Consider the following 110695-nt stretch of genomic DNA (forward strand, 5'->3'; position numbering starts at 1 on the left):
CCGACACGGACACGTCGGCAGTCGACGTGTCGCTGATGGGCGATGTCGACGTGCATTCGTTCCGCGACGAGAAGAACTACATCGTCGACGTCGCCTTCCAGCAGAACGAGCAGCAGGCGGCAAAGCCCTCGCTGAGCTCATTGTTGCCGACGCCGCGCGCCAAACCAAAAGGCGCCGCGGCGATCGCGCCGGTGACGTCGGAAAGCATCGCCCAGCAGGCCAAGATCGAGATCAAGCCTGAACAGTCCAAATCCGAGACGGCGAAGTCCGAGCCTGCCAAGTCCGAGTCTGCCAAGTCCGAACCGCCGCGCTCCGAGCCGCTCAAGCCGGAGCAAGCCACGAGCGAGCAACCGGCGGCCGCGCCCGCCAAAACGGAGCAGCCCCGATCGGAACCGTCCGATCCCGAGCTGCCGAAAATCGCGGCGGCACCTGCGGCCAACGCCGAGAACGCTGCTGCGCCGACCCCGCCGCACGACGGTGGTGCCGGCTCTGCGGCGGAACAGAACACGGCGCCCGTGACCGACGCACCACGACCGGTGCCTGCTGTCGCCGCCGCGCCGGCGATGGAAGCGCCGGAGGCGGCTGCGGCGCCATCGCCGCCCGCTGCGGAGGCCCGTGCCGGCGGCAAGCCCGCGGTCGAGGCCCAGCGCGACAGCGACGGCTTGCGCGTGACGTTCTCATTCCCCGGCGCGACGCCGGCGGCGCTGTTCCGCCGCGCCGACACGGTTTGGATGGTGTTCGACACGGCTGAGGCAATCGACGTCGATCCGGTCCGCGCCAAGGCCGGCTCGCTGATATCAGATGTCAGCCGGATCGCGCTGGAGAAAGGCCAGGCGGTGCGCTTCCGCCTCAACCGGCCGCAGATGCCGTCGCTCGAAAGCGACGACCGCTCGCGCGGCGTGAGCTGGACGCTGACCTTTGCCGACCGCGTGCAGAAACCGCCATTGCCGCTCACTGTGGTGCGCAACATCTCGGAGCCCTCGCTCGCCAATGTCAGCGTACCGCTCGCCAATCCCGGCCAGCTGCACAGACTGGTCGATCCCGATGCCGGCGATACGCTTTGGGTGGTGACCGCGCCGCCGCCGACCCGCGGCATCATCAAGCGGCAGGATTTCGTCGAGCTCTCGCTGCTGGAATCGATCCACGGCGTCGTGGTTCATCCGAACGCGGACGACGTCAAGGCCGAGGTCGGCGCCGACAAGGTGATGCTGGGCCGGCCCGGCGGCCTGACGCTGTCATCGGCCGACGTCGCCGCCGAGCGCGCGACCGCGGCGGTGAAGCCGTTGTTCGATCCGGACGAGTGGCGCAAGAACCAGTCAGACACGTTCCTCAAGCAGCTCGACGGCCTGATTGCGGCGACCGCGTCGGCCAATGCCGAGCAGCTGCCGCAGGCGCGGCTCGATCTCGCCGACTTCTACATGGCGCGCGGCATGTACCAGGAAGCCCATGGTGTCGCCAATCTGATCCTGTCCGAGAGCAAGCGCGGCAGCGAGACGGCGTCGGTGGTGATGGTGCACGCGGTCGCCAGCATCCTGATCGGCCACCCGGCGCAGGGCCTCAAGGATCTCGCCAATCCCGTGATCGGCAACGGCTACGATTCCCAATTGTGGAAGGGGCTCGCCTTCGCCCGCGAGGGCAAATGGGCCGAGGCGCGCGAGAAGTTCAAGAACGCCGAATTCGCGGTGGCGACGCTGCCGCCCGATTTGCAGCGCATCGTCACCATGGACTCGATGAAGGCCTCGCTCGAGGTCAAGGACTATGCCGGCGCCGCGCGGCGCAAGAGCGATCTCGACGTAGTCGGCGTTCCCGGCGAACTGAAGCCCGCGGTTGCGGTGCTGCGCGGCCGGCTGGCCGAGGCGCTCGGCCAGGAGAAGGATGCGCTCGACGCCTATCGCTTCGCCGCCAATTCGGCCGATCGCCAGGCTGCCGCCGAAGGCAGGTTGCTGGAGACGCTGCTCAAGCAGAAGCGCGGCGAGATCGGCCGCGACGATGTGCTGAAGGAGCTCGAGTTGCTGTCGATGCTGTGGCGCGGCGACAATATCGAGCTGAAGACGCTGTATGTGCTGTCGAAGATCTACGCCGAGACGACGCGCTATGCCGACGCCTTCGCGGTGACGCGTGCGGCGACCCGGCTGCAGCCGAATGCGCCGGAATCGCGCCAGGCGCAGGATGGCGCCTCGGCCTTGTTCGTGCAGCTCTACCTCGGCCCCAGGGGCGACGAGATGTCGCCGATCGATGCGCTCGGCACCTTCTACGAATATCGCGAACTGACGCCGATCGGCCGCCGCGGCGACGAGATGATCCGCCGTCTCGCCGACCGCCTGGTCGGCGTCGATCTGCTCGACCAGGCCGCCGACCTCCTGCAATACCAGGTCGACAAGCGGCTTGAAGGCGCGGCCCGCGCCCAGGTCGCGGCGCGCCTTGCGATGGTCTATCTGATGAACCGCAAGCCCGACCGCGCCATTGCCGCGCTGCGCTCGACGCGGATCGCGGATCTCTCCGGCGAGCTGCGCCAGCAGCGGCTGCTGCTCGAGGCGCGCGCGCAGAGCGACGTTGGCCGGCACGATCTCGCGCTCGACATCATCTCGAACATCACCGGCCGTGAGGCAATCCGGCTGCGCTCCGACATCTATTGGGCGTCGCGGCACTGGCGCGAGGCGTCCGAGCAGATCGAGCTCTATTATGGCGACCGCTGGCGCGACTTCACCCCGCTCAATCCGGGCGAGAAGGCCGATATCATCCGCGCCGTGGTCGGCTACGCGCTTGCCGAGGACGCCATCGGGCTGTCCCGGTTCCGCGAGAAATACGCGCCGCTGATGTCCGGCGATGCCGACAAGCTCGCCTTCGACTCGGCCAGCAAGCCGGTGGCGACGTCCAGCGCCGAATTCGCCCAGATCGCGCGAATGGCCGCCAGCGTCGACACGCTCGACGGCTTCATCCGCGAGATGAAGACCCGCTTCCCCGACGCCACCGCCCGCGCGCCATTGCCCGATCCGGTCGCGACCGGATCGGTGACTGACAAGCCGAAGGTCGCGCCGGTGAGCGCGCTGCCGGCGATCAAGGGCGAGCGCCGCGCCAGCGCGGCGCCGTAGCCGCGCTGGGTCTCACGGCCCGGCAGACACCCACGCGGTCGAAATGATCCCGGTGGCGTCGAGCGCGATCCGCCAATGCGAGGCGCCGTTGGCGTGCCGCACACTGTAGACATCCTCGCCCTGCGCGCCGACGCCGAGGAAGCGGGTGGCTTCGATCGCGCCGAGGTCGGCGAGGAAAGGCTGCAGGTGTGGCAATTGCTCGCGGGTCGCCGCGGCGAGCGCGGGGGCCATGTCCGCATAGTCGGACTGTCCCGATGCGACCCCCTCGATCAGGCGGCGGAGCGCGGCCTCGGTTCCTGGAGCCGGCGACTGTTTCTTCACACGCTCTGCGGTGCGATCCGCAATCTGTTTCGCGCTTGCAGCGTCAATGCGCGGCATCGGCTTGTCGCCATTTTGATGCAGGATCAGTGACGTCGCCTGACCGTCAGCCGCGATGACAAAGCTGATCTGCGCGTCGACCTCCCTGGCGAAAAACCCGGTCTGGCTCTCCGCAAAGAACGGTACGGCCCGCTGCCCGGTGAGCTGTACAGCCAAGTGGTGATCCTCGCGCATCACACTGAGGACGGCCTGCTCGCTGAGCTGGTAGAAGCCGGCATAGCGGTCGAGCACCGCGGCAGCGACTGCGATCTCTTGCCGCACGACGTCCGGCGGCGATCGCGGAGCGGAAGCCGGCACATCGGCGGATCCGCCGGCGGCCTGTATCCGTGCCGCCAGCGTGTTCCAGTCGCGCTGGCCGAACAGTTTGGCGATCAGCTCCAGGCTGTCGCTGTGGGTGAGGGGGATCGATTTGGCGCCGAGCGCTTCGCGCAGCGTCTGCGCCATGGCCTTGGCATCACGAAAGTCGCGCATGGGATCAACCTTTGCATCGACGAACGGAGAGCGTCAGGGGCTTGCGTTGCTGACCCGTTCGTGCGGGCAAAGGAAGCCTGAAACATGGCTTGATACCTTCACCGTCCCCGGGTGGGGTGCAAGCGGCGGGTGGTATCGACCCTGCCAAATGTTCGCCGGGGACGAGCATTTTGTCAATTGCAACTGGTTGTGATCGCACGCGTGCTCTCGACATCCTGCCGTCAAATCGGCAACCATGGCGTCCGTTGCGCAGCGCCGGGAGGACGTCGTTACATGAGCAAGCCGATCAAGACCGAAGCCGAACTGATCGCGATGGCGCGGGCAGAGCTGAAGGCCCATGCCGACTGCCCCGACGGCATCGACATCTCCGTGCTGCGCGACGGCGACAGCTGGGAGTTTCGCGCCAGCGCCGATGACGCCACGGTGGCGAGGCCCGGCTATCCCGAATGCGTCGCGATGCTGGTGCAGATCGGCGACCATCTCAGCAAGCAGTATGACGTGAAGGAGTAACGGCGACCGCGAAGCGGGGGGATCGATGGACCGCATCGACGCCATGAAGGTCTTCGTTGCGGCGGTCGACGAGGGCAGCCTCGCCGGTGCCGGGCGGAAACTGCGGCGCTCGCCGGCGGCGGTCAGCCGGGCGATCGCTTTCCTTGAGCATCATGTCGGCGCCGAGCTGCTACATCGCACGACGCGCTCGCTGAAGCTGAGCGATGCCGGCCAGCGCTATGCGGCCGCATGCCGTCGTATCCTCGGCGAGCTCGAGGAAGCCGATATCTCGGCGGGCGGCGAGCGGTCAGTGCCGCGCGGCACGCTGACCGTCACCGCGCCCGTCGTGGTCGGCGAGGACGTGCTGCGGCCGGTGCTCGATGCCTTCATGACGGACTACCCGGCGGTGTCGGTGCGGCTCGTGATGCTCGACCGCACCGTCAATCTGATCGACGAGGGGATCGACGTCGCGCTGCGCATCGCCCATCTCGCCGATTCCAGTTTCATCGCGATCAAGCTCGGCGAGGTACGCCGCGTGGTCGCGGCATCGCCCGGCTATCTCGCGCAGCATCCGCTGATCGCCGAGCCGGCTGATCTGGCGAAGCACCAGATCATCGCCATGACGCATTTCGGGCTCGACTCCTGGAGCTTCCCGCCGGCCGCGAAGTCGAAGATCGCGCGCGCGGTCCAGTTCATGCCGCGGCTGGTCGTCAACACCGTGCGCGCGGCGGTGGCCTCCGCCAGCGAAGGACACGGCGTCACCCGGCTGTTCTCGTATCACATCGCCGAGGAAATCCGTGACGGGCGGTTGCAGATCCTGCTCGCCGGCGACGAGCATCCGCCGCTGCCGGTGCATCTTTTGGCGCCGCAGGGTCGCTTCGACGTGCCCAAGGTGCGCGCCTTCGTCGATTTCGCGACGCCGCGGCTGAAAGGCTATTTCGAGCGGCTGTCGCGCGAGGCCAGCAGGGCTGGCGCCATTCGTTCGCGCCGCGGAAGAGTGTCTGCCGAATAGCGGGCATTCGCGCGGAAAGCGGATGTATCTAGCTTCCTCTCCATCGAAGCGGCGCTGGGTCGCTTCAGCAGCAGATGGAGAGAGAACATGGGTGCAGAGCAGAAGGTTGCCATCGTCACCGGTGCGTCGCAGGGCCTCGGCGAGGCCATCGTCAAGGGCTATCGCGACCGCAACTGGCGCGTCGTCGCCAATTCCCGCAGCATCAAGCCGTCGACCGACAGCGACGTTCTGACCGTCACAGGCGACATCGGCGATCCCGAAGTTGCCGACCGCATCGTCAAGCAGGCGCTCGGGCGCTTCGGCCGCATCGACACGCTGGTTAACAATGCCGGCATCTTCCTTGCCAAGCCGTTCACCGACTACACCGACCAGGACTACGCGCAGGTGCTCGCGACCAATCTCAACGGCTTCTTCTACATCACCCGGCGCGCCGCCAGGGAGATGGAGAAGCAGGGCTCCGGACATATCGTGCAGATCACGACCAGCCTCGTCGATCACGCCAATAGCAACGTGCCCTCGGTGCTGGCCTCGCTGACCAAGGGCGGCCTGAACGCCGCGACCAAGTCGCTCGCCATCGAATATGCCGCCAAGGGCATCCGCGTGAACGCGGTCTCTCCCGGTGTGATCAGGACACCGATGCACGCGCCGGCGACGCACGACTTCCTCGCCAAGCAGCATCCGGTAGGACGCATGGGTGAAGCCAAGGATATCGTCGACGCCGTGCTGTTCCTGGAAGGCGCGGGCTTCGTCACCGGCGAGATCCTGCATGTCGACGGCGGCCAGAGCGCCGGTCATTAACGAGCACGATCCGGAGAGTGCCATGCCTATCGTCACCATCCAGGTCACGCGTGAGGGGACGGCGCCGGGGGCGTCGTCCACCACGCCGGAGCAGAAGGCTGCATTGATCAAGGGCGCCAGCGAGCTGCTGCGCGACGTGCTTGGCAAGCCGATGGAGTCGACCTTCGTCATCATCGAAGAAGTCGATACCGATAATTGGGGCTGGGGCGGGCTGCCCGCGCTGGACTATCGCAAGAAGCTCGCTGCAGCTGCGGCGTCCAAATCTTCCCGCTGAAGGCTTCCCCCAAACCGAATGTGCATTTCTCCCAATCGGGAGAGGTGAGCCGTGATCGCTGTGAGCGATTGCTGCGATCGCAACTAATCATTTTTCATGAACGGCCGGAGGGCCTACTGCGATGTCCATGTCAGCCAATGTCGATCACCACCGGCGCCATCACGCCGAGCCGCGCCTCGATGCCGGCGAGCCGCTATGGCTGTCCGCGGCCGCGGGGCTGTGCGCCTCGCTGGTCGGGCTCGGACTGGCGCGCTTCGCCTACACGCCGTTGATCCCGGCATTGATCGCCGCAAAGTGGTTCACTCCGGCGGAAGCGGTCTATCTCGGTGCCGCCAACCTTGCCGGCTATCTCGCCGGCGCGCTGCTCGCCCGCGATCTCGGCGCGCGCATCGGCTCGGTGTGGGCGCTGCGCGGCATGATGGTGCTGGCCGCCATCACCTGCTTTGCCTGCGCGGTGCCGATCTCCTTCATCTGGTTCTTCGGTTTTCGCTTTCTCGCCGGCGTCAGCGGCGGCGTGATCATGGTGCTGGCGGCAACGGCAATCCTGCCGCATACCGCGCCCAGCAAGCGCGGCCTGATCGGCGGCGTGATCTTTGCCGGCGTTGGCCTCGGCGTCGCCGCGTCCGGAACACTGGTGCCGCTGTTGCTGCAACAGGGCGTCAAGCAGGCCTGGTACGGCCTTGGCGTCCTGTCGGCGGTGCTGACACTGGTCAGCTGGAAGGCGTGGCCCGCCGAAGCTCCCGCCGCACGTGGCGTGGTCGAACAGCCCGTCGCGTCGCATGGCCTGCGCTCGCCGCTGGTGATCGCGCTCTGCCTGGAATACGGCCTCAACGCGCTGGCGCTGGTGCCGCACATGGTGTTCCTGGTCGATTTCGTCGCCCGCGGGCTTGGGCAGGGCATCGCGGCGGGATCGCATTACTGGGTGCTGTACGGCATTGGCGCCGTGGTCGGACCGTTGCTCACGGGACACCTCGCCGATCGCGCCGGCTTCGCCGCGGCGCTCCGCGCGGCGTTCCTGATCGAGGCCGTTGCGGTTGCGCTGCCCGCCGTGACGACATCGCCTGCCGCGCTGATCGTGTCGAGCCTGATCGTCGGCGGCTTCACGCCCGGCATCGTGCCGCTGGTGATCGGCCGCATCCACGAGCTGATCCCGCATTCCGCGGCGAGCCAGCGTTCAGCCTGGGCGCAGGCCACCACGACCTTCGCGCTGTTCCAGGCGGCGGGCGCCTATGGCCTGTCGTATCTGTTCGCGCACAGCGGCGGCGACTATGCGCTGTTGTTCGTGATCGGCGCGGCCGGAGTGGTCGTCGCGCTGGCGATCGAACTGTTCGGCGTCGTCGGACTGCGGCACAAGTCCGGCTAACCGCGCAGCGCTTTGGTCAAGACCGCGACGAGGCGATCGACATCGGCCTCGTCGTTGAAAACGTGCGGCGAGATCCGCATCCGGCCGAGCCGCAGCGCGACATGGATGTTCTCGGCGGCGAGCCGCGCGATAAGTTCTTTCGGGATGCCGCCCGCCATGCCGAGGCTCAGGATGTGCGGCGCACGCACGCTGCGCGCCGGGACGTTGAGCCCGAAGTCACGCACGCCGTCCGCGATCCGCTCGTTCAGCATCGCGAGCCGCGCGCTGACGGCCGCGGCGCCCCATTCCGCCATCATCTCGATGCCGATCGAGGCCATCTCCAGCGTGATGAAATGATCGCGCTCGCCCATGTCGTAACGCGTGGCGTTGTCGACATAGGCGAGATCGCCGAAATAGACCGGATTCTCGGAGTTCACGTTGCGGCGGCCGCTGGAGGTCTGCTCCAGCGGCACGCCGTTCTGGTGGCGTTTTGCAATGTAGAGGAAGGCGCGCCCGTAGGGGCCGATCAGCCATTTGTAGGTCGGAAACATCACGGCGTCGGGGTCGAGCCTCGTCACGTCCATCGCCACGACACCCGCGCTCTGCGTCGCGTCGATCACGAACATTGCGCCGTGCTGCCGAAGCGCGGCCTGCACCTTGTCGACGTCGATCATGCCGCCGTCCGACCAGTGCACCGAGGAGATCGAGGCGAGGCCGACCGGCGGCGCGCCCGGCCGCTCGATCGTTGCAAGCAATGCCGATGTCCAGTCGCCGTCGGCGGGCTGGCGCACGGTGTCGACGACGAACCCTTGCGCCTCGGCGCGGGCGTGCCATTCGAGGACCGGCGAGGAATGGTCGTTCTCCAGCACGACGACGCGGGTGCCGCGCGGAATGCTCAGCGCCTTCGCCACCGTCGCGACGCCGTAGCTGATCGCGGGGATCAGCGCGACATCGTCAGGTGCGGCATTGATCAGGCGGGCCGCCGCGCTACGGGCGCGCTCATGCTGGCGGCCGGCGAAGCCGGGATCGATGGTCCAGGGCTGGCTTTTGCGTCCGACCGCTGTGCGGCCGGCATCGAGCGTCTTCAGCGGCAGCGGGCTGTAGGACGCCGAATTCAGGTAGCAGACCTCGCGTGGAACATCGAACAGATGGCGCTGGGAGGGAAGCATGTCGTCTCGTTTGCTGGAATTTGCGGATCATGACGTGACGCCGAAGAGCGCGCGCTCATCCGTCATACTGGTCCGGCCCCATCGCCCAAGGCGCCTGGTCATAGCCGTTGGCGAAGGTGCGGTTGGTCTGCGCCGGATTGCGATTGACCAGCGGCCGCAGAAACATCGGATGCGTGGCGCTGCGCACCTCGTGCTCGACGGTGAACAGATGTCGGCCGTCGGCCGGATCGACGATATCGCAGAAGCGGTACTGGTATTGATTGTCTTCGCGGGAGACCAGATTGCGTTCGCGCAGTCGCTGGTAGGGGCCCGAGAAGTCCGTGATGTAGATCTGGATGTGATGGCCGTCGAATTCGCCCTGCGCCGCGTCGCTCTCGCGGAATTGCAGATACTGATCCTTGCCGACTTTTGCGCGCGCGACGACGCCATCGCCGTTTACGACGCTGGCGGGGATGCCCAGGATCTCAGGATAGAACCGGCTGATCGCCTCAGCCGTGCCGCGCGGCACCTCGAACTCGACATAGGGCATGCCGAGCGCGATGCGCCCGAACCGTTTGGCGTCCGGTTCAAAGCAGCGTAGCCGGTTGCCCCAGGGGCAGATGGCCTCGACGTGATCATTGCGCTCGCGATAGCTGAACGCGGTGCCCTCGAGCTTGGGCGCGACCGCGGCGAGCCGCTGCAGCAGGGCCTGCCGCCCGGCGATCACGATGCCGGTGTGGCCGCGCAGCACCTGCTGGCGGCCGCTCGGCAGGTGAAACTGGCTGCGGCCGACATTCACCCACATGTTGCTGTCGGAGACCATCAGATAGGGATCGCGGGTCAGCCCGATGCCGGCGACGTAGAACAGCGTGGCGAGGCGCTGGTCCGGCACCTGCACGTTGACATGTTCGAGATGGATGGCGTTGCCGAGATCTTCTGCGGCGCGGTCGAATGGCTGCTGCACGGCGCGGCTCCCTGGATGCGGTGCCGCGCATGATAGTGCAACGGTGTGGCCGATCCAGCTGACGGGCCATGAATGTTTCGCAGGGCGCTACCCCCCGTAACTCTGCACCAGGCTGCCGGCGACCAAAGCCCAGCCGTCGACCAGCACGAAGAAGATCAGCTTGAACGGCAGCGAGACCACCACCGGCGGCAGCATCATCATGCCCATCGACATCAGGACCGAGGCGACCACGAGGTCGATGATCAAAAACGGCAGGAACAGCAGGAAGCCGATCTCGAAGGCACGTTTCAGCTCGGAGATCATGAAGGCCGGCACCAGGATGCGCAGCGACATCTCCTCCGGCGTCGCCGGCGGCGGCTCGCCGGAGAGGTCCATGAACAGCTTCAAATCCTTCTCGCGGACGTTCTTCTGCATGAAGCCGCGCAAGGGGACCGAGGCGCGCTGCAACGCGTCCTCAACGCCGATCTGGTTGGCGACCAGCGGCTTGATGCCGTCGTCATAGGATTTCTGCAGCACCGGCCCCATCACGAAGGCGGTGAGGAACATCGCAAGCGCGATCATCACCGAGTTCGGCGGCGCGGTGGCAGTGCCGAGCGCGGTGCGCAGCAGCGAGAGCACGACCACGATGCGCGTGAACGACGTCATCATGATCAGGATCGACGGCGCGATCGACAGCACCGTCAGCAGCGCAATCAGCTGGATCGCGCGCTCGGTCACGCCGCCATTGCCGCCGCCGAGATTGATGCTGATATCCTGCGCCATCGCCGGATCAGCGAGGGATCCGGCGGCGATCAGGACAGCGATGAAAAAAACTCTACGCGGGACTGCCCCTGGCCTCACGAAGGATTCTTCGGTCGGCCGAGCAGCGAGGCCATCTCGTCCTCGAGATTTTCGAACCCGCTCTTCTGTCCGCCGGCGGGCGGGGCGGGCGGCTCGCTGCGCTGCGGGCGCGCCGGCGGCGCCTCGGGCGCAACCGGCGGCGCGACGGTCTCGCCGGCGCCGGTCGGGCGGCGCAGCGCCGCTTCGAGCCGTTGCGCCATCTCGGCGAGATTGGCGTCGGCGTTCGATGGAGGCGGCGGGGCCGGAGGCGCCTGCGTTGCAGCCGGCGGCGGTGCCTGGGGAGGCGGTGGCGGCGGCGTCACGGCGCGCTCGGTTGTGCGCAGCGGTGGCGGTGCCTTCTGCGGCTCGGCGGCACGCGGCGGACGCGGGACGACCGGCTCGGAGCGCGGCGGCAGGCGTGGCGGCATCGGATCGGGCCGCGGCTCGCCGCGTTCGGGCGTGAAGCCCGCGAGCGGATCGCTGCGACGCTCGGCGATCGGCGGCGGGGGCCGGCGCAGCTCGTCGGCGAAGGAGGGCCGCGTCTGACGCGGCGGCAGCTCCGGCTCGGGAAGGTCGAAATTGTCGGAGCGGGCGGCTTCGCTCTCGTTCCAGGCTGCATCCGGAAGCGGCGCCACGCGCGGCGGCGCGGCATCGGCTGCGACAGCGGGGCGGGTCGACATTTGATCGCGCGCGGGCATCGCGCGGACGATATTCGGCTCGACGACGATATCGGTGGGGCCGCCGATCATCAGGAGATGCTCGATATTGTCGCGGCGGACCAGCACCAGGCGGCGCCGCCCGTCAACGGCGGCAGCGTCGATCACCGCCAGGCGCGGCATGCGCCCGCGGTTGGCGTTGGCCCCGAGGCGGTTTCCGGCGAAGCGGCGGACGAGCCATGCGGTCACGCCGATCAGCGCCAGCACGACAACGAATGCCAAGACGAATGTAATGACCTGCATATTGGAGTCCCCGGCCATCTTGGCCTTCCTCAGCTTTCGCCATCAACGGGCGCGGATTGATAGGTGCGGTTTGCGCAGCGAATCGCGCCCGAGATTCGCCTTATTTCTTAATTCCCAGCGGCTTGCAGCCGGCTGTTCTATTAATAAACCAAGAATCGCTTGTCCCAAAACGACTTCTCAGCGCCCCACGCTGTCTTGGTTTGTGCTGGTTAACGCAGCATTCGTGGCGAAAATGCGCTCGCAGGCCGCAGTTGCGGCGTTCTCCACGGATCCGTCCGGCATTTTAACCACCCGTTAACCATACACCGGGCAAATTCTGCCTACCTCGGAAGAGCCCAGAGGTTAACGGAGCCGCGGCGATGGCCATGAACGATCTCCCGATCCTGTCGGCGTTGCGCACCAAGATGCAGTGGCACCAGGAGCGCCAGCGGGTGCTCGCCGAGAACATTTCCAATTCCGACACGCCGAACTTCCGGCCGCGCGACCTGGCCGAGCCGAAGTTCGACCGGGCCGGCGCCACGGTTGGCGGCGGCGTGGGGACGCTGCCGATGATGCAGACCAGCGCTACCCACATGGCGGCGTCCGGCGCGCCCGACAGCTTCGACAACGATCGCGGCAAGAGCGGGTTCCAGACCCGTCCGGCCGGCAACGCGGTCAATCTCGAGGAGCAGATGCTGAAAGTGTCGGCCAACCAGATGGACTATGCGGCCGTCACCTCGCTCTACAGCCGCAGCCTGCATCTGCTGAAGACTGCGATCGGCAAGGGCTAGAGCAAGGGTTAGCCCGCCTGACGGCGGCAGGAGGATCCCATGGCAGATGGAACAAGCGATTTCGCCCGCTCGATGAGCATCGCAACCTCAGGCCTGCGGGCGCAGGCGGGGCGCATGCGGGTGATCTCGGAAAATATCGCCAATGCCGATTCGACGGCGCAGACCGCGGGCGGCGATCCCTACCGCCGCAAGGTGCCGACCTTCTCCTCCACGCTCGATCGCACGCTCGACGCCCAGGTCGTGGCGCTGGGCCGGATCCGCCCCGACCAGTCTTCGTTCCGTGTCAAGCACGAGCCGGGCAATCCGGCGGCGGACGCCTCGGGCAACGTCAAATATCCGAACGTCAATGCGATGGTCGAAATGACCGACATGCGCGACGCCCAGCGCTCCTACGAGGCCAACCTCAACATCATCAGCGCGACGCGGCGGATGATCCAGCGCACGCTCGACATCCTCAAGTCCTGACGCAACAAGAACAGGGAACGTAAATCATGGCTTCACCGACAGTCGCCGCCAACGCCTACGCCAACCTCGCCAAGATGATGGAGCGCGGCGGCGCCGAGAAGGCCGGGCAGGCCGTCGCCGGCCCATCCTTCAGTGCGCTGCTGAAGGACTCCGTCGGCAGCGTCCTGGAGGCGGGCAAGAAGTCCGACGCGCAGACCATGGCGATGACCTCGGGCAAGGCGAACGTGATGGATGTGGTGACGGCGGTCGCCGACACCGACGTTGCGGTATCGACGCTGGTCTCGGTGCGCGACCGCGTGATCCAGGCCTATGAAGACATCATGAAGATGCCGATCTGACGTCGCTTGCGACGTCATCCCGGGGCGATGCGCAGCATCGAGCCTCAGATGTGCAATTGCACATCAAAGATCTCGAGGTTCCGGGTTCGATGCGTTGCATCGCCCCGGAACGACAGTGCAAACAACTGACAGCGAGAACTCAACAATGACCGGCCCCGAAACCCTCGACGTGGCGCGCGATGCGATCTGGACCATCGTGGTGGTGTCGTCGCCCCTGATGGTGGTCGGCCTCGTGGTCGGCGTCGTGGTGTCGCTGTTCCAGGCGCTGACGCAGATCCAGGAACAGACCCTGATTTTCGTGCCGAAGATCCTCGCGATCTTCGTCACATTGCTGCTGGCGCTGCCGTTCATGGCGGACTCGCTCTCCAGCCACATGATGCGGATTTCATCGCGAATCATCGGCGGTTGATGCACTAATGCCGCGGTCATGCGCATCGATGTCTCCCTGCTGCCGGCGCTGGCCGCGATCTTCGTGCTGGTCTTCGCGCGCGTGGGCGCGATGGTGATGCTGCTGCCCGGTTTCGGCGAGAGCAACATCCCGGCGCGGGTCAAGCTGTCGATCGCGCTGTTGCTGACGCTGATCATCCTTCCCCTGCATCGCAACGCCTATCATGTCGACCTGACGTCGATCTCCTCGCTCGGCGTCCTGATGGTGCATGAGCTCATCATCGGCATCGTGCTCGGCGCGACCGCGCGGGTGACGTTGTCGGCGCTCAACGTCGCGGGCTCCGTGATCGCGCAGCAGCTCGGCCTCGGCTTCGTCACCGCGGTCGATCCGACCCAGGGGCAGCAGGGCCAGATCATCGGCAACTTCCTCACCATCCTCGGCCTCACGCTGCTGTTTGCGACCGACAGCCACTATCTCGTCATTGCGGCGCTGAGCGAGAGCTACCGCATCTTCTCGCCGGGCGAGATCATGCCGACCGGCGATGTCGCCGCGCTTGCGACCTCGGCCTTCTCCGCCGCCTTCAAGATCGGCCTGCAGCTGTCCGCGCCGTTCCTGGTGTTCGGCCTGGTCTTCAACATCGGGCTTGGCGTGCTGGCGCGGCTGATGCCGCAGATGCAGGTCTATTTCGTCGGCGTGCCGCTCTCGATCATGGTCGGGTTCCTGATCTTCGGCGTCGTGCTCGCCGCGATGATGAACACCTATCTCGACTATTTCCTCGGCGTCATGCGCCAGCTCGCTCCGATGAATTAGGGGGAGAAGCAGTGGCGGACGATACCGAAGACAAAACAGAAGACCCTACGCAAAAACGTCTCGATGAAGCCCTCGAGAAAGGTGACGTTGCCAAGAGCCAGGAGGTCAATACCTGGTTCGTGATCGCCGGCGGCACCTTGGTGCTGTCGACCTTCTCGGGCTCGATCGGCAGCGGCATCTTGATGCCGCTGCGCAACCTGATCGCTAATTCATGGATGATCCGCACCGACGGCGCCGGCCTGCTGGCGCTGACACAGTCGCTCGGCTACGCGGTGGTCGCCGCGATCGGCGTGCCGTTCCTGTTGCTGGCGCTGGCCGCGATCGCGGGCAACATGGTGCAGCATCAGCTGGTGTGGTCGGGTGAGCAGCTGAAGCCGAAATTCTCCAAGATCTCGCCGGCGGCCGGCTTCAAGCGGCTGTTCGGCAAGCAGGCGGTGGCGAATTTCCTGAAGGGCCTGTTCAAGCTGATTGCGCTCGGCGCCGTGATGGTCGCGGTGCTGTGGCCCGACCGGATGCGGATGGAATCCTTCCTGCGGGTCGATCCGGCCGAGCTGCTGCCCGCCATCACCGGCATGACGGTGCACCTGTTGGCGGCGGTGGTGGCCATCCTCGCTGCGGTCGCGATCGCCGATTACTTCTTCCAGTACCGGACCTGGTACGAGCGTCACAAGATGTCGCTGCAGGAGATGAAGGAGGAGTTCAAGCAGTCGGAAGGCGACCCGCACGTCAAGGGCAGGATCAAGCAATTGCGGGTCCAGCGCGCCAAGAAGCGCATGATGGCCCAGGTTCCGAAGGCCTCGGTGATCATCACCAACCCGACCCACTATTCGGTGGCGCTGGCCTACGACCGCAGCATGTCGGCGCCGATCTGCGTCGCCAAGGGCGTCGACAATCTTGCCTTTAAGATCCGGGAGATCGCCAAGGAGCACGACATTCCGATCGTGGAGAACGTGGCGCTGGCCCGGGCGCTCTATGCGACGGTCGAGCTCGACCGGGAGATCCCGGTCGAGCACTATCACGCGGTTGCCGAAATCATCGGCTACGTGATGCGGCTGAGGCGCGGCCTGTCCGGCCTGCGGCAGTAAGGGGCGGAAAACCCGCTTGAAATGCGCGTAACTTGCGAAATTGCCGCCTGTTGGACTTGCGTTTTCGGGTCCGATTCAGGCACTCAGGGGCGAGGTGGCCGGCCGGTCGCCTTCGTGATGCAGACGAGCCATGTCTCTCCAGATGACCGCCGATAGCAACGATCCTTCCGTGACCGAGCCTTTCGTGGCCCACGGGCCAGCGCGGCGGAACGGCAGCATCCTGCTGGTGGTCCTGATCGCCGCCGGCATCGTCGCGGTGGCGGTCTGGCTGATGACCATCGGCCGCACCGAGGCGCAGCCCTATATTCTCGGCGTGCTGGCGCTGCTCGCCACCGTCGGGCTGTTCAACCTGTTCGCCCTTGCCGCCGGCATCATCCGCTTCTCCGACCGTGCCACCGATGATCCGGTGATGGCGCGGATCGCCGACCAGGCCCAGGAAGGGCTCGTCGTCACCGACTCCCGCGGCCACGTGGTCTATTCCAACGCCGCCTATCTCACGCTGACCGGCGCGGCCGGGCCGCAGGACGTCCGTCCGGTCGAGCGCGTCTTCATCGGCAACCCCGACGTCTCCGAGGCCGTGTTCCGCCTTTTGAAGGCTGCCCGCGAGGGCAAGCGGCAGCAGGAGGAGGTCCGCCTCGCCGGCCAGGAGGCCGGCCAGGGCCGCTGGCTGCGCCTGCGGGTACGCCCACTCGGCGAGGGCAAGCGCGATGCGAAATATGCGGTTTGGTCGATCGCCGACGTCACCCGCGACCGCGAGCGCCAGGAAGACGTGTTCCAGGAGCTGCGGCACGCGATCGAATATCTCGATCACGCGCCATGCGGCTTCTTCTCGGTCAATCCGGCCGGCGAGATCGCCTATGTCAACGCCACGCTGGCCAACTGGCTGGACTACGATCTGGCCGAGATCGGCTCGGGCGGCCTGAAACTGACCGACATCGTCTCGGGCGACGGCGCGGCGCTGTTGACCTCGATTGCGGCGGTGCCGGGCGAGGTCAAGACCGAGGTGTTCGACATCGACCTGCGGATGCGCGGCGGCAAGACCGTGCCGGTGCGGCTCTATCACAAGCTCGCTTTCGGCTCCGACGGCGCGGCGGGCGCCTCGCGCACGCTGGTGATTAGCCGCGCCCGCGACGAGCATTCCGATCCGGAGCGCGCCGCCGAGGTGCGCTTCATGCGCTTCTTCGACCATACGCCGATGGCGATCGCGACCGTCGATCGCGGCGGCAATGTGGTCGGCGCCAATGCGCGCTATGCCAAGCTGGCGCAGGGCCTGAACGGCGACGGCGGCGCCGCCAAGTCGATCTTCCGCGCCGTCAATCCGCGCGACCGCGGTCTGCTGATCGCCGCGATCAACCAGGCGGCCGAGGGCCAGGGCGACATCGCGCCGGTCGAGGTGATGCTCGACGGGCCCAAGGAGCGCTTTGCCCAGTTCTTCGTCACCACCGTCGAGAAGGACGAGCGCGACGCCGAGACCGCGATCGTCTACATGCTCGAAACCACCGAGCGGCGCGCGCTGGAGAACCAGATCAACCAGTCGCAGAAGATGGAGATGGTCGGCCAGCTCGCCGGCGGCATCGCGCACGACTTCAACAACGTGCTGTCGGCCATCATGATGGCCAACGACTTCCTGCTGAACGCGCACAAGCCGACCGACCCGTCGTTCCAGGACATCATGCAGATCAAGCAGAACGCCACCCGCGCCGCGACGCTGGTGCGGCAGCTGCTTGCATTCTCGCGCCGCCAAACGCTGCGGCCGCAGGTGCTCGATCTCGGCGATGCATTGAGCGACCTCACAATGCTGCTGCGCCGGCTGATCGGCGAGAAGGTCAAGCTCGACCTCGTGCATGGCCGCGACCTGTGGCCGGTGAAGGTCGACGTCTCGCAGTTCGAGCAGGTGGTGGTCAATCTCGCGGTCAACGCGCGCGACGCGATGCCCGACGGCGGCAAGCTGATCATCCGCACCGCCAATGTACCGACCGAGGAGGCCGCCCAACTCGCCAACAAGGGCATGCCGGCGGCGGACTATGTGAAGATCGAGATCGCCGACACCGGCACCGGCATTCCGGCCGAGATCATCGACAAGATCTTCGAGCCGTTCTTCTCGACCAAGGAAGTCGGCAAGGGCACCGGCCTCGGCCTGTCCACGGTCTACGGCATCGTCAAGCAGACCGGCGGCTTCGTCTATGTCGATTCCGTGCCGGCCGGCGGCACCACGTTCCGGATCTACCTGCCGCGGCATCGCCAGGAGCAGGAGGTCGCACCTGAGGCCCAGGCCGGCAACGGTGCGGCCAAGGAAACCGCCGCCGCCACGGAAGCCGCCAAGCCGAAGCCGGATCTGACCGGGCAGGGCACCATCCTGCTGGTCGAGGACGAGGACGGCCTGCGCTCGCTCAATGCGCGCGGCCTGCGTTCGCGCGGCTACAGCGTGATCGAGGCGGCGAACGGCGTCGAGGCGCTGGAAGCGTTCGAGGAGAAGAACGGCGCTGTCGATCTCGTCGTCTCCGACGTCGTGATGCCGGAGATGGACGGCCCGACGCTGCTGAAGGAAATGCGCAGCCGCAACGCGGAGCTGAAGATCATCTTCGTCTCAGGCTATGCCGAGGACGCCTTCGAGAAGAGCCTGCCGGAGAACCAGCAGTTCGCGTTCCTGCCGAAACCCTTCACGTTGACGCAGCTGGTCGCCGCGGTGAAGGAAACCATGACGGCGAACTAGCCGGTTGCCGCGGCAACCGGCTTTACTTCTCGCAAGTGCGAGGCGAAATTCCGCGGTAACTGTGGTTGAAACCGGGCCTCATCCCGCGGTAGGACGCGCCGTCGCATCCACAAGGACCATAGTGTCACATCTCCGCGACCGAGGGCCGCAGCCGCGGTTCCCGTTTCCCGCTTCACTTTTAACCGTCCCTGCCCATCTTAGGGGCGTTTCCCCATGCCGGGGAATCCTTTGAGGAAACCAACATGAATTTCTCGCAACGCGCGCGTGGAATTGTTCGGGCGATCGCCGTCGCGATGGCACTGGCGCTGCCCGTGATGATGACCGTTTCGGCGGCCGACGCCCGCGTTGGCGGCGGCGGCTCGCGCGGCTCGCGGACATTCTCCGCGCCGCCCTCGACCAACACGGCGCCGGGCTCGGTTGCGCCGATGAACCGCACCTTCAGCCAGCCTGGTAGCCCGAACATGGGCTCGCCGGCGGCGGCGAATTCCGGCGGCCTGTTCGGTCGCGGTGGAATGGGCCGCGGCCTGCTCGGCGGCCTGGCCGCGGGCTTCCTTGGCGCCGGCCTGTTCGGCATGCTGTTCGGCGGCGGGCTGTTCTCGGGTCTCGGCGGCCTGTCGTCGATGTTCGGCCTCTTGCTGCAGATCGGTCTGATCGTGCTCGTGGTTCGCCTTGCGATGTCGTGGTGGCAGCGCCGCAACACGCCGGCGGCCGCCTATGCCGGTGGCCCCGACGTCGGCCCCGGTCCGCAGGCGAACGCCCGCTCGGGCTTCGGCTTCGGGCTCGGCGGCGGATCGAATGCGCCGGTCGAGATCGCGCCGGGCGACTATGAGACGTTCGAACGGCTGCTCGGCGACATCCAGACCGCGTGGTCGAACGAGGACATCGCGAAGCTGCACACGCTCGCGACGCCGGAGATGGTGTCGTACTTCTCGAAGGATCTCGAGGAGAACAAGGCGCGCAACGTCACCAACAAGGTGACCAATGTGAAGCTGCTGCAGGGCGATCTGGCGGAAGCCTGGCGCGAAGGCGACAGCGAGTATGCGACGGTCGCGATGCGCTACTCGCTGGTCGACACCACGCTCGAGCGCGGCACCGGCCGTCAGGTCGGCGGCAGCACGCAGCCGGAGGAGGTCACTGAGGTCTGGACCTTCGTACGCCAGCGCGGCGGCAATTGGGAGCTTTCGGCGATCCAGCAGACCAACTGATCGGTTGCCGGAGAATGACAGATACAAGGCGCCGCGGCCTCGTCCGCGGCGCCTTTGTTTTGTGCCTTCATTCACATGTCGCGGCGCCGGAATATCCGGAGGGCCTGCGGGTTGATCTCAGCGGACCATAACAACCATCGGGAGGATTGAGATGAAGATCGTTGCGCATATCGCGGTTCCGGCCTGTCTTGCGTTCGTCGTCGTGGCGGCGCCGCCGGCGGCGGCGCAGACCGCCGACACCAGCTTCTTCCTGACCAGCAACGGCGTCGGCAACGGCGGCAATCTCGGCGGGCTCGCCGGCGCCGACAATCATTGCCAGACGCTGGCGCAGGCCGCCGGCTTCGGCGCGCCGAAGACCTGGCGCGCCTATCTCTCGACCCAGGCGGCCGACGGCAAGGCAGCGGAGAATGCGCGCGATCGTATCGGCAAGGGACCGTGGAAGAATGTAAAGGGCGTCGTGGTCGCCAAGGACGTCGCCGACCTGCACAGCGCCGGCAACAATCTCACCAAGCAGACCGCCCTGTCCGAGAAGGGCGAGGTCGTCAACGGTGCCGGCGACACGCCGAACCGCCACGACGTGCTGACGGGGTCGCAAGCAGACGGTACGGCATTTGCGGCCGGCGAGGACCGCACCTGCAAGAACTGGACAAGCAGCACACAAGGCGCCGCCATGCTCGGGCACTTCGACCGCAAGGGCCTGCGCGACGACGAGCCGTCAAAATCCTGGAACACGTCGCATCCCTCGCGCGGTCCCGACGGCGGCTGCTCGCAGGCTGACCTGAAGAGCACCGGCGGCGACGGCCTGCTGTACTGCTTCGCGGCGAACTGAGAGAGCGCATCTGCTTCGTCATTGCGAGTGCAGCGACGCAATCCATCCTACCATAGGCCCGGAGCGATGGATTGCTTCGTCGCCTCGCGCCTCGCAATGACGGGATAGCACGATCGCGCTCAGCTCTTTTTGCGCTTGACGGTCTTCTTTGCGGTCTTCTTCGCGGCCTTCTTTTTCTTCGCGGTTTTTTTCTTGGCCGCGAAATAGGCTTCGACCTTCTTCGAGGAATGTCCGGCGGCTGCGACCGCGGTCTTGAGCCGGGCAGGGGTCACCTTGAACTTCTTCGACCAGTAGCGGACCTCGTAGGGCTCGCTGATCGCGATCCGCGCGCGGTCGGCGGCCTTGTGGCGCTGCTCCTTGAAATGGCCTTCCACCTTCTTGGCGGAATGCCCGACCTTCTTGACCGCGGCCTTCAGCTTCGCCGGCGTGACCTTGAACTTCTTGGACCAGTACGCAACTTCGTAGGACTCGCTCAACGCGATCAGAGCGCGGTCTGCCGCGCCCCGCTTCTTCTTGCTGTCCGCCATAAGATGATCCCTCATCGAAAGATTCGACGTTGGAACCTTAGCAGCCTCTATGCGGTTCGCACAGGCAGCGGTGCGCGATGGACGATCTGACCGGGGCGTGGCTACGATCGAGGTGAAGCGAAGCGATGCGGCGAAGTTTTCGGAGGTATGTGCATGCACTATCAGCTTTACTACTGGCCGATGATCCAGGGCCGCGGCGAATATGTCCGCCTCGCGCTCGAGGATGCGGGCGCCGGCTACACCGATGTCGCGCGCGCCAAGGGCGGCATGGGTGCCATGACGAAGATGATGGAGGCACACAAGGGCACGCCGCCCTTCGCGCCGCCGTTCCTCAAGGCCGGCAGTCTCGTGATCGGGCAGACCGCCAATATCCTGCTCTATCTCGGCGCGCGCCACGGCCTGGCGCCGAAGGCGGAGGGCGGAAAGCTCTGGGTGCACCAGCTGCAGCTGACGATCGCGGACTTCGTGCTGGAGATCCACGATACCCATCATCCGCTCGGGCCATCGCTGTATTACGAGGACCAGAAGGCGCCGGCGAAGAAACGCTCCGAGGAGTTCTGGGATTCGCGGGTGCCGAAATATCTCGGCTATTTCGAGGATCTCGTGCAGGCCAACCGAGGTGCGTTCGTCACCGGCCGCCGGCTGACCTACGCCGACCTGTCGCTGTTCCAGATCGTCGACGGCCTGCGCTACGCGTTTCCGAAGCGGATGGCGGCATTCGAGAAGAATATCCCGCGCCTGATCGCGCTGCGCGATCGCGTCGCCGAGCGGCCGAACATCCAGACGTATCTGGCCAGCGAGCGGCGGATTCCTTTCAACGAAGAGGGCATTTTCCGGCGCTACAAGGCGCTGGATTTGTGATCGCCGTCATTCCGGGGCGCGAAGCGAACCCGGAATCTCGCGCCACAATCTCTGGATTCCGGGTTCACGCTCCGCGTGCCCCGGAATGACGGCGTGGAAGGCTACCGGCTCCGCCCATCCACCGGCGTCATCGCGATCCTCGACAGATCGATGCCATCGATGCAGCTGACATTCAGCGCCACGATGTCGGTGCCGTCGGGCTTCTTGCCGCGCGCGAACACGTCGACGCCGCAATCGACGCAAAGTTGATGGCGGATCGCATGGCGGTTGAAGAGATATTCCTTGAGGTTCTCGGCGCCGGCGCGAAGCTGGAAGCTCGACGGCGGCATGAACACGAAGTGCAGGCCCTTCTTGGTGCAGATCGAGCAGTTGCAGGCCGTCACCATGGCCATATCGGTGGTGCATTCGAAGCGGACCTGTCCGCAATGGCAACCGCCGGTGTAGGTCTTCTCCGCCATGATGATCCCTCACCACAGCCCGGGCACGAGGCGGTAGCGCACCCGTGCCGTATAATCGGCGTAGCCTGACAATCCCGTCACCAGCGTGCGCTCCTCAATCCGGGTGCGGATCGCAAACATCACGAAGAACACCGGCACGAAGGCGAGGCCCCACCAGGAGCCGAGCGTCAGCGGCACGCCGATGAAGAACAGCATCACGCTCGTATACATCGGATGGCGGACCAGCGCGTAGGGACCGGTCGAGATGACGTGATGGTCGCGCTCGGTCTGCACCTTCACGACTGGCGCGGCGAACGAGTTGGTGTGGAACACCCACAGGATCGCCACGGTCGAGACCAGATACAGCACAAGGCCGAGCACGATCAGCGGCACGCCGTCATTGACGCCGCCAAAGCGCCGCTCAAGCCCCATCGCGACGAACCACAGCACGGCAACGACCAGGAACACCAGCATGAACCGCTTGTCCTCGGTGGGCTGGCCTTCACGCGCGGTGAGGCGCATGCGCTCGGCCAGCAGCCCGGGATCGACCTTGGCGAGCCAGAGCCCGCAGGCCGGGCCGATCACGGCCGAGGCGATCAGATAGACCCACGCGCCGGGCCACTGCAGCGTACCTGCGAAGGCAAACAGCAGCACGGCCATGGTGATGACGAAGAAGGTATTCTGCAGAAGGAGCTTTGCGATCATGGGCGGCTCCGCGCGATTCCAGTCGTTATTATCGCACCCTTTTCCCGGCAAACATGCGACCGCAGCGATCAACTTTCGGAGCAGGCGAGACGTTCCTGCGTCGCGACCGTATTGACAGTCATATAAGCAATTGCTTATATATTTTCATGCCCGCCGCCACGCAGCTGACCGATGTGTTGAAGACCCTCGCGGACCCGACGCGGCGGGCAGTGTTCGAGCGGATTGCGCGGGAAGGCGAGATCGCCGCGACCGGCCTGGTGCAGGGTTCAAAGGTGTCGCAGCCGGCGGTGTCGCAACATCTGCGCGCGCTGCGCGATGCCGGGCTGGTCGCCGAGCGGCGCGAGGGCCGGCATATCCATTATCGCATCGCGCCGAAGGGGCTCGGTCCGCTGATCGACTGGCTCGGCCACTACGAGACGTTCTGGGCCGAGCGCTTCGCAAATCTGGAACGGCTGTTGAAGGAGAGTGAGTGATGGGTGAGACGCACGCGATCACGGTCGAGAAGGTGCTGCCCTACGCGGCCGAGAAGATCTGGCGAACGCTGACGACGAGCGATCGGATCGCGAAATGGCTGATGCCGAACGATTTCGTGCCGGCCGTTGGCCATCGCTTCAATTTCCACACCAAGCCGATGGGCGACTGGGACGGTGTCGTGCATTGCGAGGTGCTGGATTGCGATCCGCCGCGCCTGTTGCGCTACTCCTGGAAGGGCGGTGTTGATACCAATCCGGAATACGGCTCGAAGCTCGACACGATCGTCACCTGGACGCTGACGCCGGTCGAGGGCGGCACCCATCTGCGGATGGTGCATGACGGCTTCGTGCTGCCGGGCAACCGCTTCGCCTTCGACATGATGAGCCCGGGATGGGGCCGGGTGCTCGACGCCATCGCGCGCATCACCAGCGAAGGCTGATCACTCGTTGTTGCCGCGGCGAACCGTGATCGAGGCGTCGGTCTTGTTGCGGGTGCATTCGAGGTTGAGGCGGCGATAGCGCATCGTGATGGTGTTGCCGCGCAAGATGCCCATGCGCTTCAGGCAGCGCGAGGTGCCGGTGACGGCGTCGTCCTTCGGCACGGTGAAGATCAGCGCGGTGGCGGAGCCGACCAGGTTGAAGAACTCCGGCTTCATCTTGCGATCGGTCTTGGCGTAGAGCTCGATCGAATAATCCTTGCCGCGGCAGCCGAGCGACAATTCCTTTGCCGCCGGATGCGTGAGGTAGGTGATGTTGGCGGCGCTGAAATTGACCTTCAGTCCGTCGATCTGGCCGGCGAGCTGCTTGGCGATATCAACGCAGGGATCGGCATGCGCGGTCGCTGCGACGAAAACCGTCGCCAGCGCGATCAGCGCGGCCGGCAGAGTGGAGCGGATGCTCAAAGGCAAGCGTCGGCGCAACGATGCTGTCACGAAATACCCCCCGCGGTATGAAAGTACGCGAAGCTACATGCAGGCTCCCGCGGAGCGCGTCAATATGGCCACGTCAGGACGCGCACCTGCCGTCCTGCGCTTTGGAAGCCCCGGCGGCCCGGCGCTCGCAATCATTGCCGTAGGTCTTGCCGTCGCAGCCGCATACGGGCTTGAAGATCTTGTTGCAGATCGTCGGGCGGAACGCGCAGGTGCCGGTCTGGTCGAAGCGGCCGCAGGTCACGGGCTTGAACTGGCAGAACTGGCCGCGACCGCCGCATTGCAGTCCGGCAAGGCCGCCGCAGGGCCTGCCGAGGCGGGCGGCATCGGCGCCGGTCGGGATCGCGATCAACAAGGCCAGCGCCGCGAACCAGACGAAAAGCGCTGTCTTCATGAAGGTCTCCTGATGGCTTCCTGATGGTTTCCTTGGCCGTTCCGCGGCTTGCCGGCGTTGTGGCAACTTGGGATTACGATGGCATGAAACATAGCACGTGGATTGCCGGTCCCGCGCATGGCTGGAAGGCGGCCCGCTTCCCTTTCCTTTGTCGGAAAAAGGCTTAGAACGGCTCTACATTGCCGGCGGCCCCGCGGCCGGCACCGGCCTTTCGAAACCAACGAGCAGCTCATGAACGCCCCCTCAGCTTTTCCCGACCAGCAGAAGCCCGTTCCGCCCTACAGGCACACGCCTCTGTTCCCGCTTGGTGCCGACACCACGCCCTACAAGAAGGTGACGAGCGAGGGCGTCCGGGTCGAGAAGGTGTTGGGCAAGGACATGCTCGTGGTGTCGCGGGAGGCGCTGCGGGCACTTTCCGAGGCCGCCTTCGGCGACATCAACCACTATCTGCGGCCGGGCCACCTGAAGCAGCTCCGCTCGATCCTCGAGGACAAGGAAGCCAGCGACAACGACAAGTTCGTCGCCTTCGACTTCCTGAAGAATGCCAACATCGCGGCCGGCGGCGTGCTGCCGATGTGCCAGGACACCGGCACCGCGATCATCATGGGCAAGAAGGGATGCAACGTCATCACCGACGGTGACGACGAGGCCGCGCTGTCCGAAGGCGCGCGCGATGCCTATCTGCGCCGCAATCTGCGCTACTCGCAGGTAGCTCCCTTGTCGATGTATGAGGAGAAGAACACCGCCAACAACATGCCGGCGCAGTGCGAGATCTACGCCGAGGGCGATGATGCCTACAAGTTCATGTTCATGGCCAAGGGCGGCGGAAGCGCCAACAAGAGCTTCCTGTTTCAGGCGACGCCCTCGGTGCTGACCAAGGACCGGCTGCTGGCCTTCCTGAAGGAGAAGGTGCTGACGCTCGGCACCGCGGCGTGTCCCCCGTACCACCTTGCGATCGTGATCGGCGGCACCTCGGCAGAGCTCTGCATGAAGACCGTGAAGCTCGCCTCGGCGCGCTATCTCGACGCGCTGCCGACCCACGGATCGGCCGACGGCAATGCGTTCCGCGATCTCGAGATGGAACAGGAAATCCTCAAGATGACGCAAAGCCTGGGGGTGGGCGCGCAGTTCGGCGGCAAGTATTTCTGCCATGACGTGCGCGTGATCCGGATGCCGCGCCACGGCGCCTCGCTGCCGATCGGGCTCGGCGTCTCCTGTTCGGCGGACCGCCAGGTGCTCGGCAAGATCACCAGGGATGGCGTCTATCTCGAGGAGCTCGAGCACAACCCGGCGCAGTATCTGCCTGCGGTGGAGCGGTCGCTCGGCGGCGAGGTTGTCAAGATCGACCTCAACAAGCCGATGAAGGAGATCCTTGCGACACTGTCGCAATATCCGATCAAGACCCGCGTCTCGATGACCGGCACCATGATCGTCGCGCGCGACTCGGCGCACGCCAAGCTGCGCGAGCGGCTGGAGAAGGGCGAGCCGTTGCCGGATTATTTCAAGAACCATCCGGTCTATTACGCCGGTCCCGCCAAGACGCCCGATGGCTACGCCTCCGGTGCATTCGGCCCGACCACGGCGGGACGCATGGATTCCTTCGTCGACCAGTTCCAGGCGGCCGGCGGCTCGATGGTGATGGTTGCCAAGGGCAACCGCGCAGTCGCGGTGCGCGAGGCTTGCAAGAAGCACGGCGGCTTCTACCTCGGCTCGATCGGCGGCGCCGCGGCGAACCTCGCCGAGCACTGCATCAAGAAGGTCGAGGTGGTCGAGTATCCCGAGCTCGGCATGGAAGCGATCTGGCGCATCGAGGTGGTCGATTTCCCGGCCTTCATCATCATCGACGACAAGGGCAACGACTTCTTCAAGGAATTGAATCTCGGTTGAGGATCGGGGTTGATTGCGGTCGGCCTCGACGGGTTCTCCAAGGGCTGGGTCGCCGTCACCATCGACGGCGACCGGCGTACGATTTCCTTTCACAGCGATATTGCGCGCGCGCTTTCGCGTCCGTTCGATCGCGGCGGGATCGATATCCCGATCGGTCTGACCGATAACGGCGAGCGCGATTGCGACCTTCTCGCGCGCGTAAGATTGCGCCCGCACACCTCGCGCGTCTTCACCGGCGCGCGGCGCTGGCTGTGGCAGCAGTTTGACGATCCCGATCTCGCGAATGCGGAAGCACTGCGCCGCGGCCAGACCCGTGTGTCGCGCCAGCTCTGGCATCTCGGCAAGAAGATCATGGAGGTCGACGGGTTCGTGCGCGCGAACGCCACGCGCGATATCCGCGAGGTGCATCCCGAGCTGGTGTTCCTGCAGCTGAACGGCGGCGAGCCTCTGCCGCGCAAGAAGTCGGAGGAGGGCGATGCGCTACGCTGCAGGCTGCTGAAGCGATCAGGCTTTCGCGAGATCGATCGCTGGCTCACCGAGGTGCGCATCGGCACCGGCGCAAAGCGCGACGATGTGCTGGATGCGTGTGCAGTGGCGCTGGCTGCGCGCGAACCATGCGGAAGCGTTCCCGAAGCGCCGCCGCGAGACGCGCACGATCTGCCGATGCAGATCTGGTTCTAGTGTCCTGAACCAAAAGTTCATGGCATTTTATGCCTTGGCGGGCAGATTGTAAGCGCAGAAGCGTTCGATTGAGCCGAGAATGTCGTCAGCTGATTTGGTCCATCGGAACGGCATTGGGTCAGCGTTGTGATGGTCGATGAAGGAGGCAATCTCGGCCCGTAGCGCCGCCACACTGCGATAGATGCCGCGCCTAATCTTACGCTCGGTGATGAGTGCAAAGAAGCGTTCGACCTGATTGAGCCAGGATGAGCTGGTTGGCGTCAGGTGGACGTGCCAGCGCGGCCTCTTTGCCAGCCAGTTGCGGATCAACGGCGAACTCTTTGGCACGATGGCGTCCATAGCATTTGCCAATGACCCGGCCGGTTGCGACGTCGAGGGCGGCAAACAGCTAGGTGACGCCATGGCGTTTGTAGTCGTGACTACGGCGCGCCGGCTGGCCAGGTCGCATGGGCAGCATGGGCTGGCTGCGATCCAGCGCCTGGATTTGCGACTTCTCATCGACACACAGTACGATGGCGCGCTCGGGCGGAGCTACGTAAAGGCCGACGATGTCGCGAACCTTGGCGACGAAGTCGGGGTCGGTTGAGAGCTTGAAGGTCTCCAACCGATGCGGCTGCAAGCCGAAAGCGCGCCATATACGCTGTACTGTTGAGACTGACAGCCCGCTGGCCCGCGCCATGCTGCGCGAACTCCAGTGGGTGGCCCCGGGAGGCTGGGTCTCAAGGGTGCGAACGATCACCGCCTCGATCCGGGCATCCTCAATCGTGCGTGGCGTCCCCGATCGCGGCTCGTCCCAAAGACCTGCAAGCCGATGCTCGGAGAACCGCCGCCGCCATTTGCCGACCGTGTCGGGATCGACAGCCAAACGGGCCGCCACGACCTTGCTCTGCTCGCCCTCAGCACAGGCCAGGACGATCCGAGCCCGCAGTGCCAACGCCTGAGCAGTGCTTCGACGCGACGCCAACGATGTCAACTCAGCACGTTCCACCTCATCAAGCTCCAGCGGAGCAAAGCGTCGACCCATCGCCAATCCTCCCCAAATCAGGAGAGTCCGCTATCATCGAGTCGATTTGGAGTCCGCCGAACTTTTGATTCAGGACACTAGCTGCAGTTCGTCACCTGGTTGGAGCACAGGCTGCGCCACCAGCCGCGCACGCCGTCATGGCTCTCCACCAGCGCCCAGTGCCCGCTGCAGGCGAGGATGCGTTTCGGACCATCGTCGGTATCGAACTCACCGCCGAGCTTGCGCAGCGCCGGCGTCCATTTGGCATCGACGAAGGGCGCCTGGAACAGCCCGCCCATCCGGGTGTAGCCGTTGGCGTAGCTCGCGCCGACCTTGTTGGCGGCAACCCATCCGCGTCCGGCATAAGGCTTTGGCGCGTTGCGCGGATAGCGCTTGTCATCTTCATAGGCCTTGCCCGGCGGCATCGCGCCCTCGATCAGGAACCAGCCGTCCTTGAAGCCGATGATACGAAACTCGGTGAGCCAGCCGCCCTCCGGCGTGTTCTCGGCCCCGCCCATCTTGAGATGGTAGGGTGGCGGCAGCTTGCCGAGCACGCGTGCCTTCACCGACGGCTCGGCGCGCACGTTGAGGCCCGCGAGGTCCTTGTCCTCCGACCGGGCGCCGAGGTCGCATGGCTCGGTGCCAGCGGGCAGTGCGTTTCGGTTCGCGTCAAGCTCGGCCTGGCGCGCGGCAAAGTCATTGTCCGCCCCGTCGGCGTTTCCGGCAGCGATGTCGCTCGGACCGCGCGGCTTCAGTTCGGCCGACAGCGCGCGCGTGCCGTCCTTGCTGAGCGTCACGACCATCATCTGACGCGGCGCGAAGACGCTTGCCGGCGTCTTCGGGTCGTCCGCGCTCGCGGCATAGACCGCGAGGTGGCCGGTGGTGCGGGCGGCATCCGTGCTGGAAGAGCTGCCCGCAACATATCCGGCCGGCACCAGCGCGACCGCGCTCGCGCGCCACGCCGGTTCGGCTTCGCTTGCCTGCTGCGCGGAAGCCGTCGTGGCTGATAACGCCATGACGGCAACGGATGCCAGGATGCGCATGCGTGTGCGTGTGCCGCGGTTACGCCCGCGTGCCGGTGAAGGGGAAGCTGCCCATTGGGCCGATGCCCATCTCGCCGGAGATGCCGTCGCCCGAGACCTTGCCGGTGAATTCGAGCGTCAGCGGCATCGGATTGGTGATGGAAACCTTCCAGGCGACGTCGTCGCCGTTCACGGTGCCGTCGAAGATTTCGGTGGAGTTGCCCTCGGCGCCCTGCGTGCCGGTGAGCGTGCCGCCCGAGCTTGCCAGCGACAGCGTCGCCTTGCGCTCGCCCATCGGCGTCGTCATCGTGAGATTCCAGTTTCCGTCCACCGCCATTGATGTCTCCCCTCCAGGTAAGGCGCCCTCAAGCGAAATGGCTACCGTTCGCGCGAAGAAAACGCGTGCGCGGGTATAGCCCATCTTGCCGCGCGCGCCTAGTTCGCGGCTGCGGCGATCAGGCGCGGGCGGCGGCGCGCAGCCGGCTTCCGACCAGGACGCGGAAGGCGACATACTGGATCGCGAAGGCGGCGATCTTGGCGCCGACCAGCACCACCGACACGTAGAACGCCCACAGCTTCATGTCGCCGGTCGCCGCGATCGCAACGGTGCCGGCGGCGAGAATGAACATCAGCCCGGCCCAGGCGTAGCCGGCGAGGGTGGCGTATTCCGGAATTGTCTCGGTCACGATCGGCGGCAGATAGCGCAGCATCCAGCCGCGCTTGAGCATGATCGCGCCGATCGCGATGTGGCCGATCGCGGGCTTCGCCAGCACGAAGCGCGGATCGTTGGTGAAAAGCGTCGCACCGCCGAGCACGATCACCAGCCCAAGGCTCGCCCAGGTCATGTAGCCGAGCGCCTGTCCCTTGACGCGCGCATAGACCACTTGCGCGATCGCGCCCGCGATCGCAACGCCGGTGGCGATCAGGACATTGTCGGTGGCGAAATAGACCACCAGGAAGACGATGGTGGAGAGGAAGTCGCTCGCAAGCCTGGCAAATACGCTCTTCATCGTCGTGGTTTCCGTTTCCTCGGGATGATCGTGGTGATGTTGTTATGGCAGCGTCTAGCGTGAGGGCAGCGCGCCGGCCGGCGGCGTCACGTCCTTGGCCGCGCGATAGTGCGGATACCAGTGGGTAAAGCCGACCGCGGCATTGCGCGCGGCGAAGGCGATCAAGAGGCCGGTCCACAGCGGCAGCGCCGGCACGTAAAGCACCGCAATGTTGCCGATCAGCATGAGCAGCATCGCGGCGGTCCAGGCGCCGGTGATCAGGTAGTTGGCATGGAGGAAGCCGGGCAGCTTCGCGGTCTCGGCATCGACCTGCTCCAGCGCATATTGCCGCGTGAAGGGACGGCCGATCATGATCGAGCCGAGCGACACCAGCAGGATGCCGGCATCGACCGCGATCTTCACCGCGGTGTTGCTCAGCGTCGCATCGACGAAGGTGAGGTAGGAGCCGATCGCGGCGAAGATGACGACCGAACCGACGCCGAGGATCTTGATGCTGCGGCCGCGCGCGACATCGAACGCGATGGCAGCGAGGCAGATCAGGGCGGCACTGAGCAGGCTCACCGTGGCCGAGGTCACCAGCATCAGCATGGCGAAGGCGCCGTAGGGAGCGAGGATCAGGAAGATCGTCATGGTCAGCCTCATAGGCTTATCTTTACAGTGTAAAGATACCCTAATGGTGGGCAACGGAGGCGTCAAGCGAAATCTTTACAGTGTCAAAATCGTGAGGTGACGGGAAAATCCAAGGTTTGCCAATGGCATAAAGTGGCGACCGCTCGTTTTCGGTCGGTGGCGACAAAGACGTGGATGCCCGGGACAAGCCCGGGCATGACGCGTGGAGAGGTTGGCGCACTGACGTCCGGGGTGATCGTTGGCTACTCCGCCCCAACCCAATTGCCGTGGAATCCATCGGGCACGCGGTGGCCGAGATGGACCAGCGCGGTCGGGCCCGCTTCGACATCTTGCGCGTTGAACACGGCGAGGTCGCTGCGGTTTTCGCGGGCGCGCCAGACCACCGCGAGCAGCCAGCCGTCGCCTTCCGCGGCGTCAGCGCCGCGCTCGACGAACACAGGCTCGGAGATCGTATCGCCGGCGGGCAGCAGATAGTGGCCGAGCCGCTTGCCGCGGCCGTCGACATGCACGATGCCCGACAGCGCACCGAACATCGGCAGATCGGGGTTGGCGCAGGCGTACCAGCCGTGATTGCTGGCAAATCCGGCGCGGCGATCGTCGACGCGCGGAAATTCGCCGGTGAGGTCGTCGAGATAGGTTTGCGTGAAGCGGTCGGTGTTGCCGGAGAGGTCGAAGGTCCAGCGGCAATAGCGCGCGCGGTTCTTCTGCGGGTCCGTCGGCGAGCCGTCGGGATGATTAAACAGCGGCGCTTCCTCGAACTGCATCACGTCGGCGATGATGCGGTTGCCGTCTTCCCACGCGTTCATCACGTGGAAAACGTAGCAGGTCTCGGCGCGGAACCAGACGATGTCCTTTGACGCGCCGCTGCGCTTCATCACGCCGACATAGGCGCCTTTCTCCGGCTCCCAGGCGTACGGCGCCTGTCCGCGCATCGCGCGCTGCATGCTGCCGGTGATCGGCAGGATCGGAAACAGCACATGATTCTCGGTGACGATGAAGTCGTGCACCATGCTGGCATAAGGCGCCTCGAAGCGTTCGAACCGCGTCACCACGCCGGACGAGCTCACCGCACCGAACGACAGCGCCGGCGTCAGCGGGCCCGCGGCGTTGTAGCCGAAGAACACCATCTCGCCGGTCGCCGGATCGATCTTGGGATGCGCGGTGAACGGGCCTGTGATCGCGCCCTTGTAGTCGCAATAGCCGAGGCGATTGAGCGTGCCGGGCTCGATCTCGGTCGGCAGATGGCCTTCCTCCAGCGCGAGCAGGCGGCCGCCATGGAAGATGATGTTGGTGTTGGCGACGCCGCCGTCGGTCGTTGTGGTGGCCGGCGCATCCGGCATCTTGCGGCCGAAGCCGCCGAACAGCGCGCGACCGGCGTCGTGCTCGGCCTGCCATTTCGGCGTGCGGACCCAGCGGTTGCGGTAGCTGGCGCGGCCGTTCTCGAGATGGAAGGCGTGCAGCATGCCGTCGCCGACGAACCAGTGCGCACCCGGCGCCTCGAACTGCGGATTGGGGCCGTTGCGATAGAGCGTGCCGTTCAGCTCGCGCGGCAATTCGCCCGAGATCTTCAGGAACGGTGCGTCGGCTTCGAATGGGATCGGCGCCAGATTGGTGCGCGCCGCGTTGGATGTGACCTGGTCGAGCATTCCGCATCTCCCTGTATTATGATCTTTACATCGTAAAGATATCAGTAGGGATGACGCCGCCGATCGTCAAGCAAAATCTTTACAGTGTAAAAATTGCGACCTATAAGGCCGCATGGCAAGAATCTCCGAAGAAAACAAGGCGACTCGCCCGGCACGGGCTCCGACCCGCCGGGTTGCACGGACTGCGGCAGCTCGTCCGGCCCGACGGCGCCGCGCCAATGACACGCCGTATCACCATGGCGATCTGCATGAGGCGCTATTGAAGGCCGCCGAGCGCGTGCTCGAGCGTGATGGATTGGCGGGGCTGACATTGCGTGCGGTGGCGCGCGAGGCCGGCGTGTCGCACGCCGCGCCGACGCATCATTTCGGCGATCTAACCGGTTTGCTCAGCGAACTCGCGGCGATCGGTTTCCGGCAATTCGGCCTGGCAATGGCGGCTGCGGACGCTTCGGCGGCCACGACGCCCGAGAAGGGCGTGGCGAGCGCCAAGGCTTATGTTGCCTATGCCCAGGCACATCCCGGCATGTACGGGCTGATGTTCCGCAGCGAGCGGCTTGATCACTCGCGCCCGTCGCTGCACGAGGCGTCCGAGGCTTCGTTCGCAGGGCTGACCCGCGGCGTCGGCGCTAGCCGGCACGAGCAGATTTCCAAGGAGCAGCTTACGCTGGATCAGGCCGCCGCGATCGCGTCGGCCTGGTCGCTGGTGCATGGTTTCACCATGCTGCTGCTCGACGGACGCCTCAAGACGATTCTGGATCGGTCGCCCGAGGGCACATCCGCGGAAACGCTATTGACCGCGATGCTGCGATTGTCCGCGGGCCGCTCGGCGCGGCAATAACCAGTGCTGCCCTGGGCTAGCGCCTCACAAGCGACGTGGTCCGGCCGCTCTGTCCGATCGTCTTCACCGTATCCGTGCCGCATTTGAAATCGCGGGCGAAATCATCGGCAGCCTGCCGCGCCAGCTCGTTGGCGTTGGGATTGGCCGCGACGTCGACATAGGCGACATGACAGACATCGCCCGGCGGCAGCCGGGTCACGGCGAGCATTGCCCGCGAGACAGGACCGCCGCGCTTGTCCTGTTCGCTGTTGTCGGCGATCTGCCAGCGCTGGATGATCGCAAACGGTTTGCCGCCGGCTGCACGCCATTCGACCCTGTCGCCGGTCGAACTGAACGGGCCGAACCAGGCCCGCGCGGCCGGTTCCCTGGCGGCTGCCTCGCGGTTTCGGCCGACCGAGACCACTTCGCGCAGGTCGCCCTCGTTGATCAGCACCACAAGCCCGGATTTTCCTGGACAGACCCTGGTGGTGCTGCCGTCCTCTTCGCTGGGCTTGCCGATCATGCGGCAGGCCTTCGGCGCGGTCGATGAGTAGCTGCTGCTGATCGCCACAGAGCCGGCATGGCCGGGACTTGCGCCGGCAGCCGTCATAAAGACTGTTGCAAAAGCAAGGTATTTCATCGGGGGAAACCTGCGATCCGGACGTTACTTTGTCTCTGACATATGCAATCTGGGGAAGGTTCAATAGACATGCGGGAAACACCTGACAGGCGCGCGGAATCGTCCTAGAAGGGCGGCTTCGCAACTTCTGTCGCGTGCACCTGCGTGCCGTAACCTCGATCGTCATGCCCACGATATCATCCAACAAGCCCTATCGCGTCGGCCGTTCCCGTACCGGTCTTGGTCTTTTCGCCACCAAGCCGATCAAGAAAGGCACCAAGATCATCCGTTATTTCGGGCCGTTGCTCGACTCGAAGAAGAAGGATGAGGACGCGATCGAGAACAAATATCTGTTCGAGCTCACCAACCGCTGGACCATCGACGGCTCGATCCGCGAAAACGTCGCGCGCTATATCAACCACGCTTGCAGGCCGAACGCGGAATCCGACGTCAAGCCGCGCAAGCGCAAGGTGTTCATCCGCGCCATCAAGGACATCGAGCCGGGCGACGAAATCAATTACGACTACGGAACCGACTATTTCAAAGCCTATCTGAAGCCGATCGGCTGCAAGTGCGATGCCTGCGAGAAGAAGCGCAAGAAGAAGCGCGCGGAGGCGAGGGCGGAGCGGGTGCGGCTGAAGGAAAGGGCCGAGCGGAAGGCACAGCGCAAGGCCGAGAAGCTGGCCGAGGAGCGGGCCAGGCAGAGGCGGGCGAAGAAGGCAGCCAAAGCAAACGGCAAGCTCGCCAACGGCACGGCGCTGAACGGCAGTTCCTCAATGGCCATAGCCTGATCAACACGGCGGGCAAGAAGGCCGCCTCGTCGAAGCGCGGCACCGCTCGGGCGCTGAACGCCTGATATCCGGGACGAGGTCTCTCTAGCCGCTCGGCCGGTGCGCCGCGCGTGGCAACGGGGAATTGCCGAAATCCAGCGTCGAGCGTTGGATGATCGTGCCGTGCTCGTCGATGACGAGACGGAAACGCTTGCTCCCCGAGAAGAATGTGAGGCGATGCCGCCCCTGATCGGCGTCAAGCCCGCGCTCCGAGCGCGTCGTGATTGCGCCCGAGCGCATCCCGGCCTGCAGCAGCGGAACCGCGATGCCGAGGCCTTCGGCGACGATATTGGCGTCGACCTCGAACGCGCCGTCCGAGAATGTGATCGTCGTCATGATGCCCTCGCGGGATGGCGGCCGGGACGCGGCAGGTACGCGCATTCGGCGAGCGTCGTTCCGTCGAGCTCGCGCATGAAGGCCTCGCGTGCCGCCGCAAGCTTCGCCTTCAGCCGGCAGCGCGGCAGCAGCAGACAATCTCCGCCATCATCCCTGAAACATTCGACCAGCGCGCTGTCGCCTTCCAGCGCACGGACAACCTGGCCGAGGGTGATGGTCTCCGCCGGCCGTGCCAGCGAAAACCCGCCACCGGCGCCGCGCTGGGTGGCAATGAAGCCGGCGTCGGCAAGGTCGCGCACCACCTTGGCAAGGTGATTGCGGGAAATGTCGAACTCGGCCGCGATCTCGCTGGTCGCAAACGACCGGTCCGGCTCGCCGGCCAGCCGCATCAGGGCGCGGAGCGCAAAATCCGTGAACGATGTCAGGCGCATGGAAGCCCTTCGAAATCAGCACTTGGCGGATCAGCTATAGCAGGCTAAATAGGCATTTGAAATACCTATTTGGATGTAAGCCATGACAGGAGCAGAGCGCCGCGAGCAGATCACCGCCGGGATTGTCGCGCGGACCGGGATCACCGAGGCCATGATCGAGCAGCTGGTGCACGCCTTCTACGCCAAGGTCCGCAAGGACCCGATGATCGGACCGGTGTTCGAGACCAGGATCAGCAATTGGGAGCCGCATCTGGCGCAGATGTGCGCGTTCTGGTCTTCGGTTGCGCTGATGACCGGGCGCTATCACGGCACGCCGATGGTCAAGCATATGCCGCTGCCGATCGACGCCGCGCATTTCGACCGCTGGCTCGAACTGTTCGAGGCGACCGCGGCCGAGCTGTGCCCGCCTGACGCAGCGGCGCATTTCATCGATCGCGCGCGGCGCATCGCCTCGAGCCTCGAGATGGGCGTCGCCGGCGGACAGGGCGTGATGCTGGCGGTCGGCGAGCGTTACAGGCGAAGCGAAGCAGGAGCAGTGCAATGAGGAACAGGGCGAAGGCGATTGCGCGCGCCATCGACGGCGCGTGGTTTCATCAGGATCAGGCCGATCCGTTTTCCGGCAGCAGCCTGGTGCCGATGCTGATCATCGGCCTGGCGCTGACCTTTGCCGGTATGATCGTCGCGGTCGTGCTGAGCTGACGGAAACGGCCGCCGCGTTTGCCGCGACGGCCGCTCGTCACATCCGGCATTCGAATTACGCCGCGACCGCCTCGCCGCTGCGGCGCAGCCCGACATATTGCAGCTCGGCGAACACGCCGGTGGCGATCGCCTGGGCGAGGATCACGAGGGTCCCGAAGAGGTTCGGCGACACCGCGCCCGACAGCAGCAGCGCGATGCTGGCGAGCGTCCAGGCCGCGTTGCCGACGACCACCAGCATCACCAGCGGCTTCGGCACCGAAGTGCGCGTGCCGAGCCAGCCGACCAGCGCGGTATAAGCGATCAGGAACAGCCCGGTCTCGCGCAGCAGCGCTTCCGGCAGACCGAGCAGTGATGCCAGCGCGCCGGCGTCGAGCACCATGGCTATGGCGGATACGCCGCTGAAGACGGCGTCGGCGAGCAAGGCGCGGCGCAGCAGCTGGGACGAATGGATCATGGCAGTGTCTCCTCTGGTTGGGATGGGGGTGGTCAGCGGAACAGCGACTGCAGCTGACGCCACAGCCGGAGCGGACACAGCGCCTTGCCGACCCTCATCTCGGCCGCATAGACCTGCGCGAACACGAACACGCCGGTCGCGTGCACGAGCGGCTGCGGCATGTTGAGCGAGCGCGCCAGCAGCCAGGTGGCCAGATGGACCAGCCACGGCAGCAGGACGGCGAGGGCGCGGACAAGGGACAGCATCAGCATGGTCATCTCCTGTGCCGTGGAAGATGAGCCGGCCGGCGCGCCAATTCGATTACCTCAGGCGTAATGGAACGGGCGAATTCCGCATGGTAGGTTTTGCACCATGAACGCACATGCATCCATGGCGCGGGCCGAGCCCGCAAAACCCGTCCCGATCGGCGAGCACCTGCGCGAGTGGCGGCAGCGCCGTCATCTCAGCCAGCTCGACCTTGCCGTCGATGCTGAGATCTCGGCGCGGCATTTGAGCTTCGTCGAGACCGGCCGCTCGGCGCCCTCGCGCGACATGGTCCTCAAACTGGCGGAGCGCCTCGACGTGCCCCTACGCGAACGCAACGTGCTGCTGGTCGCCGCGGGTTTCGCGCCCGCATTCCCGCAACGCTCGCTGGATGATCCGGCGCTGAAATCGGCGCGCGAGGCCATCAACCTGGTGCTGAAGGCGCACGAGCCCAATCCGGCGCTGGCCTATGACCGGCACTGGAATCTGGTCTCCGCCAATCGCATGGTGGCGCCGCTGCTCGAGGGCGTGCCGCAGCGGCTGCTCGGCCAGCCCTTCAACATCCTGCGGCTTGCCTTCCATCCCGAGGGCCTCGCCCCGCGCACCGTGAACCTCGCGGAATGGGCCGCGCATCTTCTGGAGCGGCTGCATCGGCAATGCGAGGCAACGGCCGATCCGGAGCTGCTCAAGCTCTATCAGGACCTCAAGTCCTATCCGATCCCGGCGCGGTCGGCCCCGATCACCACCGACAACAACGTCGCGCTCCCCTTCAAGCTCCGCCTCAATGGCGAGATCCTGAGCTTCATCTCGACCACCATGGTGTTCGGCACGCCGGTCGACATCACGCTGCAGGAACTGGCGCTGGAGACCTTCTTCCCGGCCGATGAGCTGACCGCCGAGCGGATGCGGCAGATGGCAGCCAGTATGAAATAGCGGCTTGTCTCGGAGCGCTTTCGGCCTACCTTTGGGGTTCCATTTCTGCCGGGAACCCCGCCATGAGCGATCTGAAGCCACTTCGCCTCGACATCGTCTCCGACGTCGTTTGCCCCTGGTGCTATATCGGCAAGCATCGCATCGAGGATGCGCTCAAGCTGGTGCCCGATGTACCGGTCGAGGTGCATTGGCGGCCGTTCTTCCTCAACAACTGGGTGCCGCGCGAAGGCATCAGCCGCGAGGAATATCTCACCGCCAAGTTCGGCTCGGTCGAGGCCTACAAGGGCATTGCCGGCCGCGTGGTCGCCGCCGCCAATGAGGAGGGGCTCACCTACCATCCCGAGCTCGTCAAGCGGCAGCCCAACACGATCGACTGCCATCGCCTGATCCACTGGGCCGAGGCCAGGGGCAAGGCGGCCGAGATGAAGCAGCGGCTGATGGAGCTGTATTTCCGCGACGGCGGCGATCTCACCGACAGCAACGTGCTGGTGCAGGCGGCAAGCGATGTCGGGCTCGATGTCGACGACGTGCGCAAGCGTCTTGCCACCGACGAGGATGTCGCCCTGGTCTCGGCGCAGGCCCAGGAGGCCGCCGAGAAGGGTATTTCCGGCGTGCCGACCTTCGTGTTCGCGCAGAAATACGCGGTGTCCGGCGCCCAGCCGGCCGAGCAGCTCGCCCGCGCCATCCGCCAGGTCTCGGCCGAGATCAACACAGAGGCTGCGGAGTAGTCCGCAATCCCTATCGAAAGCCCGGCTCATGCCGGGCTTTTTCGTTTGCCCACATCATCCATCGGAAACAATCAGGGGAGACCACCATGATCTATGAGCTGCGCACCTATACGGTCCGTCCAGGCGCCGTCGGCGAGATGGTGAAGGCGGCGAGCACGATCTCGCGCGATATCCGCGCCGACAATTTCGGCAAGCTGGAAGGCTACTGGATCACGGAGATCGGTCCGCTCAATCAGGTCATGCACATGTGGAGCTACGCCGATCTCAACGAGCGGACGCGGCTGCGCGCCGAGCTCGCCAAGAACCCGCGCTGGACCGGCGAGTATATTCCGGTGATCCGTCCGCTGCTGGTGCGGCAGGAGGTGCGGCTGCTCAATGCAATCATCCCGCCGGTGGCGCCGGCGACATCAGGCAACATCTACGAATTCCGCAACTATCGTGCCAAGCCGGTCGGCGGCGCCAAGCAATGGCTCGATCTGATCACCGGCGTGATGCCGGAGCGCGAGAAATACTCCAAGATCGTCGGCCTCTGGACCACCGAGGCCGGGCAGCCCAACGAAGTCTGCCACATCTGGGCCTATCCCGATCTCAACGCCCGCGCCGCCGCACGCGGCAACGCGATGAAGGATCCGGCCTGGCTGGAATTTTTGAGCAAGGGCACGCAGGTGCTCGAGGAGATGCACTCGACCATCATGCTGCCGGCACCGCACTCGCCGTTGCAGTAAGGGGAGGCGCTGGTCGCGCCGCGTTTCCCAATGATGCGCGGAGCGCGAGACAGAGAGGCCGCCGGTTGAGGCGGCCTTTTCGTTTGCCGTCAGGATGTCGCGAGCGCCGGCAAAAAGCCCCATCCGATGTTTCCATCAGATGAGGCTTTCGAAGCAAGGGCGCGCGCCGTCTGAGAACCAGCGCGCCGCAACGCTAGTCGGGCCAGCTGACACCAACCTGACGGCAGCAGTCACTTGTTTCCCGATGTGTCTGCATGCCTACGAAAGGGTAAACCGCATTATCCGGGCTTGCCGCGCCGGCTGCGGATGAAGCGGACGGCGCCGCGCGCCGCTTCGTAGGCGAGTTTGTTCAGGGTTAGCGCGGCGTGAATGGCCGGCACCAGCGGATCGCGGCGCCGCAGCGGCAGCAAGACGTCGCCGATCGCGAAGCGGCCGCGCCAGATCGGGTCGATCATGGGGTGGCCCGGTGCCGCGGTGGAATCGGCCGAATTGATCGCGGGATCGGCGCAGAGATGGCGCGTCAGCTCCAGCGTCAACTGCGTGCCGGGCGAATGTTTCGCAAAGCGCTCGTCGACGCCGATCTTGAAGAAGAAGGCGCGGTCCTGGTGACGCACCACGATGCCGCCCGCGACCGGCGTGTCGCCCGCATGCAGCGTGATGATCTCGCAGCGGCCGGCTTCGGCCATCGTCGACGTCGCGCGGCGGATGAAGGCCGCATCGCCGGCATGCTGGCTCAGCGCCGTGCCGCGCTTTCCCTTCCAGCCACCGGCTTCGAGGACAAGGAAAGTCTCGAGCGCCGTCGCAACCTCGCGCGGCGTGCGAGCGACATCCAAGCGCACCGCGCCGTGGTCGGACAGGCGATGATGCTGGCGGCGCAGCTCCTTCAGCTTCTTGGGCCCGAGCGCGTCGCGCAACAATTCGTCGGCATCGCGCGTCGCATCCAGCTGGGCGCGCTGATAGGCGCTCACTATGCGCGGCTGCAACCCGTCTCGGGCCAGCACCGCGCGGATCGCCGCCATGGCCGGGCCCTCGAGCGACATGGTGCGCAGGATCAGCGCATGCGCGCCCGCATTGCGCGCCTGCCGCAGCATCTTGCCCACCGCTTCCTCGGCGGCGTCGCGGTCGAGCAGCGGCGTGCACAGCGTGCCATAAGGTTCGGCGCCGACCAAAGCGGGCAGGGGAATCCGGTAGATCCGCCGCATCGGAACGACCGGCAACAGCCCGATCAGTTGCCCGGCATCGCCGGCGGCACTGAGCAGCGCCGCGCCGGTGCGGCCGCGCGCGGAGGCATCGACCGCCAATTCCCAGTCCGCCTGATAGTAGCCATTGGCCTCGACCGCGCGCGCGGCAAGCGCGCGCCATGCATTGAGCGGCGCGGCCGACAGCGGCGGCAAGGTGCGATCGTCCGTGGCATCCTTGCGCGATGCACGGTGGATCATTGCCCGGTCAGCAATATCGGCCACGTCCCTGTTTCCCCACTCCGCGAAGCTGATTGGCCTTGCGTTCGTCAGGGCAACGCTAGCGGAAAGAAATGGAAAATGCCGTTGAGGCCACCGCGCAATTTGAACGGTCGTGTTAACGGACCGTTCAGCATACCCGGTGCGCAGCGGCTTGGCCGGCTCGCCGGTTCAAGCGCTAGGGTTTGGTGGTCCGTTGCGCTTCCACCGCAACGGTGCTCTCGACGGGCTCGTAAGTCTCCGTCACGCAATTGTCGTCGGCCCCGACCTGCCGGCGATCGAAGATCGAGCCTTCATTGATGAAGACGCGATAGGTCTGCGTCCCCAGCGGCTTGCCGATTACCGATGTCAGCTCGGCGCGTACGCATGCCGTCCAGCCGGTGCCGCGCGGGTCGTGCAGCGGGGCGGAGACCCGCACATGGGTCGGCTGTGAACCGGCCGTGAACACCGAATCCAGCTTGCCCGCGACCAGCCGTTTGACGTCCGGAGGCATCTCGAGCGGCGCCGGCTCGGCGGCCTTGACCTTCAAGGCCTCCGGCCACACCGCGTGGCTGTCCGCCAGCCCGCAGCCACTCAATATTAAGGCGACGCCGGCCAGCAGCGCCGCCAGATGTACTTGTCCCTGTCCCATTCAGCGCATTTAATGTGCCGCCGTCAGGATTGCGCCCCCTGGTGGCGCTGAATTCGCGTGAGGCGGCGCTTTGTCGATCAACAAATGTCGAGCGACAAGTTATCGTTGGGGTAGAGGTATTACCGGATGTTGCTGCGGCGGCGGGGGAGACAGACTGACATGAAACGCTTCACGGTTGCTGCCGTCATCCTGGCGCTGCTCGCGACACCCACCCTGGCCCAGGGCCGGCGAGGGGGCGGTGGAGGCGATACGAAGACGGAGCAGAAGCCCAAGGTCGACGAGAAGGCCTACAAGGCCGCGCTCGATCGGATCCCCGAGCCCAAGGAGAAATACGATCCCTGGGGTGTCACCAAGCCGGCAGCGGATCCGGCCAAGAAGCCGAAATAGCCGGGCTCACGACTCGGCAGCCATTCGACCGTCGTCGGTCGGCAGTACATTGCCGCACGGCATGAACCTTGGCCTGACGGCCTCCGACCCATCTTCGATATCATTGCCGGAGGCCGCCATGCTTCGCCGTTCGTTCCTCAGCCTCATCGTTCCGGCAGCGATCCTGCTCGGCGCCGTGCCGGCGTCGGCGGAAAACCGGCTGGCGCTGGTGATTGGGCAGTCGGCCTACAAGTCGGTGCCCGCGCTGCCGAATCCGGCCAACGACGCCAGGGCAGTGTCGCAGATGCTGACCGATGCCGGGTTTGCGGTGACGGCCGCATCGGACCTGTCGCAGGACGAGATGCGCGCACGGCTCAGCGATTTCGCGGGCCAGGTGGCGGCGAAAGGCGCCGATACCGTGGCGCTGGTGTTTTATGCCGGGCATGGCCTGCAGATCGACGGCGAGAACTATCTGGTGCCGGTCGATGTCGATCCGAAGCGCGAGGCTGATATCCCGATCCAGGCGGTTCGGCTCAACGACGTCCTGAATACGCTCACCTCAGTTCCGAGTCGGATGCGCATCGTGCTGCTCGATGCCTGCCGCAACAATCCATTCCCGGAACTCAGCAAGACCGCGGGGCGCGGGCTCGCCATCGTCGATGCCAGGGTCGGCGCGCCCGGCACGTTCGTGTCGTTCTCGACCTCGCCGGGAGCGGAAGCCGAGGACGGCAGCGGTGCCAACAGCCCCTACACCACCGCGTTGCTGGCCTCGGCCAAGGAGCCGGGCATCCCGATCGAGGACACCTTCAAGCGCGTTCGCCTGGCGGTGAACAGGGCAACTGACGGCCGCCAGACGCCGTGGGACTCGTCCTCGCTCACCGACGACTTCCGTTTCATGGCGGGTGCGGCGGCATCGCCCGCAGCGACGTCGCCGCCGGCCGCGGCCAAACGCACCGTCGACGAATGGAAGCGCGAGTTGCAGGGCAAGCCGATCGAGGCCGCGAACGAACTGATGGTGGTCGATGGCTCCGACGAATCCTATGAGGCCTTCGCCGCGATCTTCGCCGGCACGCCGCGTGGCCTGCAGGCGCGCGACTGGCTCGACCGGCATCGCCGCATGGTGGCGTGGAATAACGCTGTTCTCGCCAACACGGCCGCGGCCTATCGCGGTTTCCTCGCGCAATATCCTGACACCGACCTGACAGCGACCGCGCGCAAGATGATCGAACGGCTGCGCTACCGTCCCGATCCGGCGCCCGCCGTCGCGCTCAGCGTGCCCGCGACCAGCGTCGCGCTGGCGGCACCGACCTGTCCCTGCAACGCGGCGCCGCCGCAACAGCCGCTGCAGCAGAGGGCCAACGTGCCGGTGAAAAAGCGTGCCGATCCCGATCCGCCGCGGCGCGCGGGCAAGCGCCCGCCGCGCGTCGTCGTTGAGGACGACGTCGTGGTGGTGCGCCGTCCGCCTCCAACCGTGGTCTACGAGCCTGCCGGACCGCCGATCGGAATCGGAATCGGGATCGGCATCGGCGGCGGCGGTGGTGGTTATCGCGGCAACTACGGCGGCGGCTATCGCCGGGGTGGATACTGACGCGACGATCGCGTAAATGCTTTCCCGCATGAGATGCGGCGCCCGGTGATCGCATCCTGGGGGAGGACGCGATGCGGTCGCTGTTTTGCCTGCTTGCCGCGCTGCTGCTGTGTGGTCAGCCGGCGCGCGCCTGGGAGTATTGGGGCGGCGACCGCGGCGGACAACGCTTCTCGCCGCTGACGCAGATCACATCGGACAATGTCGGCAAGCTGCTGCGCGGCTGGGAATTCCGCACCGGCGATCTCGATACTCGCCCGCCCGAGGTCATGAAGCGCACCAAGTTCGAGGTGACGCCGCTGTTCGTCGAGGACAGCCTGATCCTCTGCACGCCGTTCAACGAAGTGATCGCGCTCGATCCCGGCACCGGTGCGCAGAAATGGCGTTTCGATCCGAAGATCAGCATGGCGCAACGGCCGGCCAATCGCTTTGTCTGCCGCGGCGTCGCGTACTGGACGGATGATCGCGCGGCGGAAGGCGCCGCCTGCAAGTCACGCATCTTCACCGGCACCAACGACAGGCGCCTGATCGCGCTCGACGCCAGAACCGGCAAGCCTTGCGCCGATTTCGGCAACGGTGGCGAGATCAAGATCGACGTTGGCATGAAGCTGGAATGGCCGGGCGAGTTTCAGATCACGTCGGCGCCGGTGACGGGACGCGGCGTGGTCGTGGTCGGGTCCGCGATCGGCGACAACCGGCGGGTCGACGCGCCGCTCGGCGCGGTGCGCGCCTTCGATGCGCGAACCGGACAGCCGCGCTGGAGCTTCGATCCGCTCGTGCACAATGGCGTCGAGGCCGGCCACAGCAATGTCTGGGCGCCGATGTCGGTGGACGAGGAGCGCGGCCTGGTGTTCCTGCCGACGACTTCGCCCAGTCCGGACTTCTGGGGCGGCAAGCGCCCCGGCAATGACGAGCACGCCAATTCCGTGGTCGCGCTGCGGATCGAAACCGGCGAACTCGCATGGGCATTCCAGACCGTGCATCACGACGTCTGGGACTACGACCTGCCGGCGCAGCCGACGCTGGCGCGGATCGACACCGTCGATGGTCAGCGCGACGTCGTGATCCAGCCGACCAAGCAGGGCTTTGTGTTCGTGCTCGATCGCGACACCGGCAAGCCGGTGTGGCCGGTCGAGGAGCGCGCGGTGCCGCAGAACGGTGCCGTGGGCGAGAGGCTGTCGCCGACGCAGCCGTTCCCGACCCATGTGCCGCCGCTGCTGACGCAGCGGATGAGGGCCGATGATGTCGCCGGCCTGCTGCCGGGCACCGGGAGCTCGGCTTGCGAGACGCTGCTCGCGCAATCCCGTAATGAGGGCCTTTACACGCCGCCGTCGACGCAAGGCACCGTGATCTATCCGATGACAGGCGGCGGGGTGAACTGGGGCGGCGCGGCGTTCGATCCGGTCAATCAGCTCCTCTACGCCAATGTCAGTCATGCGGCGCACATCGTCACACTGATTCCGCGCGACCAGGCCAAGGGCTTCAATCCGCCGCCGGGTCATGAATTCGGCCAGCAGGAAGGGGCGCCGTTCGCGATGTCGCGGGCGCTGGCGAAGTCGGCGGTCGGGTCGCCCTGCAACAAGCCGCCATGGGGCGAGACGGTGGCGGTCGATCTCAAGGCCGGCAAGATCCTCTGGCATTCGTCGGTCGGCACCAGCGAGGATCTCGCGCCGCTCGGCATCGCGCTCAATACCGGCACGCCGCTGGTCAACGGCGTCGCGATCACCGCGGGCGGCCTGGTGTTCACCGGCGCGATGGATGCCTATCTGCGCGCGTTCGATGCCAGGTCGGGAAAGCAGCTGTGGCTCGGCCGGCTTCCGGTGCCGGGCGTCGCCAATCCGATGACCTATCTCTGGAAGGGCGAGCAGTACGTCGTGATCGGCGCCGGCGGCCATTCCGAAGCCGGCACCTCAATCGGCGATAGCGTGGTGGCGTTTCGCCTGCCGCGTCAGGGCGAGGGGGCATCGTTGTGGACCCGCCTGATCGATCGGCCCGGCGGGCGGTTCACCGCCAAGGCTGTGGCCGCCGGTCTCGTGCTCGTCGCCCTCGTTGCGCTGTTCTGGCGCTGGCGGCGGAGCCGCTGCTCGCGATCCGCTTAGGTGCTCGCTGCCGCAGGTGCGCGCCGCCAAAATATCGAAAACAACCCCATGCAAAGGTGCCGGCAGCTGCCGGCGTACGAAAAGCAACTTGACACGTCGGGCAACTCAGGGTTACTTTTCTACTATTCCGAAATGGTGCAAGCGTCGCCTCGCTCCGCTAAAGCGCGATGAAGTCAGGTTGAATCGGCCTGGCGGCATTCGCTGCATCTCCTCCCGCAACCGGAGAGGGAGCGCAGGTTGTTCGCGGATGCAATTGAACCTGGGGCGTGGACCCGTAAATCCGGGACATCGCTTCCGAGACGAAATGCGGACACGCCGCGCAGACCGCGGGGATGTCACCTTGCGGACCAACTTCGCCGCCTCCGATTGGTCCGGCGTTGGGTGCAGTCCGGACTTCTCATCAACGATCCTCGATCGCCACATTTGACCCATCTCGGACATTCGGTAGGGTTGCCGCGGGTCGGTTACCGGCTTCTCGCACGAGCGTTCGCGCGCCATCGTTCGGGGAGGCTCTGCGGCGAGGCGGCCGGTTTCCACTGCAGGGACACGACCCAGTTGTCGAAGACCGTGTTGAAGCTCCCGGACTGGTACGAGAAGTTCTCGCCCGCCGGCCAAAAGTAGCCGGCATCGGCTGCGTAGGTGAAGAGCGTCCAGGTATGGGGTTTCTTCCAGAACGCGTTGCCGCCGTCCGGGTCCCCGTCGAGGGCGCTGAAGTCGAGGAAGAGCCAGAGAGGTGCATTCTTGGTGCCGAGGTTCGTATCCGGCGAGTTGAACTGCAGCGCGTTCCAGTAGATCCCCGGTCCGGCTCCGGGATCAGCATCGTCCACGAGCTTCTGCAGCCGCCAATAGAAGCTCGCGTCGCCGGTCATAGTGGTCTCGCCGGTGAACGTGATTAGGCCAGCCTGCGGGCCTGACTGGATGATGCCGCTGATCGAGGTGGTCCCGCTGATTGTTCCGCTCCCTTGTAGCATGCCGCCGGGAGCAGGCGAATCGGTGCCGGTCGCTGCAATGGTGACCGGGCCCGAGACCGTCCCACCGTTCATGAACAGTGTGCCCGACTCGCCGACAACAACCGTGCCGGTCACCGTGCCGGCGACCTCCAGCGTCGCCGCGTAGGATACCAGCACCTCGCCGGCACCCGTTGCTGATCCACCGGTACCGCCGGCAATCAGCGTACCCCCATTGACCCTGATCAGACCGGAAAGCGTGCCGCTGCTGTCTGCACTCAGGGTCAGCGTGCCGGGACCGAAGATCGTCAGGCCCGCCGATCCCTCGATGGCGGCTGCGATCTGCGAACTACCGCCGGTAGCATTGGTGTAGATCAGGCCTTCTGCCGCGCCGAACGAAAGGCTCGCAGTAGCGATGCTGCCGCCGTTCATGATGAGGCCCGCGGCGTCGCCGCTCGCCTGGCTTCCGACCAGAATGCTCGCATCGCCGCCCGTAATCGCCCCGCCGTTCACTTCGAGCGCCGCCACCTGCGGCACACCGCCGCTCTCGACCGCCTGACTGTCGACGACCTCGTAGACGGCATCGGCCGGAACGTCGTTGATGCTGACATCCGTCGACGACACCGTCGCCGCGCTCGCGAAGCCCCCGGAGGGCGAATAGGTCAGGAACTTGCCCGAGCTGGCCGCGTCGTCGTCCTCTCCGAGAATGTAGGGAGCGACGATCCCGTTCATAATGATGGGCAGGTTTGCTCCCGTTCCTGCCACGAACACCTGTTGCGTCAGCCCAAGCTGGGCCATGCCGCCGCCCGGCACGATAACAAGCGTTCCGCCGGAGTTGCGGACAATGTTCGTCAGGGTACCGTCGTCATTGCCCCCGATTACGACGCGATAGTTGCCGCTTCCGGAAAGTTGCAAGGCGCCTCCCGTAGAGCCGATGACGAACGTCGCCAGAGATCCCGAGGCGATCTGCACATCGACCGTCGCGCCGTCCGAACGAAGCTCGAGTATTCCGCCGTTCGTCACCGTCACTCTGAAGCTGCCAAATGGTGTGCCCGATGTCCGGGTACTTGCCAGCGTCCCCGCGCCTACGGTGTTGTGTCCTATCAGCTGGTTCGTGTTGGTGAGCAGGAGCGTGCCTTCGCCGTATTTGTGCAGGCCGCCCAGCCCGGAGATCGGCGCGACGACGGTCAGCGTGCCACCGTTCGTGTTGATGACCTTAGGCTGGTTGATCGTCCAGGTGCTGGGTTCATATCCGGATGTCGAGGGCAGCGCCGACTGCGAGATCGCCCAAGCTTGCCCCTGCCAGAGCACGGCGTAGACGCCCCACCCGGTGAGCGCGTCGGTGACGACCTGGCTGTAGTCTTCGGAGGGTAGCGGCAGATTTTCCAGCGTCCATCCGCTGGGCATCTGCGCGATCTGGACGGTCTGCGGATTGCTAGACGGGAGGTTGGGTACGTTCTCGAACGAGGCGGGGAAAGCGTTGTTGATGGTGATCGTGTCGCCCGTCAGGTTCACCGTGAGCGGCGCGAGGACATGGCCGCCGTCATTTTCCATGTATTCCTTCGTCGTCTGGGAAACGGAATACCAGCCAACCGCGAAATTGGCCAAGACGATCGTCTGCGGACTCTCGGACACGTTCGGGGCCAACTGATCGGCGAGCCACGCGAGGTCCGGATTAGAAGTGCTCGCCAAATTATAGAGATCAGGCCCGATTCCGCAGGCCGACAGATAGTCGGCCATCCCGCTCGTCATGCCGTCCACGAAGCTGCCGCTCTCGCTCGACGTCCGCATCAAGCCCGCGACCACTCTTTCCAGGTTGATCGCCACGGGGTCGTCCTCGCCGTTGTAGACCACAGGAGCAACCTGCGTGAAGCCGTTTGCCGACAGCCAGTAAAGGCCCATGACCATCGACGTCGGGCCGCAATAGGCTTCACCGTCCCCGGGCAGGCTCTGCCCGAAGGGCCCGAAATCGGTCTGGATGATCGAAGGCGTGCTCTTGATGGGGTCTTTCCACATGGGGCTGATCCATTCCTGTCCGACAAGGCCATGGTACGCGCTTGAGCCGCAGGTTAATGTCCCGTTAATTGCGAGACACAACTTGTGAATACTTTAGCGTGTCGATACACTCAAAGAGTGTAGAGCGGAATCTTGAAGGTACGCAAGCTGGGTCTCCAGCTTGGCCGGCAGGGACGGCTTAGGAGTTCAAGCGCGGGCGCCGAGCGGCAGCATGTTCATCGTGGGTGGCGCATATCTGCCACCAGCGGCGATGTCCTGCGGCAGGGCATGATACCAGATGGTGTCGCGGCCGGTCCGTGTAACGCGAACGTCTACTTCTGAGGCGTGCTGCGAATCCTGGAAGTGGCAAGTTTGAGATATGGCGACCGGCTCTGAAGATGTCCGTTCATTGGGGTAGACCGGAAGTACCCGACTGATTGCTAAAACGGCGCCTTTGACCCGAAGCGGACTATCAATGTTTGACGCGCTCGATAGCTAGCGACTGGAGAAGCGAGATGTCGCTCATTTTATGCCTACTCGCCATTGTGCTAATCGGCATTGCCGGATGGGGTTTCATGTCCGTCATGAGCGAGCTGGGAAAGTGGTATCCCCAAGAGCCGGTGGATACGATTTCCCGCAGGTTCGAGGTTGATGGCTTCGTCTGGAGCTCCCGCGCTCCGCGCGCACTGCGCCGCCGGTTTGTTGTGACACAGGCGTGCGCAATCCCTGCGTTTCTGTGCTTGGCGGCACTTGTTTGGCTGAATGAGACAAGCCCTAATGTCCGTGTCTGGGGGACGATAGCATTCTGTTCTATGTCACTTTTCCTTGCCGGCTCTCTTACCTGGAAGGTCATTCGGCGCGGAGTGTGATCGCGCCATTTTTGAACCGCAGGACTGGTATTGGGCCCTGAGCGGACATTCACCACAGCATCGCCGGTATCGGCTTTTGAGAGCGACACCGACCTCGCTATCCCCGCTCGCATACACTGGATTCTCGACTACACGCCCTGTTCTCATCACGCTTTAGCGCGGGCGCCGTCGCAAATCAGAAACACGAATTCTCAATCCGTGCAGCGAAGCGATGTGCGGACTGATTTGCGCGATGCCGTGCTTGCGTTCGTCGCGACGCTTCGCTTACGAGGTCGCGAGCGGAGCCGCCGGGCTTCCGGCGACCTGTTCATTCCAAATCATTGCCCATGGAGATTGCGATGAAGATCACTGCCTCGATCATGCTCGCCGCCGCGCTCGCTCTGTCGTCGGCACCGGCCAGCGCCACCGTCCTCGATCTCTCGACCATGACCTGCAAACAGTTCGTCGAAGGTGGCGACGACACCATCAAGATGGTGCTGGTCTGGATGGACGGCTGGTACAAGGGCGACTCCGACGAGGCGATCATCGACACCGACGTGTTCACCGAGAACGCCAAGAAGTTCGGCACCTTTTGCGGAAAGAATCCGACCATCAGCATCGTCAACGCGGCGGAGGCCGTGCTCGGCAAGTAAATCTTGCAGCGTGATTGGCCTGAACCCTCATGGTGAGGAGCGCGGAACGCGTGTCTCTGTACGATGCTTCGCATCGCCAGGCGAACCGTGAGGCCGGGCTGGTAGCCTCGTCCTTCGAGACGCCTGCTGCGCAAGCTCCTCAGGATGACGGGATTGAAGGCGGGACAACATGTCCGACGTCGTCCCTGCGAAAGCAAGGCGAAAGCAGGGACCCATAACCACAGGATTCAATTGTTGAGGAAGGCTGTGGCCGCAGCCCTGCGCAACATGGTCTTCGGTGGTTATGGGTCCCGGCTTTCGCCGGGACGACACTGAATGTTTAGTGCCGCTCCTCCGCCATACATTCACATCCTTCAGGATGAGATAGACCGGCCATGATGCGAGGGGCCTATCCCGGCAGCATCGCGAACGCGCTCGACACCATCGCCACCGGCTTGTTGTCGGTGGCAGAAGATAGCGTGACGCGGCCGAAGCTCATGGTGCGGCCGAGCCGGACCACGCGGGCGTCGGCCAGCACGTCGGACGCCGTCACCGCGCGCATGAAATGCGTGGTCTGGTCGACCGTCGTCATCGGCCGGTAGCCCTTGTTGGCCGCGAGGTTGGCGAGCACCATCGCGGTGTCGGCGAACGCCATCAGCGCCTGGCCGCAGACGATGCCGCCATTGCGGCACAGTCGCTCGGAAAACGGCATGCGCAGGATGGCGCCGGGCTGCCAGTCGGCATCGCCGGCAGGCGGCGTGATGTCGAACTGCTCGACCGCCAGATTGAGGTCCTGCACCCATGGCGCAAAGACGTCGCCGAGCACGCGTTTCGCGTCGTCGATCCCGAATTCCCCGGCTTGCTGCTGCATGACGTCCCGTTCCCTCTGTTGATGTTATCTATCTTGTTCTAGTTGCGCGTGACATGCACGGCCGGCGTGTTGCCCGCATTCCACTTGCCGTCGATCGCCCGTTCGATCTGGGCGGCGAGCTGCAGCAACAGCCCGTCACTCGCTTGCTTTCCGATCGCCTGAATGCCGAGCGGCAGGCCGTGCTCGTTGGTCGCGAGCGGCAGCGAGATCGCGGGGATGCCGCAGAGATTGGCGAGCGGCGTGAAGGCGAAGTTGCGCCAGAGATTGCCGAACCAGTCCAGCACCGACGGATTGTCGCTGATGGTGAGATATTCCGTGGTGCCGACCTTCGGCGTCGGCAGTGCCGTGATCGGCGTCAGGATGATGTCCCAGTCCTCGAAGAAGGCGCCGAAGCCGCGCGAGGTGGTGTTGAAGACGGCCTGCATGCGTGCGCGATCGGCGAAGCTGAAGTCGCGGCCATGCTCCCAGATGCGGATGTTGATCGGCTCGATCAGCTCCGCCGGCGGCCGCTCCAGCCCGCGCGCGGCGAGCATGTTGCCGATCACGACGGCGAAATTGCCGATGTAGCAGGTGGTCTGTGCCGCGAAGGCATCCCGGTAGTCGATCGACGGCAATGCGTAATCGACCTGATGGCCGAGGCCTTCGAGGAAGCGGCCGACCCGTTCGAGTTCGGCTGTGATGTGCGGCGTCGCGCGATAGTCGCCCCAGGTGTGCGACAGCGCGATTCTGAGCCGGCCGGGGTCGCGCGCGATCATCGCGGCATATGGCTCGGGCGAGGTCCAGAACGGCATGAACTCGCCGGGCGCAGGTCCCCGGCAGGCATCGACGAAGCCAGCGGTGTCGCGCACCGTGCGCGACTGGCAGCCCTGGATCGAGACCAGCCCGGTGAGATCGGACAGATGCGGCGCGAGCGAGAACACGCCGCGCGAGACTTTCAGGCCGATATTGCCGTTGACCCCGGCGGGAATGCGGATCGAGCCGCCGCCGTCGGTCGCATGCGCGATTGGCACCGCACCGGCGGCGACCATCGCCGCGCTGCCTGCCGACGAGCCGCAGGTGGTGTAGTCGGTGTTCCAGGGATTGCGCGTGACATAGACCGCGGGATTTTCCGCCGAGCTGCAGACCCCGAACTCCGGCGTCGTGGTGCGGCCGATCAAATTGAGCCCGGCCTTGCGCATCTTCGCGGTCAGGAAGGTATCCGCCGCGGCGCGATTGCCGCGCATCATCAGCGAGCCCATCTCCTGCAGCCGTCCCTTCAGGGTCGGGCCGAGGTCCTTCATCAGGAAGGGCAGGCCGGCGAACGGGCCGTCGAGGTCGGCGCCGTCGCGCGCCGGATCGGCGATCACATCGTCGAACAGCTCGACGACTCCGGAGAGCGCGGGATCGACCTTGGTGACGGCGCTGGCTGCCTGCGACGCCAGCTCACGGGGCGTCAGCTCGCCGGACCTGACGCGCTCCGCGAGCGCCGTCCCGTCGTGCTGCGTCCACTCGTCCCAGCTCATCGCCAAAGTCATTTGATCGATTCCTTTTCTGCTTTGTTGCGCACTGTAATTTGCGCGGCCGCCCGGTCAAACCAGTGCGCGCCGGCAGCCCGTCCGACGCGTGCTCGCGCTCCGACGCGCACTGCGCTGCGCTCCGACGCGCACTGCGCTGCGCTCCGACGCGCACTGCGCTGCGCTCCGACGCGCACTGCGCTGCGCTGCAAGCGCCGTGCCCGGCTTGAAAATGCCCCAGTTTCGGCGCCCAGTCGCCTGCTCGCGAGTGGTGGGGGCGTACATGTTCCGCAGGTTGGTGGTGCTCGGCGGCGTGATTGCGATCGGACTTGCGCTCAGCGGTTGCACGCGCTGCGGTCCGATCTGGGACGACTGGATGCAGTCGCCGAAATCCTGCAAGTCAGACCATCTCTAGGGGCATGATCCGGAAAAGTGGAAACCGGTTTTCCGAAAAAGATCATGCTCAAACAAAGAGATGAGAACATGATGCGATTCCGCGGAAACGCATCATGTTCGGGGCCGGGGCAGGCGCGCTTGGCGACGGCTTTGTTGCGGTGATATACCGCCGACGAAAATGCAGGGAGTGTTCTTATGAGAGTTTTGAGCGCAGTTGCGGTTGCGGTGCTGCTGTCGGCGCCGGCCTATGCGCAGATGCCGAACGTCAACCTGATGCCTGAGGTCAAGACCAGGACCCAGGAGGAGAAGGAGCAGGACGCGGTCAGGGACAAGGCCTACAAGGACTCGCTCAGCAAGATTCCCGATGCCAAGGGATCGTCCGATCCCTGGGGCGTCGTGCGCAGCGATCCGCCGAAGGCGGCCGCCCATCCCGCCAAGCCGAAGACCAAGACCGGAAGCTCGGCGCAGCCGGGAAGCGCCGCGCCGCGTAGCCAGTAACGCCCGTTCGGGGCGACCTCGTCCGCCTCCCTCCGACTCGGATTCTCCCGCCGCCACCCCTATATTGGGGGTGTCGTCAATTGGTCCGGAGTTGCGGCAATGGTGTCTCGTCCGCGCGATCTCGCCAGCCGGATGGCCGAGCGGCGAAAGCCGGACGACGGCTATCTGCGCGAGACCTTCAGCCTGCCACGCGATCAGGCCCGCGTGAGGGCGCGTGACTTTCTCAAGCGCTACCCGAAGGCGGCCTATATGAGCGCCGTCGAGAGCTGGCGCGAGCTCCCCGGCGGCGACATCGAGTTCACGATGCGGCGGCTGGCCAGCGCGGACTGAAGCGTTTTCGAGCGAAGCGGGCGCCGGTTCGTGTGTTCTAATTTTAATTAGAACCGAAGCTCTGCAGGCCAGCGCGTCAGGGCACCGGGGCGTGCACGATAGACTGTGCCTCAGTCCCCATTGCTGCCGCGGGTCCGTTCCCGCCCCAGATTGTTCAGCTCGCGATCAATCCGCAGCTGCACGCGGCGGATCGCCAGAAGATCGAGCTTTGCTTCGGTCTTGCCCGTGAAGACGCGATCGCCGATCTGGAAGCGCCATTTCCAGACGCCGGCCATCAGCTGAGTGACGCTGAACTCGACGCCCCTGTGGATCATTTGTAACGGTTCTGCGATTGAAGGGCGGTCGTCGATATTTAAACTATTAGTTGTAGTAATGATCAGCACCCGTAAAAAGATCGTGTGAAAGGCCGCGCCCGTTCGGGCCGTCGTTGTGGATTCCGGAAAGGATTCGTCCGCCGGCAGCGTCGCCACGGAACGGTCGCCAGCCATGTTGCCTGCCCGGCGCCGCGCAATTCGCGTTGCTTGGAGCAGGCCAATGTTACGAACGCTGGCGGAACCCGAGTCTTCCGTCGAACGCTACGGAGTTTTTCCAGCGCTCAGGAGGGGTACGAAGGTAGTATGCAGATTGTGCCAGCCGTTATCGGACGCCATCGCGCCTGTCAGGTTAACTTGTTGATTATCAGGGGAACTTCGGGCGCAAGGCGCGTCGCATGGCCGGAACTTTGTTCTTGGCCGGAGAACTACGGAATTTTAAACGGCCCCAACAGGGGGCCGCCAACCCGTCCCGGAGGCGGGTTTTCCTCCAGCAGTCGGGGGGCTACCTGTCTGGCTGGGGGCCCCCAAATAAGGGCACTGCCGGGTCAATTGTTCCAGTAAAGATTCCGCGAGAACAGATCGCGACCCGCAGGAAATTATGGGGCCAGAACATCTGAGGGCCTTCTCAGTAGTCCTACCGAGAACATCGGCTAACCCTTGGTTACGACGGGGTTAAACCCAAGCCGGGCCACTCGAAAAATCAAAGCAGGCCACTGTGGATGGAAACAGGCCGGCACCGGTCTGTTGGTGCTGTCCTAGTTGGGACACTCGCTTGGGGAAATCAGGACACTCATTCACTTATGCAAATGCCCTTCCGCGCCATGGAGGTTCTAGCTTGAGGTGGGGGTGTCCAGAATCTTTCCCTACCCCACGGGCGCTCCTCGGCCTCAGCCTCCCTGTCGGGGTGCTGGGGCCGTTTGTTTATGTAGAAATCCAGTTCGGCTGGGGCCGCAACACTCGGAGTGGTCCCTGCCCAGTGGCGGCGCGGTGAGGCGGCCTCAGCGTTCGTTCCAACGCGCTGGGGCCGTTTCTTCAGGATACCTGATGCCGGCGCACTTCTCCGGCCGCCATGTTGAGAATTGGGATGTGATCGGCGGCCAGCTGTCGCTGAATGAGGCTAACAGCCCATCCCTCCGGGATTGCATCCAGCACTCGGTCAACGGCTTCTTCGCGCGAGGTCGCGGCGAGCCAGATTTGGACCTCGCCGTCATCGGTCGTCACTCGGACTAGATGAACCTCGGTCGCCTGTTGCATGAGCAATAAAAGCGGCATCGAGGGAATCGTTTCAAAAATCTTCGCTTAAGTTAAGCCTGGAACCGCAATTAGGGCGCTATCGCTGACATGCCTACTTTAATGCGGACACGAAGACCGTGGCGCAAGCTCTCTGTATGTTCAGGCTCAGTCACCACGACGGCGTCGAGTACGGCTTCATGGCGTTGGCGGCGATATCGTTCGTAGCGCTCATCGTAGGTATAGGCGCCCTGTTTATGTGATGAGCCTGTCATCTCATGGATGATCCAACCGCCTTGGCCTCAGCGTGTACCCCCTCGCTGGGGCCGTTCTTTGGGCCAAGAAAAATCCCGGCTCGCGCCGGGCTTCATAGTTCAAGCTGACCTGCGAGATAGCGCCGCTTCTCGACTGCCGCGATGTCGAGAGCCTTTCAGCACCTCATTCACGCGACCGGGATTCACGTCATATGTCGCAGCGATCCGACGGGAAGGGCCTGTAATGAAAGAGGCCGCCAAGTGAGGCGGCCGCTTTCTCACATGAATATTGCAATCGCAGCGATAGCAATGGGGCACAGCCCCAGCACCACAATGCTCGCCCTAAAAAGTAGGTCACTGGTCATGACGCAACCTCTGCGTGAGATTGGAATCTAACTCGGGATGACCACCAAAACAAAGTGCAGTTTGTGCCACGCTAGGAAATTAATCGTGCGCTAGATGAGAATAGGCCGTCAACTGAGGTGGCCCTACTCTCCCAGCTCTCTGCGGATTCGGTCGCGGTGCTGAACGTGCAAAACCTGGCATGAGTAGAAGTTATCCAGAAGCTTCTTCGCTTCCGCTAGATCGTGCCCGTGATTGGCAAGGTGCTCGATCAGTCCCTCTTGCTCGGCAATGTGTCGTTCGCCTTGGGCAATATGCCGCTCGGCTTGCTCCAGATGGCGAAGCTGCATCTCGCGGTGCGCTATTGTGGAATGGTTCGGCATGGCCGCGCTCCCTTCCTATGCAGGCGGGAGCGCTGTTGGTCTCTCAGCCACCGACGCCTACGGGCAAAGCCTTGGCCGGTGATGGTGCTATCGTATCACGTTCCGTTGCCCCCGGTTCGTTCTCTCAAGATTAAATTCCGTGATCTCGGTCAAAGGCGGGACGGGGATAGAACATCCGATGGGGCGCCTCGGTAGTCCTACTGAGAACATCGGCCAAGCTACGGTTTCCGTTCGCTTAATCGGAATTAGGACACTCTCAAAATCAAATGAGGATACGGGGGTTTAAAGACGGACAGCACCGGTCTGCTGGTACTGGCCGAAACAGGCCACTCGCCAGAACAAAACAGGCCACTGACCCCTTCCGTAGTTTTACTGACTCCAACTACCAGAAGTCGAGCCTACTTGTGGACTCTACCACATGGAGGAAGCATGTCTCGGGTTACTGAGGATGAAGTTGCCAAGGCCGCCGAAGCGATTTTGAAGTCCAGCGCTACCGGACGGGCCACGATCAAGGAACTGATTGCCGAAATTCCAAACCAGATCGTTCTTTCAGAAGAAGACTTAAAGCAAAGCGAAACGCGCCCCAACGAAGCCGTTTGGGAGCAGCAGGTGCGTAATATCACCTCTCACAAAGCGTCTCCCGGCAACGCGATCTACGAAGGACGACTTGTACAAATCCCGGGCGGACTCGCGCTCCCCGGGAAAGACTAAGCAAACTTCGCCTTATAGCCGGGCTTGAACCATTTCAATTCGGTTCTGCCCGGCGCGTCCTTGTCCCAGACGAACCAAGCATACGCTGTCGTGCCGCTACCTTTCGGCTCTACGCCGCTTGGGTAGAAGGTAATGCGCTCGCTGAAAACCCAAACGCGCGCGGGCGGGATTTTGGCGAAAATTGTATTTGCGCGATTAGCCCCTTCAAGGAAGGCAAGGCGCAGAAGCAGCGCGAACTTTCTATTCGAGTGTTTGACGCCACTCGCAACAAATCCCTCAGCGCAATTGTACGGCGGATTGGTCACGATATTGTCGGCGGACCACTGAGGCGCGAGGAAATCAAATCCGGCTTCTCCATAGCCGCGATCGTACAGATCGGAGCTGCGAACGGATTGCCCTGTCTGCTCCAGCACCTTAGACATGCTGCCATCGCCGCACGCGCTTTCCCAAATGTCGCCGCTGAATTTCTCGTTGTCGATAAGGGCAAATGTCGCCCACTGTGGCGTTGGAAAAAAATCAGGTCCGCTGAGATCAGCGAACCTCTTCATTGTAGGCTTGAACCCACCATTCAAATTGTACGTGGCGTCCGCCATGCGAATCTCCTTGCTGACCGCAGAGTAACAGAATCATTGATTCAGCAAGAGTTTTTGGTGAGTCATTTTGACTCACCGCTTTCCTCCCTCGATTACTACGAACTTCCGACGCCGGTCCGGAGGCGTCTCCGTGGGCAGCGCGGGAGCCACAGAGAGCGCAGCGTCCACAAGCCGCGCAATGCTCCACGCCTTCTCGGTGACGCCCAGCGCCTTCGCTGGCGTCGTGCGCAGGGCTTCATGGGTGCGGCAGAGATTATAGTGGCAGACGTACAGCGCGACGGCCGCGATATGGTTCTCCAAGTTCTTTGAAAAGCCATTGGTGAGGCGAGTGAACCGGCGCGACGACATGCGCAGCGAAAGGTTTTGCCGCTCAACGTAACTCGTCGAGACGTTCTGATCCGGGGCCGCCAACTGAGGCGGCCTCAGCGCCTCTTGATCTGCGTCAAGTTCCGCAGCGGCATGTCAGATTAACAGTCCTCCACGAGCTAGGAGGATCGACCATGAAATCCGGCATCGCATTGCTTGCTCTGGTTCTGGCTGCGCTTCCGGCTATAGCTCAGCAGCAAGAGAAGCCGAAGCGGCTTATTGATGAGCATCGCCCCGGTGTGACGTATGAAGATTGCGTCGCGAGGTGCGATGCATGCATGGGCCACAGAAACGAGGCGTGCATCGCTAATTACTGCCGTGGCTATGAGCGCCGAAAGCCCGGTGCAAAGCCGTTGCCGATTGTGTGCCCGAGCTACGGCGGCTAACCAAAAGATGGGGATATTCCATGGGTCGCTGTCTGGTTATCGTTGCTGTGATCGGCTTGTTCACTTCGTCCGCCAACGCCATGACCATGGAGGAGTGCCGGGCGCAGTACAAAGCGGAATACAACCACCCCGCAAAGAAAAAGGGGATCGGTATCGATTGGCATGGCTATCAAACCAAGCGCTGCGGTATTGACCCGAACGCTAGCGTGCCAGCGCCGAAAGACGCTCCAAAGCCTCACTGATTTCAAACTGAGGCGAGGCTCAGTGCAGGCGCTCGCGAAGCTTCTTTATGATTTCGCGAAGGTCTTTGGCATACTCCTCGATGATGCGCCGAGCCTCCTCTAAACGCGTGGGGCGCTTTGGCTCCTCCTCAGGCTTGACGGGTTCCTTCATGCCCGGAGGGTTGAGCCGGGCCAGGTGCGGCCGATTGAGTTAGATCAAGGGCACCTCTAATCCCGCCATTTGGCCCTCTTTTTCCGCCTCCGCGCGGAACTTCGTTCCCCCACGGAGAACACCCGGTAACACTCGTCCGCTGGGGATAGCGAACACTTGGCGGACCATAACCATTGCTATGGTGAGAACATCCACCGCGCGGTTCAGTAGTCCTACCGAGAACATCGGCTAACCCTTGGTTGAGGCGGGGTTAAACCCAAACTAGGCCACTCCAAAAATCAAAGCAGGCCACTAGGGATGGAAACAGGCCAGCACCGGTCTGCTCGAAAGAACATATTGCGAACTTAGAACAAACGTGGTACGAGGTTCCAATCAACAACGCATTTCCGCCTGATCTCATCGCCCGTTTTCCCGCTAGCGAATCCCCGCCATAAGGAGCACATCCCAAATGTCCGCCACCGCACTGCGTATCGTCGAAGGATCCTCCATGGACAAGTCCAAGGCCCTCTCAGCCGCGCTCTCCCAGATCGAGCGCCAGTTCGGCAAGGGCTCGGTGATGAAGCTCGGCAAGAACGACCGTTCGATGGATGTCGAGACGGTGTCGTCGGGGTCGCTCGGGCTCGATATCGCGCTCGGCGTCGGCGGCCTGCCGAAGGGGCGCATCGTCGAAATCTACGGGCCGGAATCGTCGGGCAAGACCACGCTGGCGCTGCACACGGTGGCGGAAGGCCAGAAGAAGGGCGGCATCTGCGCCTTCATCGACGCTGAACACGCGCTCGATCCGGTCTATGCGCGCAAGCTCGGCGTCAACATCGACGAGCTCTTGATCTCGCAGCCGGACACCGGCGAGCAGGCACTCGAGATCGCCGACACGCTGGTGCGCTCCGGCGCGGTCGACGTGCTGGTGATCGATTCGGTCGCGGCGCTGGTGCCGAAGGCCGAGCTCGAGGGCGAGATGGGCGATGCGCTGCCGGGTCTGCAGGCCCGCCTGATGAGCCAGGCGCTGCGCAAGCTCACCGCCTCGATCAACAAGTCGAACACGATGGTGATCTTCATCAACCAGATCCGTATGAAGATCGGCGTGATGTACGGCTCGCCGGAGACCACCACCGGCGGCAACGCGCTGAAGTTTTATGCCTCGGTTCGTCTCGACATCCGCCGCATCGGCGCTATCAAGGAGCGCGACGAAGTCGTCGGCAACACCACCCGCGTCAAGGTGGTGAAGAACAAGCTGGCGCCGCCCTTCAAGCAGGTCGAGTTCGACATCATGTATGGCGAGGGCGTTTCCAAGATGGGCGAGATCCTCGACCTCGGCGTCAAGGCCGGCATCGTCGAGAAGTCCGGCGCCTGGTTCTCCTATGACAGCCAGCGGCTCGGCCAGGGTCGCGAGAATTCCAAGGCGTTCCTGAAGTCGAATCCCGACATCACCGCCAAGATCGAAGCCGCGATCCGGCAGAACTCCGGCCTGATCTCCGAGCAGATCCTCGCCGGCACGCCCGAACGCGACGCCGAGGGCGAGGAGCCGACGGAGGAGTAAGTCTCAATCATTTCGCTGCAAGCGGGCGCTGAGGACGTTGAGTTGCCGACGTCTTCGGCGCCCGTTTGGTTTTGTGTGTCTTTTGTAAAGCAGTTGATCCTCAGCTTGCGGTGCTGATGCCATCGCGCGTAGCCGGAGAGCATCGTGACAAGTCTGATCCTGGCGACAAGTGAACTCGCGAGCTATCGCCTGAGGCAGGCGGGAAGGGCGGACATCGTCGTCGGGTTGAGGCCGCGCTTCGTTTGGGGGAAAATGCCCTCGTCGGATGACCTCACGACCCTGCTGGAACCGCGTTCCGCAAAGCATGTCGATTTCGACACGCACTGGCTCGACTTCGCCAGTTCAAGATGGACCGGCTCGATCGGTCGGGACATTGGGCTTGTCGAGTTGTGCGAGCGTTGCGATAGCGTCGAGCTATGGGCTGATCCCCAGCCGAATGACCAGTTGGTGCTGGCCTGGTTGCTCGACGTGCTCCGCCCGCACCGCCACATCGTAGCGAAGCTCAAGCTGGTCCAGACCGATGTCGAGATCGGCGGGTACCGAGGCGAGAGCTTGGCGAAATGGCGATTGCCTGCACTTGCGGTGACCGATGATCGGCTGGAATTGGCCGGTCGCGCCTGGAATGCCTATCGCGCTCCGACGCCCGAGCCCTGTTTCGACCTTCTCATGCAGGATCTGTCGGCCATCCCGCAGCTCCGCGCGGCGCTGATTGCGTTGCTGGAGGAGCTACCCGGGCAAGACACCGGCCTCGGCGCGTCCGAACTGCGGATGCTGGATCTCGTCGCCGACGGCGAGACAAGCCCACAGGTCCTTTCAAACGAGCTGAACCGGGAACGCGGCGTGTTCGATTTTCAGGAAGCGGAGCTGATCCTGGACCGGCTCGCCTATTGTCCATCACCGGTTCTGACCGGATTCCCCGCGGAGATCGAAGCGCCCGACGATCTGAAGGCCCGAAACAACCGACACCGGGACAGTCGGCTGTCGCTCACCGATTTCGGCCAGGAAGTGTCGGATCGCGAGCTCGACTTCAGCCAGTACAACACGATCCATCGCTGGTGGGGCGGCACCGAACTGACCAATGAGCGGCTGTGGCGCTGGGACGCCGAGAGCCGCACTCTCGTCGCTCCGTAAGGCTTGTTCGAGCGACGCCAGCACGCGACGTTCTGATCTCTACGCCAGCGCCTTTTCCCGGCTCGCGATCAGCGCCCGCAAATCCTCGGTCACCGCGACCGACTGATGGGTCTTCTGGTCGGTCGCGACCCAGATGATCTCGCCGGTGGCGCGCAGGTCATCGGAGCCTTTGGCGAAGATCGCGAGCGCAAGATTGATCGAGGAGCGGCCGATCTTGGCGACCCGGACGCAGACCTCGATGTCCTCGTCGAACCGGATCGGAGCCTTGTACTCGACGACCGATTTCACGGTGTGGAAGTCGATGCCGGTCCGCGCCACCTCGCCGAGATAGTCGTAGCCGAGCGCGCGGAAATATTCGGTGATGGCGGTGTCGAAATAGGTGAGGTAGTGGGCGTTGAACACCACGGCCTGCGCGTCGACCTCCGAATAGCGGACGCGGACCGGGAAATGGAACCAGAATTCCTCGCGCATGTTTCCTCCTGCCGCGGGCGGGCCAGTCCGTCATTCCGGGGCGCGACGAAGTCGCGAATCCGGAATCCGGAAGTCGTGGATCGAGATTCCGGGTTCTCGCTTCGCGAGCCCCGGAATGACACCGAGTGAATCACGCGTCAGAGACGCAGCACGACGTAGCTGCAACAATGGTGCGCTTTACTCAGCCGCCTGCGCGTAATCCTCGACCGGCGGGCACGAGCACACCAGGTTGCGGTCGCCGTAGACGTTGTCGACGCGGCCGACCGGGCTCCAGTATTTGTCGGACCGCGACACGCCGTCCGGGAAGCAGCCTTCGGCGCGGGTGTAGGCCCGGTTCCAGGCATCGTCGGCGATGTCGTGCACGGTGTGCGGCGCGTGGCGCAGCGGCGAGGCCTCGACCTCCCAGCGGCCCTTCTCGATCTCCGCGATCTCGCCCCGGATCGCGATCATGGCGTCGCAGAACCGGTCGATCTCGAACTTCGATTCCGATTCCGTCGGTTCGATCATCAGCGTGCCCGCCACCGGGAAGCTCATGGTCGGCGCGTGGAAGCCGTAGTCGATCAGGCGTTTCGCGATGTCGTCGACGGTGACGCCGCTGGTCGTCTTCAGCGGCCGCGGATCGATGATGCACTCATGCGCAACGCGGCCGCGCTCGTTGCGGTACAGCACCGGGAAGTGTGGCTGCAGCCGTGCGGCGATGTAGTTGGCATTGAGGATCGCGATCTCGGTGGCGCGCGTCAGACCTTCGCCGCCCATCATCAGGATGTAGATGTAGGAGATGGTCAGGATCGACGCCGAGCCAAACGGCGCGGCCGACACCGGGCCGATGGCGTGCGCAGTTGCCCCGTCGGTTGCGGGATGGCCCGGCAGATAGGGCGCAAGATGCGCCTTCACGCCGATCGGGCCCATGCCGGGGCCGCCGCCGCCATGCGGAATGCAGAAGGTCTTGTGCAGGTTGAGATGGCTGACATCGGCGCCGTAATCGCCGGGCCGCGACAGTCCGACCTGCGCGTTCATGTTGGCGCCGTCGAGATAGACCTGGCCGCCATGGGCATGCACGATGTCGCAGATCTCGCGGATATGCTCCTCGAACACGCCGTGGGTCGACGGATAGGTGATCATGACCGCGGCAAGGTTGGCGGAGTGCTTCTCCGCCTTGGCGCGAAGATCATTGACGTCGACGTCGCCGCGCGCATCGCACGCGACGACCACGACCTCCATGCCGACCATCGCAGCCGAGGCCGGATTGGTGCCGTGCGCGGAGGAGGGGATCAGGCACACCTTGCGGTGCGGCTCGCCGCGCGCGAGGTGATAGCCGCGGATCGCCAGCAGCCCGGCATATTCGCCCTGCGCGCCGGAATTCGGCTGCAGCGAGACTGCGTCATAGCCGGTGATGTCGCACAGCCATTGCTCCAGCCGCTTGAACAGCGCGTGATAGCCCTTGGCCTGATCCGCCGGCGCGAACGGATGCAGATTGCCGAACGCCGGCCAGGTCAGCGGGATCATTTCGGTGGTGGCGTTGAGCTTCATCGTGCAGGAGCCGAGCGGGATCATCGCGCGGTCGAGCGCGAGGTCACGATCGCTGAGCTTGCGCATGTAGCGCAGCAGCTCGGTCTCGGAACGATGCGTATTGAACACCGGATGGCTGAGGAAGGCGCTGGTGCGCCGCAGCTCCTTCGGCAGCGCCTCGTGCGCGCCGGCCTCGATCTCGGCATAGCTGAGCTTGCCGCCGAACACGCGCCACACCGCCTCGACCGTCTCCGGCGTCGAGGTCTCGTCGAGCGCGATGCCGAGCGTGGTCGCGCCGACGCGAAGGTTGATCTGTTCCGCCTGCGCGCGGGTGACGAGCTCGATCTGCTTGCTACCTGCCTCGACGGTCACGGTATCGAAGAACGCTTCGCTGGTCGGCGCAAAGCCGAGCTTGCGCAGGCCGGCCGCAAGCACGGTGGCGCGACGATGCACGCTGCGTGCGATATGGGTCAGGCCCTCGGGACCGTGATAGACCGCATACATCGAGGCGATCACGGCGAGCAGCACCTGCGCGGTGCAGATGTTCGAGGTCGCCTTCTCGCGGCGGATATGCTGCTCGCGGGTCTGCAGCGCGAGGCGATAGGCGGGCTGGCCACGCGAATCCACCGAGAGGCCGACGATGCGGCCGGGCAGCGAGCGCTTCAGCGTGTCGCGCACCGCCATATAGGCGGCGTGTGGTCCGCCATACCCCATCGGCACGCCGAACCGCTGCGCCGAACCGATCGCGATGTCGGCGCCGAGCTCGCCGGGCGAGGCGAGCAGCGTCAGCGACAGCAGGTCCGCCGCGACGATCGCAAGCGCGCCCTTGGCGCGCAGCGACGCGATGGCAGGCTTGAGGTCGCGTACTGCGCCCGACGTTCCCGGATATTGCAGCAGCGCGCCGAGCACATCGGCGTTGTCGAGCTCGGTCAGGGGATCGCCGACCACCAGCGCCCAGCCCAGCGGCGCGGCGCGCGTGCGCATCACCGCCAGCGTCTGCGGATGCACCTCCTTGTCGACGAAGAACACCTTTGCCTTGACCTGCGAGTGGCGCTCGGCGAGCGCCATCGCTTCCGCCGCGGCGGTCGCCTCGTCGAGCAGCGAGGCGTTGGCGACGTCGAGCCCGGTGAGATCGCAGATCATGGTCTGGAAATTGAACAGGGCCTCGAGCCGGCCCTGGCTGATCTCCGGCTGGTACGGCGTATAGGCGGTGTACCAGGCCGGGTTCTCCAGAATGTTGCGCTGGATCACCGCGGGCAGGATGGTGCCCGAATAGCCCTGGCCGATCAGCGAGGTGAACACCTGGTTCTGCGCGGCGAGCTCGCTCATATGCGCGAGCGCCTCGGTCTCGCTCAGCGCCCGGCCGAGATCGAGCGGCGCCTTCTGCCGGATCGACGCCGGCAGCGTCTCGTTCATCAGCGCCTGCAGGCTCGCGGCGCCGACCGTCTCCAGCATCGCGTTGACGTCGCGCGGCGACGGTCCGATGTGGCGGCGGACGAAATCGGTGGCGGCTTCGTTGATCGGCTTGAAGGGCGCGTTCATGACGTGATCCTCGGAGTGATCCTTTAGGCGGTGTGCGCGGCGTAGGCGGCCTCGTCCATCAGGCCGCCGAGCTCGCCCTTGTCGGCAATCTTCAGCTTGAAGAACCAGGCCTTGCCGCCGGCGTCGGAATTGACCAGCGCGGGCTCGGCGGCGAGCGCGTCGTTGACCTCGACCACCTCGCCGGAGATCGGCGCGTAAACGTCGGAGGCGGCCTTGACGGATTCGACGACAGCGGCGGCCTCGGCCTTCTTCAGGCTGCGGCCGACCTTGGGCAGTTCGACGAACACGACGTCGCCGAGCTGCGACTGCGCATAGTCGGTGATCCCGATCGTGGCGACGTCGCCCTCGATGCGGAGCCATTCGTGGTCGGACGTGTACAGCGTCGTCATGGGGTCGATCCTTTGGCGTTCAGCGTTTGTAGGTATTGGGGACGAAGGGCGTAGCGGCGACTTTCAGCGGCAGCCGCTGGCCGCGCACTTCGGCGAAAACGGTGGTGCCGACGGCGGAAAGGGCCGTGGGCAGGTAGCCCATCGCAACCGGCGCATTGAGGCTCGGGCCGAAGCCGCCCGAGGTCACCTTGCCGATCTGCTCGGTCGAGCCGGCATCGGCGAACAGCGCGGCGCCTTCGCGCACCGGTGCGCGGCCGTCAGGCTTCAGGCCGACCCGTCGGCGCGCAGCGCCATCTGCGAATTGCGCGAGAATTTTGTCGGCGCCGGGGAAGCCGCCGGCGCGGGCGCCGCCGCTGCGGCGAACCTTCTGCACCGACCATTCCAGCGCGCCTTCGACCGGTGTCGTCGTGGTGTCGATGTCATGGCCATAGAGGCACAGCCCGGCTTCGAGCCGCAGGCTGTCGCGCGCGCCGAGCCCGATCGGCAACACGTCGGGATTGTCGAGCAGCGCGGTGACCAGGGCTTCCACCTTGTCCGCGGGCACGGAAATCTCAAAGCCGTCCTCGCCGGTATAGCCGGAGCGCGAGACGAAGCAGTCGACGTCGCCGACGCGGCGCGGACCGGCATCCATGAATTTCATCGAACCGACATCTGCACAAAGTTTCGCCAGCGCCGATTCGGCTTTAGGGCCCTGCAGCGCGATCAGCGCGCGGTCGGCCAGCGAGATGATCTCGCAGGCGTCGGAGAGATTCGCGCGCAGATGCGCCTCGTCCTCGGCCTTGCAAGCGGCGTTGACCACCAGGAACAGGTGATCGCCGAAATTCGCCACCATCAGGTCGTCGAGCAGGCCACCGTCATTGTTGGTGAATTGCGCGTAGCGCTGCCGTCCCGGCGCGATGCCGACGATGTCCTGCGGCACCAGTTTTTCCAGTGCGAGCGCGGCATCCGCGACCTTGCCGGATTTGGCCTTCAGCACGAGCTGGCCCATGTGCGACACATCGAACAGGCCGGCTTCCTTGCGGGTGTGCAGGTGCTCCTTCAGCACGCCAGCCGCGTATTGCACCGGCATGTCATAGCCGGCGAACGGCACCATCTTGGCGCCTCGCGCAAGGTGCAGCGCGTGCAGCGGGGTCTGTTTCAGCGGGGAGGTTTCGCGCGCAAGCATCACAGGGCCTCGCGGTTCCCGCCGGGGACCTATTTCCCCTTGAGAAACCTGCAGAAAGCCCCATCTGTCGCTGTGCCTGAGAGTATTATCCCGTCGGCGGACGCATCGGGGCGAACCCCAGCGTCTCTTTCCAGATGTCAGACGTCACGCGGTCCTTTTGCCTGAGAGTTTCCGGGGCGGTTGCTCCTTCGGCGCCGGCGGTAAGGCCGGTCTCTCCCGACGTGACTAGGTATAGGTAGGTAGAAAACACGGCGCCACCAAGACTGTCAACGCAGCTGCAGCAACTATCCAATGGGCTTTGTGCTGCCGCGGCAAGCCCATGATCCGCCTGCACAGTTTCTGGACACCGCAGCTGGCAATGTCTAAAAGCGTTCGGCCGGAAAATGACGCCTTTTTGCGGCTGGCCGGCCACTTTTTCCGATTGGATGAACATGAGCAGCGTCAACGACATCAGGTCGACATTTCTGAACTACTTCAAGGCGAACGGGCACGAGATCGTGGCCTCGTCGCCGCTGGTGCCGCGCAACGACCCGACCTTGATGTTCAACAATGCCGGCATGGTGCAGTTCAAGAACGTCTTCACCGGGATCGAGAAGCGTCCCTATCAGCGTGCCACCACGGCGCAGAAATGCGTGCGCGCCGGCGGCAAGCACAACGACCTCGACAATGTCGGCTACACCGCGCGCCATCTCACCTTCTTCGAGATGCTCGGCAACTTCTCGTTCGGCGATTACTTCAAGGAGCGCGCGATCGAGCTGGCCTGGAACCTGATCACGAAGGAGTTCGGGCTGAAGAAGGACAAGCTGCTCGTCACCGTCTACCACGACGACGACGAGGCGGCGGGCCACTGGAAGAAGATCGCCGGCTTCTCGGATGACCGCATCATACGGATCGCGACCTCGGACAATTTCTGGGCGATGGGCGATACCGGCCCGTGCGGGCCGTGCTCCGAAATCTTCATCGATCGCGGCGAGCACATCTGGGGCGGTCCGCCGGGCACGCCTGAGGAGGACGGCGACCGCTTCCTGGAGTTCTGGAACCTGGTGTTCATGCAGTACGAGCAGGTGACGAAGGAGGAGCGCGTGGCGCTGCCGCGTCCCTCGATCGATACCGGCATGGGCCTGGAGCGCATGGCGTCGATCTTGCAGGGCGTCGAAAGCGTGTTCGAGAGCGACCTGTTCCGCAACCTGATCGATGCGGCATCGTCGGCGCTCGGCCATGGGCCGAACGCGCGGAACGTGGCGTCGTACCGGGTGATCGCGGACCATCTGCGTTCGTCGGCTTTCCTGATCGCCGATGGCGTGCTGCCGTCGAACGAGGGCCGCGGCTATGTGCTGCGCCGGATCATGCGCCGCGCGATGCGCCATGCGCAGCTGCTCGGCGCGAGCGAGCCGCTGATGCATCGGCTGGTCTGGGCGCTGGTCCGCGAGATGGGCCAGGCTTATCCGGACTTAGTGCGCGCTGAGAAGCTGATCGAGGAGACGCTGCGGCTGGAAGAGACGCGGTTCCGCAAGACCCTGGTGCGCGGATTGTCGCTGCTCGACGAGAAGAGCGCCGGCCTCAAGAAGGGCGACATGTTCGACGGCGACACCGCCTTCACCCTGTACGACACCTTTGGTTTCCCGCTGGACCTGACCCAGGACGCGTTGAAGTCGCGCGGTATCAGCGTCGACCAGGCGGCGTTCACCGACGCGATGGAGCGCCAGCGCATCAAGGCGCGTGCGTCTTGGGCGGGCTCCGGCGAGGCGGCGAGCGAAGCGATCTGGTTCCCGCTGCGCGAGAAGCTCGGCGCGACCGAGTTTCTGGGCTACGAGACCGAGAGCGCGGAAGGCGCGGTGACGGCGCTGATCAAGGACGGCGCCGAAGTCGCGAGCCTCAAGGCCGGCGAGAGCGGCGCGATCGTCTTGAACCAGACGCCGTTCTACGGCGAGTCCGGCGGCCAGGTCGGCGACACCGGCGTGCTGACCGGGGAGGGCGTTAAGTTCCGCGTCACCGACACGCAGAAGAAGGCCGGCGATCTCTTTGTGCATCTCGGCACGGTGGAGCAGGGCACGCTCGGTGTCGGCACCGCATTACAGCTCGAGGTCGACCACACCAGGCGCTCGTCGATCCGCGCCAACCATTCGGCGACGCATCTGTTGCACGAGGCGCTCCGCCAGGTGCTCGGCGATCACATCGCGCAGCGCGGCTCGCTGGTGACGCCGGACCGGCTGCGCTTCGACTTCGTGCATCCGAAGCAGATCACGCCGGAAGAGCTCGCCCGGATCGAGGACATCGCCAACGATGTCGTGCTGGAGAATGACGAGGTCACGACCCGGGTCATGGGCGTCGACGATGCCCGCGAGGCCGGCGCCCGCGCGCTGTTCGGCGAGAAATACGGCGACGAGGTTCGCGTCGTGTCGATGGGCAAGGGCGCCCGCGATCACGGCCAGAACGCGCTTGGCTGGTCGGTCGAGCTCTGCGGCGGCACCCATGTCCGCCGCACCGGTGACATCGGCATGATTTCCGTGACCAGCGAGGGCGCGGTCGCGTCCGGCGTGCGCCGTATCGAGGCGCTGACCGGGCATCATGCGCGCAAGCACGCCAACGACACCATCGCGCTGGCCAAGACCGCGGCGCTGGAGCTGCGCACCACGATCGACGACGTGCCGGCGCGCATCACAGCTCTGATGGAAGAGCGCAAGAAGCTCGAGCGCGATTTGTCCGACGCCCGCAAGAAGCTCGCGATGGGCGGCGGCGGTGCGTCGAACGGCGCCGCCTCAGCCGTTCGCGAGGTCGGCAATGTCAAGCTGCTGGCGCGCGCGGTCGAGGGCGTCGAGACCAAGGATCTCAAGAGTCTCGTCGACGACGGCAAGAAGCAGATCGGCTCGGGCGTGGTCGCGATCGTTGGCGTCACCGAGGACGGCAAGGCCGGCATCGTGGTCGGCGTCACCGCCGATCTGACCGCGCGGTTCAACGCGGTCGAGCTCGTGCGCAAGGGCTCCGAGGTGCTCGGCGGCAAGGGCGGCGGCGGCCGGCCCGACATGGCGCAGGCCGGCGGGCCCGACGGCGCCAAGGCCGACGCCGCGCTGTCGGCGATCGAACAGGCCATGACCCAACAGGCATCGGCTGGCGCCTGACGGAGAGGCTGATCGTGGCGACGGCTCCGCTTAAGCCCACGATCGGCGATCCCGGGCTGCGCGACCGTCTCTACGAGCTGCTCGAACGCGATGATCTGCCGCATTCGGGCGGCTTGCGCTTTGCCCGGGTCATCGTCGCCATCATCGCCGTCGATGTGCTGGCGGCGATCCTGGCCTCCGTGCCCGAGATCGACGCGCAGTTCGGCTGGCTGCTGACGACCATCGAGATCGCGGCGGTCATCGCCTTCGCGCTGGAATATGCCGCGCGGCTCTGGAGCGTGGTCGGCCACTCGCTGCGCGACATGACGCCGGCGCGGGCGCGGCTGGAATACGCCTTCTCGGCGCTCGGCGTGATCGACCTGCTGGCCTTCCTGCCGTCGGCCGTCGCGCTTGCGACCGGCGACAAGACCGCGCTGGTGCTGTTCGGCATGCTGCCGTTCCTCAAGCTGGTGCGCTATTCGACCGCGATGCGCTCGCTGCTGGCGGCGCTACATGCCGAGCGGCGCACGCTGTTCGGCTGCGTGGTGATCCTGACCGGCGCCGTGCTGCTGTTTGCCTCGCTGCTCTATGCCATCGAGCACAGGGTGCAGCCGGACAAGTTCGGCACCATGCCGCAGGCGATGTGGTGGGCGATCGTGACGCTCGGCACCGTCGGTTACGGCGACGTCGTCCCGATTACGCCGCTCGGCCGGACCGTCACGGTGGTCGCGATCGTGGTCGGCTTCGCGATGATCGCGCTGCCGGTCGCGATCATCTCGACCGCGTTCGCCGACGAGGTCCGGCGCCGCGACTTCGTCGTGACCTGGGGCATGCTGGCGCGGGTGCCGCTGTTCTCACATCTTGGCGCTGCCGATATTTCCGACATCATGCGCTTGCTGCGGTCGCAGACCATCGAGGCCGGCGAGGTCTTGGTGCGGCGCGGCGATGCGGCGTCATCGATGTATTTCATCACCGCGGGCGAGGTCGAGATCGACCTGCCGAGCCAGCTTGTGCGGCTTTCCGACGGCGCGTTCTTCGGCGAGATCGCGCTGCTGCGGCGGACCAGCCGCTCCGGCACGGTGACGGCGGCGCGCAAGACCAAGCTCCTGGTGCTCGATGCGCAGGACTTCCATGCCCTGATCGAGCGCATGCCGGCGCTCGCCGCGCATGTCCGGGAGACCGCCGAGGCGCGGCTTGCCGACCCGATCGCGGCCGGCGGCGACCTTGCCGCCGCAGAGATCGCCCAGGCGCCGCGCGAAATCGACGGCGGCATCCGCGACTAGAACCTCATTCCGATTGAATCGGAACGAGGCCTCGATTCTTCGTTTGGCGCGTTTTCTGCACGCGAACCGGTATCCACTTCGCTCGAAAACGCTTAGTCCCGTCGCAGGAACACGTAATCCGCCGAGTAGGCCGCTCCCTTCAGCGCGCCTGATTTGTCGCAAGCGCCGCTGAGCTCGCCGCCCGAGGTGTTGATCCGCTGCACGGTTGCGACGCCGGAGAAGAGGCCGTTGCCGCGATGGGCGATCACCTCGAGCTTCAGCCAGGGAATATCGGCGGCGGTGGCGCCGGGTGTGCTGCCGGCGGTGCGGGCGGTCACGACGCTGCCGTCGACATGCTCCCAGTTCGGACCCGCATAATGCCGGCCGACCGTGCGGCCGTCGGCGATCAGGGTGGCGATCGGTTCGCGGAACGACCAGGCGAGCTTGCCGTCGGTGACCGGCTTGCACTCATAGACCTGCACGCCCTCGGCATGGACGGTGAGGATCTTGGACTCGCCAGGCGCCGCGACGGCGTCGGGCAGGGGATCGGCAGCGAATGCCGCCGACGTGGTGAGCGAGAACGATGCGAGCACGACGGCTCTGACAAGGGCCACGGTCATGCTCGCACCTGTCTTCCCAGGATGACGGCCTCAGGCCGCGATCGCCTTCACGAGGTTGTCGGATACCTTGTCGAGGAATCCGGTGGTCGAGAGCCAGCGCTGGTCGGCGCCGACCAGGAGCGCGAGGTCCTTGGTCATGTAGCCCTCTTCGACGGTCGCGACGCAGACCTTCTCCAGGGTGGTGGCGAACTTTGCCAGCGCCTCGTTGTTGTCGAGCTTGGCGCGATGGGCGAGGCCACGGGTCCAGGCGAAGATCGACGCGATCGAGTTGGTCGAGGTCTCCTTGCCCTTCTGGTGCTCGCGGTAGTGGCGGGTCACGGTACCGTGCGCGGCCTCGGCTTCCACGGTCTTGCCGTCCGGGGTGAGCAGCACCGAGGTCATCAGGCCGAGCGAGCCGTAGCCCTGGGCCACGGTGTCGGACTGCACGTCGCCGTCATAGTTCTTGCAGGCCCAGACATAGCCGCCGGACCATTTTAGCGCCGAGGCCACCATGTCGTCGATCAGGCGGTGCTCGTAGGTCAGGCCCTTGGCGTCGAATTCCTTCTTGAACTCGCGGTCGAAGACGTCCTGGAAGATGTCCTTGAAGCGGCCGTCATAGACCTTCAGAATCGTGTTCTTGGTCGACAGATAGACCGGGTAGTTGCGCATCAGGCCGTAATTGAACGAGGCGCGGGCGAAATCGGTGATGGAGTCGTCGAGATTGTACATCTCCATCGCGACGCCGGCGCCGGGCGCCTTGAACACTTCCTTCTCGATCACGGTGCCGTCCTCGCCGACGAACTTCAGCGACAGCGTGCCCTTGCCGGGGAACTTGATGTCGGTGGCGCGGTACTGGTCGCCATAGGCATGGCGGCCGATGATGATCGGCTTGGTCCAGCCGGGAACCAGGCGCGGCACGTTCTTGCAGATGATCGGCTCGCGGAAGATGCAGCCGCCGAGGATGTTGCGGATGGTGCCGTTCGGCGACTTCCACATCTGCTTCAGGCCGAACTCCTTCACCCGGGCCTCGTCGGGGGTGATGGTGGCGCATTTGACGCCGACGCCGACCTTCTTGATGGCTTCGGCGGCGTCGATGGTCACCTGGTCGTTGGTCTCATCGCGGTATTCCATGCCCAGATCGAAATAGAGCAGTTCGACATCCAGGAACGGGTTGATCAGCTTGTCCTTGATGTACTGCCAGATGATCCGGGTCATCTCGTCGCCATCGAGTTCGACGACGGGGTTGGATACCTTGATTTTTGCCATGACGGGGAGGCCCTCTTGGGAACGGCGCGCTTTTGACGGCGGGGGTGGAAAATACGCCTGCGCTATAGCACCGCCCGGGGGCGGGCGGAAGCGGAGGGGTTATGCACTTTCAGCCCATCTTTTCACCGAGAACCGCCACTCTGGACGGACCAGAATAGCGCCTCTCGGCCCTTGTTCTTGACGGGTTTTCTTCACGCGAACCGGTGCCCGCTTCGCTTGAAAACCCTCTAAAACGCCGCCTGCGTCGCGGTCCCGGCCACGATGTACCAGGTCACGAACAGGCCCGCGATCAGGGCCCCCGGCAGGCTCGATCCGGTCCGCCGCCAGGTGAAGGTCGCGATCACGGCGACGATCGCGAGCAGGGGCACGAACTGGATCGCGACGATGGTCGAGAGCGGCACGAAACCGGGGTCCGGGACCGGGTTGAACAGCTTCCCCGTCAGCCACAGCGTGCCGTATTGCAGCACCAGCAACACGATGAAACCGAACGTCAGCACCAGGATGTTGGTCAGGTACAGCGCCCCGCGCGGCGCATCCATGGTCGAGAAATTCCGGTGCAGCACGTGCAGCGCCACGACGAAAAACGCCGTGAACGGAATCAGATAGATCAGGAAGATGAGGAATTGCTTCGCGCTCATCAACTTGAGTGCGACGATCCAGAAGCGGAAGTCGATCTTGAAGGCGAGGTCGGCAAGCCACAGCGCGGCGTAGCCGACCGCGACCGAAGCCAGCGCGATCACGATGGATTGACCGACGAGGCCGGCCCGGGTGGTGCGCCTTGGGGCGAAGGGCATCAGCGCCAGCGTGATCAGGCCGTTGATAATGGCCCAGACCAGGATCTGGTTGGTGATGCCCTGCGGCAGGAATGCGCTGGGGGCCACGAAGGTGCCGCCCAGCGCGAAGGCCGGATAATAGGTCAGCGCCGGGATGAAGGCGGACAGGATGAACGCCGTGGTCCAGCGCCGGCCCTTGGCAGCCTCATGCGGCGGCATGGTGCCGTCGGCAACCGCCGGCAGCCGGAGGCGGGAGAACGTCTTGGCTTCCAGCAGCCCGTCGAACGTCCCGATGACAAGGGCAATGAAACCGATGAGGGCGATGAGCGTGCCGATCTCCTTGCGGAACCAGATCTGATCGTCGACCGGGCGCGGGGTGCCGCCCTTCAACGTCTTGGCGAACCAGTCCAGGCTGTAGCCGATCGTTTCATGCGAGATGTGCTCCGCCGGATGGGTCATCGCCGGGGTGTACAGCGCCCGCGCGGTGCCGTTGGCTGGATCGCCATAGACCTTGCCCGGCTCGACCGCGCCTTGGGTGCCGAACAGCGCCCAGAGCTTTGGGCTCGTGGTGACGTCGCGGGCCAGCTGGACGCCCCACATCAGGTCGGGGAATTCCTCATACTGGGCGAACACCAGCGCGGTGTTGCGCGGCCACGACGTGGTGCCCTCGGCCGCGAACGGCTTGCCGGTGGACGAGCCCTCCAGCACCATCGACTTGTAGTCGTTGGGCTGAGCTGCGGCGGCCGCCAGCACGGTCCAGCCGCCCATCGAATGGCCCTCGAGCCCGATATTCTCCTTGTCGACGAATTGGAGGCTGCGGAGATAGGCAAGGCCGTCAGGTCCGCCAAAACCGTTGGCGAAGGAGGGCGGGTCGCTGTAGCCATGGCCGGTCTGGTCGAGCGCCAGCACGACATAGCCACGGCGGGCGAACTCGATGGCGAAGCCGTCCTGGGTCTCGCGAGAATTGATGTAGCCGTGAACGGCGAGGATGCCGGGCGCCGGAATCTGCGCGGTCGCGTTCGGCGGGACATAGAGCAGGGCACTCATGGTGTTGCCCTTGGCGCCCTTGAACCTGACATCCTCGATCCGGATGCCGCCTGCGGTCTGCGTGAGGTGGGCGAGCAGGCCCCCCGCCACGATCAAGATCAGGCCCACAATCGCCAGCGTCCATCTGCCCCGCATCGTCGTCCCCCCAATGTGCTTTGACCCAAGTGCTTCGACCTAAAGTGCTTCGGTCCAAAGTGCCTCGCCGTTCAACCGGCGTCTCAAGCGTGCCTTTACAGCTTCGCTTTGGTTGTGGTTGATAGCCTATCCGAAGGCCAAGCGCGCACAAGCGGCGGGCCTCGTTCTGTGCGATCGGGATTCCGATTCAGGATTCGCAATCGCCGCTAACCCTGTTATCTGCTTGGAGAAATTGGTCCCGCACAAAACCGGTGCAAAGCTGGTTGCGGGGACCAGTATGAGACTTTGAATCAGCCGCTTCGGAAGCTGATTCAAAATCTTCAGATGTTGAATCAGAAAGTGAAGTGAGATGTCCGGCACCGACAAGACCAAGGCAGGGCACGACCTTGCCGGTCCCGTCGTCATCCTGGTCGAGCCGCAGCTTGGCGAGAACATCGGCATGGCCGCGCGCGCGATGGGCAACTTCGCGCTGTCGAGGATGCGCATCGTCAACCCGCGCGACGGCTGGCCGAACATTGCCGCCCAGCGCGCGGCCGCAGGCGCCGACCACATCATCGGTTCCGTCGAGCTGTTCGACACCGTCGAGCAGGCGATCGCCGATCTCACGCTGGTGTTTGCGACCACCGCCCGGGCCCACGACCAGGCCAAGCCGGTGGTCGGGCCGGAGGGCGCGGCGGGTGAGATCGTCGGTCATGTCGCATCCGGCGGCGGCGCCGGCATCCTGTTCGGGCGCGAGCGCGCCGGCCTGACCAATGAGGAGGTCGCGCTCGCCAACCGCATCATCACCTTCCCGGTCAATCCGGGCTTCGCCTCGCTCAATCTGGCGCAGGCGGTGCTGTTGATGGGCTACGAGTGGTTCAAGCTCTCGACCGCGGGTGCGCTGCCGTTCGCGATGCCCGAGCGGTCCGAGCCGGCCTCCCAGCACCAGATGCAGGCGTTCTTCGACAACCTCGTCGCCGAGCTCGATAAGGTCGAGTTCCTGCGGCCGGCGGAGAAGCGCGACACCATGCTGGTGAACCTGCGCAACATCTTCACCCGGATGGATCCGACCAAGCAGGACATGCACACGCTGCACGGCGTGGTGATGGCGATCGCCGAGGGCCGCAAGGGCCCGGCCAAGGGCGGGGTGCTCGACGGCGCCCAGGCGACGCGCTTGCGGGCGCTGCTCGCCGAGCAGGGGCAGGGCGGCGCGACCGCTGACAGTAGCAGCACGGTGCGCGGCCTCGCCCGGCTGCTTCGCCGCAACCCGACCGACGCCGAACGGATCCTGTGGCAGGCGCTGACGCGGGACCGCCGCTTCGCCGGCCAGTTCAAGCGCCAGACCCCGGTCGGCCGCCACATCCCCGACTTTGTCTCCTTCGTGCACCGGCTTGCGATCGAGCTGGTCAACCCGAACGAGAGCGAGGCCATCGGGGCCGACCGCGCCAAGCGCAGAGCCTGGCTCGAAGCGCGCGACTATCGGGTGGTCGACATGCGGGTGGCCGATGTCGAGCGCGACCTCGACGCCGAGCTCGCCCGGCTGGAGGCGGGGCTGCGGCAGGAGCGGTAGCTTACGCAATTGCTCTGTCCGCGGAGCAAGATCGGGATTCGAGTAAGCGTCTCTTTCCACACGTCGTCCTGGCGAAAGCCAAGACCCATAACCACCGCATTGGATTGTGAAAGGGATCGAGGCCGCAGCGTCGCGCAACAATTGAGATTTGGGGTAATGGGTCCTGGCTTTCGCCTGGCTTTCGCCAGGACGACACCGTGTTGGTGCGCCGCAGATGGCACGATTTCTGCCGTCACAATCCCGAAGGCAGCATCTCGCTAGGCTCGTGCCGACACGAGCCACAGACCCACATGCAGGTCGCGCCCATCCGCTCCGAGGCTTGCGGCGAGCGCGTTGCGTACCGCTTCCATGGCGCGATGACGTTGATCGTCCGTGGCATTCTCGAGCAGCGCAGGCAGCGGGCCGGCCTGCGTGATGAAGGCCATGCTTTGCGTGATGTCGCCGCCATGGATCGGCACGTCGGTGGCCTTGAGCGCAATCTCGTGAAACCCGGCCTCGGTCAGGATGCCGCGAACGCGATCCTCGCGCGCGAACGAAAACATCCCGGGCGCCAATGGATCGAGCGGCGGCTGTGGCGGCACGTGCGGTCGGGCCGCCTCGATGGGTACGCGAAACCACGGCGACTCCGGCATGGTGCGAAAACAGACGAACACCAGCCGCCCGCCCGCTTTCATGCCGCTACGGATGTTGGTGAAGGCCCTGACCGGGTCATCGAAGAACATCAGGCCAAAACGCGAATACACCAGATCCGCCCAGCGCGGTTCGAAGCCGTAGATCGTTGCGTCGGCCAGCGCACAGGTCACGTTGCCAAATCCCGCCTCGGCGACACGATGCTTGGCCAGATCCAGCATCGGGACCGAGATATCGACACCCAGCACAGCACCCGACGGACCAACAGCCTTGGCGAACGCCAACACTGTGTCACCGGTGCCGCATCCGATATCGATGACACGCTCACCCGGCTTTGCCGCCGCGGCACCCAGGCTGACGTTGGTGACCGACGTGAAGACTTCGCTGATCACGGCTTGCTGCGAAACCCATGAGTGCCCCATGGTGCTGTTCCAGAACTCTGCTCCTCGGGGGTTTGGCGTGGGCGTCTGCATTTGATCAATCTCCTGGTGCTGAAAATGGAGTGTCGTCTGAAACAAACTGCACAAAATTCCGGATCGAACGCGAAGCTGAAATCTCCGTACCGGGCATTAGCGAATTGCAGCCGACGTGCTTTGCATCTCGGTTCTAGGCCATCAGGACGTCTTCGCGCGATCCGCATCCGATCGATGCTGGACGGCGCTCAGGTGGTGGATTCATTGCCGCCGCCCCTCGGCTTGGAAATCGGAGGGATGCAGCTACCGAAGCGTGAATCGAGCGGATCGTAGCGCGACCTCATTCTCGCAAAAATATAGAGCGCCGCCAGTGCGAAGGCGCCGAGCAACAGCAGGCCCCATGCAGGTGGCGGACCTGCAACCAAAAGCACTGCTGCTCCAACGAGGACTAACGCGATAATGCCCGAAGACAGTTTTGAAGCCATGACCGGCTCCGCAGTTAGCGCAGTGACGGGATACTATCCCTGAAATCGATCCATTTGTGAGAGGCCAACTGCGACACGCCAGCGCAGATATTTCCACCTGGGGGGACTGAGCGACGGCCTGTTCGCTCACGGCCGCGAACGTCACTATTGCGAGTTAGAGGTTGAGTTGGCCCGGGCTCACTTGCTCACTGCCGCGTGGATGGCGCGGCAATGTTGTACCAGGGCATCGTGCGAGACCACGAATTGCTTCAACGGCGTCTCGATGTCGTAGAAGTAGATGTTGGCCACGAAGCCATAGATGCCGGCATCGACGGTCGTCGGTTTGTCGCCATGCACATAGCCACGGCTCGGGATCAGGCTCGCCAGTGCAGCGAGATCGGCGAGCCCGCGGGCCATCGCGGCGTCGGGCTCGAAGCGGCCGATGCCCTGGTAATAATAGCGCTGCGCGTTGAACTCCTTGGCCTTCATCAAGCCGTCGTCGGTGAGGGCTGGATGCTCGCGCTTGAGCGCGTCGCGGAATTGGGGCCAATTGCGCGCGTCCTGCCAGCGCGAATAGGACATCACCCAGTAGAGATCGTCGAGCGTCCGCGTGACGAGGAGGTTGGTCGTGCGCTGCGCCGGCGTCAGCGCGGTATCCAGCGTCACGTCATATTTTCCGGTGACATAGGCGAGGATGGTCTCGCTGTCGCCGACAGTGTCGTCGCCGTCGACGACATAGGGCAATTGCTTGCGCGGTGCCTTCGATGCATCGAAAATATGTTCGTGCCGGAACGGTACGCCGGCGAGCTTCAGAAAAGCGAATACCTTCAGACCATAGCCATTGTTGTCGGCAACGCCGAACAACGGCGGATAGGAATAGAGCGTGAGCATGATGGCTCGCCACGTTCGAGGTCGCTACACGCTACCTCAGAATCCGTCGGCTGGATACGTCGGGCAGGCAGGCCCGCCTGTTGCGCCGCAACGCCTGAAACGATTGCCTACAATCCGTAGTTGATGTCTTATTGTCGTCCTCGTCCCGGGTCGGGCGATTTTTACGGACATTTTTCAGGGAGGAATTGCGATGCTGCGGACGTACTTCTCATGCCTGTTCGTGACTGCCTTTTCGCTGTCTGCAATGGCCGCCGACGGTGATCCAAAGCAGAAGGCCGAAGCGATTGCTTCCGAATATGCGGCGAGTTTCAACAAGCAGGATGGTGCGGGAATTGCCGCGCTGTTCGCGGCCGGTGGCATCCACGTCAATCCCGCGGGGCCGCGCTCCGACATTGCGGAGTTTTATCAAGGCGCCTTCAAGGCCGGGTTCGACCATGAGGAAATAACGGTGGACCAGGCATGGCCATTGGGCTCGGACATGGCGCTCGCCATCGGCGGGTATCGTCTCTCGGGCAAGAACCAAAGCGGGGCGCCTATCGAGACAGGGGGCATCTGGACAGCAACTTACGTGACCGAGGGAGGCAAGCTCAAAATTCGCTTGCTGTCGGCGATGCCCAAGCCGCCGCCGAAGTAGCAGGGGCATCCGGACGGACGATACCGCCGCGCGCTTCGGCGCGCGCCTTCGATGAAGTCTACCGGCGCAGTTCGCGCCAGCGGTGCACGCCCGGGACGATCACGCCTTCGAGATCCCGCCGTCGATCACCGGTCCCATCGGCTCGTAGCGCTCGCCGCTGAAACGCACCAGTTGCAGCTGCTCGAGCGGATAATAGTCTGATGGCGAGGTGTTGATCCGGATGCCGGGCAGCAGCATGTCGGATTCGAAATCCTTCAGGTTGGCCGCCTGCTTGATGATGCTTTCGGACGAGACGTCGTCGCCGCACTGCTTGAGCACCTGGACCAGGATCTGGCTGGTGAGATAGCCGGTGACCGCGTAGATGTCGTTCTTGGCGGCGGCCGGATCATATTTGTCGAGGAACGCGCGCCATTTCTGGATGGCGGGATCGCTGTCCCAGGCGGCGTCGACGGGATCCTTCAGGTAGGCGCTCGAAATGATTCCCTTAGAGACGTCGAAGCCCGCGGCCTTCAGCGTCGAGCCGGCGGAGGAGGCGTTGTTGCCGATGTAGTGCGCCGGCTGCCAGCCGAGCTCGGCGATCTTCTTGATGCCTTGGGCGGCGAATTTTGGTGTGGTCATGCTCATGAACACGTTGGCGCCGGCGGATTTGCAGCGGACCACCTGGCTGTCGATGGTCGGGTCGGCGGTCTCATAGGACAGCTCCGCCACGATTGCGGACGTCCTGGCGCCAAGTCCGTCCTTGAAGCCCTTCAGCACGTCGCGGCCGAAATCGTCGTTCTGGTAGACGATGCCGATTTTGGGATCGTTCTGTGTCGACAGCACATGCTGCGCGAAGGTGCGGCCCTCGATCTGGTAGCAGGGCTGGAAACCCATGGTGTAGGGGAAATTCTTGTAGTCGCCGAACTTGGTCGCGCCCGAGGCAATGAAGAGGTGCGGGACCTTCTTCTGGTTCATGTACTTCATGATCGCCGCGTTGGTCGGCGCGCCGAGCGGCGCAAACAGCACGTCGATCTCGTCGCCTTCGACCAGCTTGCGCGCCTGCTCGACAGTCTTGGCCGGGCTGTAGGCATCGTCATAGGTGATATACTTGATCATGCGGCCATTGATGCCGCCTTGCTCGTTGATCATCTTGAAATAGCCGCCGGGGGTGCGGCCGATCGACGAATAGACCGCGGCCGGTCCCGAATAGGCGTCGATGTTGCCGATGACGATCTCGGTCTTGCCCTCCGTCTCGCCTCTGGCGATCGCGGGCCTGCCGAGCAGCAGCGCGGCTGACGTGGCCGCGGCGCCCTTGATGAGATGACGGCGCGATAGCCGGGGCGAACGGTTCCTTGTCATTGCAGTCCTCCGCTTCTTCTTGTTGGCCGTTTTGGCATTATTGGCCGTTTGGCAGCCTCTGACGGGCATGTCGGCGCGCAGCATTCCACAGCGGTGCTTTGGGACTTGTGTGCAGTCGCTACCATCTGAAATTTTCGCGCGATGTCAGCCGCGGAGGCCGCGTTCCCCATCCTCGGTTACCGACATGCCGCGCCGGATTGCTATACTGCGGCGGATGTCTTGGTGATCTCAGCAGGGTGGACCGATGGCGAAAGTGTTGGAAGGCAAGGTGGCGGCCGTGACCGGGGCGGCGTCGGGGATTGGACTGGCGAGCAGCGCGGCGATGCTGGCCGCGGGGGCGCGCGTGGTGATGGTCGACCGCGATGCCGTCGCGCTGCAAGCGCTCGCCCGCAACCACGGCGATGCGGTGGTCCCGCTGGTGATCGACCTGCTCGATCCCGGGGAGTGTGCGAGCTTGCTGCCCAAGGTGCTCGAGAAGACCGGCCGGCTCGACATCCTGCACGCCAATGCCGGCATCTATGTCGGCGGCGACCTCGTCGATGCCGACACCGCGGCGATCGACCGGATGCTGAACCTGAACGTCAACGTCGTGATGAAGAACGTGCACGACGTGCTGCCGCACATGATCGCGCGCGGGACCGGCGACATCATCGTCACAAGCTCGCTCGCCGCGCATTTCCCGACGCCGTGGGAGCCGGTCTATGCGTCGTCGAAATGGGCGGTCAACTGCTTCGTGCAGACGGTGCGGCGCCAGGTGTTCAAGCACGGCATCCGCGTCGGCTCGATCTCGCCCGGGCCCGTGATCAGCGCGCTGCTGGCGGACTGGCCGCCCGAGAAGCTTGCGGAGGCCAAGGCGGCCGGAAGCCTGCTGGAGGCCAGCGAAGTCGCCGAGGTCGTGATGTTCATGCTGACCCGGCCGCGCGGCATGACCATCCGCGACGTCGTGATGCTGCCGACGAATTTCGACCTGTAACGGCGAGCGCCGCGCCTCAGGCGGCGCTGCGATCGGTGGCGGGCGCCGGGCTGTGCTGCGTGAGGCGGCGCAGTGCGGCGACATTGGTCGCGACGGAAGCCATCCGGCACCGCGCCTTGCCTTCGGATTTCGCCTCGTACAGCGCGGCGTCGGCGGACGCCAGCAGCTGTTCGGCCTCGGTGCCGTGCTCAGGCGACACCGCGATGCCGACGCTGACGCCGACCTCGGCCGAGATGCCGCCCGCGAGCTGATAGGGCATCGTGACGGTCTGGATGATGCGCTGGCCGGCCGTGAGCGCCTGTTCCGCCGTGACGCCGCTGACCAGCACCACGAACTCGTCGCCGCCGAGCCGTGCGATTACCGCGGTTTCGGGCAGCGCGCGCCGCAGCCGCTCCGCGGTCAGCATCAGCACCTGGTCGCCGGCGGCGTGGCCATAGGTGTCGTTGACCGGCTTGAAATTGTCGAGGTCGAAGAACAGCAGCGCAAAGGGCCTGCCATTCCCGGCGGGAGCCGCCAGCTTCGTGTTCAGCGCCGCGACGAAGCCGGCGCGATTGCGCAGGCCGGTCAGGGTGTCGTGATGGGCAAGATGGCCGTTCTCGCGCTCGGCGCGCATGGTGGCGATCAGCATCTTGTCGAGACGGAAGGCCGCCACCGTCATCGCCGTGAGATACAGCGGCACCTGCATGACGACGATGAAGAGCAGCGGCTCGCCGGCAAGGGCCGCGCCCGGAACAATCGGGCCGAGGCTGAGCAGGATCATGGTGCCGGCAAGGCGCGGGGCGCTGAAATTGCGGAAGCAGATGCCGCCGACCATCGCTGCCGCCGATAGCGAAGCCAGCAGCGCAACCACCCAATCGCCGCTTGCGAGGCTGATCAGGATGCCGAAGCCGACGCTGGCGCTCCAGGCGACTGCAAGCAAGAGATGCAGATCGGTCGGGGTCGGCCGCTGCTCGCGCGCGGCGCGATGCGCAACCACGAGCACGGCGAGGCGCGAGAGGCAGATGACGAGTTCGAGGACGACCCAGGTGATGAACAGCGCGGTCGGCTCGCGGATCGCAATCACGGCTGCGACTGCGACCGTATTGACCGCGCCAGCCGCAAACACCGGCAGCGAGCCGTAGAGATCCCCGATCAGCGCCGCGCGGATGTCCTCAGGTACGCCTGGTCCGGCGTCGGCGAGCCAGCGCATCACGCCCCAGCGCGGCTGGCTGTATCGTCCTTTTTCGGACTGCATTGTTCTTGCCTCGTACTTTCACCGCGCAACTGACCCGGCCGGACCTAACAGGCGTTTAAGGCCGGCGCCGATCGCGCGGCGTGATTGACGGCAGGTAAACCCGGCGGGCGATCGCGCCGCAGAAATACCGACGCCGGAGGTCGCGACGATCGGTTCGGCCGGCGGCGAGAAGGATGAAGTCTGCGCCAATGCCGGCCTTGCCAGGGTGGCGGACGCGCTGAAACAGCGCGGACGCCGCGTCGGCAGACAATCACATGTGAAAAGGGCAGAACTGCTGCGGATTGCGGCGGCCGTTGCGTTACACGGCGAGGAGCTGTTGTTCGGCCGCGCCGCCGGCGCGCTTCGGCTTCTTCGCCTTGGCCGGCGCGAACAGATTGCTGGCGGCAAGGCCCGCGGTGTCGGCGACAGCCGGATCGCACGACACCATGGCGGCGACGATGGCGCCGTCGATCAAGAGCGCGAGCTGGTGCGCAAGCACGGCCGGCTCGGCCGCGCCCATCTCGCCGGCGAGCTTCTCGATATGCGCCAGCACCACCTTCTTGTGCTTCAGCGCGATGTTGCGGAACTGCTTGGCGTCCTTGTCGTGCTCGGCGACCGCGTTGATGAAGGGGCAGCCATAGAAGCGCTCCTCGGCGAACCAGGTCTTCAGGGCAGGGAAGATCCGCGACAGCTTGGTCTGCGGATCGCCGCCGCCGGCCTCGATCGCGCCGATGAACCATTCGCGCCACTGGCGGCCTTCGCTCTCCAGCACCGCATGCACGAGGTTGGTCTTCGAGCCGAACAGCTTGTAGAGCGTCGTCTTCGCGGTTCCGGCCTCGTCGATGATCGCATCGATGCCGGTGGCGTTGATGCCGTTCTTGCAGAACAGATGGGTTGCGGCGTTCAGCAGGCGCCCGCGCGCCGATTCATCGTCGCCGGCGGTGAACGCCGCGGCAGATTTTTTCTTCGCAAGCGATTTGGCCATGCGCGGCAGTAAATCGGAGCGCGCCGAAATCATCAAGCCGCATCTTCACGGGGGCGGGCATGTGCGCCGTCCTGCGCTCAAAATAATCGCGGCGGCGCCGCAGATGCACCGCGTTTGAGCAGCCGCGCCCTGATCAATCCGCAGGCAGCCCCGCTTAAGCGCCTGCGGGATTTCGGCTTTTGTTTTGGGGCAGGACTGGCACGCTTCGTGCAGGAAACAGACCGTTCGGTATCCTGACCAATTCCATCGCTCCCAGGGAGAAAACTGATGACCGCTGTCGCCCAGAAAACCGCACTGACCGGCTGCCTCGCGCCGATCGACAGAGGCGGGCTCGAGCAGCTGATTGCCAACGGCAAGGCCAACCCGAAGGTGATCAAGACCTTGAAGTGCAAGACGGTGGCCGAGGGCAAGTTCCGCCACGCCAACTACATCCGCAACCTCGCGCCCTACATCGTCGACGAGCCGCCGGGCCTGCTCGGCGACGACACCGCGCCCAATCCCTCCGAGGCCTCGCTCGCCGCGCTTGGCTCCTGCCTCGCTGTCGGCCTGCACGCCAACGCCGTGCATCGCGGCTGGATCGTCAACAAGCTCGAGCTCGAGCTCGAGGGCGATCTCAACATCACCGCGGTGTGGGGCACCGGCGACGTCAGCGAGAAGCCGGTCGGCTTCACCGACGTCCGCGTCAAGGTCGACATGGAGTGCGAGGGGGTCCCGCAGGCCGAGATCGACGCGCTGGTGGCGCATGTGAAGAAGTGGTCGCCGGTCGCCAACACCTTCACCCGTCCCGTCAATCTCGAGGTCAGCGCGTAAACGCCCGACCGGCAATTCAAGGTGCGGAGATCATCCATGGGTTCACTGGCTTTGTCGCGGGTCGCAGCTCAAGATCCCGCACCGACCATTGCGGACGAGGTTGCCCGCCTTGCCCGTCAGGAGCTGGCGCCGATCGCAGCCGCGGTCGACGCCGGCTCGGTCTATCCCGGCGAATTCCTGCGCCGGCTCGGCAAGGTCGGCGCCTGGAGCAGCCATGTGCCGCAGGAGGGGCCTGCCGACCTGCGCTGGGCCATCCAGTCGATGGCCGCGCTCGGCGAGGTCTGCGGTGCCACCGCCTTCATGGCGTGGTGCCAGAACACGCTGGTCTGGTACGTCGCCAATTCCACCAACATGAAGCTCGCCGCGCGCTTCGGTGACTGCTTCGCCCGCGGGCGCGCGCTCGGCGGCACCGGGCTCTCCAACCCGATGAAGAGCTTCTTCGGCATCGAGCGGCTGAAGCTGAAGGGCCGCAAGGTAGAGGGCGGCTACATCGTCCGCGGTGCGCTGCCCTGGGTGTCGAACCTCGGGCCCGGCCATTACTTCGGCACGATCTTCGAGCGCGAGGACGAGGGCACCAAGGGCGAGCCGGGCGGCATCGCAAGCGGCGAGCCGGGCAGCACCGTGATGTTCCTCGCCGACTGCTCCGATCCCGCGATCACGCTGACGCCCTGCAAGCCGTTCCTGGCGATGGACGGCACCGGCACCTATGGCGTCCAGTTTCGCGACGTGTTCGTGCCGGACGAACTGATCCTGGCCGAGCCGGCTGCGCCGTTCGTCAAGAAAATCCGCGCCGGCTTCATCCTGTTGCAGGCCGGCATGGGCCTTGGGCTGATGAAGGATTGCATCAACATCATGGACGAGGTCCACGCGCCGCTCGGACACGTCAACCGCTATCTGCCGCAACAGCCGCTGCAATTCCGCGAGCTCCATGCCGAGTTCGAGAAGGAGGCGATGGCGCTGGCAAGCGATCCCTACAATGCCGATGACAGCTATTGGCGCCGCGTCGTCGCACTGCGACTGCGGATCGGCGATGCCAGCGTCGCATTCGCACATGCCGCGATGCTCCATTGCGGCGCGCGCGGCTATCTGATGAGCCACCGCGCCCAGCGCAGGCTGCGCGAGGCCTATTTCGTCGCCATCGTCACGCCCGCCACCAAGCAGCTGCGCAAGATGCTGGCGGACGGCTGAAGCATGATCCGGAAAAGTGGAAACCGGTTTTCCCTCGCGACAAACGCGGAACGCGTTTGCGCGGAGATCATGCTCAAACAAGTTCGGGACCACCACAACTGCAACCACAGACAGGAGAGGCTGCCATGACGGACGTTCTGATCACCGCCGGCGAACTTGCCGAGCTCGTCAAGAAAGACCCGTGTGTCATCATCGACACGCGAAATCCGGATGCCTATGCGGCCGGCCATTTGCCCGGTGCCGTCAATGTGCATGACATCTTCACCTTCCTCGCGACCTCGACGCCGGAAGGCATCCACGAGCTGAAGACCAAGTTCGCCGACGCGTTCGGTGCCGCCGGTCTCTCCGGCAAGGAGACCGCCGTGATCTACGAGCAGTCGATGAATTCCGGTTTCGGGCAGTCCTGCCGCGGCTACTATCTTCTGACAATGCTGGGCTATCCCAGGATCAAGGTGCTGCATGGCGGCTTCGATGCCTGGAAGGCGGCCGACCTGCCGGTGACCACCGACGTGGCGGTGCCGGCGAAGGCCGCCTTTGCGATCGTACCGGAGGCCGGCGATATCATGATCGACGCCAAGGCGATGCTGGCGGCGGTCGGCAAGCCCGGCGTTGCGATCCTCGACGTGCGCGACGTCGACGAGTGGATCGGCGAAAGCTCCTCGCCCTATGGCAAGGATTTCTGCCCGCGCAAGGGCCGCATTCCCGGCGCGGTGTGGCTGGAATGGTACCGCATGATGAAGCCGACCGCCGAGGGCCCGCGCTTCAAGTCGAAGGATGAGATCCTGGCGGAATGCGCCACCGTCGGCATCTCGCAGACCACGCCGGTCTATCTCTACTGCTTCAAGGGCGCGCGCGCCTCGAACACCTTCCTGGCGCTGAAGAATGCCGGCGTGAAGGACGTGCGGATGTACTTCGGCTCCTGGAACGAGTGGTCGCGCGACCCGTCGCTGCCGATCGATGAGGGCTTGCCGACCGCGGCCGTCGTCACCGGCAAGGCGGCATAGAACCTGCATGTTTGTTGGTGTCCGGCGGCGCAAAACGCGGCCGGACGCCGATCAATGAACCGGATCGCGGAGTTCTCCGCGTTTCGGTGCGACAATGGGGCGCAGTATGTCCATGTCAGATGATCCCTTCGACGCCGACCGCGTGCTCACGCGATCGGGTTGCGCCTGCGGCTGGCATCGCTCAGCCGCCGAGCATGAGCAGGCCGCGCGCACGTTGCGCTGCGAGCCGGTCGCCGACCTCAGCGAACAGAAGCGTTACGAAGGCATCGTCGCGTCGGCGGTGATGCGGGCGGTGTTTCCGCAGGATGTCGCGCGCCGCGCTTTCCTGAAATCGGTTGGCGCCGCGACGGCGCTCGCCGCGCTGTCACAGTTCTTCCCGCTGAAGACGGCGACAGAGGCGTTCGCCGACGCCGGACCGCCGGAGAAGAAGGACCTCAAGGTCGGCTTCATCCCGATCACCTGCGCGACCCCGATCATCATGGCGGCGCCGCTCGGCTTCTATGCCAAGCAGGGCCTCAACGTCGAGGTGGTGAAGACCGCCGGCTGGGCGGTCATTCGCGACAAGACCATCAACAAGGAATACGACGCCGCCCACATGCTGGCGCCGATGCCGATCGCGATCTCGCTCGGCCTTGGCGCCAACGCCATCCCGTTCACGGTCCCTGCGATCGAGAACATCAACGGGCAGGGCATCACGCTGGCCATGAAGCACAAGGACAGGCGCGATCCGAAGGACTGGAAGGGCATGAAGTTCGCCATTCCGTTCGACTACTCCATGCACAATTATCTGCTGCGCTATTACCTCGCCGAGCACGGGCTCGACCCGGATACCGACGTGCAGCTTCGCTCGGTGCCGCCGCCGGAGATGGTCGCCAATCTGCGCGCCGACAACATCGACGGTTTCCTCGCGCCCGACAATATCTGCCAGCGCGCGATCTATGACGGGGTCGGCTTCCTGCACATCCTCTCCAAGGAGATCTGGGACGGCCATCCCTGCTGCAGCTTTGCCGCCAGCCGCGAGTTCATCACGACGGCGCCGAATTCCTTCGCGGCGCTGACCCGCGCGATCGTGGATGCCACCGGCTACGCGGCGAAGGCCGAGAACCGCAAGCAGATCGCGGAAGCGATTGCGCCGGCCAACTACATCAACGCGCCGGTGACGGTGCTGGAGCAGGTGCTGACCGGCACCTATGCCGACGGGCTCGGTGGCGTGAAAACCGATCCGAAGCGCGTCGATTTCGATCCGTTCCCCTGGCAGTCCTTTGCGGTGTGGATGCTGACGCAGATGAAGCGCTGGGGCCAGATCAAGGGCGACGTCGACTACAAGGCGGTCGCCGAGCAGGTCTATCTCGCCACCGATACCAAGAAGGTGATGGCCGAGATGGGCCTCGCGCCACCCGCCACCTCGTACAAGTCGTTCTCGGTGATGGGCAAGAGCTTCGATCCGGCCAAGCCCGACGATTATCTCGCGAGCTTCAAGATCAGGAAATCGTCGTGAGAGAGCAAGCTTTCTCCACGATGTCGTCCCGGCGAAGGCCGGGACCCATAACCCCAACAGCCAGTGATTCGGCACGGCGTCTCCCCGCGTGCCTTATCGCGACGGCACGGCGTATGGGTCCCGGCTTTCGCCGGGACGACGGGTTGAAAGAGTGGGCGCGATGATGCTGCCCCTTCGCCTTCGCGCCGCCATCGTCTCGATCGCGCTGCTTGCCGCCTTCCTCGGCGCCTGGCACCTCGCCACCCGCAGCAGCGGCACGACGGCGGCCATGAGCCCCGAATACGCCAGGCTGATGGGGCTGACCGCGACGCAGGGCAAGTCGGCGATGCCCGGACCGCTCGATGTCGGCGCCAAGCTGTGGGAGCATCTGAAGCGGCCGTTCTACGACAATGGCCCGAACGACAAGGGGCTCGGCATCCAGCTCGCCTATTCGATCGGGCGCGTCGGGCTCGGCTATCTGATCGCGGTCGTCGTCGCGATCCCGCTCGGCTTCATGATCGGCATGTCGCCGCTGATCAGCAGGGCGCTCGATCCCTTCATCCAGGTGCTGAAGCCGATCTCGCCGCTGGCCTGGATGCCGCTCGCGCTCTACACGATCAAGGATTCCTCGATCTCGGCGATCTTTGTCATTTTCATCTGCTCGGTGTGGCCGATGCTGCTCAACACCGCGTTCGGGGTCGCCGGTGTGCGCAAGGAGTGGATCAACGTCGCGCGCACGCTCGAGGTCGGCACCATCAGGCGCGCCTTCACCGTGATCCTGCCGGCGGCGGCGCCGACGATCCTGACGGGCATGCGGATCTCGATCGGGATCGCCTGGCTCGTGATCGTCGCCGCCGAGATGCTCGTCGGCGGTACCGGCGTCGGCTATTTCGTCTGGAACGAGTGGAATAACCTGTCGATCACCAATGTGATCATCGCAATCCTCTTGATCGGCCTCGTCGGCATGCTGCTCGACCAGGTGCTGGCGCGGTTCACGCGCATGGTGACGTTTCCGGAGTAGCGATGACCGACAGCCGCATTGCAGCCCCTTCACCTCGCCCCGCCTGCGGGGAGAGGTCGATTGCGAAGCGATCGGGTGAGGGGGAGTTTCCGCGAGTCTATCTGCCGCCGTGCTCGCGGAGGAAGCCCCTCCCAACCCTCTCCCGGCGAAGAGCGGGGCGAGGGAGCGCAGTCCATTCGTGGAGCTACCGCGGATGACCGACAAGTTCATTTCGATCGAGGGCATTGCGCGGCGCTATCCCGGCGCCGGCGACGGCGTCACCACGGTGTTCGAGAATTTCTGGCTGTCGATGGCGCGCGGCGAGTTCGGCTGCGTGATCGGCCATTCCGGCTGCGGCAAGACCACGGTGCTGAACATCCTCGCCGGCCTCGACGAGCCGAGCGAGGGCACGGTGATCGTCGACGGGCAGGGGATCGAGGGCACCAGCCTCGACCGCGCCGTGATCTTCCAAAGCCATGCGCTGCTGCCGTGGCGCACCGTGTCGGGCAATGTCGCCTATGCTGTCAGCTCGAAATGGCGCAAATGGGACCGTGCGCGGGTGAAGGCGCATGCGCAGAAGTTCATCGATCTCGTCGGGCTAACCGGCTCCGAGCACAAGCATCCGTCCGAGCTCTCCGGCGGCATGAAACAGCGCGTCGGCATCGCGCGGGCGCTGTCGATCACCCCGAAGATCATGCTGATGGACGAGCCGTTCTCGGCGCTGGATGCGCTAACCCGCGGCACGCTGCAGGACGAGGTGCGGCGGATCTGCCTGGAGACCGGGCAGACCACCTTCATGATCACGCATGACGTCGATGAGGCGATCTTCCTCGCCGACAGGATCTTCCTGATGACCAACGGTCCCGGCGCCGTGCTGGCCGAGATCGTCGAGAACCCGCTGCCGAAGGAGCGCGGCCGCATCGACCTGCACCGCCATCCCTATTACTATGCGCTGCGCAACCATATCGTCGATTTCCTGGTCAGCCGCAGCAAGAGCTTTGCCGCCGAGATGACCGGTCACGATCCGCGCCACGTGCCGACGGTGCGGCCCGGCGTCGGCGAGCCGGTGATCGTCTCGCCGCCACGCGCCGTCGAACCCAATCCCGCGCAGAGCGCTGCGCGCTGAAGCCCAAGGAGGAAACCTGATGAAACGCGAAGACCTCACCGAGAAGCTGCTCGACATCAAGCGCGAGAAGGGCTGGAGCTGGAAATACATCTGCGAGAAGATCGGCGGCTATTCCGATGTGCTGATCACGGGCGCCATCCTCGGCCAGATGAAACTGACGAAGCCGCAGGCGGCGAACGCCGGCGAGCTGTTCGGGCTGTCGAAGGCCGAGATCGCGATGCTCAACGAGGTGCCGATGCGCGGCACCGGCACGCCGATGCCGCCGACCGATCCGCTGATCTACCGCTTCTACGAGATGGTGATGGTCAACGGCCCGGCCTGGAAGGCGCTGATCGAAGAAGAATTCGGCGACGGCATCATGTCGGCGATCGACTTCGACATGGCGCTGGAGCGCGTCGCCAATCCGAAGGGCGACCGCGTCAAGATCACCATGAGCGGCAAGTTCCTGCCGTACAAATATTACGGCGCCAGCGGCAACGTGCCGGAATACGGCTTCAAGGAAGAGTGAGGCGAGGGGGCGAATGGCGAGTAGCGAATGGATTCCTGCCCATTCGCTACTCGCACCTCACCATTCGCTACAGGATCGTGCCCGGGTTGTAGCGCGCCGCCTCAGGCTTGGCCTTGGCCAGAGCCTCGACCTGCTCGGCGAAGAAATCGACCTGGGCGCCGGCGTCGCCGGAGTTGGCGCGACCCTGGTCGAGCACGTGCTGTAGTTCGGCTGCGCTCAAGCCAAGACGCTTGTCGGCGGCGAGGCGCTGCAGCAGATCGTTCTGCACGATCTTGCCGGTGCGCAGGTCGCCGATGGCCGCGACGGCATGCTCCTTGATCGCCTCGTGAGCGCCTTCGCGGCCCGCGCCCTTCTTGACCGCTTCCATCATCACCGTGGTGGTCAGCAGGAAGGGCAGATAGCGGTTGAGCTCGGTCTCGACGACGGCTTCGAACACCTCCATCTGGTCGAGCACCGTGAGCAGGGTTTCGAGCAGGCCATCCATGGCGAGGAAGGCATCGGGCAGCATGACGCGGCGGACGACCGAGCAGGAGACGTCGCCTTCGTTCCACTGATCGCCGGCAAGGCCTGCGGCCATCGCGAGATAGCCCTTCAGGATCACATGCAGGCCGTTGATGCGCTCGCAGGAGCGGCTGTTCATCTTGTGCGGCATCGCGGAGGAGCCGACCTGGCCCTTGGCAAAACCTTCGCTGGCGAGTTCGTGGCCTGCCATCAGGCGGATGGTCTTGGCGAAATTGCCGGGCCCGCTGGCGAGCTCGGTGAGCACGCTGACCGCACGGAAGTCGAGGCTGCGCGGATAGACCTGGCCGACGGCATCGAGGGCCTTCGGCAGGCCGAGGTGAACAAGGACGCGCTGCTCGAGCGCGCGCGCCTTGCCGGCATCTCCGTTGAACAGGGTGATCTGATCGAGACGGGTGCCGACCGCGCCCTTCAGGCCGCGGGCGGGATAGGTCTGCAGCACATTGACCAGGCTCTGATGCGCCAGCAGCATCTCCTCGCCGGACATGGCGATGCGCTTGCCGAGCGTCGTGACCTGCGCGGCCACGTTATGGGTGCGCGCGGTGAACGGGATGTCGCGCAATTGCTTCGCGCGCGTGGCAAAGCGGATGAGTGCGGCGATGCTCTTGGTCTCGATGAGCTGCAGCGCGCGGTAGACCTGCAATTGCTCGACGTTCTCGGTGAGGTCGCGGCTGGTCATGCCCTTGTGCAGGTGCTCGTGACCGGCGAGCTCGCAGAACTCCTCGATGCGCGCCTTGACGTCGTGACGGGTGACGCGCTCCCGCTTCATGATGGAGGCCAGGTTGATCTGGTCCTTGACGCGCTCGTAGCTTTCGATCACGCCATCCGGCACCGCGATGCCGAGATCGCGCTGGGCCTTCAGCACGGCGATCCAGTAGTCGCGTTCGAGGCGGACCTTGCCTTCGCCACTCCAGATGGCTCGCATGGCGGGCGAGGCGTAACGTTCGGCGAGGACGTTGGAAATGTGATCTTGGGACATCCCGCTCTCTTGGCATTGCCTGAGGCTGGCTGCAAGCCGCGATCTGCGATGAATCGTCAGGTCTGGTAACGCCTCGGCCGGGCTTGCGGTGCTGGCGCCAGCATACCAGATTCTAGAGGCGGCGCAGGCATGCTTCGCCCCGCGTCAGAGCGAGAAGGTCACTGCGGCGGGTCCGCAGCTCAGGCCGGCCGTGTTCGGCACGGCCGTGTCGCTGGTCCAGTTGTCCTCGCCGTCGGTCGTCTTGTACAGGAACTGGCCGTTGGGCCCCTGGTGCAGGACGTACAATGTGTCGTTGAACACGACCGGCGCGGCATTGCCGAAATTGCCCGGCGTATCGGGGACCTGGCGGTCGGCTCCCCAGCTGCTAATGCCGTCGAACCGCTTGAAGAAGAAGAGGCCCGTGGGGTCGTTGAAGAACAGGTAGATCCAGTCCTTGTAGGAAGCCGCGCCCGGACCGTTGCTGAGGCCTTCCGTACCGGCAACCGGATTGCTTCGCCAGGTGCTGCGGTCGAAGGTCGCGTACCAGAAGCGGTTCATGTTGCCGGGTTCGCTATAGCCGGGCCCGCGGCCGAACACGTAGAGCGTGTCGCCGCGCACGACCGCGGCCGGGGTGTCGACGTTCTGGTAGGCGACGGAGATGAGATGGTTGGTTCCGGATGTGTTGATCTCGGGTCCGAAGCTGGTGCCGTCGTAGGTCTTGTACATCAGGTCGGACTGGCCGGGATTCGAGTACAGCAGATAGATCAGGCCGTCATACACGGCGGCCGCCACTCCGCCGCCGACGCCGGCCATGTTGGGCACCTGGGCTGCCGCCGTCCACAGCTCGCCGTCATAGACCCTGTAATAGAGGGACTGGTTGATCGGATAGAACACATACAGGTTGGTGTTGAAGACGACGGCTGCCGGCGTGTTGCTGATCCAGGTGTTCCCCGGCATCGGGACGTCGCCGCTCCAGGCCTCGCCGTTGAAGACGTTCGTAAAAAATTGTGGACTGTTTCCAACGCCCTTGTGCAGGGAAAACAACCAGCTCTTCATTTTGGAAATCCCCCATGGCGACGAGACGCCGCCTCTGATCATCGGTGTAGATTGATCGACGTGCGCAGGATCGATTGGAATGAACTGATCGTACGCCTGCGCCCGTCGTGTTCTACGTCCGATTCACCGATGGTTGTGTGAAGCTGTTCACTCACCCTGGAGGAGGAGACCATATATGTCGTGCGCAGACTGAGAATCGAGGCCGCGCAAGGCACGCCGCGACGTGAGTGGCGACTTGTCGGAAGACGGATTTCGAGGAGATGAGAGAAGCGCGAATAGCGAATGGATGCTTTCCGATTAGCTATTCGCTGCTTCCTATTCGCCTTTCGCTGCGGCGAACGCCGCCCGGACCTCCTTCACCGGCGCCATGTCGCGGACGAAGCTGAATGCGCCGTTGTCCTTCATCTCGCGGGCACAGCGCAGGAACGCAGCCAGCGCGTGGCGCTGCATCGCGCCGCCGACGCTGATGCGCTTGACGCCGGCGGCGGCGAGTTGCTCGACGGTCAGGGTCGGATCGGCAAAGCCCATCACGAGGTTGAACGGCTTGTTGATCGATGACACCACGGTCTTGATGGTGGCGAGATCGTAGAGGCCCGGCGAATACAGCACGTCGGCGCCGGCGGCCTCGAACGCCTGCAGCCGCTTGATGGTGTCGTCGAGGTCCTTGCGGCCGTGCAGGAAGTTTTCCGCCCGCGCCGTCAGCGTGAACGGGAAGGGCAGCGCCCGTGCGGCCTCGACCGCGGCCTGGACCCGCTCGACCGCCAGCGAGAAGTCATAGATCGGGCGCTGCGGGTCGCCGGTCGAGTCCTCGATCGAGCCGCCGACCGCGCCGGCCTCGGCGGCGAAGCGGATCGCCTCGGCCGCGAGCTTCGGCATGTCGGCGCCGCATTTTTCCAGATCGGCATTGACGGGCAGGTCGGTGGCCTCGGCGATCACCCGGCAATTCTCGATGATCTCATCGAGGCTGACGGTCGAACGGCCGAGCGTATTGGCGAGCCCGAGGCTGGTGGTCGCGAGCGCCTCGAAGCCCATGGATGCGAGCAGCTTCGCCGTTCCGGCGTCCCACGGATTTGGAATGATGAAGGTGCCGGGCCGCTGATGCAGCTCGCGAAACCGTGCTGCCTTGTCCGCCTGGGTGCGCATGTGAACTCCTGCTGTTGTCAAAAGCGACTGAAAGCAGCGATAGGGCGGTTTCGCCCATCAGACAAATTTGTTATTTCTCTCGATATCATCCGCTTTTTGCATGGGGAGAGCGATGGACAGCGACGCGCTCAACACGTTCCTGGTGGTGCATCGGCGCGGCGGGATCTCGCATGCCGCCAAGGCGCTGCACCGCTCGCAGCCGGCGATTTCGCGGCGCATAGCGCTGCTCGAGCAGGAGCTCGGGGTGCCCCTGTTCGAGCGGATCGCGGGCAAGACGCGGCTGAGCGATGCCGGGCGGGTAATGGTGCCCTATGCCGAACGGGCGGTGGCGGCGGCGCAGGATGCCGAGAACGCGGTGCGCGCGCTGCTGCGCGACAATTCCGGCCCGGTGGCGCTGGCGGTGACCGGTACCCTCGCCGGCGAGCGGCTCTCGAACGTATTGAAGCGCTTTGCCCGCCGGCATCCGGACGTTGCGCTGACGCTGCGCACCGCGACCAGCGCCGAGGTCAGCGACCTGATCCGGCGCGGCGAGGCGACGATCGGGTTGCGTTACGACCGCGACCGCTCGCGCGACCTCGATTGCGAGGTGCTGTTTGCCGAGCCGCTCGGGGTGGTCTGCGCGCCGGACCATCCGCTGGCGGGACGCCGGGTCGGCAAGCTTGCCGATCTCAGGGATGAGCGGTGGATCGCCTTCCCGGAGGTGCCGGGACGCCGCGAAATCACCGCCTCGCACGTCTTCGCCCTGTTCCTGACGCACGGGCTCGGCGAGGTCGCCTGGACGCCGGTCGACAGCCTGACGGCGCAGAAGCGGCTGGTCGAGGCCGGGCTCGGGATCGCGCTGCTGTCACAAAGCAATGCGGCGGAGGAATTGGGTAGCTCGAGGATCGCGACGATCCGCGTCGGCGATCTCGCCGCAAGTCACGAGGTCGTCGCCGTGACGCGGCATGGCGGCTTCCTTAGCGCCGCCTCACGCCGTCTGCTCGACATCCTCCGTGCCGACTTCACCAAGGCGAGGGGCACAAATACGTCGCGCCGGAACGGTGTCCGGCGCGCGTAAAAGTCGACTTGGTAGGGTGTACCGGGAACTCAGCTTCCCGCCTTGACCTGGGCCGCGGCCACCGCCAGCAGCTCGTCCATCTTGGCGCGGATATCGCGCTCGGTGACGGCCTCGTCCTTGGCGGAGAGGTCCTTCAGAACCTTGTGCAGCACGTCGTTGTCGCCGGCTTCCTCGAAGTCGGCGGCGACCACTTCCTTGGCATAGGCGCTGGCGGCATCGCCCGTGATGCCGAGCTTCTCGGCGGCCCACAGGCCAAGCAGCTTGTTCCGGCGGGCTTCAGCCTTGAACTTCTGCTCCTCGTCGAGGGCGAACTTCTTCTCGAAACCTTCCTCGCGCTTGTTGAATTCGCTCATGGCTGAAGTTCCAATTCCCTTGCTGAATGAGGGCCGCCGCGCGTTGCGGCAGCCCCTGTGCCTGCCTAGATAGGTGGGAGGAATCGGCAAGACAACGAGCCGTTAAGCCGCAGGCAAAACTGGCGGAATCGGCCCTTTATGATAGGGCGGTATAAGTGCCCTCAAGGGGGCACTATCGATTGTGCTGGATGGGCCAATCGGATAGGTTGCCAACAGGCATGGTTCTTGTTCTGTTTCCAGTTGGATTGCCCAGGTTCCAGGCCTCCGCGGCAGCTCCGTCGTGGGTCGTAACCCCAAGTCATCCGGAGCACCCAAATCCATGGATTTCAACAAAACACGGTACATCCCAATGAGCCGTCGACGCCGTATTTATGAAGGCAAGGCCAAGGTGCTTTACGAAGGCCCCGAGCCGGGAACCCTGATCCAGCACTTCAAGGACGACGCGACCGCGTTCAACGCCAAGAAACACCAGGTGATCGAGGGCAAGGGTGTCCTCAACAACCGGATTTCGGAGTACCTGTTTCAGCACCTCAACGACATCGGGGTGCCGACGCACTTCATCCGCCGCCTCAACATGCGCGAGCAGCTGATTCGCGAGGTCGAGATCGTGCCGCTCGAGGTGGTGGTGCGGAACGTCGCCGCCGGCTCGCTGTCGCAGCGGCTCGGGATCGAGGAGGGCACCCAGCTGCCGCGCTCGATCATCGAGTTCTATTACAAGAACGACCAGCTCAACGACCCCATGGTGTCGGAAGAGCACATCACCGCCTTCGGCTGGGCGACGCCGCAGGAGATCGACGACATCATGGCGCTGGCCATCCGCGTCAACGACTTCCTGACCGGTCTCTTCCTCGGCATCGGCATCCGCCTCGTCGACTTCAAGATGGAGTGCGGCCGGCTGTTCGAGAACGAGATGATGCGGATCATCGTCGCCGACGAGATCTCGCCGGACTCCTGCCGGCTGTGGGACATCAAGTCGAACGAGAAGCTCGACAAGGACCGTTTCCGCAGGGATCTGGGTGGCCTGCTCGAGGCCTACACTGAGGTCGCCAAGCGGCTCGGCATTCTGATTGAGAACGAGCGGCCGGCCGGTAGCGGCCCGGTGCTGGTGAAGAGCTAAGCTGAAGGGACGACCGTGAAGGCACGTGTGACTGTGACATTGAAGTCGGGCATCCTCGATCCGCAGGGCAAGGCGATCGAGGGTGCGCTGAAATCGCTCGGCGTCGACGGCGTCGCCAGCGTTCGCCAGGGCAAGGTGTTCGACATCGAGCTCGCCGCGACCGACAAGGCCAAGGCGGAAGCGGCGCTGAAGGCCGCCGCCGACAAGTTGTTGGCGAATACCGTGATCGAGAATTATGCCATCGAACTGAAGGCGTAAGGGGCGAGCAAATGGCCGACGTGACGATGGAGCTGATGTTCGAAGTGATGAAATCGGTCCAGGCGCGTTTGGCTCAGGTCGACGGCAAGATCGATGAGTTGAAGCAGGAAATGCAGGCATCGCGAACGTCTCAGAATGGTATCCGCCAGGAAATTACCGGCGTGTTCCAGGAGATTTCCGGTATTCACGCGACGCTGGTTCGCCACGAAGGGCGTCTTGACCGCATAGAGACACGTCTCGAATTGAACGAAGTACCAACTCCATGAAATCAGCCGTCCTCGTCTTCCCCGGCATCAACCGCGAGCGCGACATGGCGCGCGCGCTCAAGCTCGCATCCGGCAATGAGACCGCGATGGTCTGGCACGCCGAGACCGCGCTGCCCAAAGGCACGGACCTCGTGGTGGTGCCCGGCGGCTTCTCCTATGGCGATTACCTGCGCTGCGGCGCGATCGCGGCGCGCGCGCCGGTGATGGACGCGGTGCGCGACTTCGCCGCCAAGGGCGGGCTCGTGCTCGGCGTCTGCAACGGCTTCCAGATCCTCTGCGAGTCGGGGCTGCTACCGGGCGTGCTGATGCGCAATGCCGGGCTGAAGTTCATCTGCCGCGACGTGCATATGCGCGTCGAGCGTTCCGACACGCCGTTCACCCGCGGCTACAATGCCGGCCAGGTGATCCGCGTGCCGGTGGCTCACGGCGAAGGCAATTACGAGGCGGACGAAGAGACGCTGAAGCGGCTCGAAGGCGACGGGCGGGTGCTGTACCGCTACTGCTCGCCGGAGGGCGTGGTCGACGAGGCCTCCAATCTGAACGGCGCCGCGCATTCGATCGCCGGCATCGTCAATGAGCGCGGCAACGTGCTCGGCATGATGCCGCATCCGGAAAACCACGTCGAAGAGATCATGGGCTGCACCGACGGCCGCGGCCTGTTCGCAGGTCTGGTCCAGCAGTTCGAAAAGGCGGCGTAATCACCATAGCGTTTTCGAGCGAAGTGGGGACCGGTTCGCGTGAAGAAAACGCGTCAGAATAAAATGCGGCGGTGGTGCGTTGCCGCGGCTGCGGCGCTTCTGCTTGCGACGTCGGCCTACGCCCAGGACTTCCCGAAGCGTCCGATCACGATGATCGTGCCGTTCACGGCCGGCGGCACCTCCGACGTCATCGCCCGCGCGGTCGCCGACCAGATGGGCACGGCGCTCGGCCAGAGCATCATCATCGAGAATGTCGGCGGCGCCGGCGGTTCGACGGCACTCGCCCGCGCTGCGCGCGCCGAGCCGGACGGCTACACCATCGCGATCGGCAATGCCGGCACCAACGCCGCGACCTACACGATCTATCCGAAGCTGCCGTTTACGCCTGACTCCTTCGCGCCGATTGCCGTGGTCGCCAAGACCTTCGGCATCGTCGCGCTGCGCAAGGATTTTCCGGCCAAGGACCTCAAGGAATTCATCGACTACGCCAGGAAGAATCCGGGCAAGGTCAATCTCGGCCATGCCGGCGTGGGCTCCTCGAATTACCTGATCTGCAAGAGTTTTGTTCATGCCGCCGGCATCGACGTGCAGCTGGTCGGCTATCGCGGCGCGGCGCTTGCGCTGACGGACGCGATCGGCAGTCAGATCGACGGCGTCTGCGATGCCGCGGCCTCGGTGTCGCAGGCGATCGACGACAAATTGGTGAAAGCGGTCGTGGTCGGCTCGACGGTACGGCTTGCGTCGTTGCCGGAACTGCCGACCTCGGCCGAGGCCGGACTGCCCGAGTTCGAGGCGCAGGGCTGGAACGGCCTGTTCGCGCCGAAGGGCACACCGCCCGAGATCATCGCCAAGCTCAACGCCGCCGCGCGCACCGCGGTTGCGAGCGAGGCGGTGAAGAAGCGCTTCGCCGACCTGTCGACCGTCGCCCCCGACGCCAATGAGCTCGCGCCCGAGGCGCTGCAGCAGCTCGTGACCCGCGACGTCGCGAAATACCGCACGCTGCTGGCGGACGATAAGAAGTAGAGGGTCATCGTCGCTGCGTTGGCTCTGCCCTCGACGCGGTCGCCGAGGCGGCGAGTCTTGCGTCAGCCGCTCGCCAGACTGGCCTGAAATTTGCTGGTGATCTCCCGATCGATCAGGACGGGAGCGCATCATGCTCATTCGCAAGGCTCACTGCACGATTGCGTTCCTATGCGCGCTGCTGTGGTCGCATTGGGCGATGGCCGAGACCACGTTGCGCATCGCCATGACGGCGTCCGATATCCCGACGGCCACCGGGCTGCCGAATAACGGCTTCGAAGGCATGCGCTTTCTCGGTTATCCGATCTTTGAAGGTTTGGTGCTGTGGAATTTGAGCGGAACCGACCGCTTGGCGACTTTGCGTCCCGGACTCGCGGAGAAATGGGAACAGGACCCCGTCGACAACAAGACCTGGATTTTCCATCTGCGCCAGGGCGTCAAATTCCACGATGGTACCGATTTCAATGCCGATGCCGTGATCTGGAATCTCGATCGCTACTTCAACAGCGAGAGCCCGCAATTTGAGCCGCCGAGTTCGGCGATGTCGCGGGCGCGGGTCCCGGTGATGGGCAGTTACCGGAAGATCGATGACGCAACGGTGGCGATCTCGACGACGAAGCCGGCATCCTATTTTCCCTATATGGCGGTCTATCTTCTGTTCACCTCGCCCGCCTCATTCGAAAAGGCCGGCCGCGACTGGGCCAAGGTCGCGACGTTGCCGGCTGCCGGCACCGGGCCGTTCCGCATCACCAGGATTGTGCCGCGGCAAGAGGCAGATCTGGCGCGTTGGGACAAGTATTGGGACACGAGCAAGACAGCGAAGGTCGACAATGTCGTGTTGCTGCCGATCCCCGAGGCCAATTCGCGGCTGGCCGCCTTGCGTGCCGGCCAGGTCGACTGGATCGAAGTGCCGCCGGCCGATGGCGTCGACTCGCTGAAATCCGCCGGCTTCACCATTACCACCGGCTCCTATCCGCATGTCTGGCCGTGGTTCTACAACATCGGCGCCGCCAACAGCCCGTTCAAGGACGTCAGGGTTCGCCAGGCCCTGAACTACTGCATCGATCGGGACGGGCTGGTGTCCCTGCTCAACGGGACCGCAGAGCCGTCGGTCGGCTGGCTCAAGGCCAGCGATCCCGATTTCGGCGCGCCGGTCAATCACTACAAGTTCGATCCGACCAAGGGCAAGGCGCTGCTTGCCGAGGCGGGTTACACGTCGGCGAAGCCATTGGCGTTCAAGGTGCTGATCTCGAATTCAGGCTCGGGGCAGATGCTGCCCCTGCCGATGAACGAATTCCTGCAGCAGAACCTGAAGGAAGCCTGCGGGGTCGATGTGGAATTCGACGTCATCGAGTGGCAGGTGCTTCTGACGGCGGCCCGGGCCACGCCCGACAGCCCAACTTTGCGCGGCGCCATGGCGCTCAATATCAGCTCGCCTTCGTCGGACGCGGGCGTGATGGCGCGCTATTTCCTGGCCGCCAATTTTTCACCGAACGGTTTCAATTTCGAGCAATGGAAGGACGGCGAGTTCGAAGCCGCACTCAAGACGATTTCGGAAGCGACCGATCCGAAAGTGATCTCGGCGGCTTACCGCAAGGCGCATGAGCGCCTCGTCGACGATCCGCCCTGGCTCTATATTGTCCACGATCTGAACCCTCGCGCGATGAGTCCGAAGGTGAAGGGTTTTGTGTCGCCCCAATCGTGGTTCGTCGACCTCACGCTGGTCAGCGTGCAATAAGCCGGGATCCAGCATCGTCGCCCGCATGGCTGCGCCCGAGTGCGAGCGAAGCGGTGAAGAAGCGGTTCGTCGACCTCTCGACGGTTGTACCAGACGCCAATGAACTCGCGCGCCGCGGTGCTGCAGCTACTCGTGACCCGTGACGTTGCGAATACCGCACACTGCTGGCGGACGACAAGAAGTAGCATTTCTGCGGCGTGCAGCGCCCTGATTAGGACACAGTCCGCGACGAGCCTGAGTTCAGGTCTGATCGGGGAAGCGGCCATGCGCCGTGTGATCTTGCGTTGCTGCGCCGGCATGGCGCTTGCTTGGCTGGTTGCCGGCCCAGTAGCCGGCGAACAGGCTACGTTGACTTATCCCCCCTGGACGAAGTTCTGCATAGCCGACACCTGCATTGTCGGGCGAGAGGGGCGATCGAAGATAGAGAACATAGACTGCGTGGCGGTCGTGGCAGCCGCGCTGATCGCGCGCACCGGAGATTCCAGGAAGATGTTGCGCGTTTTCTTGCCGACCCGGGTGATAGTCGAACGTGGTGTTCGGATCATTATCGATCAGGGACAAGCGATTGAGCGGCCCTACGCGGGCTGCTTTGCCTACGGTTGCACGGCTGACTACGACGCCGGACCGGAGCTCAAGCAAGCGCATGCGCTCACTCTGGAAGCCTTCGATAAGGCCAATTCGCCGATCAGCCTGACCGTGCCGCTCGCCGGATTCGCTGATGCCTACGATGGACCCGCACAAGAGACGAAGGTCATCGAGGAGGTGCTTTCGGCGGAGGAAAAGCAGGCGAGATCGGAGCGTGCGAAGCGCGCCGAAGAGGAGCGCAAAGCGCGCTGTGAAGCGAGATAGGCGACCGCAAATAGCGGGTCTGTCAGATTCGATGAGCAGCAGCTAAAGCCTGCGCAGCCACCGTTTGACTGCTTCGCCCGGCACCGTCATCGCGGCGACGCCGGCCATGACCAGCACGAGGCCGAGCGCGAGATTCGACGGCACGGATTCCCCGAGCAGGATCACCGACAGCGCGACGCCGATCGGAATGCGAAGATAACCTTGCGCATTCGTCGTCAGCGTGCCGAGCCGCGTCAGGCACATGTAGAACAGCATCAGGCCGAACGCGCTGGAGAAGATGCCCATCACGACGGTGGCGACCAGCGCCTGCGGCGTCGGGTGCAGGGTCCAGGGATGGTCGACGATCAGGGCGACCGGCAGCAGCACGGTGCCGCCGAACAACAGCGAGCCGGCCGCCACGACCATCGGATCATAGTCCGACAGCCGAAGCCCGAAGATCGTGGCGCAGGCGAACGAGACGGTGGCGAGCAGGATCGCGATCTCGGCGAAGATCTCCTTGCCGAAGCCTGAGAGTGCGTCGAGGCCGATGATCGCGACCGTGCCGGCGAGGCCGAGGATCGCGCCGACCAGCTTGAGCAGAGAGGCCGGCTCGTGTCGCGTGATCGCCCAGGTGATGAGGAAGGCGAAGATCGGCGTCGTCGAGGCCAGCACCACGGTGTTGGATGCCGGCACGTAAAGCTGCGCCCAGGTGATTACCAAAAACGGGATCGTGGAGTTGATGGTCTGCTGGAAGGCGAACAGCTTCCAGGCCTTGAGGTCGGTCGGGATGCGGATGCCGCGAATGCGCAGCACGATGAGCAGGAAGGCGGCGGCCACCAGCGAGCGCGCGGAAATGAAGGTCACCGGCGGGATCGAGCCGAGCCCGATCTTGGTCAATGGATAGGTAGAGCTCCAGCAGCAGGCCAGCGCCAGCAGCAGCGCATAGTCGCGCCAGCCGCGCGCGCCCGGCGCTGGCGTGGGCGAGGTGGGCACTTTCTCGGGAGCCGTCACGCCGCCCGTTTTCGCTGTGCTCTTCGGCACCTTGATTTGGCTCCCTTCGCGCATTGGCGCGCGAAGCAGCAATCTAGCGCGGCGGCGCGATGCAAGGCTAGGGTATTGAATTTACGCCGATATCCCGCTTGGAGGAATTGGTGCGGGCGCGTCTGAGGGACTGAGGCTGGAGGCGTCCCGACGCCTCCGGCGTATGCTACCGTTTTGTGACTTGGCCCACACGGGCGTCTGGCTCGTCCTGCTAGGCTCAACAGCATGACGAAGCATTTCAAATTACCGATCATTTTCACTGCACTCGTCGTCGCAACGCAATGCTTTGCTGCGGAGACCAAGGGCGCGGGCTCAACCTTCGTGTCGCCTGTGGTGGCGAAATGGATCGATGCCTACAAGGCCAAGACCGGCAACACGGTCAGCTATCAATCGGTGGGCTCGAGCATCGGCGTCGGCCTGATCAAGAAGGCCGCCGTCGATTTCGGGACGAGCGATATGCCGCTCGATCCGAAAGAGCTGGACAGGCTCGGCATGGTGCAATTCCCGATCGTGATCGGAGGCGTCGTGCCGGTGGTCAACATCGCGGGCGTCAAGCCCGGCCAGATCCAGTTCACCGGACAGCTGCTCGCCGACATCTATCTCGGCAAGGTCAAATCGTGGAACGATCCGGCCATCCAGGCGGTCAATCCCGATCTGAAGCTGCCGCGCACGGCGATCACCGTCGTGCATCGCCTCGATGGATCGGGGACGACGTTCAATTGGTCAAACTATCTTGCGAAGGTCAGTGCGCAGTGGAAGGCAAGCGTCGGAGAGGGCTCGTCGGTCGAGTGGCCCGTCGGGCTCGGCAGCAAGGGCAACGATGGCGTCGCCTCGCTCGTCGGCCTGATTCCCGGGTCGATCGGCTATCTCGAATACGCCTACGCGCTGCAACGGCTTGACCGGATTTCCTTCGGCCTGGTGCAGAACAGTGCCGGCAATTTCGTCACCCCCGACGCCGCATCGTTCCAGGCTGCGGCCTCGAGCGCGGACTGGATGGCGACGCAGGACTTCAACCTGGTCCTCACCAACGCTCCCGGCGAGGACGCATACCCGATCACGGCCACGACCTTCGTCCTGATGCACAAGCAGCCGAAATCGCCCGACGGGTCGGCAACCGCGATCGACTTCCTGCGCTGGTCGTTGCATAGCGGCAAGCCGCAGGCTCAATTGCTCAACTACGTTCCTCTGCCGGCCACGCTGGTCGAACAGATCGAGCAGTATTGGCAACACAATTTCGAGGCGCTTACGGCGTCGGCAGCGGCGTCCGGAAAGCGGACTGATCGGTAGACCAAGCGGATACGCTACTTAAATCCGATCACCATCGAATCCGGGCCAACGAGCGGTTCGACCCGCGTTCGGGAAAATCCGACGTCGCGCATCCAAGCCTGACAGTCTTCGCCTGTGTAGTCAAACCCACCGGCGGTTTCGATCAGCATATTCAAGCTCATCAGAAGCCCGAAAGCGTTTTCGCGGCGATCGTCATCGATGATGGCGTCATAAACAATGATTGCGCCACCTTTCGGAAGCGCATCGAATGCCTTGCCGAGAAGCGCCCGTTTCTTGGCAAGGTCCCAATCATGAAGGATGTGACCCATGATGATGACGTCAACCTCCGGCAGCGGGTCCTCGAAGAAGTTTCCTCCCCGAAACCGCACCCGATCCTCCAGCCCGCGCTGAGCGATAAATTCCTCGAACACCGGCTTGACCGCGGGAAGGTCGAAGCCGATGCCGGTGAGGTGCGGATGGTCGTGTGCGAGCGTGGCAGGCACCATGCCCTGAGCCGAACCGAGATCCATGAAAGTCTTGTACTCGCTCCAAGGGAACTTGCCGGCAATAGCATGCGCCGCACCCGCGCTTATTGCGCTCATCGCGGTCAGAAATCCCCGCAACCGATCCGGATCGGCATACAATGCCGCAAATAAGTCTTCTCCTCCGTCCTTGCCCTCGTTCTGCAATTCGCCGCTGCGCAGGGCCTCCGTGAGCGATCCCCAAAAGCCATAGAGCCGGGCATTCGCCATCTCCAGAATGCCTCCGATGTAGGATGGCTTGGCGCGATCGAGATACAGGTCCGTGTCCGGGGTGTTGCTGTAGATGCCGTTCTCGCGCTCAAGCAATCTGAGCGCCACCAGCGAATCGAGGAAGTCGCGGGCCGATCGCTGATGCAACGCAAGCGTCCTTTGCAGCGTCGGCAGGTCAGCGGGGCCATCGGCCAACGTACTGAACACGCCCAGTTCGACGGCGCTCAAGAGCGTTTTGGACGCCCAAAAGCCCAGACCAATCTGCATAATATGTTCCGGTGTTGCGGCGCTCATGACTTGATCCCAATTGGTTGTCACTGCTGGTGCAGCCGGGTGAACATGTCGCCCCTGGTTCGGGCCTGGTGCGCCGGGAGGGTGGCAGGGGTTCACCACGGCGTCATTTCAAATAACGGCGAATAAATTTGAGTTTGACACTTCGGCTCGGTGAACGCCAGTGGCGCAGGATTGGCGAGAACGAATCAGCGATGGACGCCGCTCCGGCGTCCATCGCGTGAGCTTTGCCTGAAATGCCGGACCATGCTCTAGCGCAGGACCTGGCCCAGCACCTCGCCGTCGACCTGCTGCGGTGCCGAGCCGAGGATTCGCATGATGGTCGGCGCCACGTCGATATTGCGCATGTGCCGCACCACGGTGTCCTTGCGGATCTGCGGCCCGGCGGCGATGAACGTCGCGCTCATCACCGGAAGCTCGGGGTCGTGACCGTGGGCGCCATGGAAGTTCGGCATCGACAGCATGGTGGTTGCCGCGTTGAACGGCGCGTCGCCCTGGCGCGCGACGCCGGGGTTCTGGATGCCGTCGAAATTGTAGCCGGGCGCCATCAGCGCGAACACGTCGCCATAGTCCTGGCCGATGGTCTTGCTGATGCATTGTCCGGTTCCGGCGTCGCATTGCAGCGGCCGGGTCTCGACGACGGTGAAGATGCGTTGGTCCTTGAGTGAGTAGTTGAAGCGGGCATTGGGGTCGACCGCGTTCTTCACCGCGTCAGTGATCTGCGCCACCAGGGTGCGGTAGGTCGCCAGATCAACGGTGCCGCCGAGCTCGCGGTTCTGCAGGTTGATGTAGATGTCGGCGGCGGGGCCGGAGGTGCGGATCCCGACCTTGCTGGTGTCGATCCCGGCGTTGCGCAGGATGTTGGTGAGATTGACCGAGGTGTGGAACGGCGCGAAGCCGTGGTCCGACACCACGATCACGTTGCTGTCGCGGCCCGCCGCATCGGCGATCTGCTTCACCGCCTTGTCGGCCGTCTGGTAGGCGAAACGGATGTAGGACGCGTAGCGCTTGACCTTGGCAGCATCCTGGTTGGCGCCGATCGAATTCGGATCGGTCGGGTTGGTGCCCTGGCGGGGATCGGTCAGCAGGAACTGGTGCTCGGAGCCGTCGGGCTGCTCGATATAGACCATGACGAGGTCGGCGTCCGGATGGGTCTTGATCGCGCGCTCGCCGATATTGGCCTGGTAGCGCACGAAGGTCTTCACCATGTCCTCGAACATCGTCTCGAACTCGACGTCGGAGAAGCTGGTGAAGCCGGGGCTCAGGCGCTCCGGAATGCGGAAGTCGGCCTGCGGACGCCAGAACCCGATGTTGTTGTTGATGTCGTCGACGTCGGCGAGCACAGGCGTATTGCGCGGGATGTAATTGGCGCCGTAGCGGGCGAAGCGCACCACCGAGAGATCGGGAGACAGCGCAGAGACGAAGTACGCGGCACCAACCTTCGCCCCGCTGCCTTCAAAGAAGAACGGTGCGTTCTCGCCGCCGAACTTGACATAGGCCGGTCCGGTCGACGGCGCGTGGAACGGTCCTGCGGTGATGCCGCGGTTGGCGTCGAAGAACACCAGCGTGTCGTAGTTCACCTTGCGATCGTTGGTGGTGTCGATCGCGGCGACGCGGATCGAATATTTGACATCGAGCGTCGAGGCATTGGTGCAGGTCGCGGTTGCCGCGGCCGAGCAGGAGAACGTCTCGATCGGTGCCGAGGTCACCAGCACCGGGCTGAACGAGAAATGGCCGGCAGCCTGCAGCGCCGTCACGATGCTCGGGTCGGCCGTGAAGTCGCCTCGCGACAGCGAGAAGCCCTGGGCCCCGATGCCGCCGAACGCGCCGAACGGGACCGTGAAGTCGGTGATGCGGGTCGGCTGGGCCGGCTGCACCACGGTCTTGTTGATGGAGATGTCGGCGCCGTCGCCGCCGGGCCAGGTCGCCGTGACAACCTTCTTGCCCTGCTGGCGCAGCTGCACCCACAACGGCACCGCGGTCGGGTGCGGCGACGGCCCGAGCGGATTCTCGCTGTAGCCGCCGATCGGCGCCGCAAAGCCGCTGATGCTGCCGGAGATCGGCCCGACGATCGGCTCGAACGTGTTCGAGGGGATGTCGTTGTGGACCGCCGTGGAGCCGGTCGCGATCGCGATATGCGACACCGCGGTGAGCGACGGTGACGCCGTCACGTTCTGCAACGCCACTGCGCCGCGTCGGCTGAGCCGGGCGAGGCCGCCGTCGCGCGGCAGTACGCCTTCCTCGATGAATTTCTGGATGAAATCGGGCTTGGCACCGTCAAGCGAGATCATCACCACGCGCGGCTTGCGGCCGTGATGACCGCCGTCATGATCCTGGTCTTGATCCTGATCGTGACCGCGAGCATCGCCAACGCCGCGATCACCATTATCGCCGTCTTGACCGGCGCGCGCCGGAGTTGCAGTCCACACCAGCGATGCGACAAGCGACATCGCCGTCGTAACGGAAACGAACGTCTTCAATTTCATGAGAATGCCCCAATTTCGCTGCGCGAACACACAAACGGAAACCGTTCAGCAATCTTCGGGGGCTTGCCTGACGCGCATGTGACGCGCGCGCGACGACGCAACGACAGTGCGTCGATGCGTCACAACCGCAGTTCGTATTGCCTCACGCGAAGAACGCGCGTGAACACAACGCGCTAGAGCTGTGCTGTCGATTCAATCCGTGCCGATGTAACGGCTGGATGACGGCGAGCGTCCACAGACGTCACACGCTTTACGCCGTTGCCTGCGCCGGCGCCCTGCGCTTCACCCGCTTGATGGTGCCGGAGAAGGTGAACAGCGGCCGCTCCGCCGATGTCAGCATGCCCCGCACGAAGATCAGCGACATGCCGGCGCGGGTGACCTCGCCGGTGCACTCGATCAGGTCGCCCTCGCGGGCGGCGTCGAGGAATTCCGAGGCGAACGACACCGTGACGCCGGGGCCCTGCAGCACCGAGCCGGCGAGCGCGAACAGGCAGTAATCCGCGAAGGTCATGAAGCAGCCGCCGTGGACGTTGCCGGAGCCGTTGAGATGCTTCTTGCCGACCCGGAACGCGCAGGTGATGCGGCCGTTCTCGTCCATGCGGTGGTAGAACGGGCCGGTATGGGTCTCGAAATTGTCCCGGGTCCAGGTTCGCCAGCCGGTGAATTCGCCCTCGGTTTCGACGTGCAGGTCGGGGCGGCGGTTGAATGCAGTTTTGGCGAGCTCGTTCACGAAATATGGCCTTCAATTATCGGGTTCGGGTCCTTAAATCCGATCCATCCCCATTGTGCAAATCCCGGGAGCAGATCTCGGGCCGCGGCCAGCTGCCGCAAAGCTCTGGACAGGCCGGAAATGGGCCCTAAAAGGCCTTTTCGCCCCCGTTCTATCTACCTATTAAGGGTCCCATGAACGCGCCCAAGAACGACCCCAAGAACGAGCCCCAAATCACCCCCGAACTCGTCGCCGCCCACGGGCTGAAGCCGGACGAGTACGAGCGCATCCTGAAGCTGATCGGGCGGGTTCCGACCTTCACAGAACTCGGCATCTTCTCGGCGATGTGGAACGAGCATTGCTCGTACAAGTCGTCGCGCATCCATCTGCGCGGGCTGCCGACCAAGGCCCCCTGGGTGATCCAGGGCCCCGGCGAGAATGCCGGCGTGATCGACATCGGCGACGGGCAGGCCGTGGTCTTCAAGATGGAGAGCCACAATCACCCGAGCTACATCGAGCCCTACCAGGGCGCGACCACCGGCGTCGGTGGCATCCTGCGCGACGTCTTCACCATGGGCGCGCGGCCGATCGCCTGCCTGAACGCGCTGAGCTTCGGTGCGCCCGAGCATCCCAAGACCCGGCATCTGGTGTCCGGCGTGGTCGCGGGCGTCGGCGGCTACGGCAATTCCTTCGGCGTGCCGACGGTCGGCGGCCAGGTGCGTTTCCACACCCGCTATGACGGCAACATCTTGGTCAACGCCATGGCGGTCGGCCTCGCCGACGCCGACAAGATCTTCTACGCGGCGGCCTCCGGCGTGAACATGCCGATCGTCTATCTCGGCTCCAAGACCGGCCGCGACGGCATCCACGGCGCCTCGATGGCCTCAGCCGAATTCGACGACGCCTCCGAGGAGAAGCGCCCGACCGTGCAGGTCGGCGATCCCTTCGCCGAGAAGCTCTTGCTGGAAGCCTGCCTCGAGATCATGGAAAAGGGTTGCGTGATCGCGATCCAGGACATGGGCGCGGCGGGCCTGACCTGCTCGGCGGTCGAGATGGGCGCCAAGGGCGATCTCGGCGTCGAGCTCGACCTCAGCGCGGTGCCGACCCGCGAGACCGGGATGAGCGCCTACGAGATGATGCTCTCGGAAAGCCAGGAGCGCATGCTCATGGTGCTCAAGCCCGAGAAGGAAAAAGAGGCCGAGGCGATATTCCGCAAATGGGGGCTCGATTTCGCCATCGTCGGCTACACCACGCCGACCAAGCGTTTCGTCGTCAAGCATGGCGGCGACGTGATGGCCGATCTGCCGATCAAGGAGCTCGGTGACGAGGCGCCGGTCTACGACCGTCCGCACGTCGCCTCGAATGCGCTGCCGGTGATCCGCGGGCAGGACGTCAAGCCGCCGCTCGGTATCGCGGATGCGCTGGAAAAGCTGATCGGCACGCCCGAATTGTGCTCGAAGCGCTGGGTGTGGGAGCAGTACGACCACGTCATCCTCGGCAATACCATGCAGCGCCCCGGCGGCGATGCCGCGGTGGTTCGCGTCGAGGACGGACCGAAGGGCCTTGCGCTCACCGTCGACGTCACGCCGCGCTATTGCGAGGCCGATCCGTTCGAGGGCGGCAAGCAGGCGGTCGCGGAAGCCTGGCGCAACATCACTGCGGTCGGCGGCCGGCCGCTCGCGATCACCGACAATCTCAACTTCGGCAATCCGGAGCGGCCCGAGATCATGGGCCAGTTCGTCGGCTGCCTGAAGGGCATTTCGGAGGCCTGCCGCGCGCTGGACTTCCCGGTCGTGTCCGGCAACGTCTCGCTCTACAACGAGACCAACGGCCGCGGCATCCTGCCGACGCCCTCGATCGGCGGCGTCGGCCTGCTCGACGACTTCACCAAGTCCGCGACCCTGGCGTTCAAGGCGGCCGGCGAGGCGATCCTTCTGGTTGGCGACACGCAGGGCTGGCTCGGCCAGTCGGTCTATCTGCGCGACGTCTGCGGCCGCGAGGAGGGCGCTCCGCCGCCGGTCGATCTCGCTGCCGAGAAGCGCAATGGCGACGTGGTGCGCGGCATGATCCACGCCGGCACCGCGACCGCGGTGCACGACGTCTCCGACGGCGGTCTTTTGATCGCGCTCGCCGAAATGGCGATCGCAAGCGGCATCGGCGCGCAACTCCTGGCCGCGCCGTCCTCGATCGTGCCGCACGCCTATTGGTACGGCGAGGATCAGGCCCGCTACATCGTCACCGTGCCGGCCGCCGACGCAGGCCTCGTGCTGGCCAAGATGAAGGGCGCCGGCGTGCCCTGCGCGCGCATCGGCACCACCGGCGGCGACGCGATTGCGGTGGCTGGGGAGTCGCCGGTTGCGGTCGAAAGCCTGTCGCGCGCCTTCGAGCACTGGCTGCCGAACTACATGCACGGCACTGCCGCCTGATCCGGCTGGATCAGGCGCCGCGAGCAATGATTCAATGGCGCGATGAACCCATCATCGCGCCATTTCTATTCCGAACGTGATCCCTTCGGATCATGCC

112 protein-coding genes, 1 pseudogene and 1 riboswitch (1 of these 114 running past the window's edge) are annotated in these 110695 nt (G+C 64.6%); of the genes and pseudogenes, 61 read left to right on the plus strand and 52 right to left on the minus strand.

Annotation, left to right across the window (positions count from 1 at the left end):
* Positions 1 to 3092, plus strand: partial view of a tetratricopeptide repeat protein gene (locus J2R76_RS01515; protein WP_253623692.1) — the 3' portion only. 736 nt of this gene lie to the left of the window's left edge; the window shows 3092 of its 3828 coding nt (coding positions 737–3828); its start codon lies beyond the left edge, outside the window; the stop codon is at positions 3090 to 3092.
* 12 nt (positions 3093 to 3104) lie between these two features.
* Here J2R76_RS01515 and J2R76_RS01520 read toward each other — a convergent pair whose 3' ends face one another.
* Positions 3105 to 3914: a glyoxalase superfamily protein gene (locus J2R76_RS01520; RefSeq protein ID WP_375166475.1), complete on the minus strand. Its 810-nt coding sequence runs from the start codon at positions 3912 to 3914 to the stop codon at positions 3105 to 3107.
* Positions 3915 to 4214: 300 nt separating this feature from the next.
* Here J2R76_RS01520 and J2R76_RS01525 point away from each other — a divergent pair, with 300 nt between their 5' ends.
* The 5 genes from J2R76_RS01525 to J2R76_RS01545 all read left to right on the plus strand — a co-directional run bounded on the left by J2R76_RS01525 (position 4215) and on the right by J2R76_RS01545 (position 7877).
* On the plus strand, positions 4215 to 4451 hold the full coding sequence (locus J2R76_RS01525; RefSeq protein ID WP_057018325.1) for a hypothetical protein: 237 nt from the start codon (positions 4215 to 4217) through the stop codon (positions 4449 to 4451).
* Between the two features lie 25 nt (positions 4452 to 4476).
* Entirely contained in the window at positions 4477 to 5442 is a 966-nt protein-coding gene (locus J2R76_RS01530) for a LysR family transcriptional regulator (protein ID WP_057018326.1), read from the plus strand.
* A gap of 87 nt (positions 5443 to 5529) precedes the next feature.
* Positions 5530 to 6240, plus strand: coding sequence for an SDR family NAD(P)-dependent oxidoreductase (locus J2R76_RS01535; protein WP_168854981.1), 711 nt, complete (start codon positions 5530 to 5532; stop codon positions 6238 to 6240).
* Positions 6241 to 6262: 22 nt separating this feature from the next.
* Entirely contained in the window at positions 6263 to 6514 is a 252-nt protein-coding gene (locus J2R76_RS01540; RefSeq protein WP_038385470.1) for a 4-oxalocrotonate tautomerase family protein, read from the plus strand.
* 121 nt (positions 6515 to 6635) lie between these two features.
* Positions 6636 to 7877, plus strand: coding sequence for a YbfB/YjiJ family MFS transporter (locus tag J2R76_RS01545; RefSeq protein WP_253623694.1), 1242 nt, complete (start codon positions 6636 to 6638; stop codon positions 7875 to 7877).
* Here J2R76_RS01545 and J2R76_RS01550 read toward each other — a convergent pair.
* From J2R76_RS01550 to J2R76_RS01565, 4 genes are all read right to left on the minus strand, one after another.
* Positions 7874 to 9025 carry an aminotransferase class V-fold PLP-dependent enzyme gene (locus tag J2R76_RS01550; protein WP_253623695.1) on the minus strand — a complete coding sequence of 384 codons (1152 nt, stop codon included), beginning with the start codon at positions 9023 to 9025 and terminating at the stop codon, positions 7874 to 7876. The genes J2R76_RS01545 and J2R76_RS01550 overlap by 4 nt on opposite strands.
* Positions 9026 to 9080: 55 nt before the next feature.
* On the minus strand, positions 9081 to 9968 hold the full coding sequence (locus J2R76_RS01555; protein WP_057018330.1) for a hypothetical protein: 888 nt from the start codon (positions 9966 to 9968) through the stop codon (positions 9081 to 9083).
* 87 nt (positions 9969 to 10055) lie between these two features.
* Positions 10056 to 10808: a flagellar type III secretion system pore protein FliP gene (fliP, locus tag J2R76_RS01560; RefSeq protein ID WP_063709685.1), complete on the minus strand. Its 753-nt coding sequence runs from the start codon at positions 10806 to 10808 to the stop codon at positions 10056 to 10058.
* The gene (locus tag J2R76_RS01565; RefSeq protein WP_253623696.1) at positions 10805 to 11746 is read right to left on the minus strand and encodes a flagellar biosynthetic protein FliO; all 942 of its coding nucleotides are present in this window, start codon (positions 11744 to 11746) and stop codon (positions 10805 to 10807) included. The genes fliP and J2R76_RS01565 overlap by 4 nt, the downstream gene beginning before the upstream one ends.
* A gap of 359 nt (positions 11747 to 12105) precedes the next feature.
* Here J2R76_RS01565 and flgB point away from each other — a divergent pair, with 359 nt between their 5' ends.
* From flgB to J2R76_RS01610, 9 genes are all read left to right on the plus strand, one after another.
* Positions 12106 to 12516 (plus strand): flagellar basal body rod protein FlgB, encoded by a 411-nt coding sequence (gene flgB / locus J2R76_RS01570; protein ID WP_076825629.1) that lies wholly within the window; start codon positions 12106 to 12108, stop codon positions 12514 to 12516.
* A gap of 39 nt (positions 12517 to 12555) precedes the next feature.
* Entirely contained in the window at positions 12556 to 12981 is a 426-nt protein-coding gene (gene flgC / locus J2R76_RS01575) for a flagellar basal body rod protein FlgC (RefSeq protein WP_018272466.1), read from the plus strand.
* A 26-nt stretch (positions 12982 to 13007) separates the two neighbouring features.
* Complete coding sequence (fliE, locus tag J2R76_RS01580) at positions 13008 to 13319, plus strand: flagellar hook-basal body complex protein FliE (protein ID WP_057018333.1); 312 nt, start codon at positions 13008 to 13010, stop codon at positions 13317 to 13319.
* 145 nt (positions 13320 to 13464) lie between these two features.
* Complete coding sequence (fliQ, locus tag J2R76_RS01585; protein WP_016844766.1) at positions 13465 to 13728, plus strand: flagellar biosynthesis protein FliQ; 264 nt, start codon at positions 13465 to 13467, stop codon at positions 13726 to 13728.
* Positions 13729 to 13746: 18 nt separating this feature from the next.
* Positions 13747 to 14517, plus strand: a complete 771-nt coding sequence (fliR, locus tag J2R76_RS01590) for a flagellar biosynthetic protein FliR (protein WP_016844767.1) — start codon at positions 13747 to 13749, stop codon at positions 14515 to 14517.
* A gap of 11 nt (positions 14518 to 14528) precedes the next feature.
* Positions 14529 to 15602: a flagellar biosynthesis protein FlhB gene (flhB, locus tag J2R76_RS01595; RefSeq protein ID WP_057018335.1), complete on the plus strand. Its 1074-nt coding sequence runs from the start codon at positions 14529 to 14531 to the stop codon at positions 15600 to 15602.
* A 142-nt stretch (positions 15603 to 15744) separates the two neighbouring features.
* Positions 15745 to 18315: a cell cycle histidine kinase CckA gene (cckA, locus tag J2R76_RS01600; RefSeq protein ID WP_253625982.1), complete on the plus strand. Its 2571-nt coding sequence runs from the start codon at positions 15745 to 15747 to the stop codon at positions 18313 to 18315.
* Between the two features lie 242 nt (positions 18316 to 18557).
* Complete coding sequence (locus J2R76_RS01605; protein WP_253623697.1) at positions 18558 to 19520, plus strand: Tim44-like domain-containing protein; 963 nt, start codon at positions 18558 to 18560, stop codon at positions 19518 to 19520.
* 151 nt (positions 19521 to 19671) lie between these two features.
* A complete protein-coding gene (locus J2R76_RS01610; RefSeq protein WP_253623698.1) occupies positions 19672 to 20349 on the plus strand; it encodes a lectin in 678 nt (225 codons plus the stop codon).
* 119 nt (positions 20350 to 20468) lie between these two features.
* Here J2R76_RS01610 and J2R76_RS01615 read toward each other — a convergent pair whose 3' ends face one another.
* Positions 20469 to 20876: a DUF3606 domain-containing protein gene (locus J2R76_RS01615; protein ID WP_253623699.1), complete on the minus strand. Its 408-nt coding sequence runs from the start codon at positions 20874 to 20876 to the stop codon at positions 20469 to 20471.
* A gap of 153 nt (positions 20877 to 21029) precedes the next feature.
* On the opposite strand from J2R76_RS01615, the gene J2R76_RS01620 reads away from it, so the two are divergent.
* Complete coding sequence (locus J2R76_RS01620; RefSeq protein ID WP_253589874.1) at positions 21030 to 21737, plus strand: glutathione S-transferase; 708 nt, start codon at positions 21030 to 21032, stop codon at positions 21735 to 21737.
* A 101-nt stretch (positions 21738 to 21838) separates the two neighbouring features.
* Here J2R76_RS01620 and J2R76_RS01625 read toward each other — a convergent pair whose 3' ends face one another.
* Together J2R76_RS01625 and J2R76_RS01630 are read right to left on the minus strand one after the other, a co-directional pair.
* Positions 21839 to 22195 (minus strand): GFA family protein, encoded by a 357-nt coding sequence (locus J2R76_RS01625; RefSeq protein ID WP_076825621.1) that lies wholly within the window; start codon positions 22193 to 22195, stop codon positions 21839 to 21841.
* 9 nt (positions 22196 to 22204) lie between these two features.
* On the minus strand, positions 22205 to 22879 hold the full coding sequence (locus J2R76_RS01630) for an isoprenylcysteine carboxylmethyltransferase family protein (RefSeq protein WP_253623700.1): 675 nt from the start codon (positions 22877 to 22879) through the stop codon (positions 22205 to 22207).
* Between the two features lie 146 nt (positions 22880 to 23025).
* Here J2R76_RS01630 and J2R76_RS01635 point away from each other — a divergent pair, with 146 nt between their 5' ends.
* Together J2R76_RS01635 and J2R76_RS01640 are read left to right on the plus strand one after the other, a co-directional pair.
* Positions 23026 to 23352, plus strand: coding sequence for a helix-turn-helix transcriptional regulator (locus J2R76_RS01635; protein WP_028339820.1), 327 nt, complete (start codon positions 23026 to 23028; stop codon positions 23350 to 23352).
* Positions 23352 to 23792, plus strand: a complete 441-nt coding sequence (locus tag J2R76_RS01640; RefSeq protein ID WP_253623701.1) for an SRPBCC domain-containing protein — start codon at positions 23352 to 23354, stop codon at positions 23790 to 23792. Before J2R76_RS01635 ends, J2R76_RS01640 begins: the two co-directional genes overlap by 1 nt.
* Here the strand turns inward: J2R76_RS01640 and J2R76_RS01645 are convergent, their stop codons facing one another.
* Together J2R76_RS01645 and J2R76_RS01650 are read right to left on the minus strand one after the other, a co-directional pair.
* Positions 23793 to 24248 carry a hypothetical protein gene (locus J2R76_RS01645; protein WP_371852106.1) on the minus strand — a complete coding sequence of 152 codons (456 nt, stop codon included), beginning with the start codon at positions 24246 to 24248 and terminating at the stop codon, positions 23793 to 23795.
* A 109-nt stretch (positions 24249 to 24357) separates the two neighbouring features.
* Positions 24358 to 24675: a Kazal-type serine protease inhibitor family protein gene (locus J2R76_RS01650; RefSeq protein WP_076825613.1), complete on the minus strand. Its 318-nt coding sequence runs from the start codon at positions 24673 to 24675 to the stop codon at positions 24358 to 24360.
* Positions 24676 to 24906: 231 nt separating this feature from the next.
* Between J2R76_RS01650 and J2R76_RS01655 the strand changes: the two genes are divergently transcribed.
* On the plus strand, positions 24907 to 26562 hold the full coding sequence (locus J2R76_RS01655) for a fumarate hydratase (RefSeq protein ID WP_253623702.1): 1656 nt from the start codon (positions 24907 to 24909) through the stop codon (positions 26560 to 26562).
* A gap of 9 nt (positions 26563 to 26571) precedes the next feature.
* Complete coding sequence (locus J2R76_RS01660) at positions 26572 to 27243, plus strand: DUF429 domain-containing protein (protein ID WP_253623703.1); 672 nt, start codon at positions 26572 to 26574, stop codon at positions 27241 to 27243.
* Between the two features lie 27 nt (positions 27244 to 27270).
* Here J2R76_RS01660 and J2R76_RS01665 read toward each other — a convergent pair.
* From J2R76_RS01665 to J2R76_RS01690, 6 genes and pseudogenes are all read right to left on the minus strand, one after another.
* Positions 27271 to 28267: pseudogene (locus J2R76_RS01665) on the minus strand (IS630 family transposase).
* Between the two features lie 77 nt (positions 28268 to 28344).
* Entirely contained in the window at positions 28345 to 29289 is a 945-nt protein-coding gene (locus J2R76_RS01670; RefSeq protein ID WP_309143523.1) for an SH3 domain-containing protein, read from the minus strand.
* 19 nt (positions 29290 to 29308) lie between these two features.
* Positions 29309 to 29605: a hypothetical protein gene (locus tag J2R76_RS01675; protein WP_028337138.1), complete on the minus strand. Its 297-nt coding sequence runs from the start codon at positions 29603 to 29605 to the stop codon at positions 29309 to 29311.
* 118 nt (positions 29606 to 29723) lie between these two features.
* Complete coding sequence (locus J2R76_RS01680) at positions 29724 to 30278, minus strand: inner membrane-spanning protein YciB (RefSeq protein WP_076825607.1); 555 nt, start codon at positions 30276 to 30278, stop codon at positions 29724 to 29726.
* A gap of 54 nt (positions 30279 to 30332) precedes the next feature.
* Positions 30333 to 30908 (minus strand): hypothetical protein, encoded by a 576-nt coding sequence (locus J2R76_RS01685; protein WP_253625983.1) that lies wholly within the window; start codon positions 30906 to 30908, stop codon positions 30333 to 30335.
* Positions 30909 to 31150: 242 nt separating this feature from the next.
* Positions 31151 to 32554: a carotenoid oxygenase family protein gene (locus J2R76_RS01690; RefSeq protein WP_253623705.1), complete on the minus strand. Its 1404-nt coding sequence runs from the start codon at positions 32552 to 32554 to the stop codon at positions 31151 to 31153.
* A gap of 112 nt (positions 32555 to 32666) precedes the next feature.
* On the opposite strand from J2R76_RS01690, the gene J2R76_RS01695 reads away from it, so the two are divergent.
* Positions 32667 to 33392, plus strand: coding sequence for a TetR/AcrR family transcriptional regulator (locus J2R76_RS01695; protein ID WP_253623706.1), 726 nt, complete (start codon positions 32667 to 32669; stop codon positions 33390 to 33392).
* Positions 33393 to 33408: 16 nt separating this feature from the next.
* On the opposite strand, the gene J2R76_RS01700 is transcribed toward J2R76_RS01695, so the two are convergent.
* The gene (locus tag J2R76_RS01700) at positions 33409 to 33981 is read right to left on the minus strand and encodes a hypothetical protein (protein ID WP_168855094.1); all 573 of its coding nucleotides are present in this window, start codon (positions 33979 to 33981) and stop codon (positions 33409 to 33411) included.
* A gap of 194 nt (positions 33982 to 34175) precedes the next feature.
* Between J2R76_RS01700 and J2R76_RS01705 the strand changes: the two genes are divergently transcribed.
* On the plus strand, positions 34176 to 34781 hold the full coding sequence (locus tag J2R76_RS01705; RefSeq protein ID WP_253623707.1) for an SET domain-containing protein: 606 nt from the start codon (positions 34176 to 34178) through the stop codon (positions 34779 to 34781).
* Positions 34782 to 34865: 84 nt separating this feature from the next.
* On the opposite strand, the gene J2R76_RS01710 is transcribed toward J2R76_RS01705, so the two are convergent.
* Positions 34866 to 35156 carry a DUF6522 family protein gene (locus J2R76_RS01710; RefSeq protein ID WP_057018349.1) on the minus strand — a complete coding sequence of 97 codons (291 nt, stop codon included), beginning with the start codon at positions 35154 to 35156 and terminating at the stop codon, positions 34866 to 34868.
* Entirely contained in the window at positions 35153 to 35587 is a 435-nt protein-coding gene (locus tag J2R76_RS01715) for an Rrf2 family transcriptional regulator (protein WP_092085010.1), read from the minus strand. The genes J2R76_RS01710 and J2R76_RS01715 overlap by 4 nt, the downstream gene beginning before the upstream one ends.
* Positions 35588 to 35669: 82 nt before the next feature.
* On the opposite strand from J2R76_RS01715, the gene J2R76_RS01720 reads away from it, so the two are divergent.
* Both J2R76_RS01720 and J2R76_RS01725 read left to right on the plus strand, forming a co-directional pair.
* On the plus strand, positions 35670 to 36131 hold the full coding sequence (locus tag J2R76_RS01720) for a group III truncated hemoglobin (RefSeq protein ID WP_168854965.1): 462 nt from the start codon (positions 35670 to 35672) through the stop codon (positions 36129 to 36131).
* Positions 36128 to 36286, plus strand: coding sequence for a hypothetical protein (locus J2R76_RS01725; RefSeq protein ID WP_016844794.1), 159 nt, complete (start codon positions 36128 to 36130; stop codon positions 36284 to 36286). Before J2R76_RS01720 ends, J2R76_RS01725 begins: the two co-directional genes overlap by 4 nt.
* A gap of 55 nt (positions 36287 to 36341) precedes the next feature.
* On the opposite strand, the gene J2R76_RS01730 is transcribed toward J2R76_RS01725, so the two are convergent.
* Both J2R76_RS01730 and J2R76_RS01735 read right to left on the minus strand, forming a co-directional pair.
* Entirely contained in the window at positions 36342 to 36740 is a 399-nt protein-coding gene (locus tag J2R76_RS01730; RefSeq protein WP_253623708.1) for a hypothetical protein, read from the minus strand.
* Positions 36741 to 36772: 32 nt separating this feature from the next.
* Entirely contained in the window at positions 36773 to 36997 is a 225-nt protein-coding gene (locus J2R76_RS01735; RefSeq protein ID WP_057018353.1) for a hypothetical protein, read from the minus strand.
* Between the two features lie 94 nt (positions 36998 to 37091).
* Between J2R76_RS01735 and J2R76_RS01740 the strand changes: the two genes are divergently transcribed.
* The 3 genes from J2R76_RS01740 to J2R76_RS01750 all read left to right on the plus strand — a co-directional run bounded on the left by J2R76_RS01740 (position 37092) and on the right by J2R76_RS01750 (position 39369).
* Positions 37092 to 37916, plus strand: coding sequence for a helix-turn-helix domain-containing protein (locus J2R76_RS01740; RefSeq protein WP_038385984.1), 825 nt, complete (start codon positions 37092 to 37094; stop codon positions 37914 to 37916).
* A 62-nt stretch (positions 37917 to 37978) separates the two neighbouring features.
* Entirely contained in the window at positions 37979 to 38644 is a 666-nt protein-coding gene (locus tag J2R76_RS01745) for a DsbA family protein (protein WP_168854962.1), read from the plus strand.
* Between the two features lie 86 nt (positions 38645 to 38730).
* Complete coding sequence (locus J2R76_RS01750) at positions 38731 to 39369, plus strand: NIPSNAP family protein (protein WP_168854961.1); 639 nt, start codon at positions 38731 to 38733, stop codon at positions 39367 to 39369.
* 278 nt (positions 39370 to 39647) lie between these two features.
* Here the strand turns inward: J2R76_RS01750 and J2R76_RS01755 are convergent, their stop codons facing one another.
* Positions 39648 to 40832 carry a GNAT family N-acetyltransferase gene (locus J2R76_RS01755; protein ID WP_253623709.1) on the minus strand — a complete coding sequence of 395 codons (1185 nt, stop codon included), beginning with the start codon at positions 40830 to 40832 and terminating at the stop codon, positions 39648 to 39650.
* A 172-nt stretch (positions 40833 to 41004) separates the two neighbouring features.
* Positions 41005 to 41457, minus strand: a complete 453-nt coding sequence (locus J2R76_RS01760; protein WP_253623710.1) for a hypothetical protein — start codon at positions 41455 to 41457, stop codon at positions 41005 to 41007.
* A gap of 159 nt (positions 41458 to 41616) precedes the next feature.
* Here J2R76_RS01760 and J2R76_RS01765 point away from each other — a divergent pair, with 159 nt between their 5' ends.
* The 3 genes from J2R76_RS01765 to J2R76_RS01775 all read left to right on the plus strand — a co-directional run bounded on the left by J2R76_RS01765 (position 41617) and on the right by J2R76_RS01775 (position 45507).
* Positions 41617 to 41844, plus strand: coding sequence for a hypothetical protein (locus tag J2R76_RS01765; RefSeq protein WP_016848541.1), 228 nt, complete (start codon positions 41617 to 41619; stop codon positions 41842 to 41844).
* Positions 41845 to 41962: 118 nt separating this feature from the next.
* Positions 41963 to 43411: a caspase family protein gene (locus J2R76_RS01770; RefSeq protein WP_253623711.1), complete on the plus strand. Its 1449-nt coding sequence runs from the start codon at positions 41963 to 41965 to the stop codon at positions 43409 to 43411.
* Between the two features lie 71 nt (positions 43412 to 43482).
* On the plus strand, positions 43483 to 45507 hold the full coding sequence (locus J2R76_RS01775) for a pyrroloquinoline quinone-dependent dehydrogenase (protein WP_253623712.1): 2025 nt from the start codon (positions 43483 to 43485) through the stop codon (positions 45505 to 45507).
* A 464-nt stretch (positions 45508 to 45971) separates the two neighbouring features.
* Here the strand turns inward: J2R76_RS01775 and J2R76_RS01780 are convergent, their stop codons facing one another.
* A complete protein-coding gene (locus J2R76_RS01780) occupies positions 45972 to 48470 on the minus strand; it encodes a hypothetical protein (RefSeq protein ID WP_253623713.1) in 2499 nt (832 codons plus the stop codon).
* Positions 48471 to 49656: 1186 nt separating this feature from the next.
* Between J2R76_RS01780 and J2R76_RS01785 the strand changes: the two genes are divergently transcribed.
* Positions 49657 to 49950 carry an HdeA/HdeB family chaperone gene (locus J2R76_RS01785; RefSeq protein ID WP_057018455.1) on the plus strand — a complete coding sequence of 98 codons (294 nt, stop codon included), beginning with the start codon at positions 49657 to 49659 and terminating at the stop codon, positions 49948 to 49950.
* A gap of 388 nt (positions 49951 to 50338) precedes the next feature.
* Here the strand turns inward: J2R76_RS01785 and J2R76_RS01790 are convergent, their stop codons facing one another.
* Both J2R76_RS01790 and J2R76_RS01795 read right to left on the minus strand, forming a co-directional pair.
* On the minus strand, positions 50339 to 50800 hold the full coding sequence (locus J2R76_RS01790; RefSeq protein ID WP_057018362.1) for a PaaI family thioesterase: 462 nt from the start codon (positions 50798 to 50800) through the stop codon (positions 50339 to 50341).
* Positions 50801 to 50838: 38 nt separating this feature from the next.
* On the minus strand, positions 50839 to 52314 hold the full coding sequence (locus J2R76_RS01795; RefSeq protein ID WP_253623714.1) for an amidase: 1476 nt from the start codon (positions 52312 to 52314) through the stop codon (positions 50839 to 50841).
* A gap of 262 nt (positions 52315 to 52576) precedes the next feature.
* On the opposite strand from J2R76_RS01795, the gene J2R76_RS01800 reads away from it, so the two are divergent.
* The 3 genes from J2R76_RS01800 (at position 52577) to J2R76_RS01810 (ending at position 53517) form a co-directional block, all read left to right on the plus strand.
* Positions 52577 to 52708: a hypothetical protein gene (locus tag J2R76_RS01800; protein ID WP_057018364.1), complete on the plus strand. Its 132-nt coding sequence runs from the start codon at positions 52577 to 52579 to the stop codon at positions 52706 to 52708.
* Positions 52709 to 52884: 176 nt separating this feature from the next.
* Complete coding sequence (locus J2R76_RS01805) at positions 52885 to 53187, plus strand: hypothetical protein (RefSeq protein ID WP_076828393.1); 303 nt, start codon at positions 52885 to 52887, stop codon at positions 53185 to 53187.
* Positions 53188 to 53286: 99 nt separating this feature from the next.
* Positions 53287 to 53517 carry a hypothetical protein gene (locus tag J2R76_RS01810; protein ID WP_016848527.1) on the plus strand — a complete coding sequence of 77 codons (231 nt, stop codon included), beginning with the start codon at positions 53287 to 53289 and terminating at the stop codon, positions 53515 to 53517.
* Positions 53518 to 53627: 110 nt separating this feature from the next.
* On the opposite strand, the gene J2R76_RS01815 is transcribed toward J2R76_RS01810, so the two are convergent.
* From J2R76_RS01815 to J2R76_RS01825, 3 genes are all read right to left on the minus strand, one after another.
* Positions 53628 to 53831, minus strand: coding sequence for a hypothetical protein (locus tag J2R76_RS01815; RefSeq protein WP_253625984.1), 204 nt, complete (start codon positions 53829 to 53831; stop codon positions 53628 to 53630).
* A gap of 1032 nt (positions 53832 to 54863) precedes the next feature.
* A complete protein-coding gene (locus J2R76_RS01820; RefSeq protein ID WP_028337110.1) occupies positions 54864 to 55103 on the minus strand; it encodes a hypothetical protein in 240 nt (79 codons plus the stop codon).
* Between the two features lie 700 nt (positions 55104 to 55803).
* Positions 55804 to 56040, minus strand: coding sequence for a hypothetical protein (locus tag J2R76_RS01825; RefSeq protein WP_063790118.1), 237 nt, complete (start codon positions 56038 to 56040; stop codon positions 55804 to 55806).
* A 429-nt stretch (positions 56041 to 56469) separates the two neighbouring features.
* Between J2R76_RS01825 and J2R76_RS01830 the strand changes: the two genes are divergently transcribed.
* A complete protein-coding gene (locus tag J2R76_RS01830) occupies positions 56470 to 56751 on the plus strand; it encodes a hypothetical protein (RefSeq protein ID WP_253623715.1) in 282 nt (93 codons plus the stop codon).
* On the opposite strand, the gene J2R76_RS01835 is transcribed toward J2R76_RS01830, so the two are convergent.
* A complete protein-coding gene (locus J2R76_RS01835; protein ID WP_253623716.1) occupies positions 56748 to 57344 on the minus strand; it encodes a hypothetical protein in 597 nt (198 codons plus the stop codon). The two genes, J2R76_RS01830 and J2R76_RS01835, sit on opposite strands and share 4 nt — an antisense overlap.
* 72 nt (positions 57345 to 57416) lie before the next feature.
* A complete protein-coding gene (locus J2R76_RS01840; RefSeq protein ID WP_375166476.1) occupies positions 57417 to 57755 on the minus strand; it encodes a hypothetical protein in 339 nt (112 codons plus the stop codon).
* 89 nt (positions 57756 to 57844) lie between these two features.
* Here J2R76_RS01840 and J2R76_RS01845 point away from each other — a divergent pair, with 89 nt between their 5' ends.
* From J2R76_RS01845 to J2R76_RS01860, 4 genes are all read left to right on the plus strand, one after another.
* The gene (locus J2R76_RS01845; RefSeq protein ID WP_253623717.1) at positions 57845 to 58096 is read left to right on the plus strand and encodes a hypothetical protein; all 252 of its coding nucleotides are present in this window, start codon (positions 57845 to 57847) and stop codon (positions 58094 to 58096) included.
* A gap of 20 nt (positions 58097 to 58116) precedes the next feature.
* On the plus strand, positions 58117 to 58338 hold the full coding sequence (locus J2R76_RS01850) for a hypothetical protein (RefSeq protein ID WP_253623718.1): 222 nt from the start codon (positions 58117 to 58119) through the stop codon (positions 58336 to 58338).
* A 599-nt stretch (positions 58339 to 58937) separates the two neighbouring features.
* Positions 58938 to 60026 (plus strand): recombinase RecA, encoded by a 1089-nt coding sequence (gene recA, locus J2R76_RS01855; RefSeq protein ID WP_028337774.1) that lies wholly within the window; start codon positions 58938 to 58940, stop codon positions 60024 to 60026.
* A 144-nt stretch (positions 60027 to 60170) separates the two neighbouring features.
* A complete protein-coding gene (locus J2R76_RS01860; RefSeq protein ID WP_253623719.1) occupies positions 60171 to 61157 on the plus strand; it encodes a hypothetical protein in 987 nt (328 codons plus the stop codon).
* 39 nt (positions 61158 to 61196) lie between these two features.
* On the opposite strand, the gene J2R76_RS01865 is transcribed toward J2R76_RS01860, so the two are convergent.
* From J2R76_RS01865 to gcvT, 4 genes are all read right to left on the minus strand, one after another.
* Complete coding sequence (locus J2R76_RS01865) at positions 61197 to 61628, minus strand: thioesterase family protein (protein WP_253623720.1); 432 nt, start codon at positions 61626 to 61628, stop codon at positions 61197 to 61199.
* 177 nt (positions 61629 to 61805) lie between these two features.
* Positions 61806 to 64679 carry an aminomethyl-transferring glycine dehydrogenase gene (gene gcvP, locus J2R76_RS01870; RefSeq protein WP_253623721.1) on the minus strand — a complete coding sequence of 958 codons (2874 nt, stop codon included), beginning with the start codon at positions 64677 to 64679 and terminating at the stop codon, positions 61806 to 61808.
* 23 nt (positions 64680 to 64702) lie between these two features.
* The gene (gcvH, locus tag J2R76_RS01875; protein WP_057018368.1) at positions 64703 to 65068 is read right to left on the minus strand and encodes a glycine cleavage system protein GcvH; all 366 of its coding nucleotides are present in this window, start codon (positions 65066 to 65068) and stop codon (positions 64703 to 64705) included.
* A gap of 19 nt (positions 65069 to 65087) precedes the next feature.
* Complete coding sequence (gene gcvT, locus J2R76_RS01880; protein ID WP_253623722.1) at positions 65088 to 66233, minus strand: glycine cleavage system aminomethyltransferase GcvT; 1146 nt, start codon at positions 66231 to 66233, stop codon at positions 65088 to 65090.
* Between the two features lie 140 nt (positions 66234 to 66373).
* Positions 66374 to 66462: riboswitch (glycine riboswitch) on the minus strand.
* Between the two features lie 202 nt (positions 66463 to 66664).
* On the opposite strand from gcvT, the gene alaS reads away from it, so the two are divergent.
* Together alaS and J2R76_RS01890 are read left to right on the plus strand one after the other, a co-directional pair.
* Positions 66665 to 69352 carry an alanine--tRNA ligase gene (gene alaS, locus J2R76_RS01885; protein WP_253623723.1) on the plus strand — a complete coding sequence of 896 codons (2688 nt, stop codon included), beginning with the start codon at positions 66665 to 66667 and terminating at the stop codon, positions 69350 to 69352.
* 11 nt (positions 69353 to 69363) lie between these two features.
* On the plus strand, positions 69364 to 70614 hold the full coding sequence (locus tag J2R76_RS01890; RefSeq protein WP_141340034.1) for a cyclic nucleotide-gated ion channel: 1251 nt from the start codon (positions 69364 to 69366) through the stop codon (positions 70612 to 70614).
* 92 nt (positions 70615 to 70706) lie between these two features.
* On the opposite strand, the gene J2R76_RS01895 is transcribed toward J2R76_RS01890, so the two are convergent.
* From J2R76_RS01895 to J2R76_RS01905, 3 genes are all read right to left on the minus strand, one after another.
* On the minus strand, positions 70707 to 71213 hold the full coding sequence (locus J2R76_RS01895) for a DUF3455 domain-containing protein (protein ID WP_141340029.1): 507 nt from the start codon (positions 71211 to 71213) through the stop codon (positions 70707 to 70709).
* 30 nt (positions 71214 to 71243) lie between these two features.
* Complete coding sequence (locus tag J2R76_RS01900) at positions 71244 to 72458, minus strand: NADP-dependent isocitrate dehydrogenase (RefSeq protein WP_016848511.1); 1215 nt, start codon at positions 72456 to 72458, stop codon at positions 71244 to 71246.
* 227 nt (positions 72459 to 72685) lie between these two features.
* Entirely contained in the window at positions 72686 to 74413 is a 1728-nt protein-coding gene (locus J2R76_RS01905; RefSeq protein ID WP_246786817.1) for a S9 family peptidase, read from the minus strand.
* Between the two features lie 349 nt (positions 74414 to 74762).
* Between J2R76_RS01905 and J2R76_RS01910 the strand changes: the two genes are divergently transcribed.
* A complete protein-coding gene (locus tag J2R76_RS01910; RefSeq protein WP_253623724.1) occupies positions 74763 to 75962 on the plus strand; it encodes a TrmJ/YjtD family RNA methyltransferase in 1200 nt (399 codons plus the stop codon).
* A 257-nt stretch (positions 75963 to 76219) separates the two neighbouring features.
* Here the strand turns inward: J2R76_RS01910 and J2R76_RS01915 are convergent, their stop codons facing one another.
* From J2R76_RS01915 to J2R76_RS01925, 3 genes are all read right to left on the minus strand, one after another.
* On the minus strand, positions 76220 to 77065 hold the full coding sequence (locus J2R76_RS01915; protein WP_141340027.1) for a class I SAM-dependent methyltransferase: 846 nt from the start codon (positions 77063 to 77065) through the stop codon (positions 76220 to 76222).
* A gap of 188 nt (positions 77066 to 77253) precedes the next feature.
* Positions 77254 to 77490 (minus strand): hypothetical protein, encoded by a 237-nt coding sequence (locus J2R76_RS01920; protein ID WP_143270934.1) that lies wholly within the window; start codon positions 77488 to 77490, stop codon positions 77254 to 77256.
* Positions 77491 to 77667: 177 nt separating this feature from the next.
* On the minus strand, positions 77668 to 78360 hold the full coding sequence (locus J2R76_RS01925) for a glutathione S-transferase C-terminal domain-containing protein (RefSeq protein ID WP_076828417.1): 693 nt from the start codon (positions 78358 to 78360) through the stop codon (positions 77668 to 77670).
* Positions 78361 to 78550: 190 nt separating this feature from the next.
* Between J2R76_RS01925 and J2R76_RS01930 the strand changes: the two genes are divergently transcribed.
* A complete protein-coding gene (locus J2R76_RS01930) occupies positions 78551 to 78994 on the plus strand; it encodes a DUF4440 domain-containing protein (protein WP_076828419.1) in 444 nt (147 codons plus the stop codon).
* 99 nt (positions 78995 to 79093) lie between these two features.
* Here the strand turns inward: J2R76_RS01930 and J2R76_RS01935 are convergent, their stop codons facing one another.
* Positions 79094 to 80332: an ABC transporter substrate-binding protein gene (locus J2R76_RS01935; protein WP_253623725.1), complete on the minus strand. Its 1239-nt coding sequence runs from the start codon at positions 80330 to 80332 to the stop codon at positions 79094 to 79096.
* A 244-nt stretch (positions 80333 to 80576) separates the two neighbouring features.
* On the opposite strand from J2R76_RS01935, the gene J2R76_RS01940 reads away from it, so the two are divergent.
* A complete protein-coding gene (locus tag J2R76_RS01940) occupies positions 80577 to 81305 on the plus strand; it encodes an SDR family oxidoreductase (protein WP_076828421.1) in 729 nt (242 codons plus the stop codon).
* 16 nt (positions 81306 to 81321) lie between these two features.
* On the opposite strand, the gene J2R76_RS01945 is transcribed toward J2R76_RS01940, so the two are convergent.
* Positions 81322 to 82539: a GGDEF domain-containing protein gene (locus J2R76_RS01945; RefSeq protein ID WP_253623726.1), complete on the minus strand. Its 1218-nt coding sequence runs from the start codon at positions 82537 to 82539 to the stop codon at positions 81322 to 81324.
* Positions 82540 to 82837: 298 nt separating this feature from the next.
* Positions 82838 to 83503 (minus strand): TetR/AcrR family transcriptional regulator, encoded by a 666-nt coding sequence (locus tag J2R76_RS01950; RefSeq protein WP_141340023.1) that lies wholly within the window; start codon positions 83501 to 83503, stop codon positions 82838 to 82840.
* A 267-nt stretch (positions 83504 to 83770) separates the two neighbouring features.
* On the opposite strand from J2R76_RS01950, the gene J2R76_RS01955 reads away from it, so the two are divergent.
* From J2R76_RS01955 to cynS, 7 genes are all read left to right on the plus strand, one after another.
* Positions 83771 to 84313: an OsmC family protein gene (locus J2R76_RS01955; protein WP_225647260.1), complete on the plus strand. Its 543-nt coding sequence runs from the start codon at positions 83771 to 83773 to the stop codon at positions 84311 to 84313.
* Between the two features lie 36 nt (positions 84314 to 84349).
* The gene (locus J2R76_RS01960) at positions 84350 to 85501 is read left to right on the plus strand and encodes an acyl-CoA dehydrogenase family protein (protein ID WP_057018378.1); all 1152 of its coding nucleotides are present in this window, start codon (positions 84350 to 84352) and stop codon (positions 85499 to 85501) included.
* A 125-nt stretch (positions 85502 to 85626) separates the two neighbouring features.
* Positions 85627 to 86505 carry a sulfurtransferase gene (locus tag J2R76_RS01965; RefSeq protein ID WP_229190908.1) on the plus strand — a complete coding sequence of 293 codons (879 nt, stop codon included), beginning with the start codon at positions 85627 to 85629 and terminating at the stop codon, positions 86503 to 86505.
* Between the two features lie 106 nt (positions 86506 to 86611).
* Positions 86612 to 88003, plus strand: coding sequence for a CmpA/NrtA family ABC transporter substrate-binding protein (locus tag J2R76_RS01970; RefSeq protein WP_253623727.1), 1392 nt, complete (start codon positions 86612 to 86614; stop codon positions 88001 to 88003).
* Positions 88004 to 88163: 160 nt separating this feature from the next.
* Entirely contained in the window at positions 88164 to 89003 is an 840-nt protein-coding gene (gene ntrB, locus J2R76_RS01975) for a nitrate ABC transporter permease (RefSeq protein ID WP_253623728.1), read from the plus strand.
* A 193-nt stretch (positions 89004 to 89196) separates the two neighbouring features.
* A complete protein-coding gene (locus tag J2R76_RS01980) occupies positions 89197 to 90108 on the plus strand; it encodes an ABC transporter ATP-binding protein (protein WP_168854936.1) in 912 nt (303 codons plus the stop codon).
* 19 nt (positions 90109 to 90127) lie between these two features.
* Positions 90128 to 90616 carry a cyanase gene (gene cynS / locus J2R76_RS01985; protein WP_050387665.1) on the plus strand — a complete coding sequence of 163 codons (489 nt, stop codon included), beginning with the start codon at positions 90128 to 90130 and terminating at the stop codon, positions 90614 to 90616.
* Between the two features lie 67 nt (positions 90617 to 90683).
* Here the strand turns inward: cynS and purB are convergent, their stop codons facing one another.
* From purB to J2R76_RS02000, 3 genes are all read right to left on the minus strand, one after another.
* A complete protein-coding gene (gene purB / locus J2R76_RS01990; RefSeq protein ID WP_076828436.1) occupies positions 90684 to 92114 on the minus strand; it encodes an adenylosuccinate lyase in 1431 nt (476 codons plus the stop codon).
* Between the two features lie 144 nt (positions 92115 to 92258).
* Positions 92259 to 93149, minus strand: coding sequence for a hypothetical protein (locus J2R76_RS01995; protein ID WP_253623729.1), 891 nt, complete (start codon positions 93147 to 93149; stop codon positions 92259 to 92261).
* A 315-nt stretch (positions 93150 to 93464) separates the two neighbouring features.
* A complete protein-coding gene (locus J2R76_RS02000; protein WP_253623730.1) occupies positions 93465 to 94292 on the minus strand; it encodes an oxaloacetate decarboxylase in 828 nt (275 codons plus the stop codon).
* 112 nt (positions 94293 to 94404) lie between these two features.
* Between J2R76_RS02000 and J2R76_RS02005 the strand changes: the two genes are divergently transcribed.
* Positions 94405 to 95349 carry a LysR family transcriptional regulator gene (locus J2R76_RS02005; RefSeq protein WP_253623731.1) on the plus strand — a complete coding sequence of 315 codons (945 nt, stop codon included), beginning with the start codon at positions 94405 to 94407 and terminating at the stop codon, positions 95347 to 95349.
* 29 nt (positions 95350 to 95378) lie between these two features.
* Here J2R76_RS02005 and J2R76_RS02010 read toward each other — a convergent pair whose 3' ends face one another.
* Complete coding sequence (locus J2R76_RS02010) at positions 95379 to 95702, minus strand: DUF1476 domain-containing protein (RefSeq protein ID WP_168854931.1); 324 nt, start codon at positions 95700 to 95702, stop codon at positions 95379 to 95381.
* 349 nt (positions 95703 to 96051) lie between these two features.
* On the opposite strand from J2R76_RS02010, the gene purC reads away from it, so the two are divergent.
* The 7 genes from purC to J2R76_RS02045 all read left to right on the plus strand — a co-directional run bounded on the left by purC (position 96052) and on the right by J2R76_RS02045 (position 101648).
* A complete protein-coding gene (purC, locus tag J2R76_RS02015) occupies positions 96052 to 96819 on the plus strand; it encodes a phosphoribosylaminoimidazolesuccinocarboxamide synthase (RefSeq protein ID WP_016843454.1) in 768 nt (255 codons plus the stop codon).
* A 15-nt stretch (positions 96820 to 96834) separates the two neighbouring features.
* The gene (purS, locus tag J2R76_RS02020; RefSeq protein ID WP_057018386.1) at positions 96835 to 97077 is read left to right on the plus strand and encodes a phosphoribosylformylglycinamidine synthase subunit PurS; all 243 of its coding nucleotides are present in this window, start codon (positions 96835 to 96837) and stop codon (positions 97075 to 97077) included.
* Between the two features lie 11 nt (positions 97078 to 97088).
* Positions 97089 to 97343, plus strand: coding sequence for a hypothetical protein (locus tag J2R76_RS02025; RefSeq protein WP_057018387.1), 255 nt, complete (start codon positions 97089 to 97091; stop codon positions 97341 to 97343).
* The gene (gene purQ / locus J2R76_RS02030) at positions 97340 to 98041 is read left to right on the plus strand and encodes a phosphoribosylformylglycinamidine synthase subunit PurQ (RefSeq protein WP_057018388.1); all 702 of its coding nucleotides are present in this window, start codon (positions 97340 to 97342) and stop codon (positions 98039 to 98041) included. The genes J2R76_RS02025 and purQ overlap by 4 nt, the downstream gene beginning before the upstream one ends.
* Positions 98042 to 98104: 63 nt before the next feature.
* Positions 98105 to 99064, plus strand: coding sequence for a tripartite tricarboxylate transporter substrate binding protein BugD (locus J2R76_RS02035; RefSeq protein ID WP_168855089.1), 960 nt, complete (start codon positions 98105 to 98107; stop codon positions 99062 to 99064).
* Positions 99065 to 99194: 130 nt separating this feature from the next.
* Positions 99195 to 100799, plus strand: a complete 1605-nt coding sequence (locus J2R76_RS02040) for an ABC transporter substrate-binding protein (protein WP_253623732.1) — start codon at positions 99195 to 99197, stop codon at positions 100797 to 100799.
* A 264-nt stretch (positions 100800 to 101063) separates the two neighbouring features.
* A complete protein-coding gene (locus tag J2R76_RS02045; protein WP_253623733.1) occupies positions 101064 to 101648 on the plus strand; it encodes an invasion associated locus B family protein in 585 nt (194 codons plus the stop codon).
* Between the two features lie 42 nt (positions 101649 to 101690).
* Here J2R76_RS02045 and J2R76_RS02050 read toward each other — a convergent pair whose 3' ends face one another.
* On the minus strand, positions 101691 to 102668 hold the full coding sequence (locus J2R76_RS02050; protein ID WP_253607941.1) for a DMT family transporter: 978 nt from the start codon (positions 102666 to 102668) through the stop codon (positions 101691 to 101693).
* Positions 102669 to 102893: 225 nt separating this feature from the next.
* Here J2R76_RS02050 and pstS point away from each other — a divergent pair, with 225 nt between their 5' ends.
* On the plus strand, positions 102894 to 103955 hold the full coding sequence (pstS, locus tag J2R76_RS02055; RefSeq protein WP_253623734.1) for a phosphate ABC transporter substrate-binding protein PstS: 1062 nt from the start codon (positions 102894 to 102896) through the stop codon (positions 103953 to 103955).
* A gap of 14 nt (positions 103956 to 103969) precedes the next feature.
* Here pstS and J2R76_RS02060 read toward each other — a convergent pair whose 3' ends face one another.
* From J2R76_RS02060 to J2R76_RS02070, 3 genes are all read right to left on the minus strand, one after another.
* Positions 103970 to 104980: a methyltransferase gene (locus tag J2R76_RS02060; protein ID WP_168854929.1), complete on the minus strand. Its 1011-nt coding sequence runs from the start codon at positions 104978 to 104980 to the stop codon at positions 103970 to 103972.
* 248 nt (positions 104981 to 105228) lie between these two features.
* The gene (locus J2R76_RS02065) at positions 105229 to 107463 is read right to left on the minus strand and encodes an alkaline phosphatase family protein (protein ID WP_253623735.1); all 2235 of its coding nucleotides are present in this window, start codon (positions 107461 to 107463) and stop codon (positions 105229 to 105231) included.
* 250 nt (positions 107464 to 107713) lie between these two features.
* Positions 107714 to 108193 (minus strand): PaaI family thioesterase, encoded by a 480-nt coding sequence (locus J2R76_RS02070; RefSeq protein ID WP_076828456.1) that lies wholly within the window; start codon positions 108191 to 108193, stop codon positions 107714 to 107716.
* 173 nt (positions 108194 to 108366) lie between these two features.
* Between J2R76_RS02070 and purL the strand changes: the two genes are divergently transcribed.
* The gene (gene purL / locus J2R76_RS02075; RefSeq protein WP_076828457.1) at positions 108367 to 110598 is read left to right on the plus strand and encodes a phosphoribosylformylglycinamidine synthase subunit PurL; all 2232 of its coding nucleotides are present in this window, start codon (positions 108367 to 108369) and stop codon (positions 110596 to 110598) included.
* Positions 110599 to 110695 lie beyond the last annotated feature (97 nt).

It is taken from the genome of Bradyrhizobium sp. USDA 4532 (genome assembly GCF_024171315.1).
Lineage (GTDB): Bacteria > Pseudomonadota > Alphaproteobacteria > Rhizobiales > Xanthobacteraceae > Bradyrhizobium > Bradyrhizobium australafricanum.

Coding starts and splice junctions, on each gene's coding strand:
- J2R76_RS01520 (WP_375166475.1), bottom strand. CDS start 3,914: ATGGCGCAGACGCTGCGCGAAGCGCTCGGCGCCAAATCGATCCCCCTC.
- J2R76_RS01525 (WP_057018325.1), top strand. CDS start 4,215: ATGAGCAAGCCGATCAAGACCGAAGCCGAACTGATCGCGATGGCGCGG.
- J2R76_RS01530 (WP_057018326.1), top strand. CDS start 4,477: ATGGACCGCATCGACGCCATGAAGGTCTTCGTTGCGGCGGTCGACGAG.
- J2R76_RS01535 (WP_168854981.1), top strand. CDS start 5,530: ATGGGTGCAGAGCAGAAGGTTGCCATCGTCACCGGTGCGTCGCAGGGC.
- J2R76_RS01540 (WP_038385470.1), top strand. CDS start 6,263: ATGCCTATCGTCACCATCCAGGTCACGCGTGAGGGGACGGCGCCGGGG.
- J2R76_RS01545 (WP_253623694.1), top strand. CDS start 6,636: ATGTCCATGTCAGCCAATGTCGATCACCACCGGCGCCATCACGCCGAG.
- J2R76_RS01550 (WP_253623695.1), bottom strand. CDS start 9,025: ATGCTTCCCTCCCAGCGCCATCTGTTCGATGTTCCACGCGAGGTCTGC.
- J2R76_RS01565 (WP_253623696.1), bottom strand. CDS start 11,746: ATGCAGGTCATTACATTCGTCTTGGCATTCGTTGTCGTGCTGGCGCTG.
- flgB (WP_076825629.1), top strand. CDS start 12,106: ATGGCCATGAACGATCTCCCGATCCTGTCGGCGTTGCGCACCAAGATG.
- flgC (WP_018272466.1), top strand. CDS start 12,556: ATGGCAGATGGAACAAGCGATTTCGCCCGCTCGATGAGCATCGCAACC.
- fliE (WP_057018333.1), top strand. CDS start 13,008: ATGGCTTCACCGACAGTCGCCGCCAACGCCTACGCCAACCTCGCCAAG.
- fliQ (WP_016844766.1), top strand. CDS start 13,465: ATGACCGGCCCCGAAACCCTCGACGTGGCGCGCGATGCGATCTGGACC.
- fliR (WP_016844767.1), top strand. CDS start 13,747: ATGCGCATCGATGTCTCCCTGCTGCCGGCGCTGGCCGCGATCTTCGTG.
- cckA (WP_253625982.1), top strand. CDS start 15,745: ATGACCGCCGATAGCAACGATCCTTCCGTGACCGAGCCTTTCGTGGCC.
- J2R76_RS01605 (WP_253623697.1), top strand. CDS start 18,558: ATGAATTTCTCGCAACGCGCGCGTGGAATTGTTCGGGCGATCGCCGTC.
- J2R76_RS01610 (WP_253623698.1), top strand. CDS start 19,672: ATGAAGATCGTTGCGCATATCGCGGTTCCGGCCTGTCTTGCGTTCGTC.
- J2R76_RS01615 (WP_253623699.1), bottom strand. CDS start 20,876: ATGGCGGACAGCAAGAAGAAGCGGGGCGCGGCAGACCGCGCTCTGATC.
- J2R76_RS01620 (WP_253589874.1), top strand. CDS start 21,030: ATGCACTATCAGCTTTACTACTGGCCGATGATCCAGGGCCGCGGCGAA.
- J2R76_RS01625 (WP_076825621.1), bottom strand. CDS start 22,195: ATGGCGGAGAAGACCTACACCGGCGGTTGCCATTGCGGACAGGTCCGC.
- J2R76_RS01630 (WP_253623700.1), bottom strand. CDS start 22,879: ATGATCGCAAAGCTCCTTCTGCAGAATACCTTCTTCGTCATCACCATG.
- J2R76_RS01635 (WP_028339820.1), top strand. CDS start 23,026: ATGCCCGCCGCCACGCAGCTGACCGATGTGTTGAAGACCCTCGCGGAC.
- J2R76_RS01640 (WP_253623701.1), top strand. CDS start 23,352: ATGGGTGAGACGCACGCGATCACGGTCGAGAAGGTGCTGCCCTACGCG.
- J2R76_RS01650 (WP_076825613.1), bottom strand. CDS start 24,675: ATGAAGACAGCGCTTTTCGTCTGGTTCGCGGCGCTGGCCTTGTTGATC.
- J2R76_RS01655 (WP_253623702.1), top strand. CDS start 24,907: ATGAACGCCCCCTCAGCTTTTCCCGACCAGCAGAAGCCCGTTCCGCCC.
- J2R76_RS01670 (WP_309143523.1), bottom strand. CDS start 29,289: ATGCGCATCCTGGCATCCGTTGCCGTCATGGCGTTATCAGCCACGACG.
- J2R76_RS01675 (WP_028337138.1), bottom strand. CDS start 29,605: ATGGCGGTGGACGGAAACTGGAATCTCACGATGACGACGCCGATGGGC.
- J2R76_RS01680 (WP_076825607.1), bottom strand. CDS start 30,278: ATGAAGAGCGTATTTGCCAGGCTTGCGAGCGACTTCCTCTCCACCATC.
- J2R76_RS01685 (WP_253625983.1), bottom strand. CDS start 30,908: ATGACGATCTTCCTGATCCTCGCTCCCTACGGCGCCTTCGCCATGCTG.
- J2R76_RS01690 (WP_253623705.1), bottom strand. CDS start 32,554: ATGCTCGACCAGGTCACATCCAACGCGGCGCGCACCAATCTGGCGCCG.
- J2R76_RS01695 (WP_253623706.1), top strand. CDS start 32,667: ATGGCAAGAATCTCCGAAGAAAACAAGGCGACTCGCCCGGCACGGGCT.
- J2R76_RS01700 (WP_168855094.1), bottom strand. CDS start 33,981: ATGACGGCTGCCGGCGCAAGTCCCGGCCATGCCGGCTCTGTGGCGATC.
- J2R76_RS01705 (WP_253623707.1), top strand. CDS start 34,176: ATGCCCACGATATCATCCAACAAGCCCTATCGCGTCGGCCGTTCCCGT.
- J2R76_RS01710 (WP_057018349.1), bottom strand. CDS start 35,156: ATGACGACGATCACATTCTCGGACGGCGCGTTCGAGGTCGACGCCAAT.
- J2R76_RS01715 (WP_092085010.1), bottom strand. CDS start 35,587: ATGCGCCTGACATCGTTCACGGATTTTGCGCTCCGCGCCCTGATGCGG.
- J2R76_RS01720 (WP_168854965.1), top strand. CDS start 35,670: ATGACAGGAGCAGAGCGCCGCGAGCAGATCACCGCCGGGATTGTCGCG.
- J2R76_RS01725 (WP_016844794.1), top strand. CDS start 36,128: ATGAGGAACAGGGCGAAGGCGATTGCGCGCGCCATCGACGGCGCGTGG.
- J2R76_RS01730 (WP_253623708.1), bottom strand. CDS start 36,740: ATGATCCATTCGTCCCAGCTGCTGCGCCGCGCCTTGCTCGCCGACGCC.
- J2R76_RS01735 (WP_057018353.1), bottom strand. CDS start 36,997: ATGACCATGCTGATGCTGTCCCTTGTCCGCGCCCTCGCCGTCCTGCTG.
- J2R76_RS01740 (WP_038385984.1), top strand. CDS start 37,092: ATGAACGCACATGCATCCATGGCGCGGGCCGAGCCCGCAAAACCCGTC.
- J2R76_RS01745 (WP_168854962.1), top strand. CDS start 37,979: ATGAGCGATCTGAAGCCACTTCGCCTCGACATCGTCTCCGACGTCGTT.
- J2R76_RS01750 (WP_168854961.1), top strand. CDS start 38,731: ATGATCTATGAGCTGCGCACCTATACGGTCCGTCCAGGCGCCGTCGGC.
- J2R76_RS01760 (WP_253623710.1), bottom strand. CDS start 41,457: ATGGGACAGGGACAAGTACATCTGGCGGCGCTGCTGGCCGGCGTCGCC.
- J2R76_RS01765 (WP_016848541.1), top strand. CDS start 41,617: ATGAAACGCTTCACGGTTGCTGCCGTCATCCTGGCGCTGCTCGCGACA.
- J2R76_RS01770 (WP_253623711.1), top strand. CDS start 41,963: ATGCTTCGCCGTTCGTTCCTCAGCCTCATCGTTCCGGCAGCGATCCTG.
- J2R76_RS01775 (WP_253623712.1), top strand. CDS start 43,483: ATGCGGTCGCTGTTTTGCCTGCTTGCCGCGCTGCTGCTGTGTGGTCAG.
- J2R76_RS01780 (WP_253623713.1), bottom strand. CDS start 48,470: ATGTGGAAAGACCCCATCAAGAGCACGCCTTCGATCATCCAGACCGAT.
- J2R76_RS01785 (WP_057018455.1), top strand. CDS start 49,657: ATGAAGATCACTGCCTCGATCATGCTCGCCGCCGCGCTCGCTCTGTCG.
- J2R76_RS01790 (WP_057018362.1), bottom strand. CDS start 50,800: ATGCAGCAGCAAGCCGGGGAATTCGGGATCGACGACGCGAAACGCGTG.
- J2R76_RS01795 (WP_253623714.1), bottom strand. CDS start 52,314: ATGACTTTGGCGATGAGCTGGGACGAGTGGACGCAGCACGACGGGACG.
- J2R76_RS01800 (WP_057018364.1), top strand. CDS start 52,577: ATGTTCCGCAGGTTGGTGGTGCTCGGCGGCGTGATTGCGATCGGACTT.
- J2R76_RS01805 (WP_076828393.1), top strand. CDS start 52,885: ATGAGAGTTTTGAGCGCAGTTGCGGTTGCGGTGCTGCTGTCGGCGCCG.
- J2R76_RS01810 (WP_016848527.1), top strand. CDS start 53,287: ATGGTGTCTCGTCCGCGCGATCTCGCCAGCCGGATGGCCGAGCGGCGA.
- J2R76_RS01815 (WP_253625984.1), bottom strand. CDS start 53,831: ATGATCCACAGGGGCGTCGAGTTCAGCGTCACTCAGCTGATGGCCGGC.
- J2R76_RS01820 (WP_028337110.1), bottom strand. CDS start 55,103: ATGCCGCTTTTATTGCTCATGCAACAGGCGACCGAGGTTCATCTAGTC.
- J2R76_RS01825 (WP_063790118.1), bottom strand. CDS start 56,040: ATGCCGAACCATTCCACAATAGCGCACCGCGAGATGCAGCTTCGCCAT.
- J2R76_RS01830 (WP_253623715.1), top strand. CDS start 56,470: ATGTCTCGGGTTACTGAGGATGAAGTTGCCAAGGCCGCCGAAGCGATT.
- J2R76_RS01835 (WP_253623716.1), bottom strand. CDS start 57,344: ATGGCGGACGCCACGTACAATTTGAATGGTGGGTTCAAGCCTACAATG.
- J2R76_RS01845 (WP_253623717.1), top strand. CDS start 57,845: ATGAAATCCGGCATCGCATTGCTTGCTCTGGTTCTGGCTGCGCTTCCG.
- J2R76_RS01850 (WP_253623718.1), top strand. CDS start 58,117: ATGGGTCGCTGTCTGGTTATCGTTGCTGTGATCGGCTTGTTCACTTCG.
- recA (WP_028337774.1), top strand. CDS start 58,938: ATGTCCGCCACCGCACTGCGTATCGTCGAAGGATCCTCCATGGACAAG.
- J2R76_RS01865 (WP_253623720.1), bottom strand. CDS start 61,628: ATGCGCGAGGAATTCTGGTTCCATTTCCCGGTCCGCGTCCGCTATTCG.
- gcvP (WP_253623721.1), bottom strand. CDS start 64,679: ATGAACGCGCCCTTCAAGCCGATCAACGAAGCCGCCACCGATTTCGTC.
- gcvH (WP_057018368.1), bottom strand. CDS start 65,068: ATGACGACGCTGTACACGTCCGACCACGAATGGCTCCGCATCGAGGGC.
- gcvT (WP_253623722.1), bottom strand. CDS start 66,233: ATGCTTGCGCGCGAAACCTCCCCGCTGAAACAGACCCCGCTGCACGCG.
- alaS (WP_253623723.1), top strand. CDS start 66,665: ATGAGCAGCGTCAACGACATCAGGTCGACATTTCTGAACTACTTCAAG.
- J2R76_RS01895 (WP_141340029.1), bottom strand. CDS start 71,213: ATGACCGTGGCCCTTGTCAGAGCCGTCGTGCTCGCATCGTTCTCGCTC.
- J2R76_RS01900 (WP_016848511.1), bottom strand. CDS start 72,458: ATGGCAAAAATCAAGGTATCCAACCCCGTCGTCGAACTCGATGGCGAC.
- J2R76_RS01905 (WP_246786817.1), bottom strand. CDS start 74,413: ATGCGGGGCAGATGGACGCTGGCGATTGTGGGCCTGATCTTGATCGTG.
- J2R76_RS01910 (WP_253623724.1), top strand. CDS start 74,763: ATGTCCGGCACCGACAAGACCAAGGCAGGGCACGACCTTGCCGGTCCC.
- J2R76_RS01915 (WP_141340027.1), bottom strand. CDS start 77,065: ATGCAGACGCCCACGCCAAACCCCCGAGGAGCAGAGTTCTGGAACAGC.
- J2R76_RS01920 (WP_143270934.1), bottom strand. CDS start 77,490: ATGGCTTCAAAACTGTCTTCGGGCATTATCGCGTTAGTCCTCGTTGGA.
- J2R76_RS01925 (WP_076828417.1), bottom strand. CDS start 78,360: ATGCTCACGCTCTATTCCTATCCGCCGTTGTTCGGCGTTGCCGACAAC.
- J2R76_RS01930 (WP_076828419.1), top strand. CDS start 78,551: ATGCTGCGGACGTACTTCTCATGCCTGTTCGTGACTGCCTTTTCGCTG.
- J2R76_RS01935 (WP_253623725.1), bottom strand. CDS start 80,332: ATGACAAGGAACCGTTCGCCCCGGCTATCGCGCCGTCATCTCATCAAG.
- J2R76_RS01940 (WP_076828421.1), top strand. CDS start 80,577: ATGGCGAAAGTGTTGGAAGGCAAGGTGGCGGCCGTGACCGGGGCGGCG.
- J2R76_RS01945 (WP_253623726.1), bottom strand. CDS start 82,539: ATGCAGTCCGAAAAAGGACGATACAGCCAGCCGCGCTGGGGCGTGATG.
- J2R76_RS01950 (WP_141340023.1), bottom strand. CDS start 83,503: ATGGCCAAATCGCTTGCGAAGAAAAAATCTGCCGCGGCGTTCACCGCC.
- J2R76_RS01955 (WP_225647260.1), top strand. CDS start 83,771: ATGACCGCTGTCGCCCAGAAAACCGCACTGACCGGCTGCCTCGCGCCG.
- J2R76_RS01960 (WP_057018378.1), top strand. CDS start 84,350: ATGGGTTCACTGGCTTTGTCGCGGGTCGCAGCTCAAGATCCCGCACCG.
- J2R76_RS01965 (WP_229190908.1), top strand. CDS start 85,627: ATGACGGACGTTCTGATCACCGCCGGCGAACTTGCCGAGCTCGTCAAG.
- J2R76_RS01970 (WP_253623727.1), top strand. CDS start 86,612: ATGTCCATGTCAGATGATCCCTTCGACGCCGACCGCGTGCTCACGCGA.
- ntrB (WP_253623728.1), top strand. CDS start 88,164: ATGATGCTGCCCCTTCGCCTTCGCGCCGCCATCGTCTCGATCGCGCTG.
- J2R76_RS01980 (WP_168854936.1), top strand. CDS start 89,197: ATGACCGACAAGTTCATTTCGATCGAGGGCATTGCGCGGCGCTATCCC.
- cynS (WP_050387665.1), top strand. CDS start 90,128: ATGAAACGCGAAGACCTCACCGAGAAGCTGCTCGACATCAAGCGCGAG.
- purB (WP_076828436.1), bottom strand. CDS start 92,114: ATGTCCCAAGATCACATTTCCAACGTCCTCGCCGAACGTTACGCCTCG.
- J2R76_RS01995 (WP_253623729.1), bottom strand. CDS start 93,149: ATGAAGAGCTGGTTGTTTTCCCTGCACAAGGGCGTTGGAAACAGTCCA.
- J2R76_RS02000 (WP_253623730.1), bottom strand. CDS start 94,292: ATGCGCACCCAGGCGGACAAGGCAGCACGGTTTCGCGAGCTGCATCAG.
- J2R76_RS02005 (WP_253623731.1), top strand. CDS start 94,405: ATGGACAGCGACGCGCTCAACACGTTCCTGGTGGTGCATCGGCGCGGC.
- J2R76_RS02010 (WP_168854931.1), bottom strand. CDS start 95,702: ATGAGCGAATTCAACAAGCGCGAGGAAGGTTTCGAGAAGAAGTTCGCC.
- purC (WP_016843454.1), top strand. CDS start 96,052: ATGAGCCGTCGACGCCGTATTTATGAAGGCAAGGCCAAGGTGCTTTAC.
- J2R76_RS02025 (WP_057018387.1), top strand. CDS start 97,089: ATGGCCGACGTGACGATGGAGCTGATGTTCGAAGTGATGAAATCGGTC.
- purQ (WP_057018388.1), top strand. CDS start 97,340: ATGAAATCAGCCGTCCTCGTCTTCCCCGGCATCAACCGCGAGCGCGAC.
- J2R76_RS02035 (WP_168855089.1), top strand. CDS start 98,105: ATGCGGCGGTGGTGCGTTGCCGCGGCTGCGGCGCTTCTGCTTGCGACG.
- J2R76_RS02040 (WP_253623732.1), top strand. CDS start 99,195: ATGCTCATTCGCAAGGCTCACTGCACGATTGCGTTCCTATGCGCGCTG.
- J2R76_RS02045 (WP_253623733.1), top strand. CDS start 101,064: ATGCGCCGTGTGATCTTGCGTTGCTGCGCCGGCATGGCGCTTGCTTGG.
- pstS (WP_253623734.1), top strand. CDS start 102,894: ATGACGAAGCATTTCAAATTACCGATCATTTTCACTGCACTCGTCGTC.
- J2R76_RS02060 (WP_168854929.1), bottom strand. CDS start 104,980: ATGAGCGCCGCAACACCGGAACATATTATGCAGATTGGTCTGGGCTTT.
- J2R76_RS02065 (WP_253623735.1), bottom strand. CDS start 107,463: ATGAAATTGAAGACGTTCGTTTCCGTTACGACGGCGATGTCGCTTGTC.
- purL (WP_076828457.1), top strand. CDS start 108,367: ATGAACGCGCCCAAGAACGACCCCAAGAACGAGCCCCAAATCACCCCC.